The organism is Hymenobacter psychrotolerans DSM 18569, assembly GCF_900142395.1.
GTDB lineage: Bacteria > Bacteroidota > Bacteroidia > Cytophagales > Hymenobacteraceae > Hymenobacter > Hymenobacter psychrotolerans.
In genome coordinates this window covers 227,688-342,273 of sequence record NZ_FRAS01000002.1, presented here as the reverse complement: position 1 = coordinate 342,273, position 114,586 = coordinate 227,688, and the positions used below count along the sequence as shown (strand labels likewise).

Genomic DNA, 114,586 nt, shown 5'->3' with positions numbered 1-114,586 from the left:
TTCGTGGGTACCACTAAACCGGCTATTGCGGTAGCGGCCGCCGCTCCGGCCACCAGTCTGGCTCCGGCAAAACCCATCGAATTTACTGTAAGCAGTGCGCGGCAGCACACGGTAGTAAAGGGCGAAACCCTGTTCGGCATTGCCCGCCACTACAAGGTAAAGCCCGCCGATATTCAGGCCTGGAATAGCAAATCCGATAATAATGTGCGCATAGGCGAAGTGCTGACTATTCAGCAGGCGAACTAACAGCCTCATCCGCTACAGCCTCCCCCTCGAAAAGGCCGCCTTGCAGGGCGGCCTTTTTGCGTTTTACATTCGCTCCGGCAGAGCTGCGTTTTACGCAGGCAGCAGGCCCGGAATATGGTCAGCGGTGTGGTGGGCGGGGCAGCTGGCGGGCCTTTCTTTTCTACTGATACGCCAAAATCCGTTGCCATGCACTCTTTCCCGGCCGCCATTTCGTGGGTAACTTTACTTAATACTTCGTGCCCTAACGGCCCGCAGTTAGTTGCCCATGCCCGTTTTCTCGCACCTTCATTCGCACACCCAATATTCCCTTCTTGATGGCCAGGCCAGCATTGGCGCCCTGATGAAAAAGGCCCAGGCCGATGGCATGCCCGCCGTAGCCCTCACCGACCACGGCAACATGTTCGGGGCGTTCAACTTCGTGGCCGAAGCCAACAAGTACAACGTGAAGCCGATTGTGGGCTGCGAGTTCTACATGGTGGCCGACCGCCACAAAAAAACCTTCAGCCGCGAGAAAGGCGAGCGGGACAAGCGTTACCACCAACTGCTGCTGGCCAAAGACCAGGCTGGCTACCACAACCTCGCTAAGCTCTGCTCTATGAGCTTCATTGAGGGCGTGTACAGCAAGTTTCCGCGTATTGATAAGGAGATTCTGCTGAAGTACCACGAGGGCCTGATTGCTACCTCCTGCTGCATTGGCGCCGAGATTCCGCAGGCTATCCTGTTCGAGAGCGAAGCCAAAGCCGAAGAACTGCTGAAGTGGTGGCTGGATGTATTCGAGGACGACTACTACATCGAGATTCAGCGCCACGGCCTGATGAACTTCGATGGCACCGGCAAGAGCCAGGAAGACGTGAACCAAGTGCTCCTAGGCCTAGCCAAGAAGTACAACGTGAAGATTATCTGCACCAACGACTCGCACTACGTTGACCAGACCGACTTCGCGCCCCACGATATTCTGCTCTGCGTGAATACCGGCGAGGAGCACAGCATCCCCGTAGGGGACTTCCAGACCCAATACTTCCGCCTGATTTCTCAGGACAACAAGGTTCTCTACGACCACCTCGACAACCTGCGCCCGCTCTCCGGGCAGGATGCGGCTATTCGGCGGCAGTTGCAGCGCATTGATGAGGAAGCGCAGAGCCCCAAGCCGCGTGCGCGCTTCGGTTTCGCCAACGACCAGTTCTACTTCAAGACGCAGGAGGAGATGAACGCGCTGTTCGCCGATGTACCGGAAAGCGTGGACAACACCAACGAGATTGTGGACAAAATCACGCCACCTAAGCTGCAGCGCGACATTCTGCTCCCCAACTTCCCCCTTCCTCCCGAGCACCCCACCGCCGACGCCTTCCTGCGTCACCTTACCTTCAAGGGCGCATTCGAAGGACCTAAAGCACGCTACTCAGAGCGCACGCCGGAGATTGAGGAACGCTTGGACTATGAGCTGCGCGTGATTGAAACCATGGGCTTTGCGGGCTACTTCCTCATCACCCAGGACTTCATCAACCACGGTCGTAACATTGGCGTGGCCGTAGGTCCCGGTCGGGGCTCGGCGGCGGGCTCGGCAGTGGCCTACTGCATTGGCATCACCAACATCGACCCGATTAAGTACTCGCTGCTGTTCGAGCGTTTCCTGAACCCGGAGCGCGTGTCGATGCCCGATATCGACATCGACTTCGACGACGTGAACCGCCAGCGCGTGATTGACTACGTGGTGGACAAGTACGGCAAAACCCAGGTGGCCCAGATCATCACCTTCGGGACCATGGCCGCCAAATCCAGCATCAAGGACGTGTCGCGGGCCATGGAGCTGCCGCTGCCGGTAGCCAACGACCTGGTGAAGATGGTGCCCGACCAGGTGGGCACCACGCTGCAGAAGGCGTTTGCCGAAAACCAGGAGCTGGACATGATCCGGCGCGACGACGCCCCCGACAACTTACGCGGTCAGATTCTGCGCCTCGCCGAGAAGCTGGAAGGCTCCGTGCGCAACACCGGTATCCACGCGGCCGGCGTTATCATCGCCCCCGACGACATCACGAAGTACATTCCCGTTTCCACGTCCAAGGACTCGGACCTGCTCATCACGCAGTTTGATGGCAAGGTGATTGAGTCGGCGGGGATGCTCAAGATGGACTTTCTGGGGCTGAAAACCCTGACCATCATCGTCGATGCCATCAACCTGATTGAGAAGAATCACGGCGTCAAAATCGACATTGACGCCATTCCGATTGACGACCAGAAAACCTACGAGCTGTACCAGCGCGGCGACACGATTGGCACGTTTCAGTTCGAGTCCGAGGGCATGCGCATGTACCTCAAGGACCTCAAGCCCACCAACATTGAGGACCTGATTGCCATGAACGCCTTGTACCGGCCGGGCCCGATGCAGTTCATCCCGAACTTCATCAACCGCAAGCACGGCCGCGAAACGGTGGACTACCCGCACGAGCTGCTGGAGCCTATTCTGAACTACTCCCAGGGCATTATGGTGTACCAGGAGCAGATCATGCAGACGGCCCAGATTCTGGCCGGCTACTCCCTCGGCGGCGCCGACTTGCTGCGCCGGGCCATGGGTAAGAAGGACATGAAGAAGATGGCCCTGGAGCGGGAGAAATTCTGCGAGGGCGCCGAGAAGCTCCACGGCATCAAGGCCAAAAAGGCCAACGAGGTGTTCGACGTGATGGAGAAGTTTGCGGCCTATGGCTTCAACCGCTCCCACTCTGCCGCCTACTCGGTAGTGGCCTACCAGACCGGCTACCTCAAGGCCCACTACCCCGCCGAGTACATGGCCGCCGTGCTCACCAACAACATGGGCGACATCAAGAAGGTGACGTTCTTTATTGAGGAAGCCCGCAAGCAGGGTGTAGCCGTGCTGGGCCCCGACGTGAACGAATCTATCCTGAAGTTCAACGTGAACACCCAGGGCCAGATTCGTTTTGGGATGGCGGCCGTGAAGGGCGCCGGCGAAGCGGCCGTGGAGGAAATTGTGCAGGAGCGCGACAAAAACGGGCCGTACGCAGATATTTTCGACTTCTCGCGCCGCGTAAACCTGCGGGCCGTGAACAAGAAAACCTTCGAGAGCATGGCCCAGGCCGGCGCCTTCGACTCGTTTGAGCGCTACCACCGCCGCCAGTACATTGAGGCTCCGGCTTCCAATGACCAGAACGTCATCGAGAAGGCCATGAAAGTGGGCCAGCAGCACCAGGCAGCCAAAGAATCGGCGCAGCAGAGCCTCTTTGGCGGCGGTGGCGACATGATGGCCATTCCGATGCCCAAGATTCAGGACATGGAGCTGTGGAGCCCCACCGAGAAGCTGCGCCGCGAGAAGGAAGTAGTAGGCTTCTACCTCTCAGGGCACCCGCTTGATGACTTCAAGCTGGAAATCGACTCGTACTGCACCTGTGGCCTGGACAAGATTGAGAGCTACAAAAACCGCGACATTACGGTAGCGGGCCTGATTTCCAACGTCCAGTTCAAGACCACCAAAACCGGCCAGCCCTTCGTGAGCTTCAACATTGAAGACTACGAATCGAGCCTGAACCTGGCGCTGTTCCGCGACGACTACTCGAAGTTTTCGGCCCTGATTAACCCGCGTAACTACGACAAGGAGCAGGTGCCGCCCATGTTCATCCGGGGCAAATACGCCCAGCGCTTCCGCGACTCCGACCAGTTCGAGTTCAAGATCATGACCATGGAGCCGCTGTTCAACGTGGCCGAGAAGCTCGCCAACGGCGTGCGCGTGCAGCTGGACCTGCGCACCATCACGGAGCCCTTCATGGACCGTTTTATGGAGGCTGTAGAAGGTTGCGCGGGCTCTAAAAAGCTCGAAATCAAGTTCGCGGAGCCGCACGAGCACCTGGCCGTTGACACCTACTCCCGCCGCTACCGCATCGAGCCCAAAGAGTTCATCCGCAAAATGCGCGAAATGGAAATCGACGCCTGCCAGCTGATTTAGGCTGATTGCGCATGTAGTCAATTGCTAACGCAGGTGTTGCTTCTGGTAGCAGCACCTGCGTTATTCGTTGCAATCAACTTCCGTTACACCCATTATCCTATGCGTCAGCTGCTACTTTCGTTTCTAACAATACTGTTTCTGAGTAGCTGCCAGGAAAAGCCAAAGCTTACAGAAGCCCGACTGAGGGGAGCTTGGCATTGCCTAAAGCAAGCGGAAGCCGATATGCTTCCCGATGATATGATCATCTATAAAAGTGGCAGGTTTCTCACCATGGCCAACTACTACGGCCAACAAAGCGCCACCCTAAATCAAACAGCCGACTCCATTACCTTCCGACAAGGTTGCACGGGTTTCATCTCTCCCGTTGCTATACATATGTCACCTGACCTGGCACAAGACACACTACTGTTGAACGGACGCCGGTTTACGCGTCTCGACTCCGCCACTTCTGTCGACGGCTGGCACGATGCAATAGAGGATTTTCGCGCCAGAGTCCGGCTTAAGAATAAGGGAAGGTGAGGCAGTGAAAATATTCTTTCAATTTTTATTGAAAGTTCAAGACCTTCTTCTATATTTACACCATGCAACTCGACGAAGCCAGGCGCAGATTCATTGAAGGCTGGGGCACCCTGGGCTCGGCCTGGGGCGTGAGCCGCACGATGGCGCAGGTGCATGCCTTGTTGCTGATATCAGTAGGGGCGCTGAGCACCGAGGACATTATGGAGCAGCTGCAGATTTCGCGGGGCAACGTGAACATGAACGTGCGCGCCCTGATGGACTGGGGCATTGTGCGCAAGGAGCTGCGCCCCGGCGAGCGACGCGAATATTTCTCGGCCGAGAAAGACATTCACAAAGTGGCCACTCTGATTCTGCAGGAGCGCCGCAAGCGGGAACTGGAGCCCATTCTGCGCGTGCTGGGCGAAATCAGCCAGGTAGAAACATCCCCTGCTGCTACCCCTGAGGAAACGGTGGCCTTCACGCAGATGATAGCCAGCATCCAGAATTTCGCGGGCTTTGCGAACCGGGCCGCTTCCACTCTCATCAAGGCTGATGAGAACTGGTTTGTGAGCACCTTCATGAAGCTTATGCGCCCGAATTAATACGCCAGCTTATTTTTTTATTATCATATTTCAATTTTTACTGAAAGTACCATATCACCTAACACCTACCCCCAACCCTTGCCTTCATTCTTCACGCACAGCTTATAAGAGTATGGAACGGCCTAAAATGATTCTCGCGGGTGGCAACGGTTTTCTGGGTCGGCATCTGGCGCAGCATTTCACTCAGCTTGGCTACCAGATAGTAGTGCTGGGCCGCTCGGCCAGCGGGCATACGGTGCAGTGGGACGGCCGTACGCTGGGTCCTTGGGCGGCGGAGCTGGAAGGGGCAGCCGTGCTGCTCAACCTGGCGGGCCGCTCCGTAGATTGCCGCTACCATGCGCTTAATAAATACGCCATAACGCGCAGCCGCACCGAAAGCACCCGGGTTCTGGGCGAAGCAGTGGCGGCCTGCCGAAACCCACCGGCCGTGTGGCTCAACTCCTCCACCGCCACTATCTACCGGCATACTCCGGCCGATGAGCCGGCCAACACAGAGGCTGCCGGCCAGATTGGGCGGGAGTTTTCGGAGATGGTGGCGCAGAAATGGGAGGCTGAGTTTCGGCTGGCGGCCACGCCCCACACGCGCCGCCTGGTGCTGCGTACTGCCATTGTGCTGGGCCCCGATGGCGGCGCGCTACCCATGATGGCGCGGCTGGCGCGCTTCGGCCTCAGCACGCCCCAAGGCGACGGGCAGCAGTGGATCAGCTGGCTGCACATTGCTGATTTCTGCCGGGCGGTGGAGTATCTGATAGCCCATCCGGCACTGGAAGGAGCTTTCAATCTATGCGCGCCGCAGCCGCTCCGCAACTTCGAGTTCAACGCGCTGCTTGACCGGCACTACCAGCCACGCTGGCACCTGCCGCAGCCCCGGTGGCTACTCGAAATAGGAGCGTTTGTGCTGCGCACCGAAACCGAGCTCATCCTCAAAAGCCGCAAGGTAGTGCCACAACGGCTGCTGGAGGCAGGCTTCAGGTTCCGGTATCCTTCCTGCGCGGCGGCCCTGCACGACCTGCTGCCGCACCTGCCTTAGCTCCTGCGCACCACACTCGCAAACCGGCGCTGGCGGCTGAACCCAGCGGATTTCACTTCCACTTTTTCACATTTTTTCACCTTCAACACCCCAACGTCATGAACTACTATCTGCTGGTGTACGGCGTGTATCTGCCCGTCACGGTGCTGCTTACGGTATGGGTAGCCCGCACTTTATTCACAAACGGCCGCACTTTTCTGGTCGACATCTTCCACGGGAATGAGGCGCTGGCCGATTCCGTCAACAAACTGCTTCTGACCGGATTTTACCTTATCAACATCGGCTACGCCACCCTCACGCTCCGCAGCACCGATGTAATCAGTAGCTACCAGCAGAGCGTAGAAACGCTCAGCATCAAAATCGGCACCATCATTCTGATCCTGGGCGGCATGCACTTCTTCAATTTGTACGTGTTTTATAAGCTGCGCAACCGGGCGCAGGAATACAGCCGCGACCTAAGCTTTGTGCTGGATAAGAAGGAAAAATAGCGGTTGGGCTGCTTCTGCACGGTTCAGCTAGGCCGCACAAAAAACGGCCAGAATAAACGTCGAACTTTCTGGCGTGTGCCTTGTTGAAACGCAATCTGCTACCTTGCAGCCCCAAGATTCGTAAGAAGCATTTTTCACCGTCACAAACCCCCTTCCGTCATGGGACATAAAGCCATCGAAATTACCGATGCTAACTTCGACCAGATCATCAACTCCGACAAACCCGTGCTCGTGGACTTCTGGGCCGAATGGTGCGGCCCCTGCCGCATGGTAGGCCCGGTGGTAGAGGAGCTGGCTGGTGAGTATGAAGGCAAAGCCGTTATCGGTAAAGTTGACGTAGACTCCAACCCGCAGACTTCTGCCAAGTTCGGTATCCGCAGCATCCCGACGCTGCTCGTATTCAAGAACGGCCAGGTTGTGGACAAGCAGGTAGGTGCAGTGCCGAAGCACGTACTGGCCCAGAAGCTGGATGCGCAGGTAACTGCTTAATTCTGCTTTCTGCCTAATGAGAAGCGCCGCCTCGGTTTCGAGGCGGCGCTTCTTGTTTAACGGGACTCTCAGCTTCCAGCGCTGCTGGCCTTACCCTGCCGCTCTTGAGGAAGTAGCACAGCTGGTGCGGGCCTCAATACATATCGTCGGGAGAGGCGGCGCGGGCTTCGGTAGGGGGCACCTGCGGCGGCCGTACCCCATTGAACAGCGAAAAGCTGGGCGAGAAGTGAATGGGCACGGTAAAGGTCATGGCCGTCGGCACGTTGTACTCGCGGCCGGGCTCGAAAGCGGGCAGGCTGGCTACTACGCGGCGCGCTTCGAGGTCGGCTTCGGGTGAGAGTCCCTGCACCACCTGCACCTGCCCTACTTGTCCGTTCTCGTCGACGGTGTAGCTCACCAGTACTTTGCCGGTAATGCCTTTGCGGCGCGTACTCCGGGGATAAGTTGTGGTCCGGGCGACATAGCTGAGCATGGCTTCCTCGCCGCCCGGAAAAGCCGGCAGCTGGCGCCTATGCAACTTTCCGGCATACGCCGAGCCATCCTCATTAAAGAAGGCCAGTGCTGGCCCTTTCTCCCGGCTGGGCAGCTCTATTGCGCTTAGCTGGCCGTTGCGGTAAAAGTAGCGCCACTCCCCTACCGGCTGGCCCGCCGCATAGCTTCCCTTCGACCGTTTTTGTCCGTTCCGATGTACGCTGATCCAGGGGCCCACCCGCTGCCCGTTGGAGTATTCGCCGCGCTGGCTTACGCGCCCGTCTTCGTACCAGGCCACGTACAGGCCGTCAGCTTCATCGTTTTGGTACTGCACCTGCGCGGCCTTGGTTCCGTTGGGATGGTACCACGTCAGCAGGCCAGTGCGCACTACGGGGTCGAGGGAGGTTAGCGTGCCGCGCAGCAGCAGCGTGCCGTTCAGCGCATACTCACGCATAGGATACGTGCCGAGCAGCTCGTTTTTCCGGTCTACAATGCGGTAGTGCGTGGCGCTGTCGGGCACAGTAGCTTCGTCGCGGCTGTTCAGGTATACGGCCGGCATGCTCTGCGCCACTGCGGCCACTGGCAGGCTTAGCAGTATTCCCGAAAACACAATAAACCAGAACTTCGTCAGCATAACCTCAGGCATATTAGCTCAGGAAATATACTACTTCTCCGCCCGCTGCCCAAGCACTATCCGAATTGTTCAGGAAAATCTATTTACGCTACTATACTTAGTGCCAGTGGCTTGGCTTATACCTACTCATGCCAGAATACTGAGAGCCGCAAACCGATAGTCCTATTGCTGTACGGCTGCCGGAAACCCTGCTCTACGCAGCGGAAGCACATCCTCTTCCAACACGAAAAGGCCGTTTCCTGCTCGGAAACGGCCTGACATCAAGCGCACAGCTATTACAGCAGTTGAATGGGCCGGTTCAGCGTTTCTTCCAGCACGATAAGGGTTTCGGTCCGCTCGATACCTTCAATGGGCTGCATCTGGTCATGAAGCACATCGCGCAGGTGCTGCGTGTCGCGGCACACGAGGCGAGCGAAAATGCCATAGGCCCCCGTAGTGAAGTGAATGCTAACCACTTCCGGAATGGCCCGCAGCTGCTGGGCTACACTGGAATACACGGAGCTTTTCAGCAGATAAATGCCCAAAAACGCATTTACACCGTAGCCTAGCTTCTGATAATCAATCTTCAGCGTCGAGCCTTTCACAATCCCCAACTCCTCGAGCCGGGCCATGCGCACATGCACCGTGCCTCCCGAGACGTGCACTTTACGGGCAATTTCAGTGTAGGGAGTTTTGGCATCCTGAATCAATAAGTCCAGGATTTTGCGGTCGGTGTCGTCAAGTTCGTAATTCTTGGCCATTTTAAAGTCGTTTGACTATATATATTTCAATCAACAGGGGTGTTTTTAGAAAACATTGTAAATTTTTAGCCAAAGCAATGCTAAATTTTTACAATTAGAGGCTTTCACTTACATTTGTCATAATCCTACGCAGACGGCGTGAGACAACCACAACTGTAGAGTGATGATACTGGCAGGCATGTTTTTCTCTCTACGAGGAAGATGAGCTGGGTGAAGCTGGCCGAGCGGCTGGCAAGCCACACCAGGAAGGCGCAACTCCTTCTTCTACAACAAATTGGGTGGACTATGTGAGGAGGGAAAAACCGGGACGTATCTGGGTGGGTGCGTTCCTTTTCAAGAGGCGGCATCTGGGTGGGTGCCGCCTTTTTTGTTGCTACTATTCAGAACAACCACTGTGCCGGCTCAGCCAGAATGGGCCGGAACTGCGGTTGATAGGTGCAAAGAAAAGGAAAATATACCTCTAGGGCTTACCTATATTCTAACCAAACGGCGTATTACAGGCAAAATTCGCAAAATGGGGCCACTGGGCCGTGTCTTTTGCAGCCTCGTGCTATGTGTTGCCAACTGTGTATAGGCATTCTCCACAACCGCCCGCCACAACTTCCAGAAAAACAGCAGACAACCCGCCGCCAGCCTTAGCTGCCGTGCGGGTTGTCTGTGTTTAGGGTCTGAGGCCTGCTATTTGCCAGCAGCGGCTTGCTGCTGCCGGAAGCGGGCTAATCCGTTGTCCAGAAACTTCACGAAAGCCTCTACGTCAGGCTCGTAGGCAATGGGCGTGGTAAGTACATGCTGCAGGTCGGCGGGCGCGTTGGGGTCGAGCAGCACGTAGTAGGGCTGTGCATTCACGTTGAACCCCGACAGCTGCAGATCCGCGTTTTTCTTGCCCAGCGTGGTTTTTTCTTTGTTATCGAACGTGGAAGTATACCATTCGCTCTTGGGCAGTGGCGCTTTATCGTCCACGTACAGGGCCACTACCACGAAGTCGTCGCGCAGCCGCTTAAGCACCTGCGGATCCTTCCAGACGGTAGCTTCCATCTTGCGGCAGTTTACGCAGGCATGGCCCGTGAAATCAATGAAAATGGGCTTGTTCTGGGCTTTTGCGCACCGCTGAGCCTGCTCCAGGTCGAAGAAGCCCTGCAGGCCATGCGGCAGTTCCAGAAATTCGCCATAGCGGGGTGCTTCGCATTGCGTATCAGGAAGGGCCGCGGGCAGCCCCGCACCGGCGCTTAATGAAAAATCGTTGCGACTCTGCGGCGGCAGGTAGCCCGCCAGCAAGGGCAGCGGCGCGCCAAACAGGCCCGGCACCAGATACGTCATAAAGCTGAATGCCAGCACGGCCATCAGCAGCCGACCTACGCTCAGGTGCGTCAGGTCAGAGTCGTGGGAGAGTTTGAAGCGGCCCAGCAGGTAGAGCCCTAGCAGCCCCGAAAGTGCAATCCAGAGTACCAGATAGATGTCGCGCGGGAGCAGGTTCCAGTGATAAGCCAGGTCGGCCATGCTCAGGAATTTGAGCGCCAGCATCAGCTCCACGAAGCCCAGCACCACTTTTACGGTGTTCAGCCAGCCGCCAGAGCGAGGCAGGCTTTTCAGCCAGGCTGGAAAAATGGCAAACAGCGTGAAGGGCAGCGCAAAAGCCAGCGAGAAGCCCAGCATCCCGATGATGGGCGTAAGGCGCTGCCCCTGCGCAGCCATGGTCAGGATGGTAGCCACAATGGGCCCGGTGCACGAAAACGACACTACTACCAGCGTGAGAGCCATGAAGAAGACGCCTCCCCAGCCCCCTTTGTCGGCCTGCGCATCAATCTTATTCACCATGCCGTGCGGCAGCGTAATTTCGAACAGCCCCAGAAACGACAGCCCGAAGACTACGAAAACGGCAAAGAAAATCAGGTTGGGCAGCCAGTGGGTGCTGATGAGGTTGAGCCCATCGGCGCCCAGCAGTACCGTTACGAGCAGCCCGACCACCACATAAATGAAGATGATGGACAGCCCATAGACCACGGCCTTGAAGATGCCGCGCTGCCGGCTGTCGGAGCCGCTCGTGAAATACGAAACGGTCATCGGGATGAGGGGGAAAACGCAGGGCGTGATAAGGGCACCCAACCCAAACAAAAAAGCCCCGAAGGCAAATGCCCAGAGGCCTTCTTTCTCGGGCTCAGCCGGGCCGGCTGCGGCACCGGCATCATCCGCCGGCTCCATGGCCGCGGCCCTGACGGCTGCAGCCGAGTCGGGGGCTACAATGGCCGCCGCCGGGGCAGCGGTATCCGGAGAAGCTGCTGCAGTGGCCGGGGCCTCGGGCGTGAGGGCGGCCCCGTCCGGCGTTTTAGGCGGAGCCGCGGGGCCGGTGGCGGGCGTAGCAGTGGGCGCTATGGCCGTGCCCGTTACCTGCAGCGGGCCGAAGCTCAGCGCTTCCTCGCCGGGAATGCAGCGGCCATCCACATCGGTGCAGCTCTGGAACTCCACGTCGGCCTTGATGGTGAGGGCGCCGGGCTGCAGCAACCGGATGCGCTGCTTTATCTGGCCGGTTTTTACGAAATACGTGACGTCGCCTTTGAAAATCTCATCAAAATGCTTCTGCGAGCCTACCGATTTGGGCGGGCCGACCAGCTCGTAGGCGGAGCTTTTCGTAAATGAAAACGTGAAGGGCACCGGCCCCAAATCGGGGTCGAAATCGGTGGCGTAGAGGTGCCACTTGTCATCGATGCGGGCATTCACGATAAGGTCAATCTCCTCGCCTACTTTGGCAGCAGGCTGGCTTACAGCCGCGCTCAGCTTGGTAGGAGTCAGAATCTGGGCGACGGCCCCCAGCGCCGTGAGCAGCACGAGCAACAGGGGCAGAAGTATGGTTTTGCGCAACAACATCAGCAAAAGGAAAACTACAACGGAAGCATACCCGGCAAAGGTCGGGAGAAAGCCTAACAGCGGAGCGAGTTTACCGGTTTTTTAGCGGACTGATTTCTTTACCGATGCTGCGTGCAGTAGCTCAGCAGGAACCGCTTGCGCAGAATCACGTACTTTTGCAATACCAAGGGAGCTGGGCCGTGTGAGCCCGACCCCCGGACCTATGATCTTAAATATCCTTTTTACCGTTCTGCTGGTGTTGTTGAACGGTTTTTTTGTAGCAGCAGAGTTTGCTATAGTTAAAGTTCGTCTTTCGCAGATCGAGCTACGGGCGCAGGAAGGCAACCGGTTTGCCAAGCTCACGCAGGGTATCCTGCACAATCTCGACGGCTATCTGTCGGCCACACAGCTGGGTATCACGCTGGCGTCGCTGGGCCTGGGCTGGATCGGGGAAAGCGTAGTATCGCAGATTATTTTAGCCATTGTAGAGGCGCTGAACCTGAACGTGAGCGACGAGCTGGCCCACCGTATTGCTCTGCCTACGTCGTTTGCGCTTATCACCATTCTGCACATTGTATTTGGCGAGCTGGCTCCTAAGTCGCTGGCCATTCAGCGCCCTGAGGCTACCAGCCTGGCCGTGGCGGCACCCCTGAAGGCGTTCTACCTGGTGCTGAAGCTGCCCATTATGTTCCTCAACTGGCTGGCCAGCCTGATTCTGCGCGCCTTTGGCATCCGCCCGATTCATGGGGCAGAAGCGCACTCCGCCGAAGAGCTTCGCCTGCTGCTCGACCAAAGTAAGCAGAGCGGCGAGATTCAGGACTCGGAGCACGAGCTGCTCGAAAACGTGTTCGAGTTCAACGACCGGATGGTGAAGCAGATTATGGTGCCGCGCACCAAGCTGGCCGCCATCGACGTGAATACGCCGCAGGATGGCATCCTGGAGATGGTGTATAACGAGGGCTATTCCCGCATTCCGGTGTTTGAGGGCAACATCGATAACGTGGTAGGCGTGCTCTACGTGAAGGACCTGCTACAGATTATTCGCCGCAACGAGCCGCTGGAGCTGCCCAAAATCATGCGCCCGGCCTACTTCGTGCCCGAAACCAAGAAAATCAACCGCCTGCTGCGCCAGTTTCAGCGCAAGCACATGCACATGGCCATCGTCAGCGACGAGTTCGGCGGGGTGTCGGGTATCGTGACCATCGAAGATATTATCGAGGAGCTGGTGGGCGAAATTCAGGATGAGTACGACAACGAGGTGCCGGTTGTAGAGAAAGTGTCGCCCGGTGAGTTCCGCGTCAACACCTCCACATCCATCTCCGACGCCAACGAGTACCTGCCCTTCCCGCTGCCCGAAGGCGAGGACTACGAAACCGTGGGCGGCCTGCTGAACGTGATTTACGGCAACATTCCGGAAGTAGGCGACGTGGCCGTGCTCGACAACTACGAGTTCCGGGTGCTGAAACGCTCCCGCCGCACCGTGGAGCTGGTGCAGCTCAACGTGACGCGGGAACTAACCCAGGAAGAGCTGGAAGACGAGGGCCTGCCCAACCTCTGATTCCGGCCTTAGTAACGCACTGCCTCTAACGACAGCGGCCCCGCCTGAGTAGACGGGGCCGCTGTCGTTAGAGGCAGTGCGTGAGGCTTCTAGTGCTGAAACCAGCTGGCGTACAGCACATAGTTGTCGGCGGTGCGCAGCATGTTCTGGCGCTGCTCTTCCGTCACGGGCTTGATTTTGCGGGCCGGCACGCCTGCGTAGAGGTGGCCAGGCTCGCACTGGGTGTTTTCCAGCACTACCGCGCCGGCTGCCACAATGCAGCCTTCGCCTACCACGGCGTGGTCCATCACAACGGCGCCCATGCCAATCAGCACGTTGTCGTGCACGGTGCAGCCATGCACAATGGCCTTGTGCCCGATGCTGACGCCGGCCCCGATGGTAGTAGCCGCCTTCTGGTAGGTGCAGTGCAGCACGGCCCCGTCCTGGATATTGGTTTTGGCTCCGATATGGATGCTGTTCACGTCGCCGCGGATTACGGCGTTGAACCACACGGTGCACTGTGCGCCCAGCGTCACGTCGCCTACGATGGTGGCGTTATCGGCTACGTAGCAGTCGGCTCCGATGTGGGGGTGCTTGCCCTGAACAGGCAGAATAAGTGCGGGCATAAGCTGAGAAGGAAGTTGGTGAGTTGATGCGCTGCAATGGCCGGCGCCAGTTGCGCAGGCGCCGCTTTATCGAACAAGCATCCGTTTCCAGGTGCCTTTTTCCCAATTGTATTTGAGCGTGCTGGGTAGCGCCTGCCAGAAGTATTTGCTGGTTTCCACCGCGAAGCTGGGCTGCATGTAGCAGTTGATGGTACAGCCTTCACACTGCGGCAGGCGCCCTTCCAGCGCAACCAGCTGCTGCACCTCGGCAGAGTTGTACAATTCGTGCAGGTTGCCTTCGATAGGAAATTTACGCTCTCCGAGGTGGTAGCAGGGCAGCACCAGCTCGTTGCTGGGCGAAATGACCAATGTGGTGCTGGCCGCCCGGCACACGGGCGCGGCTACGTGGTTGCCGCCGTCGCGCCGCAGCTGAATAAAGGCTTCGTTCAGATATACGCCCTTGCGCTTGCCGAAAGCCGACAGATAGTCCAGCTCCTCGGCCGTCAGCTGCTCGCCGGTTTCCACGGTGTTGTACTCAAAAGCCGGATTCAGAATCAGCACCAGGCCGTTGGGCTGCGTAATGTCGCGGTACACGGCTTCCAGGTCCTTCAGGTTCTCGCGGAACACGGTGAACAGGATGTCGGGCCGCTCGCCCAGCTCCCGGGCCACCCGGATGCTTTCCAGCACGAAATCATAGCAGGCCACGCCCCGGCCCTTGTCGTGCACTTCCTTTTCGGAGGCATCGAGTGAGAAGTGCAGCATATCTACCTTGCCGCGCAGCTTCTCGGCATATTTGGGGTAGAGCAGGCAGTTGGTCGTCAGCGTCGTGATGAAGCCCATGCCATGAGCCAGGGCCACAAACTCATGAATCTGGCGGTGCAGCAGCGGCTCGCCGCCCGTAAAGTCCACCACCGACACACCCAGCCGCTTCAGGTCGCGCAGGTTGCGCTCTACATCCTCCAGCTGAATGTAGGGCGAGGGTTTCTCCCAGATGTCGCAGAACGAGCAGCGCGCATTGCACCGGTAGGTGACGTAGTAGTTGCACAGGACCGGGTGATGAACAAGACGCATAGGAAAACGAAGGTACGGCGCGAATCCAAGCCGCAGGTGCTATAACTGCCGAACCGGGTAAATGCTTTGCAACCTATGGTATTTCAGGATGCTCTTCTATCTGACTGCTCACCCTTATTTATCTGCTATGCGCCCTTCCCTCCTGCTTTCGTTGGCTGGCCTGCTGGCCGCCTCCCTTACTACCGCCTGTAAAAAGGATGCAGACAGCACCTCTCCTATAAACGGGGAGTTGGTATTCGGGCAGTTTTACGGGTTTTGTGAAGGAGAGCGGTGCATCGATATCTACCGCCTCAATACGGCAGCCGGCACCGTGGAAGAAGACACCACAGACCGCTACCCCAGTCTAAACCAGCCCTACACTGGCCAGTACGTTCCGCTGCAGGCCAGCCACTATGCCCAGGTGCGCGACCTGCCCCAGCTGATTCCGGCGCAGCTGCTCCAGCTGCCCAACGGCACTATCGGCGCACCCGACGCTACTGATGCCGGCGGCTACTACCTGTCGCTCCCCGACGCAGAAACGCCGCGCTTTTGGCTCATCGATACCCAGAAGCGCAACATACCCGCCGATTTGCACCCACTGGTCGATACGCTACGTGCGCGAATCCAGCGGTTACCTTAGCGGCTCCTTAGTGCGGCAGTGCGCCCCAGTCAGGGTCCCACTTTTTGGGTGTGGCAGCTAGGGCTTCCTCAGTGGCTGGGCCATAGTGCTCCAGATAGTAGTTGCAGAAGCCTTTGAGAGGGCACTTGAGGCAGTCGGGCTTTGCGTAGAGGCACACGCGCTGCCCGTGCCAGTAGTTGTGTTTATGGAAATTGAGCAGTACCAGCGAATCTTTGGGCAGTTGTTCCAGCAGTACCTGGTGCGCTTTATCGGCCGAGGCTTTCGGGCCAATCATGCCCACGCGCTGCGCAATGCGGTGCACGTGCGTATCGACGGGCAGCACGGGCTTGCGGAAGTTGAAGAGCAGCACCAGCGAGGCCGTTTTCAGCCCGATGCCCGGCATGTCGTTCAGCCATTGCATACCCCGCTCCGTGGGCCATTCTTCCAGAAAGTCCAGCGTAAATCCCCCCCGTTCGGCCCAGATCCGGCGCAATATTTCCTGAATGCGCGGCGCCTGCGTGTCGGGCCAGCGCGTGGTGCGGATGGCGTGGGCCAGCTCGGCGGTAGGCGCGGCCAGCACCCCGGCCCAGTCGCCGAAGGCTTCCAGCATCCGGTCGTAAGCCAGCTCTTCGTCGGCGTGGGTGGTGCGGTGCGAGAGAACCGTCGAAATCAGCTCCCGCATCGGCGAGCGGCGGACCGTGTCCTGCGTCAGGGGCGGATAGAACTCGTTCAGCAGCAGATGGTCCTGCCAGGTCTTTTCGGCGGGCGGCGAGGTATAGGTAGCGGTAGTAGCCATTGTGGCTTGTACCGCCGGGCTCAGCGGCGGGTTGCGCCGGAGCCACTCACCGGATCCGTAAGGCTAAATTTTGCTGACCACTGACCACAAAAACGGCGGCACCCGGGGGTACCGCCTTTTTTGTGGTCAGTGCCTGCGCAGCAGACGCTTAGATGGTGCCTTTTTCGGCAGCCTTCTTCAGCTTGTCGTTAGCGAAGATGGCAATTTCAACGCGGCGGTTAGCCACGCGGCCGGCTTCAGTGCCGTTGTCAGCAACGGGCTGGCGCGAGCCGTAGCCCGATACGGTGAAGCGCGAAGCGTCTACTCCCTGCTGCTGGGCGTAGTTGGCTACCGCCTGGGCCCGGCGCTGCGACAAAGGGTCGTTGATGGCGTCCGAACCGCTGGTATCGGTGTGGCCTTCCACAATAACGTTGGTGTCGCCGTACTTGATGAGGGTTTTGGCCAGCTCCTGAATGTTGGCCTGCGCCGATGAAGTCAGCGACGAAGAGTTCTTAGCGAACAGCAGACCCGAGTCGAAGGTGATTTTGATGCCTTCGCCTACGCGCTCTACTTTGGCGCCGGCCATTTCTTTCTTCAGCTCAGCGGCCTGCTTATCCATGCGGCGGCCGATGAGTGCCCCACCTGCGCCACCCACGGCAGCCCCAATAATAGCGCCTTTGGCAGTACCCGATTTGCCACCAATCACGCGGCCCAGTACAGCGCCACCGGCGGCGCCACCCAAGCCACCAATTACGGCACCTTTAGCAGTTTTGCTCCAGGGCTTCTTGGTGGTAGTGCCAGCGTCCTGCGCCTGCGTGCTGGTACCAAACAGCAGCACGGCCATCATAAGGGTGAAAAGGGAACGGAGATTTTTCATGAGTGAAAAAGGTTGTGGAAAAAGTTCGGGGTGGATAAGAACACCAGGCGTTGCCTGGTAATGAAGGAGCAAAGACATTGCCCGCTTGAGCAGGTCAATTTGCAACCTCCTTGCCAAAAACGATACAAGCTGCCGAAAATTGTTGAAAAGTGAGCTTTTGAGCCGGTATTGCCATTATACCAGCCGGCTCATGGCTCGCAAAAATTCCTGATAAGCTGCCGTTTATCTGGGGCATACGCAGTGAAAAATTTACTCCCGAAGCTACCACCGCAGTTCGGCGCTATCCGAAATACACAAAAAAAGGCCGCACAGATTGTGCGGCCTTTTTTGTGGAAGAGCAGCTGAATTACAGCTTGCCAGCTTCAGCAGCTTTCTTCATTTTCTCGTTGGCGTAGATGGCAATTTCTACGCGGCGGTTAGCCTGCTTGCCAGCTTCGGTCGTGTTGTCGGCAATAGGCTGCGACGAGCCGTAGCCGTTGGTCGTGATGCGCGAAGCATCTACACCCTGGCTTACCGTGTAGTTGGCTACCGCCTGAGCACGACGCTGCGACAGAGGGTTGTTGATGGCATCCGAGCCGCTGGCATCGGTGTGGCCTTCTATCAGTACGTTGGTGTCGGGGTACTTCTTCAGCACTTCCGCCATTTTCTGGATTTCCGTCATGGAAGCAGCGCGCAGGTCGCTCTTATTGGTATCGAACAGGATGCCCGAGTCGAAGGTGATTTTGATGCCTTCGCCTACGCGCTCTACTTTGGCGTTCTGCATGTCGCGCTGCAGCTCTTCTGCCTGCTTATCCATCTTGCGGCCGATGAGGGCACCGCCCGTACCACCGACAGCAGCCCCGATGATAGCACCAGCGGCCGTACCGTTTTTGCCACCAATCACGCGGCCGAGTACGCCACCTACTACAGCGCCGCCGCCGGCACCAATCAGGCCGCCTTTAGCCGTGGTGCTCATGCCGGTTTTGCGCGGGCCAGTGCCGTTGCCGGTCGGAGCATCCGGAATGTTGGGGTTGCGGGTTTGCGAAGTAGCGCACGAGCCGAGCAGCAGCGTCAGCGCCATAAACAGCGACAGAAGGGACTTCGGAGTTTTCATTGTATGAAGTTTTGGGAGTGAGTGTTTAGCGGGAGGTTGGTCGTGCTTTACTAGTGTTTGGCTTGAAATGTTCGGCAACTATAGATTCTATCCTACACCGCCTGAACTGCCGAGCCGGCTGCCCGTCCTGGTTCCAGGGGCAGCAACTCTGCACCGACCAGTCATTTTCAACAAGTGTGCCGAATTACAGCGCGCGCTGGGTGATTTTTGCAGCCGGCGCAGTGGCAGCAATTGCCGCGGGCCGCAACATCCCCAGCAAGTCACTGATTTTCAGCTTCAGCTGTTTGCGGTCCACAATGAAGTCGAGGAAGCCGTGCTCCAGCACAAATTCGGCGCTCTGGAAGCCTTTGGGCAGGTCTTTGCCGATAGTTTCCTTGATAACACGCGGCCCGGCGAAACCAATCAGTGCGCCCGGCTCGGCAATATTGAAGTCGCCGAGCATGGCGAAGGAAGCCGTAACGCCGCCGGTAGTGGGGTCGGTGAGCAGCGAGATGTACGGAATGCCGGCTTCGGAGAGCAGGGCCAGCTTCGCGGAGGTTTTGGCCATCTGCATCAGCGAGAAACCGGCTTCCATCATGCGGGCCCCACCGGAGCGCGAAATCATCAGGAAGGGCACACGCTGCTGGCGGGCGAAGTCAATGGCGCGCGCAATCTTCTCGCCTACCACCGAGCCCATCGAGCCGCCGATAAAGCGAAAATCCATGGCCGCTACCACCAGCCCCTGCCCATTGGAAAGGCCGTGGGCCGTCCGCACGGCGTCGCGCAGACCGGTGTTTTTTTCGGTAGCCACGAGGCGCTGCGGATAGGCTTTGGTATCCACAAAGTGCAGCGGGTCGCCGGAGTGCATCTCAGCGTCCAGCTCCTCAAACTTGCCGCCATCGAACATAATTTCGAAGTACTCGGCGGCGTCAATCCGGTCGTGGTGGTTGCAGTTGCCGCAGGTGGAAAGCAGGCGCTTGTGCTCGGCCATCGTGGCCACGGTTTTGCACTCCGGGCACTTGTACCACAGCCCGTCGGGCGTCTCTTTTTTCTCCTCTGTCGGCGTGACGATGCCTTTTTCTACGCGCTTAAACCAAGACATTCTATACTATGATTAGGAATTGAGAAGGAAGAACAGGGAAGTGCCAGCCGGCACAAGGCGCAGGCTGCAAACAAAGAGCGGAAACGAATTCGTACGCTTCATTATCATCCCTTGGTGAAATTACGCCAATGTAATGGCATCGTCCAGGTATACGTCCTGAATAGCGTTGAGCAGCTCCACCCCTTCGGCGAAGGGGCGCTGAAAGGCTTTGCGGCCCGAAATCAGGCCCTGCCCACCGGCGCGCTTGTTGATGATGGCCGTCCGGATGGCCTCGTCCCGGTCGGTAGCGCCTTTGCTTTCGCCGCCGGAGTTGATGAGGCCGATGCGGCCCATGTAGCAGTTGGCTACCTGGTAGCGGGTCAGGTCGATGGGGTGGTCCGACGACAGGGTGTCGTACATGGCCGGGTGCGTCTTGCCGAACTTGAGCGCACTGAAGCCGCCGTTGGTTTCGGGTAGCTTCTGTTTGATAATGTCGGCCTGAATCGTGACGCCGAGGTGGTTGGCCTGGCCCGTGAGGTCGGCCGCAACGTGGTAGTCCTTGTCAGCGGTTTTGAAGGCGTTGTTGCGGGCATAGCACCACAGTACCGTGGCCATGCCCAGCTCGTGGGCGCGTTCGAAGGCCTGCGCTATTTCCACAAGCTGCCGGTTCGATTCTTCGGAGCCAAAATAAATGGTGGCTCCCACGGCCGTAGCGCCCAGGTTCCAGGCCTCCTCCACCGAGCCGAACAGCACCTGGTCGAACTTATTGGGGTAGGTCAGCAGCTCGTTGTGGTTGATTTTAACCAAGAACGGAATCTTGTGGGCATACTTGCGGGCCACCGTCCCGAAGGTACCGAACGTGGTAGCTACGGCGTTGCAGCCGCCTTCCACTGCCAGCCTGATGATGTTTTCGGGGTCGAAATACATCGGGTTGGGCCCAAACGAGGCGCCGGCCGTGTGCTCAATGCCCTGGTCGACGGGCAGGATGCTCATGTAGCCGGTGCCGGCCAGGCGGCCGTGGTTGTAGAGCTGGCCCAGGCTCCGGATTACCTGCGGCGTGCGGTTGGAAGGCACAAAGCAACGGTCCAGAAAGTCGGGGCCAGGCCGGTGAATCAGGTCCTTGCCAATGGTTTTGCATTCGTGCTGGAGCAGCGCTTCGGTTTCGGCGCTGAGGGAGGCAGTGATGGAGGCCATTGGGAACGTGACTAGTGGGCGGAGGCAAGACAAAGCCAGCGAATTGGCGGGCCAAATATAACCTGAATTTCGGTTGCTTTCCGGGCCGGCATTGCAACATGGGCCGGGTGCTGAGTACCTTGCCGCGGGATATGGCGGGCAATTCGCGCGCTGGCCCGCTCTTCGCCTTTCAACCTCTGCTTCGTGAAAAAACCTGCTTCCCACTTACTTACGCTGGCCTTGCTGTCGGCGCTGGTGCTGCCTGGCTGTGTAGCCTCCAAAAAGTACGACGACCTGAAAGCCCGCCAGGCTTCCACGGAGCAGGGCAAAGCCGAAGCCGAGCGCCAGCACCGTACGGCCGTAGCGGAGCTGCGGAAAGCAACCGATGCGCTGGCCGAAATGCGCCTGCAGAACCGCCGCCTCGCCGACGACTCGGCTCAGACCGGCAACGCGCTGCGCCGCACCCGCCAGCTCTACACCCAGCTCACCGACTCCTACGACAAGCTGCTCAAGAACTCGGACCGCGAGCTGGCCAATAAGTCGTCGGACTACAACAAGGTGGCTCAGGACCTGGCCCGCCGCGAAGCCGAGCTGGGCCAGCTGGATGCCGGCCTGCGCAAGAGCCGCGCCGATATCGACAAGCTCAACGCCGACCTGAAAACCCGCGAAGCCCGCCTCGCGGAGCTGGAAAAAGCGCTGGCCGAGAAAGATAAGGCCGTGAATGACCTGCGCGCCAGCGTAGCCAACGCGCTGCGCGGCTTCCAGGGCACCGATTTGCAGGTGAAGATGAAGGACGGCAAAGTGTACGTGTCCCTGTCGGAGCAACTGTTGTTCAAGACGGGTTCCACCAAGGTAGACCCCAAGGGCCAGGAGGCGCTTAAGCAGCTGGCCACCGTACTCCAGCAGCAGCCCGATGTGAATGTGGTAGTGGAAGGCCACACCGATAATGTGCCGTTCAGCCGCCCGACTGCCGCCATGCAGGACAACTGGGACCTGAGCGTGCTGCGCGCCACCGAAATTGCGCGGCTGCTTACTACCGGCGGCGTGCAGCCGGACCGCGTGACGGCCTCGGGCCGCTCGCAGTACGTGCCCGTGGCTCAGAACGACTCGCCCGCCAACAAGGCCCTGAACCGCCGCACCGAAATCATCCTCACGCCCAAGCTCAACGAGCTGCTGAAGATTCTGGACTCAAATTCGGCGGCTCCCGGCAAGTAACACTGTTATCTGTTTCCAGGGCGCCGGGCAGCAGCTCCCCCTATCACGCCAAACGGCCGCCTGATCCAGATCAGGCGGCCGTTTGTATTTCAGCAGCAACGAGGTGCAGGCTTAGCCGATAGCCTGTTTCAGATCTTCAAGCAGATCTTCCGCATCCTCGATACCCACGCTCAGGCGGATCAGCGAGTCGGAAAGGCCGGCTTTGCGGCGCTCCTCGGCCGGAATGCTGGCGTGCGTCATGGTAGCGGGGTGGCCCGAGAGGCTCTCGACGCCGCCCAGGCTTTCGGCCAGCGAGAACAGCTGGAACTTCTCCAGCACGGCAATGGCATCTTCTTTCCGGTCGCCTTTGAGCACGAACGAAATCATGCCGCCGAAGTCGCGCATTTGCTTGGCTGCTATGGCGTGGTTGGGGTGGTCCTGGAAGCCGGGCCAGTACACCTTCTCCACTTTAGGATGCGCCTTGAGGTACTCGGCCACGGCGCGGCCGTTTTCGCAGTGGCGCTGCATGCGCACGTGCAGGGTTTTGAGGCCGCGCAGCACCAGGAAGCAGTCCTGGGGGCCGGGCGTGCCACCGCAGGCGTTCTGGAAGAAGCTCAGGCGCTGGTGCAGCTCGTCGTCGTTTACTACCACGGCGCCCATCACCGTATCGGAGTGGCCGCCCATGTACTTGGTCAGCGAGTACATCACCATATCGGCGCCCAGTTCCAGCGGCGTTTGCAGGTAAGGCGTGGCGAAGGTGTTATCGACAACCAGCAGCGCGCCGGCCTTTTTGGCCACGGCCGAAGCCGCCGCAATGTCAATAACGTTGAGCAGCGGGTTGGTCGGGGTTTCCACCCAAATCAGCTTGGTGCGCTCCGTTACGGCGGCTTCCACGGCCGCCATGTCGTGCATCGGCACGAAGTGAAACTTGATGCCGTAGGTGGCATACACCTTCGTGAACAGGCGGTAGGAGCCGCCATACAGGTCGTTGGTGCTGATAACTTCGTCGCCGGGCTGCAGCAGCTTCACAATGCAGTCGATGGCCGCCATACCGGTGGCAAATGCGAGGCCGTGCTTGCCGCCGTCGAGGGCCGCCAGGGCGTCCTGCAGCTGAGAGCGGGTGGGGTTATGCGTGCGCGAATACTCGAAGCCTTTGTGGTCGCCGGGCGAGCGTTGCACATAAGTCGAGGTCTGGTAGATGGGCGTCATGATGGCCCCGGTGGTGGGGTCCGGGTGCACGCCGGCATGAATGGCCTTGGTTCCGAATTTCATCGTGTGGGACTTGGAGTTTGGGATACTACGCAATAGCCGGCAAAGGTAAGTATGCGCGGGTAGCTTCGGCCGTAAGGGCTGCAAGAGCCGGGAAAGCCAATTGCTGCTCACCAGAAAACCCTCTTAAAAATCTATTTATCAGAAGCTGCAGGCTGATTATCTGCTTAACTTGCCGGCAAAATCCTATTTATTTTTTCACTCTATCCCGCTTGAAGAAACTTCTACTTCTAACGGCCGCTGTGGGCATATAGCTGGCCACGTATGCCACTCCCGCGCCTACCGATTCTGTGCGCCGCGCCGGTGGTGAACAGGCCTACATCGACTCGGTGCAGGCCACGCTGCAGTATCAGACCGGCCGCATTGCCTTCCCCGATGGTCTTGGCTCGATTACCGTTTCGGCCGGCTTTCGCTGCCTCGACGCCAAGCAGAGCGACTACGTGCTGACCAAGCTGTGGGGCAACCCCAATGGCGAGACACTAGGCATGCTGTTTCCCGCTGACCGGGGCCCGCTCGACGATAACAACTGGGCTTTTGCCATCGAGTATGACCCTTCCGGCTATGTGAAAGACGACGCGGCAGAAATCGACTACGACGACCTGCTCAAGGAAATGCAGGACGATACGGAAGCCGGAAATCCAGACCGCGAAGCGGCCGGCTACGAGCGGATTCTGCTGGTAGGGTGGGCCGCTAAGCCGTTCTACGACGCCAAGCTGAATGTGCTGCACTGGGCCAAAGAACTCCGCTTCAGCGGCTCCGAGTCCACTACGCTCAACTACAACGTGCGCCTGCTCGGGCGCAAGGGCGTCCTGAACCTGAACGCCATCGGCAACATGCCGCAGCTGTCCGAAATCCGCAGCACCATCCCGTCCGTTATCCGGAGTGTGGAATTCGCCAAGGGCCAGCAGTACATGGACTTCGACCCCAAGGTAGACGAAGTGGCGGCGTATGGTATTGGCGGTCTGGTAGCGGGCAAGGTGCTGGCCAAAGTGGGTGCCTTTGCGCTGGTGGCCAAATTCTGGAAGATTATTCTGGCGGTAGTAGCCGCCGGCTGGGCAGCCATCCGGCGGTTTTTCGGGGGCAGCAATTCCCACGACGAGTAGCCGGCTCCCGGAGGCAGCAGGCGCATGTAGCCTTCCGGCCCGTTCTTACGTTCTACCTTCGGGCTGGCGCTTCCACGCCGGCCCGTTTGTTTTTCTGCCGCTTATGATGTTTCTCCGGGAGCTTTTTCGCAAGAATGCCTCTACCCTGCTCTCCATGATTCTGCTGGCGGGCCTGCCTTTCGTGGGCAGCTCGTCGCTCGGATTCATTCTCTATAACAACCAGGAGTTGCTGCAGCACCCCACCCTGCTGCAGGGCGTGCTCTACTTTGTGCTGATTGGGCTGGCCATGGCCTTTTCGCTGCTGCACACCACCCTAGCCGTGCTCATCACCGGGTTCTACTTTGGTTGGGTTGGTTTTCCGGGCATGCTGGTGGCCTACACGCTGGCGGCCCTCACCGGCTACCAGATTGCCTCCCGCCTCGACCACGGCAAAATGCTGACGTTTCTGCGCCACTTTCCCAAAGCCGATGCCGTGATGCGCGAAATGAAGGCCGACAGCTGGCAGCTGGTGTTTCTGCTGCGCATTTCGCCGGTCACGCCTTTCGCCCTGATGACGTTTATTCTGGCCGTGATGGGCGTCAACCGGCGTCATTTTCTGCTGGCTTCGGTGGTCGGGATGCTGCCGCGCAGCACGTTTTTCTACTGGCTGGGCACCAAGGCGCAGGATATTATGCTGCTCCTTCGCGACCCGGGCACCGGCACCACCGGCAAGGTGCTGGTGATTGTGCTGGTGACAGTATCTTTTTTCGGACTGTACTATCTATTCAACCGGGCTTTGCAGCGTGCCTTGCGCAAAGGCATCCCCGAAGCGTAAAAATTTCCCCTGAATTTCAGCACCTTGCATGCTGGCCCGAAAATTTTAACGGGTAATTCCTCACCTATTCTTGTACGGCTCGTTTTTTAGCTGCTATCTTTGCACAACCAAAACGGATAAACGATCCGCAAGGCACTAAAACGGTTGCGTAGCTCAATTGGATAGAGCATCTGACTACGAATCAGAAGGTTTAAGGTTCGACTCCTTACGTGACCACAAAAGGCCCTCAGCAGCACGCTGAGGGCCTTTTTTTATATATCCTGGCATTATCTGCTACCGATGCTCCGTCACACCTAAGCCTCTTCCTGGCTTCTGTCTGCTATTCTGAGCCTGCCAGCAACCGGCGTGTAGCTCTACCAGAATTTAACTGTAGCGCCTTCCTGGTTTCTTGTCGCTCAGGTTCTGCGAATTGGAGGTTACCGCCCTCGGCACATACCAGTTTATCGGTAAAAACCGTTCTGCAAGCCGTCAGGCTGGTATCATTATTGAAGCGCACCGAGAGTTTCAGGACTTTTTTCCGTTTTGTGCTGTTTACCTGACTTCTGCTCCCGCAACCGCACCCCAAGCACCTGTTTATGCCGCTAGTGGCCTACCGTCCTGAATACCGCATATACCTGGATGAGACCCTGAACCATTTGGTTTATGAGCGGCTGGAGGAACTGACCCTGGCCCCGGATTTACCTTTTTATCTGGCTGATATTGAGCGGGCTCTGCGCCAGATGCAGCCGGGGTTTACGCTGCTCTGTGACCTGCGCCGCACGCTGGGACCCAATCTGAAGGTGCTGCCGCTGTTTCAGGCGTCGCGGGAAATGCTGCTGCATGCCGGGGTGGGCATGGTTGTGGAAGTACACTCGCCGCAGCCTTCTATGCGCCGGCTCACCCAGATGCTGCGCCGGAAAACCGCCCTCCCAACCAGCCAATTCACGACGCTGGAGGAAGCCGAAGCGTTTCTGCAGGATTTTCGGCTGAGCGTAGCCCGGTAGTAGCTGGCGTTGGCGCAGAATATGCCGCGCCGGGTTGGGGCGGGGTCCTTATCTTTGCAGCGCCTACTCCGGCCGGCCCCAACGTTTTGGACCGGTTGGCTGTTATGCTCAGGGCCCTGGCTGCCGTTTATTCGTACTCACCCTTCACTGATGAATTCCATTTCCACCGATATCTGCATCATCGGGGCCGGCCCGGTGGGGCTGTTTGCCGTTTTTGAGGCCGGGCTGCTGAAGCTTCGCTGCCACGTGGTAGATGCGCTGCCCCAGGTGGGCGGTCAGCTTTCGGAAATCTACCCCAAAAAGCCCATCTACGACATTCCGGGCTTTCCTGATATTCTGGCCGGCGACCTGGTGCGCAATCTGATGCGCCAGATTGAGCCTTTCCACCCCACCTTCACGCTGGGCGAACGGGTAGAGCGGTTTGCCAAACTTGAAGACGGCTCTTTTCAGCTGTTTACTTCCGATGGCACCGAAATTCTGTGCAAAACCATTGCTATTGCCGGCGGCCTGGGCTCGTTTGAGCCCCGCAAACCGGCCATCGAGAGCTTGGATAGCTACGAAAGCGGCAAAGGCGTGTACTACATGGTGCGCGACCCGGAAACCTTCCGCAACCAGCGCCTCGTTATTGCCGGCGGCGGCGACTCGGCCCTCGACTGGACTATTTTCCTGGCCGATGTGGCCAGGGAAGTGACGCTGGTACACCGCGGCACCACCTTCCGCGGCGCTGCCGACTCGGCCGAGAAGGTGAAGCACCTGCACGATGCCGGCAAAGTGCGGCTGGTGCTGAGCAGCAACGTGACCCACGTGCATGGAAACGGCCAACTGGAAGCCGTGACCATCACGGCCAACGACGGCACCACCGAAACGCTGAACGTCGACTCCTTTATTCCACTGTTCGGCCTCACGCCCAAGCTCGGTCCGATTGAGGACTGGGGCCTGGAGCTGGAAGACAACGCCGTGAAGGTGAACACGCTGGATTACTCCACCTCGGAGCCCGGCATCTTCGCCATCGGCGACATCAACACCTATCCGGGCAAGCTGAAGCTGATTCTGTGCGGCTTCCACGAGGCGGCGCTGATGTGCCAGGGTGCCTTCAAATACATCAACCCGGACAAGAAGTACGTGCTGAAATACACGACCGTAAACGGAGTACCTACTTTGTAAGTGAATGAGTGAATGAGCGAATGAGTGCTAGTCGTGGCGGCTTCCTCATTCGCTCATTCACTTACTCGCTCATTCACTCATTGAAGATTATGACCGACGAAGTACGCGTATATGTAGAGGAAACGCCCGGCCAGCGCACCGAAGTGGTGGGGCCAACTGATATGGGCCTGAGTTTGATGGAGCTGCTCAAAGCCAGCGGCTACGACATTCAGGCTACCTGCGGCGGTATGGCGTTGTGCGGCACCTGCCACATTGAAGTGCTGGCCGGCCCCGCGCTGGATGAGCCTTCCGACGACGAGCTGGCTATGCTTGAGAGCCTGCCCGTCATGAGCCAGGGCAGCCGTCTTTCCTGCCAGATCCGCCTTGATGCGCGCATGGACGGCCTGGTACTGCGCCTGATGCCGCAAACTACCTGACCCACAGGCCGCAATTTTCGGCGCTGGCGCTGCGTTGTTGTGCCTATGGCGCCATTCACCAGTTTTCCTGCACTTGTGCACCGCAGCCTGCTAGGCTGCGGTTTTTTGTTGATGCCCCTAGGCAGGAGCGCGCTGGCGCAGCGCGGCTCAGAGATACACATTAGTGGCGGCGCGACACTAACTCATCCGGCAATGGAGCGGCAGAACCTGCCCGGGCAGTTCCGAACAGTAGGCAGATTTAACACGGGAGCCGCACTACGCTTGGTATTTCCGGTGAGCAAACGGCTGGGGCTGGGCGTGGAGCAGCGCGTTACGGGGCTGAGTCAGGATATCCGCTACGGCAGGCGTGGCACTGGCTTCCGCGCTGGAGTTGGAGAGAATACACTGCATCAGTCGGGTTTAAGTGTACGCTTATACGATGTGTGGCAACCAGGGCCGCGCTGGGGCCTAGATGTGGCGTTGAGTGGTGCTTACGCTTGGCCTTACCGCTATGGCCGTTACACGCACGAAGGCCCGCTTTGGTATAGCACGGCCTCCCGGTTGCCCCAGCCCGGCATTCCATTGGTGCTTGTGCGCGAAACCGAGCGGCAAGGCACTGCCATAATCGGTATGGAAGCGTTGCTGCGCTATGAATTGGGGCCTCGGCATATGCTATTGCTCACGGCCACCTACCAGCGCGGTTTGCGCCCGCTCACGGCCATAACCTCTACCAGACTTGAGTATCTGGATAGCAATGGCGTCATCCAGCAAGGCAGTCTGGCCGTCATTAGCCGCGGCTCTTACGGTACAGTGCAGCTAGGCTATGGCGTGCGCCTGGGGCGCTTGGCGGGCGCCACCCAACGCAGCCCCACTCCGCGCTACAGCCTAGACCCGGATGATTCCGACCCGGATACCACTCTGGAAACAGAGTAAGCCGTCCAACAAAAAAGCGTGCCCCCGATAGGAGAGGCACGCCCCTGTAGTATCCAGCAACCAGGCTTCTGGCAACACCCGCGGCGCCTAACGGCGACGCGCGGTGGTTTTGCGCCTTGTGGCAGCAGACTTGTGCACCACTTTTTTCTTGACTCTGGTGCTGCGGTGGCGGCTGGCCGAAGACGAGCGGTGATAGGTACGCTTGGGGGCCGCAGCAGGCGCTTTTGCCTCCGGAGCGGGCTCTTTAGGCGCCAAGGCGGCCTCGTCGGGTTGCGTGGCGTCGGTGGCGGGGGCAGCCTCCTCCTGGGCTGCCTTCAGCATAGCGGCCTGCTTGCGGCGGGCGGGCATCAGAAAGTCGCGCTCGGCCCGCTCCTGTGCCGAAAGCTTCTCTTCGCCGGGCAGTGTGGTTGGGGTAATGGAAGTCGTGGTTTTGTCGCCTTGGGCCAATACGGAGGCACTGCTCAGGAGCAGGCCGGTAAGCATGACTATGATTCTCTTCATCACTTCATTTTGGGCTGAAAGGAACCACAAAGCTACCAATCGCCTGCCGCAAACTCAACGCCAAACGCAAGTGAATCTGGCGTAAAGCTCTTTCCGTCACCTCAGAGCGGTATTTGGTCGGCAAAAAAGCAGGGTTCCGTTTCTATATAATTTCCGGCCCAAGCCTTAGCGCATCCCCTCAATCTGCACCCGGGTGCCAGCCGAATGGGTGGTGAATTCGGGAGCGTAGAGGCACTGCAGCTGCGAGAGGCCACCCGAAAAATTGCCGGCCTGCGCGGCCCGCAGGCGGTACTCGAAGGTGTGGGTGCCCTTGGGGAAATAGCTGATGAAAAAGTTAGTGGCCGCGTCGCGGGGGCTCTCGTAGTAGCCCAGGCCGCTCTGGTAGCGGTAGCCCGAAGTCTGGCCGATGAGCTCGAGGCCGGCAGCGCGCTGGTCTTTCAGGTGCACGTACTCCAGGTCCCGGTCGGAGCGCAGCACGAGGCGTACCACCAGCACGTCGCCGACACGCAGGGGGGTAGTGGCCGTGAGGCGTTCCAGCGTGGGGCCGCCGGCGGTGCGCTGCTCGCGGTAGAGCTGGCGCTCCAGCTGCAGACCGGTAGCGGCAGGAGTAATCTTATCCAGCTGCTCGAAATACTGCCAGTAGAGCGCCCCCCAGGCCACGCCCGCGTCGGTTTTCTGCACCGTGACTTTGCCCTGAGCAGGCTTGATTTCAGCGGCCGGGAAGGTGGTTTTGTAGTAGCCGGTGCCGGCCTGCTGAGTGGCAGGCGTCACGGGCTTCCCTCCTACCGTCACCTGCACGGGGTGGGTAGGCTGCAGCCAGTTGGTGCCGCGCAGCAGCAGGGCGTAGCAGGCATCGGCGGTGGCGCGGGTGCTTTCCCAGTTCTGGGTGTGCTTCTGCTGAAGCAGCCAGAGCTTCATTTCATCCACCGATTTCTGGTCGCTCAGCACTTCATCAAACGCCTCGATGAGAGTGGCCTGGGTTTCGGTGGGAGCCTCGCGCCAGTAGTAGCCGCCGCGCACTTCCTTCCAGTACATGCCCAGTTCCGGCGAGTGCAGCGCGTTTTCGGAAAGGGCCGTCAGGATAGTTTTCACGGCGGCGGGCTGCGCTTTCTGGCGGTGCAGGGCCAGGGCCGTCTGGGCCTGGAGGTAGCGGGTTTGGGCTTTCCAGTAGGTAGCGGCCTGCTGCTGGTAGTAGGCCAGTGCCGGCTGCGCGGCTTTCGATATTGCCTCCGTCGGCCAGAAGCTGCGGGCGTACAGGGCCTGCACCTGCATATCGGATACGTGCTGCTGCTTGAGGTCCACTTTCGGCTGTTTGCGTAGCTCGGTGTAGTCGCGCTGCAGCTGGGTGTCGAGGTAGATCAGTGCATTGTTGACGATTTGCTGGGCCTGCTCGTCCTTCTGCACATCCAGCGCGCCCAGCTTCTGCAGCTTGCCGAAGCCGGCCACGATAAGCTGGGTGATGTACCGGTCGTCGGGCATGCGCTCGAACCACGGGAAGGCCCCGTTGGGCTGCTGCATCTGGAGCAGCTTGGCGAGGGCACGACTGGTTTCGGCCTTGAGACGCGGCTCATCAAACAGCTCGGTGAGGCGGCGCATCCGCTCCGTGTCCGACTGCGCATCGCGCACCCAGGGCGTTTCCTGGAGCAGCAGGCTTTTCAGCTCCTGGTTCTGTTCCAGCTTGCTCGTGAGGGCGCCAGAGCTAACAGAACCGTCGCCGGCATCGGCGGCGCGCTTCCACTCGGCCAGTGTGGTGCGCAGCTGCGGGGTGCTCTGCAGAATTTTGGCGGCCAGCAGGTTGGCGTAGAGGCGACTGAACACCTGCTCGGAGCACTCGTAGGGGTACTCCATGAGGTAGGGCAGTGCCTGCACGGCATACCACGCGGGGTTCTGGGTCATTTCCAGCGTGAGCGAGTAGTTGCGGCGCGTAGGCGGGGTAGTGCTGGTGAGCTTCTTCAACTCGAACTCGCGCGTGGCCGGACCCACCACAGGCAGCGGCAGACTCTCGGTGACAAGCAGGCGATTCGGCAGCACGGGCAGCGTGTTTTCCTCGCCATCGGAAACGGTTCCTAGTTGCTGGCTGCTAATGGCTGATTTGCTCTGGCGGCGCTGCTTGCGTTGCTCCTTCTTATCCTGGCCCGACAGCTGCCCCGATGCCACCACGCGGTAGGTAATGGCTTCGAGTGGCACCTGACCTTCGGCGGTTTCCGGAATCTGCAGGCTCCAGCTCACGGCGCTGCTCTGGTTGGCTTTCAGGCTGAATTTCAGTTGGGCAGCCCCTTTTAGCAGCTTGCTTTCCAGGGGCTGCTGGGTGCGGGCATCGAGCAGGAACAGCTGGGCGCTGCCGCTTAGGGGTGCCTCGGTGAGGTTGCTGAGCTTGGCGCTGAGCGTGAGCTGGTCGCCTTCGCGGAAGAAGCGCGGGGCGTTGGGCGTCACTTGCAGCTGCTTTTGCGTCACCAGCTCGCGCTGCAGCAGACCGGAATGCAGTTGCTGGTCGTGGGCCAGGGCCAGCAGCTGCCAGCGCGTCACGGCTTCGGGCATCTGGAATTCCAGCACGGTTTCGCCTTGGGCGTTGGTGCGCAGCTCGGGCAGCCAGAAAGCCGTTTCGCGGAAATCTTTGCGGGCTTGGACGTTGGAAAGGTCGGGTTGAGTTGATTTGGGAGGTTCCGCACCCGCTACTACAACTTCGTTGAGTTGAGCAGAGTCGGCCATCTTGCGCATGGCCATCTGTGGTGCCGGCGCCGCTGTACTTGCCATTACGCGGCCGGCAATACCACCGGCGGCGTTGCCGTATGCTTTTCTTTCTACCACTTCCTCTACCGCCTTATTTCCTTCGCCTTCCAGGCCGCCACCCGTGTCCTCGCCCATGAAGCCCCACATATTCAGGTGAGGATAGCGCATAGCCCCAAACGACCCGGCAGTTGCATTCCCGTCAAACAGCTCATACGACTCCTGCGTCCCAAACCGGCCATTCCAGGCCAGCAGAGCGGGATAATACGGCTTCGGAAACTCCAGTTCCGTGAAGGAGTGCGCCCGGAAAACGTCCAGGGACTTGTCGTAGAGGGTGGCCAGCAGCTCGGCGTTGGCGGGCTGGCCGGCGGTGTTATGAATCGTGACGCGCCAGGTTTCCTTCTGGCCGGGCTGCAGCTTGTCGCGGAAGGAGGCAATGCTGAGCACCAGCGGCGCGGGCGGCGTGGCTACCTGCACGGTGGCAGTGTGGGTGTAGAGGCGGTTGTCGCGCACCTGCGTGAGGTGGGCGTACAGCGGCGCTCCGTCCAGCGCGGCCGTGGTCGGCACTTCGATGACGCGCTGCTCGCCGGCGGCCAGGGTCAGCCACTCGCGGCGCAGGGTTTCGCCTTTGGCTTCCACTTCCAGCAGCACACGGGCGCCAGCTTCGGAGCTACCCACCAGAAAACGCACGGCCTGGCCCGGCGCTACGCTGTCCTGGAGGTTCACGAACCAGCTGGGGGTAGGGATGGGCAGAGTCTTCGCCTGCGTTGAATAGAGGGTGAACACCTGCTCCGTTTTGGCGGGCGGCGTAGAGGCTGGCGCGGTGGCAGTGGCTTCCAGCACGTAGCGGCCGGGCTGCTGGCTGCTCAGGGCCTTCGCTATTTCGGGCAGCAGCGGACTTTTTTCGGTGTTGAAGTCCTGGGTGAGGACCAGCGTGCGGGCCCAGGTGCTGTCGTTGTCCTGGCGGGCGTAAGCATCGAGCGGGAACTGGCGCCGGAACTCCTCCGGGCTCAGCGCCTCCAGCTCGGGCCGTTCCCAGGCGCGCGGACGCAGGGCGCGAGCGGGCGGCGTGAGGCGGTAGAGGCGCAGCTGGCCCTGGGCAGACATAGCCTCGCCGGTGGCGTTGGTGCTGAGCAGCTGCAACGCGGGTAGCTTTTCCCGGTTCAGCAGCTCAGGCACTTCCAGGCGCAGACTCAGGGCGTTGGTGCCGAGGCTGACCGACTGCTGGCCGGTGCGGGTTTCGCCGGCCGCGTCGGTCACGTCGGCCGTTACCTCGAACACGTAGCCGGGGTTCCAGGGGCCGCGCCTGGCCGCGCCCAGGTCCTCCCCTTTCGCCACAAATTTCACCACGAAGCCGCCGGCCGAATCGGTCTGGGCGGTGCCGTTGAGGATTTCCACTTCCGGCCGGCCCTGGTTGCCGTACAGGCTGCGGTAGCTCATCCCGAACATCGGCCAGAACGTGCGGCGCACCACGCGGTATTGTACCGTGGCCCCGTCGATGGGCTGGCCGGCGTAGGCGGTGGCTTTGCCGCGCACGGTTACTTCCTGCCCCAGCACGGGCGTACCGGTTACAGGCTCAAAGGCCACCTGGAACGTGGGCCGCTTGTAGTCCTCCACCGCGAAATCCTGGCTACCATACACCGTCTGCAGTGACATCTGTCCGTTCAACAAACCAGTTGGCAGAATGAAAGAGCCGTGGAAAGAGCCAAAATCCGAGGTGATAAAATCGAGGGACTTAACTGTCTGCCCGTTCACGTCCTTTAAGTCAACCGAAATGCCATGCTTTGTGAAAGGTCGTGCCACACCCTCCCGCACTTCCGCCAAAATCCCTTTGAAATATACCGTCTGGCCGGGCCGGTAGATGGCGCGGTCAGTGAACAGGAAAAGATTGTAGCGAGGCTGCTCGGCTTCGGGGTTGCGGGGGCGCCGGGGGTAGTAGCCACCCACATTTTCAACCAGCAGCGAGTCGCGGCCCAGCGTGAGGAACAGGTTGCTGAGCTGCACATTTTCACCGGTTTGCGGACCCTGCGCAATTTGCGCCTGGCCTTCGGCATTGGTCGTCAGCACGTCGCCGCGGCGCTGCTTGTACTGGCGCGCTTTCTGGTCGTAGTATTGATACAGGGGCCGCACCCGCACTCCGGCCAGCGGCTGCCCGCTCTGCCGGTGCAGCACCAGCAGGCCGGTGCCGTCGGGCGTGCTGCGCCGTACCTGGCTCAGCTCGCTCACATCCAGGAAGGAATGCGCCGTGATGACGCCGGCCCGCTCCTTGGTCGGATTTTCGTCGGTGGTGCTTATCACGATGACGTAGTGGCCGAGCGGCAAAGCCGGGCCAGCGTACTGCACGGAGTGACCTTTGTAGTCGGCCGGAGCGGGCACGTTCAGCATCCAGGCCGCGGCGGGCTTGCCGGCCAGGGCGCGGGCAAACGTCTTCTGGAAGCTGTAGTTCTGCGCGTCTTCGGCGGTGCCGGGCTCGGAAAGCCGGACATTGTAGGCGTTGCTCACCCGATACGCTTTGGCGTAGAGCCGGGCCACGTTGCGCACCTGCAGCTTCAGCAGCCACGACTGGCCGGGCAGCACCGTTTCCTCGGTCGTGAAGCTGACTTCAACCTGCTCAATGCTTTGCCGCAGCGCCCGGGCCTGCGCCGCCCCGCGTGACTTCGAAAAGCGCTTTTCGGCTTCCAGCGCCAGGGCACGGGCTCGTATGGCGTTGGTTTCCTGCTCAAGGGAAGCCTGCTCAAACATAAACCGCGTGACGATGGGCAACGCCGCGTAGGTAGTGGCCGCCTGGCTTAGCGCGGCGCGGTAGAGCTCATCTTTATTGGGCAGCTCGCTGTGCTGGTGCACGAAGCGCAGGCGGGCCAGGTCCACGTCAGCCAGGGCGGCGGGGTTGGCGGCATCCTGCAGCCGGAACGTGGTGAGCTGCTGCAGCACCTGCAACACATGAAACTGACCGTTGAGCGAATCGGCCGGCGGTGCAATCAGCTTCAGGCGGGCAAAGGCAGCGGCCGGGCCGAACAGCGCGGCTTCCTTCAACTCAAACTGCTCGGCGGGCTTCGTGATATAGTATTCATCGTTGCCGAGGCCCTCGATGGCGCGGCGGGCCAGCACGTCGTAGAGCGTAGGCACCAGGGCGCGGCTTTCGGCGTCGCCGCCCGTTACGGCGTAGCCCAGGGCCGCCAGTTTCAGCTGCTGCAGCTTCCGGGGCTCGTCGGCCAGGGAGGCGCGGTAGTGGCTGATAACGGCGCTGCCGAGGCGGGCGGCATCCCAGGTGCGGATATCGGCCCGGCTGGCGTCGGCGGGGTCAGCGGTGGCCTGGGTGGTGCGGTCGTAGAGCTGGTAGCGGTGCTGCTGGTAGTAGTTGGCGTAGAGCCGGGCCAGCAGGCTGTGCAGGATGGGCCGGGCCGGAAACTGCGCGGTTTTCAGGTCGGCTTCCACCAGCGCAATGGCCTGCACATCAGACTCTTCCTCCCTGGCTTCCAGCAGCCGCAGCTTGTAGAGCAAAGCCCGCAGATACTCCGGCGCGTCCTGGCGCTGGCGGGCCTGCTTATACAGCGGCTCCAGCAGCTTGGCCGCGGAAGCCGTCTGGTCTTTGGCCAGCAACTGGTCGATTTTCTTCCAGGTGGCGGCGTTGGCTTTGCCACCGTTGCCGGGCGGGGTGGGCTGCGAGGAACCGGCGGTGAACAACATCAGCAGGGCGAGTAAGCTAAACAGGAAAGGACGCATAGGCTCAAAACGAGTGCAGAAGGCAAGTTGGTAAAATTCAGATGCCCTCCCCGCGCAGATTCCATACGCGTCTGCCCGATTTTGCGAATTATTCTTTCCGGAAAAACCCTGGGTTATTTCTTCAGCACCATATCTGAAATCCGAAATCCTCCCCTTAGCTTTGCATCCGAATAGTGCCTGCCACTCACCCTACCATCTAGCTATCAGAACGTAAGCTCTTTCCCACGCAACCCCTCCCTATACAATTATCCGGCTACGGCCACCCGTTTATGTTCTTCTAAATAGTTGCGGCACTATGCTTGCTACGCCCACCGGCAAGGTGGCCCTTCTTTCTTACTTCCTGACTGCATTTCTGCGCCTGCGAGCGGTGCTTGCCCATGCTCCTGCGCGGCGTCCTGCCGGGTTATAACCGAGTTCTTTTTCATCATCCAATCTTTCACACTCCCCCTTTTCCACACGTATGAAATCAATCCTACTAAAAGGTTTGCTGGCCTCTGCCCTGCTGGTAGCTGGTGCTGGCACCGCGCAGGCTCAGGTAACTATCGGTCCTCGTCTGGGTCTCAATCTGGCTAACATCAAGGCCGATATTGAAGATGCCGAAGACATTGACACCAAAATGAAGGCCGGCGCGCAGGCAGGTATCACCATCAACGCGCAATTTGGCAACGTGGCATTCCAGCCTTCGCTGATGTTCTCGCAAAAGGGCTTCAAAATCAAGGAGTCGATGACGGAAACCTTCGCGGGCGAAACAATTTCGATTGACTCCGAAATGGACGCCGCCCTCAATTACCTCGACATTCCGCTGAACTTTGTGTATACGACCGGGGGCGACAATGGCTTCCAGATTTTTGCCGGACCGTACGTTGGCATCGGGCTGGGAGGCAAGGTTAAAGCCAAAGTGAAAGGCTCGGTAAGTGGCCAAAGCTTTTCTAACACCGAAAGCACGTCGGTGAAGTTTGCCAACGAGGAAGGCGACGACGATAAGCTCTACCTACGTCGCATCAATGCGGGCCTGAATGGCGGCATCGGCTACAAAGCCGGTCCGTTTCAGGTGCAGGCCGGCTACGCCCTGGGTCTGACCAACATGCTGCCCAAAAATGACTACGACGACAACAGCAGCTTCAAAGACCGTACGCTTCAGTTTTCTGTGAACTACTTCTTCGCCACCAAGTAGGCACCGTTCCGCATAAAAAAGCCTGACTTCTTCCCGGAGTCAGGCTTTTTTATGCGTTGGCAGTGAGCAGGTCAGGCGGCGGTTGGGGGGCGGCTGTCGAGTACTCGCTCGGCCTGTGCTACGTGCCGCCGGATGTGCACTACCAGCATCTCGGCTACATCGGTAAGGCGGGGCCAGAGCAGCGGAATAATTGGGTTGGGAATGCGCACAGCATTGGCGTTGACCTGCCGGGCCTGCTCCAGCAGGTTTGTCAGCTCATCAAGCTGCCGGCTGAACACCTCCACCACCGTGCGGGGCAGGCGCGAACCACTGGGGGCAAACTGCTGCGGGGTTTTCATGGGTTTCTGCGTGGGCGGCGTGCGCAAGGCTTCCGTCATTCTGCGCCCGATGTAGCCGTGCTTCACGGTGCCGGCCGGCTTGCTGCCGCGCTCCTTGGCCTGCTTCAGCTTGCGCGTGATGGTGGGCAGATACAGCCCTCCCACAATATTGAGGTGCTCCAGGCACTGCCCCACGCTCCATTTATCGGGCGAGGGCCGCCGGTTCAGCTGGTCGTCGGAGAGAGGCCGGAAGCGTTGATGCGTTATCTCGCGCAGGGCGGCCAGCTCGGCAGTCAGGCCATCAAAAAACGCGGTTGTATTGGTAGCGGGCTGGCTCATGGCGAGGATAGACGGAAGGGAAAGTGCCGTAACGGCGCGTAATGATACGGGCCCATAACGGATTCGGCAATTACGCAGGCAACGCCCGCCGGGATTCGTGCCGGCGTAACGGCGCTGCAAGGTACCGGCTCCTGCACCGGTCCGCCCTTTCTGCCAGCTGGTTTGCCCTGGTTTCCGGCAGTTGCTTCTGCTGCTGCAGCCGTGCTCCTGCCAGACTGTTTGCGGCGGAACGGGACGGCAGAAAGTGGTTTTTTGCTTGTCAGGTATTTCTGGTATACTGCTTTCGTTATCCAGCCTATTTCAGTCGATTCGTTTTTCTGTTACGTATGGCGTCTTCTACCCGCCCCGCCAAACCGGCGGCCCGCTCCACGGGTTTTCTACAGTCTCTGCATGTTGCCCGGCGCCGCTATTTTGGCTTTTCGCGCCGCGAAACCTCTGGGTTTGTCGTGCTGCTGGCCTTGCTGGTGCTACTCCTGTTTGCGCCCACGCTGTTGCGGCCCCACCTGCCCTCCTACCAGCCTGCCGCCGACCGCCAGCACCTAAACCAATGGGCAGCGGAGCTGGCCGCCCAACGCCAGCCCCGACCAGCATATGGCAGCCGCTACCCCAAGCGCACCTATGCGGCCAGGCCGCACGTGCCACAGGTTGCCCTCGCTCCGTTCGACCCCAACTTATTTTCGGCTACCGACTGGCAGGCGCGCGGGCTGCCGGCCTGGCTGGGCGAGCGGCTGGTGAAGTACCGGGATGCCGTGGGCGGATTCCGGGCCAAAGAGCAGCTGCGCCGCGCCTACGGCCTCTCCGACACAACGTATGCCCGGCTGGCGCCCTACATCCAACTGCCTGAGCAGCTGTCGGCCCGGGAAGCCCGCACGTATGCCGGCCGCAGCCCCGATGGCGCTGGTAGCCGCTTCGCAGGCAAGTCCTTCGCTGAGGCAACCCCCTCTAAGTACACCCGCAAGCCGCGCAACCTGCAGCCGTTCGACCTCAATGTGGCCGATACGACGCAGCTGATGCGGATCCGGGGAATCGGGCGGGGGCTTTCGGCGCGGGTAGTGGAGTACCGGCAGCGGCTGGGCGGCTTCCGCAGCGCCAGTCAGCTGGCCGAGCTCTACAGCCTGCGCGACGCGCCCGACCTGGTGGACAGCCTGCGCAAGTACACCTTCGTGCGCCCGGATTTCGCGCCGGCCGGGGTTGATGTCAATAATGCGTCCTTTGAAACGCTGCAGGCCCATCCGTACGTGGGCAAGCGCCTGGCGCGCGTACTGGTAGCGTTTCGGCAGCAGCACGGCCCCTTCCGCCAGCCCGCTGACCTACGCCAGATCCGTATTCTGGACGAGGCCACGTATGAGCGGCTGCTGCCTTATCTGGTGCTTCGGTAAGCCGGGGCGGCGGGCCGCCTGCTGATGGCAGCGCGGCCGCAGGGCTCGTACGCCGCGCTAACCATCCGGGCGCGGGGGCGTAACACAGGGCACCAACCCTTGTGCTTATGCTGTTTTTACTGCGCGACAAACTGTTTCCGGCCCTCGTTTTTCTGCAATCCGTGATTTGTGGCTGTGGCAACAGCGACGGGCGAGGCGACTTTTCGCGTGTATCGGAGCAGTATACCGTGACGCAGACCGGCAAAATACGCAAGGGCACTGTGGGCGAAAGCTCGGGCTTTGCGCTGGCCGACAAATACGGCAGCCTGTGGACTCACGGCGACGGGGGCAGCGCGGCGGCGCTGTTTAAAGTAACCCCCGAGGGCGACCTGCTGCAAACCCTGAACCTGAACCCGCTCGTCAATATCGACTGGGAAGACCTGGCGCGGGACCCCGAGGGACGTATTTACATCGGCGACTTCGGCAACAACCAGAACAAGCGCCGCAACCTGTGCATCTACCGGCTCAGCGGTTCCGATCTGCGCCAGGTAGACACCATCCGGTTCAGCTACCCCGACCAGCGCCGCTTTCCGCCCCGCAAAACGGCCCGCAACTTCGATTGCGAGGCCTTCTTCTACCGCCAGGATAGTTTGTATCTGTTCACCAAAAACCGGGGCAACAGCAAGTATGTGAAGATGTACGCGCTGCCTGCCCGCCCCGGCCGGCACGTGGCCACGCTGCTCGACAGTATCCGCGTCAATACCTGGGTTACCTCGGCCGATATAAGCCCCGATGGCCTTACGGTGGCGCTGCTGGGCTACGGCCACATCTATCTGGTGGAGCGCCAGCCCGGCCGCCGCCTCTTCGACGGGTCCAAAAGCTGCCTCCCGATTGCCAGCACCGGCCAGGCCGAAGCGCTGGCTTTCATCAACAACACTGATTTTGTGTTCAGCAACGAGAAAGGGCGCATCTATCTGGCCAAGAAGAAACCCAGATAGTTACTCGCTTGCTTTCCAAGACCCACAAAAAGGGCCCCACTGATGCAGTGGAGCCCTTTTGCCTTTTGTATAACGTCGTAGAGCTTCTACCTACTCGTCGTCGCGGCCACGGTTGCGGCGCGGGGCCGAGCCGTAGTCCGGCTCGTCTGAATTGCGGTATTGCTCGCGCCGGTCCTGGCCATAGTTGCGGCTCTGGTCGTGCCGGTCGTAGTCGCCGCGGGCAGGTGAGCCGCTACGGCTGTTGCGGTTCGGTGAATCATACTCATCGTTGTAGGATCCTCCGCGGGAGCCATAGCCCTGGCCGGAATTGCCGCCGTAGCTGCCGCCGGTATAGCCGTTGCGGTTTTCCGGAGCATCGCCCCAGGAGCCGCGGCCCTGCTGCCCGCCTGGCCGGCCACCGTCCTGGTAGCGGCCGGCTTCGTCGTGGCCGTAGCCGCGCTGCTGGTAGCCGTACGCGTCGCGCTGGCCGCGGTAGTTGCTTTGGTCAGAATGGCCCTGGTTGTCATAGCCCCCTCGCGACGAGCGGGAATCTTCATTCTGATTGCGGCCCTGGTTGCCGTAATACTGCTGGCCGTAACCGGCGTTGCGGCTGTCGTAGTGGCTACCCCCCGAGGAGTTGCCGTAGTCGTTGCTGTAGCCCTGGCCACGGCCATAGCCCGAGCCATTATCGTTGGGGTAGCGCTCCGAGCGGCTCTGGTCGGCGCGGCCGTAGTCGTTGTCGCGGCTCTGGTAGTCGCGGCTCTGATAGTTGCCGGTAGTGTAGCCGCCGTTTCCGTAGGGCCGGTCGTTGCCACGCTGGCCGTAGTCGTCCTGGAGGCGCCCCCCAAAGTTGCCCTGGCCGTAGCCGCCCCGGTCCTGCGGTCCATCATAGCCCCGCGAGTCGTAGTCCTGGCGGCCCGAGTAGCCGCCGCGCGGGCCGTAGTCCTGGCGGTTATAGTCGTCCGGCCGGCGGTCAGAATACTGCCCGCCGTATCCGCCCTGGCTGCGGGGGTCCTCGTGGCCATAGCGGCCGCGGCCGTCATAGGCACGGTACGAGTTTTGGTCGGGCCCGGAGTGGCCGCCATACCCCCGGTCGTCGTTGTAGTAGCCGCTGCGGTTGTAGTCGTTGGTTTCGCGGTACTGATTGCCGTAGCCGCCCTGCGTGTTGCCCGGGCCGTGGGTACCAAACTCGCCGCGACTGGCCCCGCTGTTCTGGTTTTCCTGGCGGTCGGCGTCCTGGTAGCTGTCCTGGGTGCTGCTGATATCGTAGTTAGAGCCCTTGCTGCCGACTATCGAGCTTTTATTGTTGGCGCTTTGCTTGCCGCCAGCAGCGCTGGTTTTGCGGCTTCCGGATGCAGAGCCGGCGGCCGCAGACTTCCGGGACGCGGCCGAAGCTGTGCTGCCAGAAGAAGCTTTGCCCGTGCTGCCCTGCCCCATGCTGGTTTCGGAGGCGGCCAACGATGTGCTGGAGGATGCTTCTCCAGTTGCGCCATCTGAGGCTCCGGGGCGCGCGGGCTCGTTTCTGGCCGCTGAAGGCTGGCTCTGGGTTCCTGCACGGCTGCCTTGGGCAGTTGCCTGGTTTGTGGAGGCGGGGTTGCTGGCGCTGTTTTGCGGAGTCGTGTTTTGTGGGGTTTTATCTTCGGTTGCCATGGGAATTAGAAAATTAGAGGAGGGAAGAACTGCTTGCGCCCCAAACTATACGCGCAGTTTTCGCGCATTGTTTGTTTGAGCCAGCCTGCCCAATTCCGGCAGCCGCCTGACTATCAGCACCGCTGCGGCTGCTTTCCGGGCCCCTGTCCCTCCCATTTTCAGCCCCCGGTAAATCGATTATTCGAAATACCCCTTAGATTTACCAGCGTCTTTCCACATTTCCACAACAACATCAGGTCTTCTATGAAAACGGGAAAAGTAAAGTTCTTCAACGAGTCGAAGGGCTTCGGTTTTATCATCCAGGACGAAAACAACCAGGATATCTTTGTACATCAAACCGGTTTGATTCACGAAATCCGCGAAAACGACCGGGTTTCATTTGAAGTAATCGAAGGCAAAAAAGGCCTGAATGCGGTAAAGGTTGAGCGTATTGCCGCTGTTTAGCTAACCCTACGCCCACGTATACAAAAGCCCCTCCGGCACTGCTGCCAGAGGGGCTTTCTGTTGCCTGACAAGCCAGGCGGGCTAGGGCTTGGCGGGCGCGGCCTGAGCCACGCGCACGCCCACGGCCATCAGGCCCGGCAGCTGGTTTTGGCGCATATACTGCTCCAGCACTATCGTGTAGGTGCCGGCGTGCCGGAACTTCTGATTGGGCAGGGCTAAAAACTGATGGTCGTAGATGTCGCCGGTGCCACTGCCGCGGGGCTCGCCGGTTTGCGGGTCCATCAGCAACATCTGGTGCAGCAGCTGCGAAACCGGCTTGCCGGCCGGGTCGGTCAGCGTGTGCTTCAGGTACAGATTGTAGTAGCCATAGGCAGAGGCATTGCGCACGTTGAAGTACACATCGTAGCGCTGCGTGGTATCGGCAATATCGAAGGTGAAAGCAGGCTTCTGGCGCACCGACCAAGTGTAGCCCTCGAAATCCACATTTTTCTCGTAGATCTGGCCTTCGTCGCAGGCGGTAAGTCCGGCGGCTAATGCCAGCAGCGGCAACAAACGAAACAGCTTAAGCATACAACAAAACTCTAGTATCAGGAAGCAGACGGAGCAGCAGGAGCGGCACCAGCGGCCCCGCTTTCGGGCCGGCGGCCCCCACGGCGGCTGCGGCCACCCTCACGCGGGGTATTTTCGGCTCTGCCCTCAGACGCCGGGCGGCTGCCTGCCTCGCCTGCGCCGGAACTGCCCCGGGCACCACGCCGCTCGTTGCCGGTCCGGCCGCTGCGCGGTTCGGTGCTGCCCTCAGCAGCACTGCGCCGGCCTTCGCCACGGCCCCCTTCTGCTCGGCTGCCACCTTCCGCAGCATTGCCGGAGCGGTTGCGGTTGTTACGGCGGTTGAGGGGCCGAGCGGCGGCGCCACGTGGCCGGCGTGCTTCCTCCCCACTTGCGGCAGATTCCGGAGCCGCGGCGGGTGTATCTGGTGCTGCCTCCGAGGCGGCTGCGCGCGTGGCCGCTGGGCGCCCGGAAGCGCCTCCCCGCGGCGCCAATGCACGCTCGTCTGTAGCGCCTTCCGGCTTGGCCTTTTTCTTGGTGCGCTTCACGCGCTTGCCAGCCTTGATTTTATCGTCAAGGCGTTCGAGGGAGCCCTCCACAATGGCCGTTACGTCGGGCGCTTTTTCTTCTTCGCGCACGGCTACCAGCAGCGTGTCCACTTTCTCCCCGCGCTTATTCAGCTCCTGCACTTCGCGCACCCGGTCTGTGGTCAGCACTACCCAGTTGTTGTCGCCCCGGATGGCAAACCACATTTTGCGCCGGAAGATGTCGGTTTTCTGCAGCACATACTCACCCTTCTCCGTGAGCAACGGGCGCTGTACCTGCGGAATGTCCTTGAGGGCGTCGAGGTAGGTGTCGAGCTCGTAGTTGAGGCAGCATTTCAGGCGCCCGCACTGCCCCGAGAGCTTAGCCGGGTTGAGGCTCAGATTCTGGTAGCGGGCCGCCGTAGTGCTGACGCTCTTGAAATCGGTGAGCCAGGTGGAGCAGCACAGCTCCCGGCCGCACACCCCGATGCCGCCGAGACGGCCGGCTTCGTGGCGCAGCGAAATCTGGCGCATTTCCACCCGCACCCGAAACTCGTCGGCCAGGCGCTTGATCAGGTCCCGGAAATCTACCCGGTCTTCGGCAGAGTAAAAGAACGTGGCGCGAGTGCGGTCAGCCTGATACTCCACATCGGAGAGCTTCATTTTCAGGCGCAGCTCGTCCACCACGGTGCGGGCCCGGAACATGGTGCCCGTTTCCAGGTCGCGCACGGCATTCCAGCGCTCTACGTCCTGCTCGGTAGCTATCCGCAGAATGTTGCGAATATCCTTGGAGTCGGTAGGCACTTTCTTCTTTTTCATCTGCAGGCGCACCAGCTCGCCCTTGAGCGAGACGTGGCCCAGGTGCCAGCCGTTGCCGCCGGCTTCTATCACCACTGCGTCGCCGGTGGTGAGGGGCAGGTGGCTGGCGTTGCGGTAGAAGTCCTTGCGGCCGCCTTTAAAGCGGATTTCTACCAGATCAAAGCCTTTGAAGTCACTGGGCGTATCCAGGTCCTGGAGCCAGTCGAATACATTAAGACGCGTACAGCCGCTGCTACAGCTGCCTTTCGAGCCGCAGCCCGTGGCAGTTGTGGTAGAGCAGCCGCCGCCGGAGGAGCATGAAGTACAGGCCACTACTAAAGTATCTATATCGTGAAGCGGCGCTGAGGGCCGCTGAAAATCGGTTTCCTACAAAGATACAGAATTCAGGGGCGGAAGAGTTCTGTGCTATTTCGGGCTGGAGCAGCCGGCTAAAACCAACTAGACAGTGGCTATCCGCCTCTGCACCCAGTGAAAATTCCTGGTATGAAAATTTCACTTTATCTATTTAACGAAAACCTTCATTAATCCTTCACTATTGGCTTTTTTCCTGATTCAATACGGGAATATGAACTCAACAGTAAAAAGTCAAAACGTATATAATTATGACAATCAAACTGTTGACTTATTGATATATCATTAATAAATGCCTAGTTTTTCGACGTAATTGATCCTTTCCACAACCAAACCAACCAAAAATTCCCCCATGAAAGCAACCCGTTTATTCACCCCAGTAGCACTGCTTGTCGGCGCGGCCATGTCTTTGTCATCTTGCGAGAAAAAGCAGGAAGTGGTGGCAAAAAATGAAATTTCCGAAGAAACCATCGGTCAGATCAGCGCGCTTGGCTTTAGCGCCAAAGACGCCCAGAAAGTTGAGAACGGCTATCTGGTGGAAGGCGACATAGTGCTGACCAACGAGATGCTCAACAGCAAGCCTGACTACACCATGATGCGAGTGGGCCAGGACGAGCAGTACCGCACCACGAACCTGGTGACCGGTCTGCCCCGCAACATCACCATCCGGGTTTCTTCTACGCTGCCCTCGGCTTATGTGACGGCAACCGACGAGCTGATCCGGCGCTACAACGCGCAGAACCTGCGCATTACGTTTAGCCGCGTAGCTTCTACCTCCTCGGCTAACATCACGCTCACCAAAGCTCCTTCGGGCGCCGGTTACCTGGCTTCCGCAGGCTTCCCCTCCGGTGGCAACCCCTACAGCCAGGTGCTGGTAAACTCTACGGCACTGGGCACCGCCAACGCCAGCACGTACATAGCCACTGTACTGGCGCACGAAGTGGGCCACTGCATCGGGTTCCGCCACACCGACTACATGGGCCGGCAGTATAGCTGCGGCGGCTCGGCCGTGAACGAAGGTGCCAGCTCCGTTGGTGCTATCCTCATCCCCGGCACACCGTCGGGCCCCGACCCAAGCTCGTGGATGCTGGCATGCATCGGCAGCGGCGCCAACCGTCCGTTCAACACGAACGACCGTACCGCGCTTAACTACGTGTACTAGCGTTTAGGTAGCTCCCGGTGTACAACCGCCGGGAGCTATTCGCTTCATACAACAACCCCTCCGGCCCATACGAGCCGGAGGGGTTGTTTTTTGTTATAGGCGTATAAGCCAGGCAATTGCTGCTTGGAGTTCATCTGCAACTCAGCGTATCTGTCCACGACAGAAGGACCAGTAACACGGCAGAATGCGCAGAGCGTACCGCTAGTATATGCAGAAGGTTGCCGCAGCCTGTAGTGCTCAAGCTGCAAGGCATAGCAGGGCCTGCTACTGCGGGCGCTGCGGCTACTGTATCACGATGCGGCGGGTAAGCTCCGGGGCTGAGCCAGCGCCAATACGCAGCAGATAGGTACCAGGCCGGAGGCCAGCAGTAGGCAACGTGTTGATGGTGCCGGTGGTCGTGGTTTCGAGGAGCAGGCGGCCCAGCGTGTCGAAGAGACGCAGGCGCAGCTCCGTATCGGCCGGCCCGATGATGCTGAGCGGCATGCCGGCCGCCACCGGCACCGGAAACACCAGCACCTCGGCGCGGCTGACCTGAAATACGCTTTCCAGCTGGCTATGGAAAATTCGGCCGTTGGTGTCCTCCAGCTCCAGTCTGTACTGGTTGTAGCCGGGCTGCGCAGTAGCATCTGTAAGCAGGAGCTGTAGCTGCGAAACCGTATTCTGAGCCAACACCGTGCGGAAAGCGCCCTGCTCCAGCCGCTGCAGCCGGAGAGCCCGCAGCCGGAAGGTGCTGCCCAGCTCTACCTGCAGCTGCACCGTGTCTGCCACGGGTTGCCGGGCCACGAACGAGCGTATGTAGCAGTCGAAGCCGGCCGTAGCGAGATTGATAGACGAGCTCCGCTCCGCTTCTTTTCCCGCAAACACCGGAGCTACTGCATACTGCGTGCCCGTCAGGGCGGCACCGGTAAGCACATGGGTGGTATCGGAGGTAAGCTGCAGTGGCTCCAGATGCGTGCGGCCCAGCTGGTAGAGCTGGTACCGGGCCGCCCCCGGCACCCGCGGCCAGTAAATAAGCGCCTCTTCGGGGCAGGTATAGCCGATACTTACTGACAGAGGCCGGGCCAGTGCAAACGTATCAGACACCACTGTACCCGCGCTGGTCACCATCCGCAGCTGCGCCAGTGTTGTGGTGTCGGGAGCTGCCCAGGCAAACGAGCGGGCGGATAAGTCGGCAGCCGAACTGATGCTGCGCCAAGTGCCGCTGCCCACCGGGCGGTATTCCAGCCGACCAGTAGCCGCCGGCCCGGCCCACTGCCAGCGCACCTGTGTAGTAGTGCCGGAACGCACATTGCGGAGCTTGTTGGGGGTCAGCCACTCAAAACCTATATTCAACTCATACGCCACATTAAACGCCTGCGGGCCGGCAGCTACAGTATAGCCGCGCACGGCTATCTGGTAGGTTCCGGGCGCCGGGGCAGTTAGCGTAATCTGCTCTACGTTATTGAGGTGGTCGGGACGACGGCGCGCGGGCAGGGCCAGCGAATCGGGGTGCGGATAGGCACTCAGCGTCCAGGGCTGCCAGCTGGTGCCGTTGCTCGTCAGCAGCACGTCCAGGTCGTTTACCAACGCGCCTGAGGCATTGGCCGCAGCGGCAGGGTCGGTCCAGGCCAGCGTCAGCTTGAGCTGCTGCGTGCCGGGCGGCACCACCAGCGCAAACTGCGTTGCCTGCCCCTGCCCTACGCTGCCCTGAAAATAGCGGCGCTCCAGGATGGTGCGCACGGCGCCCAGCGCATCAGCCTGCCCGAAACCCGACACAAAATCTACTTCCGGCCGGCCGGCATCGTCGGCGCTGTTGATCAGGGCCGCTTTCACCAGCGCTGAGGGCGGCAATGCGCCTGCATTCTGGTCACGGTATGCCTGCTGCGCCAGTAGGCTCATGCCCGACACCAGCGCCGCCGCGTCGGAGGAGCCATCGTCTCCGAAGGCAACCAGCTCGGGTTTCACGCGGCCGTCGTGGGCGGGGCCCCGGGAACTCATAGCCGCAACCTGGCCCAGCGCATCGGTGGCGCCCACGCTCAGGCTGTTTTTCGACATTTTGAACTGCCCCGTCAGGTTAGCCACGTTAGGCAAACCTTGGTAAAGGCCATCGGGACTGGCCTGCGCGCCGGAATTGCCGGACGAAAACACATGGAGCAGCGTGGGATACTGCCGGGCCTGCTCGTCATAAGCCTGCGCTTCCAGACCGTAGTAATTCTCGATACCGGTGCCATAAGAGTGGTTTTGCACACTCACGGCCCGCTGCTGCAGCTCAGGCCCATCGTCGGGCAGCAGGCGGGCGTAGCTGGAAGATGTAATGCTGGCCTGCCAGGCGACACCCCGGCCGGCCGGCGCGGAATTTCCGCCCCCGGCAATGAGAGTGGCCATGGTAGTGGCGTGCGACGAAACCGTGACGGCCGCCGGATCTACGTTTACCAGTCGGCCTCTGAAGTCTATGTCGGTAGCGTCGAGCGGGTTTTCCTTCACTGACACGGTGAGGCCCTGCCCGGCCAGACCGGGGTAGCGGCGGTGCAGCGGCGTTACGCTGTTCACGCTCAGGTCGGCTTGGTTTAGCTGCCGCTCATCATGAGCCGGGCGGTCGGGCACATCCACGAACGTGACCAGCGGGGAAGCCAGCAGCTGCTCAAGCTGCGCGCTGCGTATACCTGATAAAAGAAAGAGTTGCGGCTGACCAGCTTGCGCCTGCACCCGGACGGACGGCAGCGCGCGCCGGAGCCAGTGCCGGAAAGCCGCCACATCAGGCGCCTGGACCCGCACCACTTGCCTAACCGGCACTGCCCGCGACAGGGCTGCTGCCTGCAATGGTGGGGCCAGCTTGGTGGCAGAAACCGCGGGGAGCTGCTGCGCCAGCGCGGGCCCGGCCAACATCAGGGCCACTACACTTCCAACCCAGCTATACGTAGCACGACACGTCATATAGTACAAGCTAATTTCTCCGGGAGCTACTGGCGGAAGTGCGAAGCAGGCTCCTTTTCAAATTTAGGCAAAAACCAATATCCGGCCGGACTGGACTAGCACATTCTAGGCTAAAAAATTATGGCGTATTGTGCCGAAAAGCCCTTTTCCTGCAACCAGCAGCATGCCTGGCTGAAAACCAGACTCTCTGAGATGTACAAATTAGCCATAGCCACGCAGTACCTGCTCCCGCCGGCTCCCAATGCGAAGCGAGAGGCTTTTCTACGGGCCTGGTTGCCCGCGGCATGCATGCCGGCTCACATCCTGTAGACCGAAACTCCGGCGGCTGTGAAGACATACGCGTAGTCTTCCCCCACAAGCACCTGGCGCGCATCTGCGGCTATAGCGGGGGGCAGGGGCAGTGTCCGCTGGCTGAAGGTGTAGAGCTGGAAAAACTGAATTGCCCCGTCTGCCAGGAAATACAACTCGTCGCCGCGGAAGCCGATGGTATTCAGACCCGCAAAAGGCAGCTTTTTGCGGTAATTGCCCAGGTTGTCGAACACGTAGATGCCATTTACGCGGTCTACTAGGTACAGATTGTTCTGGTACTCGCGCAGAAACCGGAAATCGGGGCGGGAGCGGCCAATCAGCAGGTCCAGCGGCGTGGAATGCGTGAAAGTCTTGGCGTTGGCATCGAACTGGCGCAGGGTCAGGTCCGATTCGTTCAGGAGCCAGAGCCGGTCGTCGGGGGCCAGGGTAGCGGCGCGGGCCGTGCCATCGAGCAGATCCAGCAGATTGAACTGGCCCAGCGGCGCCGCAAACCTATCGAGCAACAGAAGCTGCTGCCGGTCGTCGTAAAAAACCAGGATTTTGGTGGTGTTCCAGGCTTCCAGCTGCGCCACATGGCCCGGCTGCGGCGGCGAAAACGTGTTCAGCGCCTGCCCATCGGGCCCATACTGGCGGATATTGTCGCGCGAGTCGGCTACGTAGAGCGTGCCGCGGCGGTCCAGCGAAGCTACGCCCGGCTGCGGCAACGCAATGGTGCGCACCAGCTGCCAGGCTCCGGCCGGATTCGTGGGCTCATCGGCTTTAGCTACCGCCGGTGAGGCAGCGGCCGGTGCCGGCTTGCCGGGCGGCACCACAGAGGCCGGCGTAGGCACCGTCGTTTGGGCAAAAGCACTGGCAAAAGGCAAAAGGCCGAGTAGCCAGAAAAGGCTCCACCAGCGCCGGGCCAGCCGTATAGGTTCAGCTGTGTTTCTGCTCGAAATGCCGCAAGGCCAGAATTTCGCCATCATAGACGCCATAAGAGCAATAATTGACCCACTCGCCAAGGTTGACGTAGCGGCTGCCGGGTGCTACCTCTACGTCGAGCGGCAGGTGGCGGTGGCCGAAGATGTAGTAGTCGTGGTGGAAACGCTGCTCCAGTTCCCGGCAGTACACCAGCAGCCACTCGTCCTCGCCGAAATATTTCGCATCGGCTTCGGCATTCTGAATGCGGCTGTGGCGGCTCCAGCGGTTGGCAATACCGATGCCCAGGTTGGGGTGCAGCCGCGCAAACAGCCACTGCGACACCGACGAGGCAAACACCCGCTTCAGCATCTTGTAGGTGTAGTCCTTCGGCCCCAGCCCGTCGCCGTGCCCGATATGGAACTCGCGCCCGCCAATCAGTTGGCTCACCGGATGCCGCAGAATCGGGATGCCCAGCTCCTTCGTGAAGTAGTCGAACATCCACATGTCGTGGTTGCCGGTGAAGAAAATGATGGGAATGCCCACATCAGTCAGCTCGGCCAGCTTGCCCTGCAGCCGTATAAAGCCCCGCGGAATGGCGTGCTTATACTCAAACCAGAAATCGAAAATATCGCCGAGCAGGTAGATGGCGGCAGCGTCTTTGGCGGCTTCATCGAGCCAGCGCACAATGCGGCGCTCCCGCTCCAGCGAGCGGGCAGCATCGGGGGCACCGAGGTGAAAATCGGAAGCAAAATAGACGCGGCGGCCGGGCGGCAGCGCCAGATCAGGCAGGCGGGGTGGCGGGGTCGGCTTCGTCATCCAACAAAAACAGGGCAATGCCGCGCGGCCCGTGGGCCCCGAGCACGAGGGTCTTTTCAATATCGGCCGTGCGGCTGGGGCCGGTAGTCAGCGAAATCATGGACGGCAGATGGTCGGCGCCGTATTTGGCCTGCGTGCGGCGCAGCGCATCACCAATGTCGGCCACCACCTGCGAGGTGCGCGCAAACACGAGGTGCTGGTCGGGGTAGATGCTCAAACGCCGGCCGCTGCTGCTGGCCGCGCTTACCAGCACGCTGCCCGTGCGGGCTACCAGCGCCTCACAGCTGGTCAGGCCGGCATCAGCGTGGGCCAAGAAGTCGGTTTCGTCGGGCTGAAATACGATGCCGCCGGCATGCAGCAGCTTTTTCAGTTCCGGCTCCCATACAAACAGCCGCTCCAGCTCCTTCTCCTTCTTATAGACAAACAGCTGGTCGTAGAAGTGCTCCTCTGATTCGCAGAAATACAGCTGCCCGCCTACGCGCACAAAGCTTTCGGCAAACGCCACGGCCAGGTCGCCGGTAGCGGCCGGGTGCAGCGGCGCCGTGAAGTCAGGCGCGGCTTTGGGCGGCGTCGGCTCCCGCAACGATTCGCGGATACGGCGCAGGATGATGTCGCGGGATGAGTCGGGCATGGCACAAAGGTACTCTGAAAGCGGCTAGGCTTAAAACTAGCAGAAAGGGGGCATCCCCCAACAAAAAAGCCAGCCCTGGCGGGCTGGCTTTTCTGGGATTGGGCGTGCTATACCGGCGTTACGGCCGAACCGCTGGGCTCCGAAGTAGCCCCGGACTGCGGACCGTTGTCATCTACGCCGGGCAGATTCAGGGGAGGCAAATCGTTTTGCAACGGGTGCTCCTGCTTCCGCTCGCTCAGGGTTTCTGACCGGTCGGTGCCGGCCATGTGGGCCTGGTAGTTGGTTTGCACGCCGTGTGGGCGCTTGCCCACGAGGCGCTCCAGATCATCCTGCAGCAGCACTTCTTTTTCCAGCAGCTCTTTGGCTACTACCTCCAGCTCGTGGCGGCGCTCCGTCAGCAGCTCTTTAGTCCGGATGTAGGCATTCTCGATGATGCTGCGCACTTCCTCATCAATCATCTGCGACGTGGCTTCCGAATAGGGCTTCGAGAAACCGTATTCATTCTGGCCTTTCGAGTCGTAGAACGACACGTTGCCGAGCTTGGCGTTCATGCCGTACATCGTCACGATGGAGTAGGCCATCTTGGTGATGCGCTCCAGGTCGCTGAGGGCGCCGGTCGAAATCTTGCCGAACACCAGCTCTTCCGCCGCGCGGCCGCCTAGGGTCATGCACATCTCGTCAGTGAGCTGCTCGGTGTTGTAGAGGAACTGCTCACGCGGCAGATACTGCGCGTAGCCCAGCGCCGCCACCCCACGGGGCACGATGCTCACTTTCACCAATGGGTCGGCGTGCTCCAGGAACCAGCCCGCAATGGCGTGGCCGGCTTCGTGGTAGGCCACAATCCGCTTCTCATCGGGGCTGATGATTTTGTTTTTCTTCTCCAGACCACCAATTACGCGGTCCACCGCGTCGGTGAAGTCCTGCATGGTCACCATCTTCTTGTCGCGGCGGGCGGCAATGAGGGCGGCTTCGTTGCAGACATTGGCAATCTCGGCGCCGGCAAAACCGGGCGTCATGGCGGCCAGCTTCTTGGCTTCCACATCGGGGCCCAGCGTCAGGGGCTTCAGGTGCACCTGGAAAATCTCCGTGCGGCCGTTGATGTCGGGCTTGTCGATGCTGATCTGACGGTCGAAACGGCCGGGACGCAGCAGCGCGGAGTCGAGCGTATCGGGACGGTTGGTGGCTGCCAGGATAATAACCCCGGAGTCGGTGCCGAAGCCGTCCATTTCTACCAGCAGCGAGTTGAGCGTATTTTCCCGCTCATCGTTGCCGCCGGGCACGTTGCCGCGGCTGCGGCTGCGGCCAATGGCGTCAATTTCGTCGATGAAGATGATACAGGGCGCCTTGGCTTTGGCCTGCTTGAACAGGTCACGCACGCGGGCAGCGCCCACACCCACGAACATTTCCACGAAGTCGGAGCCCGACAGCGAAAAGAACGGCACGTCAGCTTCGCCGGCTACTGCTTTGGCCAGCAGCGTTTTACCGGTACCGGGAGGACCTACCAGCAAGGCACCTTTCGGGATTTTACCGCCGAGGATGGTGAACTTCGAAGGGTTCTTGAGGAACTCCACGATTTCCTGCACCTCTTCCTTGGCTTCTTCCAGACCGGCTACGTCCTTGAACGTAATCTTCACCTTGTCGCCTCCCTCAAACAGGGCGGCGCGGCTCTTACCAATGTTGAAAATCTGGCCGCCGGCTCCGCCCGCGCCACTCATGCGGCGCATCAGGAACCAGAAACCGACCAGCAACAGAATGGAGAAGCCCCAGGTGGCAATAAAGTCGCCGTAGCCGGTGCGGGTATCGAAGGTGATGCCAATGCGCTTGTCGAGTGGAACGTTGGCCTGCAGCTTCTCAAAATCTTCCTTAAACGTTTTGCCATCCACGACCCGGAACCCGAATTGCGGGCTGGTGTCGAAGGTGAGCGGGCCACGGCGGCTCAGAAGCTGCGTATAGCGGCCCGATTTAGCGGCTTCGTTTTTAAGCGAAACTTCTACCAGGTTTCGGTCAGTGAGCAGCTTGACGTCGCGCACATCACCGGCGGCGTACATCTGCTCAAATTTCTGCTGGTTGATTTCGACGGTGCTACCACTCTGGTTGAAAAACAACCAGGCGCACAGAAACAAAACCAACCCGGCCAGTAGCCAGAGCTGCATACCCGGTTTCGGGGTGGGCGAAGGCAGCATGGGCTTCTTCTTTTTGGGCGTGTTATCAGGCATGAACTAGGGATTAGCTAAAGCAAAAAACAAAGGCGGAACATGCCGCCTGCACGTTTGTTCCCGGAAGCAGACGCAGCTGACCGGCGTTTACCTTACCGCGCCGAAACTGTTTCTTCTTCCACGTACCGGATCTGTGCATCGCCCCACAACTCCTCCAGAGCGTAGAACTGGCGCCGGTCGCGCAGGAACACATGCACTACCACGTCCACGTAGTCGAGCAGCACCCACTCGCGGTTGGTGCGGCCTTCCGTCTGCCAGGGGTTCTGGCCGGTCAGCTTTTCTACTTCTTCTTCTACGGAGCGCGCAATAGCGTCGAGTTGCGTATCTGAGGATGCCGAGCAAATAACAAAATAGTCAGCTACAGCATTTTTGAGGTCTTTAAGATTGAGCACTACAATGTCGACAGCTTTCTTATCCTGCATGCCGCGTACTACTACATCTGCCAACTTGTCCGAATCCTGCCGAACCAGGGTACTTTTCATGGGGTATTGTTAGGTTTGAACGTCACAAAGTACGAAAATCAAGTGGAGGCTCTTTTCCCGCAAACTCTCTTCACGGGCCGCCAAGTGGTTTGGTTGCCCGAATGCGCCTCAACCAACACCGAGGCACAACATCTCATAGGCGAAAACCGCGCCACCGACGGCTGCGTGGTAATTACCGACAAACAGACCGCCGGCCGGGGCCAGCGTGGCAACCGCTGGGAAGCCAATCCGGGCGAGAACCTGACAATGTCGGTAATATGGCGCCCCACCTTTCTGCCAGCCCAGGACCAGTTTCTGCTCAGCCAGGCCGTAGCCTTAGCCGTGCACGACTGGGCCAGTGCCTTGCTGGGGCCCGATGGCGCCCTGCGGGTGAAGTGGCCGAACGATATTTATTATGGCAACCGGAAGCTGGGAGGCATCCTGATTGAAAACACACTTAGCGGCGCAATGATTCAGCATAGTGTGGTAGGAATCGGGCTGAATGTAAACCAGCGGGAGTTCGGTGCCCATACGGCTACCTCTCTGGCCTGGGTTACGGGCCGCCCGTATGCGCTGCCAACCCTGATTTCCCGGCTGCTGGAGTGCCTGGAGCGGCGCTACCTGCAGTTGCGGTCGGGCCGGCTTGCCGCAATTCGCCACAACTACCTGGCGGCGCTGTTCCGCTACCAAGAGCAGCATGCCTACGAAGTGGAAGGCCGCCGGCTTGAGGGCGAAATCAGGGGCGTTGATGAGGTCGGGCGGCTTATTGTGCGCATAGAAGGCCAGTTGCGCCACTTTGACCTGAAGGAAATCAGCTACGTACTATGAGTGCGCGCGCCGGACGGCTGCTATTCAACAGCGAACAATGCAGCGCGGCCGTAAGCAGAAACAGCAAAGGTGGGAGCAGTGCGGCACCGGGAAGCAACCTTTCTGGCAACAGCACTATCTGTCCTGCATACTCACCGGCTGAGTTAGGCACGGTGCTTGTCTGGCTGATGATACGCTCCGCTTAATGCCACTCTGGCAACAAGCCGCCTTTAAATTTAAAATTCGCTATATTGTAGCCAAGCGCGTAGCACCCGCAGCCCTGCAATAGCCTTCTGCTGAACATCATGAAAATTTCTACGCGTATTTTTGGGGTACTGGCCATCCTGCTGGCCCAACTGTCGGCGCTGGCCGCCACCGTAACGGTGGAAGTTGGGGACGGCTTCTACCGGCCTGCCGCCATTACCATCCGCCCCGGCGATGAGGTGCGGTGGGTAAATGTGGGCACCCAGACGCATGCTACAGTGTCCGACAACGGCGCGTGGTCTACGTTTGCCATCGGCCCGGCGGCTTTCACCGCTTCTATCCCGTTCAGCAAAGCGGGCACCTTTAGCTACCACTGCCCGGCAAATGCGTCATTCAGCGGTGAGAAATGGACTGGTATGACGGGGGTTATTACGGTCAGCAACGCCCCGCAGGCCACCCTGGATGCAAAGGCCGCCAACGTGTCGCTGACGCTCTACCCTAACCCGAGCAAAGGCATGGTCACCGTAACGCTGGGCTCGAAAGCCGCTCCCGGCGACTACAAGCTGCGCCTGAACAACATTATCGGCCGCGAGGTGCGCACCATTGCCCTGCGTCCTGAGGCGGTTTCTGCCGGCGTACCCATCAACTTATCTGACCTGCCCGCCGGCATGTACCTCTACAGCTTGCTGCACAACGACAAGGTGGTGGCCACAAAGCGGCTTGTACTGCAGAACTAGCCTTCATCCTTTCCCTGCTTTATCACTGAAAAGCGGCCGGTAGCTCCGGCCGCTTTTTTTATACCCGGCGTATGGCAGCCGCTGTTTCGGGCGTTAAACAGGATACGGCGCGGCCGGATTTATTCTCTACTTTTGGTCTTTCACTGATTTCTGGATCATTTAAACCCGTCGGACTCCAACGGCGGGCGGGGCTTGCCCCGTTCCTACCCTACCCCAAGCACGCATGCGTTCATACAAAAGCCTGAATAATTTAGTAGGCTGGCTGGTGTTTGCCATTGCCACCATCACCTATCTACTCACGCTCGAACCCACGGCCTCGTTCTGGGACTGCGGCGAGTTTATTGCCTGCTCCTACAAGCTGCTGGTGCCGCACCCTCCCGGGGCGCCCACCTTTCTGCTGCTGGGCCGCATCTTCTCGCTGTTCTCGTTCGGAGATGTGACGAAAGTGGCCGTGCTGGTGAATGCCTTGTCGGCGCTGAGTAGCTCCTTCACGGTGCTGTTTCTGTTCTGGACCATCACGATGCTGGCCAAGAAGCTGGTGCTGCACCGCCAGGTGGCCGGACACACGGCCCCCGGCACGCCCGAGCCCACTTCGGGCCAGAGCCTGCTCATTCTGGGCGCCGGCGTGGTAGGTGCGTTGTCGTTTGCTTTCTCCGATTCGTTCTGGTTCAACGCCGTGGAAGGCGAGGTATACGCCATGTCGTCGCTGTTTACGGCGGCCGTGGTCTGGATTATGCTGAAGTGGGAAAACCGCGCCCACGAAGCCGATTCCGACAAATGGCTGATCCTGATTGCCTACGTTATCGGCCTCAGCATCGGGGTGCACTTGCTGAACCTGCTGGCCGTACCGGCGCTGGCGTTTATCTACTACTACCGCCGCACCCAGAACCCCACTACCCTGGGCGGCATCATCACGCTGGCGGTCAGCTTGGTGATTGTGGGCCTGATTCTGGTGGGCATCATTCCGGGCCTGCCTACGCTGGCGGGCGGGTTTGAAGTGTTCTTTGTGAATACGGTGCACCTGCCGTTCAACTCGGGTATCATCATCTTCCTGGTGCTGTTTGTGGGCCTGCTGTGGCTGGGTTTCCGCTACTCGTTCCAGAAGAAAAACCGCCTCGTGAACACGGCCATGCTGAGCCTGGTGTTCATCCTGATTGGCTACTCCAGCTATCTTATCATCCCGATTCGGAGCAGCTACCACCCCACCATCAACGAAAACAACCCCGAGGACGTCCTGAGCTTTGTGAGCTACCTGAAGCGCGAGCAGTACGGCGACCGTCCGCTGCTGTACGGCCCGCAGTTCAATGCCCGCCCCGTGCGCTACGAAGACGGCGCCCCGCGCTACGTGCGCGAAGGCGACCGGTATGTAGTGGCCGAAAAGCGCCAGACGCTGGTGTATGACGATGCCGACAAAATGCTGCTGCCGCGCATCTACAGCCCGCAGCCCGAGCACATCTACAACTACCAGAAGTGGGTGGATATCCGGGAAGGCGTGAAGCCCACCATGGGCCAGAACCTGTCGTTCCTGTTCCGCTACCAGATGGGCCACCAGTTCTGGCGCTACTTCCTGTGGAACTACGTAGGCCGCCAGGGCGACATTCAGCAGTCTGGAGGGTTGTGGCCCTGGGACGCGGGCAAGAGCGGCGTGCCGGAGCGCGTAGCCGACAGCCCGGCCCGCAACAACTTTTTCGCTATTCCGCTGATTCTGGGCCTCATCGGCCTGTTCTTCCATGCCCGCCGCGACTCGCGCAATGCCTTTATTGTGGGCCTGCTGTTCGTGTTTACGGGTCTGGCCATTGTGGTATACCTCAACCAGCCGCCCATAGAGCCTCGTGAGCGGGACTACACCTTCACGGGCGCTACCTATGCATTTGCCATCTGGATTGGGCTGAGCGTGCTGGGCCTGGCTGAGCTGCTGCGCTCCATTCTGAAAGCCGATACGCCCCGTGCCATAGCTGCTACGGCCCTTGGCCTGCTGGCGCCCGCTATTCTGGTGGGCCAGGGCTGGGACGACCACGACCGGTCGGACCGCTACAACTCCGTGGATTCGGCCAAGAACCTGCTGAACTCGCTGCAGCCCAATGCCATCCTGTTCACCAACGGCGACAACGACACCTTCCCGCTTTGGTACGCCCAGGAAGTGGAAGGCGTGCGTACCGACGTGCGTGTGGCCGTACTCAGCTACCTGAACACCGACTGGTACATCCAGCAGATGAAGCGCAAGGCGTATCTGTCGCAGCCGCTGCCCATCTCCATGCCCGATGACCGGTACAAGCAGGGCACCAACGACATGCTGCCCTACGCCGAAAACCCGGCCGTGCAGGAAGTGAACCTGAAGGAGTTTATTCAGCTGGTGAAGCAGAACAGCGAGCTGCTGCAGGTGTCGTACGGCGAAGGCCAGCCGATGATGATGTCGTACCCGACCCGCAAATTCTACCTGAACGTGGATACGGCCGCCGTGAAAAAGCAGGGCCTCGTACCGGCGGAGCGCAGCAAGCAGCTCGTGAACCGCATGGAATGGGACATGGGCAAAGGCGCCATCGAGAAGAAGAACCTGGTGATTCTGGACATGCTGGCCACCAACAACTGGGAGCGTCCCATCTACTTCTCCAGCACCGTGGCCGGCTCCGACTTCATGAACCTGCAGCCCTACTTCCAGCTGGAAGGCATGGCCTACCGCGTGCTGCCGCTGAAAGACCCGAACTACCAGCCCCGCGGCGACGAAGGCTACGTGGAGAAAAACATCATGTATGAGAACATGATGAAGAAGTTTGCCTTCCGCAACCTCAACAAGCCGGGCATCTTCTACGACGAAAACCACCTGCGCTTCCCGGCCAACTACCGCGACAAATTCGCGCGCCTCGCCAACGCCTACCTCGCCGACGGCGACAAGGCCAAGGCTACCGAAGTGCTGAACAAAGCGTTTGAGGCCATGCCCGACGCCACGATTCCCTACGACTACTACTCGCCGCAGTTTGTGCCGGCGCTGGTAACGGTAGGCAAGCAGGCGCTGGCTCACGACATCATGGACAAGATGACCAGCCGCGCCCAGGTGGCTCTGGCCTACTACCAGACGCACAACCCGGCCTTGTTCGACATGGAAAGCCAGACCTATCTGCTGGGGCTGCAGAGCGTATACCGCGCCGCCGAGCAGGTTGGCGACCAGGCCCGCGCCGCGAAAGCCTACGAGCTGCTGAACCAGTATTATCCGCGTCAGTAAAGGGCATTTTGTAGCTCTAGCAGGAAAGCCGGCCCGGTTGGGCCGGCTTTTTTGTTGGCTTCTGCTGACATTACGGGCCGCTTCTCCGTTTTAGTAGCCACATCTACACTGCCGCCGGTGAATCATCAGGTCCGACTACTTCTTTTCTGGGGCTTTCTGCTGACGCTGCCGCTAGCCGCATCGGCTCAGCGGCGCGACTTCGCCGGCCAGTACCGTCACCAAAAAATTCTGGTGGATTCGCGCCGCGAAGGCGACAGTCTGCGCGTGTATCTGCGGTTTCCGGATGGCTCGGCGCTCCGGCAAAAGCAGCCGCTGCGGGTGCTGGCCTGGCCCGCCTACGATGCCAGGCGCCCCCTCTGGGCCGATACCGTGTCTCAGCTGGCGCGGCGGCTTCGTTCCGAAGGGCCGGCTGCCCGCGTGGAGTTTTGCCTGCCAATGGCCCGCCTGCAGGCCGGCACCGTGCTGAGCATAGCCTGCGGCCCCGCCAGCGCCGCCGTATCCGGCGAAGCAGCCTGGCTGCCGCTCACAGCCGCCCGCCTGGCCCGTCCCTACGTACTGACCGACAGCCTCGGCGCTCCGTTGCTACGGCACACGGTGCGGGCCGGTGAGGCTTTTTTTGTGGACCGGTATGGTCCTGAGCAGCCCGTAAACGTGAAGCAGTACACGACGCCCTTCGTGGCCGCTTTGCCGCCGCACGCCGATCCGCTGCGGCAGTCAGCGGGACCGGCCACACTGGCGGTCAGCGACTCGCTGTATGCGCGGGCCGGGGTAGCGTTGGCCCTTCCAGAGCCTGGCCTGTATACGCTCCGGCTGGCCGGCGAGCCCAGCATGCTGGGGCTGCTGGTAACCGGTGCCGAATACCCGGACCTCACCACGGCCGACGAGCTGATTCAGCCCCTGATCTACCTGACCACTTCGGCGGAACGCAAAAAGCTCTACGAAGCGCCCAACCCCAAAAAGGCCGTCGATGAGTTCTGGCTGAAGGCAGCGGCCGGCCAGCAAACCCTGGCCCGCCAGGCAATCCGGCTTTATTACAGCCGCGCCGCTACTGCCAATCAGCTGTTTGCGGCACACAAAGCGGGTTGGATGACCGACCGGGGAATGCTCTACATGGTGCTGGGCGTCCCCGATGCCGTGTATCGTACTGCCCAGGAAGAGCGGTGGGTCTACCACGCCCGCGACAACGGCAGCTCAGCTACTTATACGTTCCGGCCCAAACCGAGTACCTTTGCCCCCGAACACTATGAATTGGTGCGCCGACCCGAGAATGAACGTCTTTGGTATGCCGCCGTGGAGCAATGGAGAAAAGCAATGACCGCCCCGGGCCGCTGAAGCCGCGCCGCACTTTTTTTGACTCGGAAAACCGCCCGGTGCCCCGCACCCCGCGCCGCGACTTCGGCGACGACGTGCCCGGTGGCTACCGCCGGCCTGAGAGCCGCCCGGAAGGCCGCGACGAAAGCCGCCCCGACAAGCGCGCTGACGGCCGCGGTGGCCGTAGCTTCGATGGGCCCCGGGGTAACTCCGGCCGCTCAGCCGGCGGCGACAAGCCGTTTTACTCGCACCGCCCGGCTGCCGACCACAACATCGATATGCTGTTTGGGTTGCGCCCCATTCTGGAGGCGCTGCACGCGGGCCGTACGCTGGAAAAGATTTTCCTGCTGCGCGGCACCAAAAACAGCCTGACCCAGGAAATCAACGACCTGGCCCGCGAGCGGGGCACGCCCGTTTCGATGGTGCCGGCCGAAAAGCTGGACGGCCTGACGCGCAAAAATCACCAGGGCGCTGTGGCCTTTGTCTCGCCGATTGACTACATGCCGCTCGACAGCATTCTGTCCGGGCTTTACGAAGAAGGCAAGGTGCCGTTTCTGCTGATTCTGGACCGTGTGACAGACGTGCGCAACTTCGGCGCCATTGCCCGCAACGCCGAATGCATGGGCGTGCACGCTATTGTGGTGCCGGCCCGCGGTGCCGCCCAGATCAACGGCGACGCTGTGAAAACCTCGGCCGGGGCCCTGAACCTGATTCCGGTATGCCGCGAAAACAACCTGCGCGACAGCCTGAACTTTCTGCGGGAGTCGGGCGTGCAGATTGTTGCGTGCACCGAAAAATCAGACGCCAGCCTGGAAAGCACTTCGGCAGATATGACTGGCCCCGTGGCTGTGCTGATGGGCAGCGAGGAAGACGGCATCTCGCCCGAATACCTGCAACTCGCCGACCACCGCCTCCGCATCCCGATGACCGGCCAGATTGGCTCGCTCAACGTGTCGGTGGCCAGCGGCATTATGCTGTTCGAGGTGCTGCGCCAGCGCCTGCAGGCGGCGAAATAACCAGCCACTTTACTTACTACAAACAAAAAGGCCGGGCTCAAGAGCCCGGCCTTTTTGTTTGGATCTGTGCGCGGCTTTTAGTTGTAGCCGGCGCCTTTCTTGGCTTTTACATCGGCCACAAACTCCTTCACGCGTTGCTCTTCGGTGCGTTTGCAGATCAGCAGCACGTTGTCATATTCGGCCACAATGTAGCCTTCGAGGCCCTGCACTACTACCAGCCGCTCAGCGGGCGTTTTGATAACGCATTCCTGCGTGTCATACAGAATGGCGTCGCCGTCTACCACGTTGCCGTTGTCGTCGCGGCGGCCTATGCGGTGCAGCGAGTCCCAGGTACCCAGGTCGCTCCACCCGAAGTCGGCGGGCAGCACATACACATTGTCCGCCTTTTCCATCACACCATAGTCGATGCTAATGTTGCGGCAGCGTGAGTAAGCTGCCGTGATGAACTCTTCCTCCTGCGAAGTCCCCAGCTGAGCACTCCCCTCCTCAAACACCTCCGATATGTCGCTCAGGTAATTGTGGAAGGCCTTCAGGATTACGTTGGCGCGCCACACAAACAGGCCGGAGTTCCAGAGAAAGTCGCCGCTGGCCAGGAACATGTTGGCCAGCTCCAGATTCGGCTTTTCCGTGAATGTCTTCACCTTTCTCAGGCCATTCGGCAGGCTGCTGGCTTCATCATCCATGTACTGAATGTAGCCGTAGCCGGTGTCGGGGCGCGAAGGCTGGATGCCGAGCGTGATGAGCACTTCCTGGGTGCGAGCGGCGTCTACGGCCAGCGAAATCACGCGCCGGAACTCGTCTTCGCGCTGCACGGCGTGGTCGGCGGGCGTCACAATCACCACGGCCTGCGGGTCGCGCTGCGCAATGCGGTAGCTGGCATACGCAATACACGGCGCCGTATTGCGGCCGATAGGCTCTCCCAGAATCTGGTCGGCGGGAAGCTCGGGCAAGTGCTGCTGCACCAGTTCCTGGTAGTCACGATTGGTGACGACGAACACGTTTTCGGGCGGGCAGATGCCGGCAAAACGGTCGACGGTGAGCTGTAGCATAGAGCGGCCTACGCCCAGCACGTCGTGAAACTGCTTGGGGTGGCTGGTACGGCTAAAAGGCCAGAAACGGCTGCCAATACCGCCGGCCATTACCACGAGGTAAGTTTGTTGAATCATAATCGGGTCCGGGAAAGCCCACCTGTGCCTCAGGGATTGAGCCGTTGCTGGTTTGGGTGCTGCAAATATCTGATTTTGTCAGACAAGAGGCAGGCACCGCGCTATACGAGGCCTTCGCGCAGCAGATCATGCAGGTGGATAAAACCACTGAAACGCTCCTGCTCCGTGACGATAAGCTGCGTGATATTGCGCTGCTGCATGCGCGCCAGGGCTTCTACCGCAAAATCGTCCACGTCTACGCTTACCGGATTGGCCGTCAGGATGTCGCGGGCACGCACGTCTTCCAGGCGGCCGGCAAAGGTGGTCAGCATGCGGCGCAAATCACCGTCCGTGATGATGCCTTCCAACTGGCCGCTGGCTGTCAGCACGGCGGTAGCCCCGAGGCGCTTGCCGGAAATTTCGAGAATAATGTCCTTCAGGGGCGCGGTATCGAGCACCTGCGGCTGCTGGTTCTGCCGGCTCAGGTCGCCTACTTTCAAATAGAGCTGCTTGCCGAGGGTACCGCCGGGGTGCAGACGCGCAAAATCCTGCCGCGTAAACTCCCGGCTTTCGAGCAGGCACACGGCCAGCGCATCGCCGAGGGCCAGGGCGGCCGTGGTGCTGGTGGTGGGAGCCAGATTGTGGGGGCAGGCTTCCCTATCGACGGGCGCGTGCAGCACGTAGGTGGCCTGCTGGGCCAGGTAGGAGTCGGCGTTGCTGACGAGAGCCGCCAGCGGCACGCCTTTGCGCTTGAGCAGGGGCACCAGCACTTTTATTTCGGGCGTGTCGCCGCTCTTGCTGATGGCCACCACAAAATCGTCGGGCTGAATCATGCCGAGGTCGCCGTGGATGGCGTCGGCAGCGTGCATAAACAGCGCTGGCGTACCCGTGGAGTTCAATGTGGCCACAATCTTGCCGGCAATGTGGGCGCTTTTACCAATCCCCGTTACGACGACCCGACCCCGCAAAGACAAAATCGCCTCTATGCATTGTGCAAAATCCGGTGTTTGCGCAATGGCTTCCGCTACGCCCCGGATGGCCTCTGCTTCATGCAAAAGCACATTTTTTGCAATAGAATGAAGTTCGTTATGTGGTTTCAATCTAAATTTGATTAGGTATTGCGTGGAAGGGCCGTGCACGAAACAAGGTTTTGTCTTTTTGCCCGCTACACGCTACCGAATACTTCAAAAATCCCTAGATTGAGATAGGCAACCTGCGCCAGGCGCCGAAAACCTATCTGAATTTCCCAACCGAGTAAGTGAGGATGTCGATGCCAGCAGTGAACACCGTAGTCAGATCAACACCTGATTTGAAGGGCAAGTTAAAGGAAGTTTTTGGGTACGGTCAGTTCCGCGGTACGCAGGAAGCCATCATTCAGAACGTCATCGAAGGCCACAATACCTTCGTGATTATGCCTACCGGTGCGGGCAAAAGCCTTTGCTACCAATTGCCGGCGCTGGTGCTGCCCGGCACGGCCATCGTTATTTCGCCGCTCATCGCCCTGATGAAAAACCAGGTCGACCAGCTGAACGCCTTCGGCGTGAATGCCCAGTTTCTGAACTCGACGCTGAGCAAGTCGGAAATCAACCGGGTCAAGAAGGACGTTATCAGCGGCGAGGTGAAGCTGCTGTACGTAGCGCCCGAGAGCCTGACCAAAGACGAAACCATCGACTTCCTGCAGAAGGCCACCATTTCGTTTGTCGCTATTGACGAGGCGCACTGCATTTCGGAGTGGGGCCACGACTTTCGGCCTGAGTACCGCCGCATCCGGGGCATCATCGACAACATCGGGCAGGTACCCATCATTGCCCTCACGGCCACGGCCACGCCCAAAGTGCAGCTCGACATCCAGAAGAACCTGCAGATGGACGACGCCTCGGTGTTCAAGACCAGCTTCAACCGCACCAACCTCTACTACGAGGTGCGGCCCAAGCACAACACCAAAAAGCAGCTGATTCAGTACGTGAAGCAGCGCAAAGGCCTGGCAGGCATCATTTACTGCCTGAGCCGCAAGAAGGTGGAGGAAATTGCGGAGCTGCTGAAAGTAAACGACGTGCGGGCCCTGCCCTACCACGCCGGCCTCGACCCGCACGTGCGCATGGCCAACCAGGACGCCTTCCTCAATGAGGATGCTGACGTGATTGTGGCGACCATTGCCTTCGGAATGGGCATCGACAAGCCCGATGTGCGCTTCGTGATTCACTACGACACGCCCAAAAGCATAGAAGGCTACTACCAGGAAACCGGCCGCGGCGGCCGCGACGGGCTGGACGGTGACTGCCTGATGTTCTACAGCTACGACGACATCGTGAAGCTGGAGAAGTTCAACAAGGACAAGCCCGTAACGGAGCGCGACAACTCCAAGCTGCTGCTGCAGGAAATGGCCAACTACGCCGACTCGGCGGTGTGCCGGCGCAAGCAACTGCTGCACTATTTCGGCGAAACCTACCCGAAAGACTGCGGCTTCTGCGACAACTGCAAGCACCCCAAGGAGAAGTTTGAGGCTAAAGACGAAGTGGCTATGGCGCTGAAAGCCGTGGTACAAACCGAGCAGCGGTTCGGCCTCGACCACATCGGCACCGTATTAATGGGTATGAACAACGCGCACATAGAGAGCTATGGCCACAACGGCCTGCCCATCTACGGACAAGGCAAGCACCACGATGCCCAGTTCTGGCATTCGCTGTTGCGGCAGTGCCTGATTTTTGGTTTACTGGAGAAGGATATTGAAAACTTTGGCGTTGCAAAAATCACCGACAAGGGTATGGACTTCATCGAAAACCCCCATTCTATTAAGCTCACCAAAGACCACAACTACGAGGAGGAGGTGAAGGAAGAGCAGGAGCAGGAAGAGGTGCAGCAGGCCGCCGGCCACGACGAGGCCCTGTTCCAGATGCTGAAAGACCTGCGCAAAAAGATAGCCAAGGAGAAAAACCTGCCGCCGTACGTGCTCTTTCAGGATCCGTCGCTCAAGGAAATGGCTACCACCTTCCCGCTGAAGATGGACGACCTCGCCCATGTGGGCGGCGTAGGCCAGGGCAAGGCCACCAAATTCGGCACGCCGTTCCTGGCGCTCATCAAAAAGTACGTGGACGACAACGACATCGAAACGGCTACCGATGTGGTGGTAAAATCGGCCGTCAACAAGTCCAAAATCAAGATTTACATCATTCAGCAGATCGACAAAAAGATGGACCTGGAGGAAATTGCTTCCTCGAAGGGCATTGATATGCGCGAGCTGATGGAGGAAATCGAGCACATCTGCTACTCCGGCACCAAGCTCAACCTTGACTATTATATCGACGGCGTGCTGGACCACGAGCGCCAGGACGAAATCTACGACTACTTCATGTCGGCCAGCACCGACAACATTGCGGTGGCACTAAAGGAGCTGGGCACCGATGAGTACACCGAGGAGGACATTCGCCTGATGCGCATCAAGTTTCTGAGCGAAGTGGCTAACTAGGAACGCGGATTTTGCAGATTAGCGCGGATTAGTCGGATTTTGGTGACGATTAAAAAGCAAAAAGGCTTGCCAGATGGCAAGCCTTTTTGCTTGGGGTCACTCGCAAACGGCCCGGATAATCGTCACCAAAATCCGACTAATCCGCGCTAATCTGCAAAATCCGCGTTCTAGCAGTACTCCTCAAAAGCGCCCTGCAGGTTGTTGACGATACGCATCAGGTCGTTGCCTTCGATGTGGTAGCGCTCAATCATGTGCACCAGCTCACCGTCTTTGAACAGTGCAATGCTGGGGCTGCTGGGCGGATACGGCAGCAGATGCTCGCGCACTTTGGCTACGGCATCGGTTTCCATGCCGGCAAATACGGTTACAAGTTTCGCGGGCTTCTTGTCGGAGCTGGAAATGGCCATTTTCAGGGCCGGGCGGGCTTTGGAAGCTGCGCAGCCGCACACCGAGTTGACGGCCACCAGCACGGTGCCTTTCTGCTCGTTCAGGACGGAGTCCACTTCTTCGGGGGTCATCAGCTGCTCGAAGCCGGCCTCAACGAGGTCCTGGCGAATCGGGGCAACCATGTATTCGGGGTACGTAGCCATAGGTAAAAGCTAGGCGTGAAAGTGAAACATAACGGACTGTGGTTTGCAGCCGCCGCTACAAAAATACGCAAATAGTGGCGGCCCTCCTGCAGTTGGCGTATTCAACCCCAATGCCACCTGAGAAGTTTACAGCAGCAGAAGTTTCGCCCGACGCGTAAGCTCCCAGTTCCCCACCATTCACGCCCTGTAGAGATATGAAGTACAACGAATTTGCCGATTCTCTCACGCACCACGCTGCCTCCGATGCTCTTTCGCCCCTGCTGCGCGCGCTCTGGCACGCCGGCCGTGACGAATGGAGGACCGCCCACGACATTGCGCAGGCACATGAAGGCACGCCCCATTTCGATTGGCTGCACGCGCTGCTGCACCGGCAGAAAGGCGACGCCAGCAATGCTGCCTACTGGTACCGCCGGGCAGGGCGGCCCGCGTTTAGCGGCAGTATCCGCGCCGAATGGGAAGCACTGGCCCGGACCCAATGGCCTGGGCAAGCCTAAGCCCGGCTACTACTTCATCTTGCCATAATTATACTATCAAACAAATATTAAGTTGAATTTCTGGCGTTTGCGCAATTAAAATTACATTTATCCTGCCGAAGCAACCCGGCCGGATATGATGCACAAATCGATACTTCTTATTGCCGCACTTAGTCTGCCGGCCCTTGCTGCGCAGGCCCAGGTAGATACGGTGCGGGCTTCTACCCTACCACCGGCTCAGCAGGCCGAGAAGCTCTACAACAGCGGGGTAGCCAAGTTCAATCAGAAAAGCTACCGTGCCGCGCTGCTGGATTTTGACAAGGCTCTGACGCTACGCCCTGATTTCGCCCGGGCTTACTACAACCGCGCCACCACCCGCTACGAGCTGAAAGACTACCAGCCCGCCGTGCATGACTACGATGCCGCCCTCAAGCTCGACCCCAAGGATGGCACGGCCTACTTTGGGCGTGGCCAGGCCCGGGAGGCGCTGCAGCAGCCCACTGAAGCCGAGCAGGACTACTCGAAAGCCGTGGAAGCTACGCCGGCCTATGCGCCAGCCTGGTACTACCGCGGGGCGCTACGCTTTGAAAAAGGCGACTACAAGGCGGCCAAGGCAGATTTCGACCAGGCCACCAAAGCGGACCCCAACTACGCCTACGCCTGGCACGACCGGGCCAGCGCCGAGCGGCAGCTGCAGGAATATCCCGCAGCCATCCAGAGCTACACCAAGGCCCTGGCGCTTCAGCCCGAGCTGCTTCCGGCCCTGCTGAACCGCGCCGGCACCAGGCGCCGCGCCGGCGACCTGAAAGGTGCTCTGGCCGATTACACGGAGTATCTGCGCAAAAAGCAGGACAACCCAACCGCCTACACCAACCGCGGCGCCGCCCGCTTTGAGGCCGGCGACTACAAAGGAGCGGCTGAGGACTTTGGCCGGGCCACGGAGCTGGATGCCTCTTACGCCTTTGCCTGGAACAACCGCGCCGCCGCTTACCTCAAGCTCGAAGACTACAAAAAAGCCGACGCCGACGCCAGCAAGGCCATTGCGCTGAACCCCACGTACGCCGAAGCCTACCTCAACCGGGGCCACGCCCGCGAAATGCTCCGCAACGCCGACGGCGCCTGCCAGGACTGGCGCAAAGCCGCCGAGCTGGGCCTGGAAATCGGCAACAACTACGCCGCCAACTCCGGCTGCGGCGAATAGTCTCTGTACTTATCAGCTCCGGCGGCATACGCTACCCTGCGGTGCGCCCACGGGCTTCCCAGATTTCATTTTATGTACAAATACTTACTCGCCTTCCTGCTGCTTTCTTCGGCGGCCCAGGCGCAGAGCGTGGAGTTCAGCAAGGAGCAGTTCAGCTCAAATAAAGATGGCCTGAAGGCTGCCCTGAAGTCCATCAAGCTCGGTGACGAATGGTACCAGAACGACCCGCCGCGCTACGAGCAGGCGCTGCCGCATTACCTGGAGGCCCAGAAGTTCAATTCCGAAAACGCTGAGCTCAACCTCAAAATCGGGGACTGTTACCTGCATTCGGGGTTCAAGCCGCGGGCGCTGGCTTACCTGCAAAAGGCGTATCAGCTCAATTCCGGCGTCGATCCGCGCATTCACTACCTGCTGGGACGCGGGCTGCACCTCAACGGCAAGTGGCAGGAAGCCACAGCCGAGTACAAGCAGGCCACGCCCGCCACGGGCACCAAGAATACGGCTGGCTTCACGCAGGACATCCAGAAAAAGATAAAAGAGTGTGAAAACGGCCGCAAGCTGGAAGCCAGGCCCATCCGGGTATTCGTGGACAATGCCGGGCCGGGCGTCAACTCGCCTTATCCCGATTACGGCCCCGTTATTTCGGCCGATGAATCGGTAATCCTGTTTACCTCGCGCCGCCAGGGCTCTACCGGAGGCGAAAAAGACCCCGAATCGGGTGGGTTCTTCGAAGATATCTACCAGAGCGTGCGGGAAGGCAAGAGCTGGGGACCGGCGCGCGGCCTCGGCGAAACGGTGAATACAGCCGGCCACGATGCCACCGTAGGCCTTTCGCCCGATGCTCAGCGCCTGCTGGTGTACGTGGAAGACAACGGCGGCGACCTGAATGAAAGCAACCTGCGCGGCGCTGAGTGGAGCAAGCCCCGCCAGCTCGGCAGCCGCATCAACAGCAAGGCCCACGAGTCGTCGGCGGCCTACACGCCGGATGGGCGCAGCCTGCTGTTCGTGAGCGACAAACCCGGCGGCCTGGGCGGGCGCGACATCTACAAGATTGAAATTGAGGGCCGCGGCCCGGCCGTCAACCTTGGCCTGACCATCAACACCCCCTACGGCGAGGAAGGCGTATTTCTGCACCCCGATGGCAAGACGATGTACTTCTCATCGGAAGGCCACAACTCGATGGGCGGCTACGACATCTTCAAATCCACGTACCAGAATGGGCAGTGGAGCGCCCCCGAAAACCTGGGCTGGCCCATCAATACCCCCGACGACGACGTGTTTTTCGTGATATCCGCCTCGGGCCGCCACGGCTATTATTCCTCCTTCCGCGACGATGGCATGGGCTCCAAAGACATCTACCAGATTACGTTTCTGGGGCCCGAAAAGCCGCCGGTGCTGAGCCAGGAAGACCAGCTGCTGGCCTCCCGCGTGCAGCCCGTGAAGGAAACCCTGCTGGCCCCGCCGGTACCCGTTGCCACGGCCCAGGTGACTATTCTGAAAGGCACCGTGACGGATGCCACCAGTAAGCAGCCGCTGGAAGCCACCATCGACGTAATCGACAACTCACGCAACGAGAATATTGCCTCGTTCCGGGCCAATGCGCAGTCGGGCCGCTACCTGGTTTCGCTGCCTTCGGGCCTGAACTACGGCATCGTGGTCCGGCAGGAAGGCTACCTGTTCCACTCCGAAAACTTCGATTTACCGGCGGGCGCGGCATATTCGGAGGTGGTGAAAGACATTCAGCTGCAGAAGCTGGATGTGGGTGTGAAGGTGGTGCTGAACAACATTTTCTTCGATTTTGATAAAGCCACGCTGCGCAAGGAAAGCACCGGGGAGCTGGAACGCCTGCAGAAGCTGCTGGCCGAAACGCCCGCCCTGCGCCTGGAAATATCCGGCCACACCGACAACGTTGGCAACGCCGCCTACAACAAAGACCTAAGTCAGCGTCGCGCCAAAGCAGTGGTAGACTACCTCGTGACCAAAGGCGTAACCAAGGACCGTCTTACCTTCGCGGGCTACGGCGACACCCAACCCGTAGCGCCCAACACTACCAAAGCCGGCCGCCAGCAAAACCGCCGCACCGAGTTCAAAGTAACCGGCAAGTAGCCCAGAGCTGGCCACCAGCCAGGAGCTTCTACCGCAACGTTTCCATTAGTAGCAGGGCCCCGTCGGCCCGGCCACCCCGCCAGAATAGCTGGCCGGGAGTTGGCCGGACCGATGGGGCCCTAGCATTGGTAGCCAGCCGACTTATACCCTCGCTGTGCCCTACGGCTTTAACCACCCTACCAAGCGCTACAGTAGCCTTATGAGGTAGACCTGACCAATGAGGGGCACCTGTTGCTGTTGAGTTGGATCTGTTGGCTCGTGGCGGTTAAGCCCCTTGCTCAATACTTTCTCTTGGCATATTTCAACATAATCATACATTACATCATTTATCATATAAAATATTGCTTTATTTGCCAAAACAAGATTACTCCCCTTTTCACTCCGATATGAAGAAGGTATTTGGCGTACTGATTGCCGGCAGCATCAGCTTACTTTCCCTTTCTGCCCATGCTCAGCAGTCCTCTGACAAGCTTCGCGCGGAAGCTATGGAAGCCACCCGTCATCTGGCCAGCCGCATTGCCCTGGATGATGCCCGCTCGGTACAGGTGCGCCGCCTGACCTACGACAAGCTGGTGCAGGAAAGCCAGATCAACACGATGTACGGCGACGACCCTGCCATGCGCCAGAACAAGATGCGCGTGCTGGACGAAGATTACACTGAGAAGCTTAAGGCGGTGCTCACGGAGGCTCAGTTCAAACGGTATTTGGCTTCCACGGCCTCGGCTCCGCAGCCTTCCACAGCCGGCGCAGTACCGGCCAAGGCGGCCGGCCATTAGGCTTAGCGTATTACCTTGTCCTGAAGGGCATTGTAGAGCGCCGTTGCTCGCAGAATATCCAGCGTAATCTGCCAGAGCTCTTCATAGGGCACTATCTCAATTTCGGCAAATGCCTCGCCGGGAGGCGGCGCGGCCTGCAATTTCTTCAGCAGCGACTCGGCCCTTTGCTCACTGCGCACCGGGTCGAAATCCGACTTGACGGTGACGGCCAGCATCCGGAAAAACAGCTGACTGCGCAGGTTGCCGGATTCGCGCAGGTGGCGCTGCTGGTACTTGCGCAAGCCCTCCAGTCGAGTCAGGATGCTTTCTACGTCGCGCTGGCGCAGGAAATGCAGAAACTGTAAAATCAGCACGGCCACATTATAGCCCTGCTTATCGCGGCTATGGTCCGGGACGGTTTGCACGAAAGTGCTGAAGCTGCGCATCCGCACCGGCGACATTTCGGGACGTACGAATTGCATATATGTCTCATACAAGTCCCAACGCTGCTGGGCCAGCGTACCCTGCTTGGCAAAGTGCAGGTTCTTGCGGGCACTTCCCAGCAGTTCCAGCGCCTGCCCATACTGTCCGGCATGAATGGCAAGCAGCAGATAGATTTCAAGATAGTACAGCCAGTTGATGGAGGAATAGTGGAAGTATTTGGCGTACTCCTCGGCCAGCTTCAGGCCCTTGGCGGCCTGGCGGCTCCTGAAGTGCGCATACACGCTCATGTAGGCATTAAACCGCTTGTCAAACCGCTTGTCGTTGATTTTGCCCTGCTCCAGTTGCCGGGCTGTGTCTGCCGTAATCCGGATAATAGCTTCGTAGTTGCCAACCAGCTCTTCCTGAATAAGGCGGGTGCGGTAGTGGTAGAGAAAAGTGGAAAAGGACTTCACCTGCTGATGCAGGTCCGCCAGCTTCTGTACGTGCTCTTCCATTTTTTCCAGAATGGAACGACGAGTGCGCACAGTGTAGGCAATGGTAGCCTTCACATCCCAGTACAGTTGGGCCGCTTCTTCCTCCAATGCCAGCTGCTTTTGGCTTTTCGCCAGCAATTCTTTGTTGGCCTGGTAACGCACCGGCATCCGCATATCGGCATAAATGCTGCGCAAAAGCTGCCCGCATAGCACCACATACTGGGTTAGCTCCTGGGTTTGGGCTATGCGCAGGGCCTTGCGGCAAAGTGGTTCGGCGGCCCTCAACTCTCCTTCGGAGTACAGCGTGTTGACCTGCAGGTATAAGCTCAGGAACTGGTGCTCGTAGCGTCGCGAAACAAGGTGGCGCGGGTCAGTTTCATCCAGAAAGTACAAGTGGTTCAGCAGCTTCTGCTGTACCCGCGACTTAAGCTTCCGGAAAGCAGTTTGCCGTACTTTATCAGTCTTGCTGTACAGTGCCTTTACAATCTGCTGCTGGCTTCTGGGCTGGTTATCCGTCAGCAATTGCACCAGCAGCATCTCCTTATTTGCGGAATTTCGGGCCGCAAAATCCAACAGCGGAAGCACTTTCAGCTTTCTGTCTGTCACAATCCGGGCTAAATTCGTCAGATCTTCCATTTGTAAAAAGTGGCCTACGGACTATATGAGGGCACATCCGCCATATTTTGGCAGTAGAAGCCTTGTCACAAAACAACGTAGATTTTCCTTTACAGATGGCATTCCAGCACTCAACCTTTGTAAAGAGGAAATATAGTTTTTTCGGTGGCTATATGTCACATTTCAGCCCTTTTTAAGCACTTTTAGCGCCTGCTATTATCTTTCTCATTGAGCTATATACTGTTCTAGGAGTCATTATTTATCGGTTTCATTAAAGTAAATATAATTTTTATACAAATCACTTTTACAATTATTCTTTCCTTTACCCAGGCCGGGTTTGCGCCCACCTTTGTGTCACTCAACCACTTGAACGCCACAAAATTTCAGCGCCATGTTAGAATTAGTTGTACTCGCCCTGCTTCAAATTAACAGCCTCACCAGCCCTGAAGCTTCTATCTATAAGACGACTTCGCCAACCGTAACTTCTGCTGACGCCGACCACGGCTCGGGTGGCTGGACTGGTATCGATGCAGACCACGGCTCGGGCGGCTGGACTGGTGTTGACGCTGACCACGGCTCGGGTGGCTGGACTGGCCGATAGGCCCCAGCTACACTGCCGGGAGAGGTGCTCAACGGAAATCTTGGCTAACTTGCCCGGCGGGCATGCTCTGCCTGCCGTGCATTCATGAAGCTTCTTCTTCCGAGCTTACTTCTTCTGCTGTTGCTTTCCGGCGGACTAGCTGCCTGTAGTTCATCTACTTCCTCATCGGCAGCAGTTCGTATCCGCTGGGCACATGATCCGGAAACTCTGGATCCGCTGCTGGCCAGTACGCCGCAAGCTGTGGAGGTTATCAACCTGCTGCACTGTAGCCTGCTGATCAGCAACCCCGACAGCCAGGCAATAGTCCCTTGGCTGGTGGAGTCACTGCCTGCAATTACACAACAGGACTCGTTATTTCGGCTCAGCTATCGGCTCCGGCCGGAGGCAACCTGGGACAATGGCCTACCTGTATTGGCCCGCGACGTAGCTTTCACGCTTCGGGTTCTGAACTGCCCGGGTCTGCCCACGGAGTTTGCACGCGCCCAGTACGGTTTCGTGCGCGACATTGAGCTGGACAAGACGGATCCGCGCCGTTTCACGCTCCTCTGCAGCAGTGCTTCGCCGGATATAGTGCTGGCTTCCGGCGACTATTCTATTCTGCCCGAATACTCACTCGATTCTGCGGGCACGTTTCGGGCAGTGCCACTGCCACTGCTGCGCTCCGATACCGCCGAGGCGCTGCGGCGCTACCCAGCACTCCGGGCTTTTGCCGCGCGCTACCAGCAAGCTCAGTTGGGCCGGCATCCGGAGCGCCTGCCTGGCTGCGGTCCTTACCGCCTCAAAAGCTGGGAGAGCAACCGCTACCTGGTGTTGGAGCGTAAGCCCAACTGGTGGGCCGATACGCTGGCGTCAGCCCCGCCATGGCTGCAGGCCAAAGCACCACGCATTGACTACCAGGTTATTCCGGACAATGCCACGGCTATACTCGCTTTGCGCAGTGGCAGCCTGGACCTGTATCCGATGCCGCCGGCCCATGACTTCAACCGTTTGAAGGCTTCGGCAGATACTGCGCGGCTAGCCTTCTACGCCACCGATTCTTACGACATGCTGGTGGCTGGCTTCAACACCGAGCGCCCGCACCTTCAGGATGCGGCAACCCGGCGGGCCCTCAGCCTTCTGTTCAATATTCCTGATCTGATGCAGGCCACCCATCCGGGGCTGGCGTATCGGAGCGTGAGCCTGATTAACCCTCACGACCGGCTGGCTTATCAGGACAGTTTGCCGGACCTGCACTTCTCGCCGGCCGAAGCCCAACGCCTGCTCCGGCTGGCCGGCTGGCAGCGCCGCGCAGACGGGCGGTGGTGGCGCGGCAGCATGGGGCCGCTGGCTCTACAGTTCAGCTATCAGGCGGGTGCTACCGAACATGAAACTATAGCCCTGCAGTTTAGAGCATCGGCGGCTTCTCTAGGCATACCAGTGCAGTTGCGCCCAGCAGAAGCGGGCATGTTTCGTCAGCAGCTCCAGGCTGGCACCACCGACCTGTTCATTCGCCGGACATCCGGCAATCCGTTTGGCTACAATTTTACACCTCTGCTACACACTCGCGGTATCGGGCTCTACAATTATAGCCGCTTCAGCCACCCCAAGGCCGACCGGCTGATTGAGGCTATTGTGGCGGAGCCAGACCCACGGCGTCATGCTCGCCTCCTGAAGCGCTTTCAGGAACTGCTGCGGCAGGAGTCGCCGCTGGTGGTGCTGTATTTCACGAGAAACCGGCTGATTGCAACGCGGCAGCTGCAGGCGGTACGCCCCCTGAGCGTGCGCCCGGGCTATGATGTGCTGAGTCTGCAACTGACTTCCCCACAGCCTTAGCGCATGGTCAGGCGCATTTTTTATCAGGCCGGGCAGGCGCTGCTTATCATTTGGGCTACTATCACGCTGCTATTTCTGCTTACCCGCTCCCTGGCGAATGAGCAGATAATTCTGGCCCGCTTTATCGGTGACGAATCTACTGCATCTTCCTCTCTAGGGCAGCGGCAGCAGGCACAGCAACAGGCCCGCCACCGGCTGGGACTAGACCTGCCCCTGTTTTATCTGGCCCGCACCGCAGCGGATTCGTCGGAGGCCTGGCTGGCGCCGCGCTGGTATTGGACGGGCACTCAGAACCAGTATCACCAGTGGGTGCGCGGACTGGGGCGAGGTGACGCCGGCCTTTCTTACCGCAACCAAGAAGCCGTAAGCAGCCTGCTTGCTAATGCGTTGCAGCATACGCTACCGCTTGCGCTGCTGGCGGGAGTCTTGCTGATAACCCTGTCTGTTCCGCTGGGTATATGGTTGGCGGCACCGGGCCGAAATGTAGCGCTGGTGGTGCTGTTTGCCCTGGACACTCTTCCGCTGTTTGTAGTGGCGCTGCTGCTGCTGCTACTGCTGGCCAACCCCGACATGGCGGCCCTTTTTCCGGCGTACGGCCTCGGGGCCGACGAAACAACTTCCTTCTGGAGCGCTCCTGCTTCCTATATAAGCTACCTGATCCTGCCCCTGGCGAGTTTAGTCCTGACAGGCATTGCAGAGCCTGCCATCCAACTTGCCACGGCTCTGCGCATCGAGCTTCAAAAAGAGTATGTGCTGGCGGCGCGGGCCAAGGGTTTATCGGCCGCGCAGACGCTGCGCCGCCATGCATTGCGGAACGCGTGGCTGCCCACCATCACGCTGCTCACCGATTTACTTCCGAATCTGCTGGCGGGGTCCTTGGTTGTAGAGTTGATTTTCGCCCTGCCCGGTCTGGGCCGGTTACTGGCCGAAGCCGCTGCCGCCCACGACCATCCGGTGCTGCTAGGGGGAGCCGTACTGATAGTGCTGGTGCGGCAGCTTTCTTTGTGGCTTGCCGAGGGGCTGTATCGGCTTGCTGATCCGCGGCTCAGAACCCATTCGCTATGAGCCGAAATGGAATTTTCAGCAACTGGAGTGGGTGGCTCAGCTTCGGGTGGTTGCTGCTGCTGCTCATTGGCGCCTTGCTCGCCGACGCCGTCACCTTGCCTTCCGGGCCGGATTTGCTTCGCGCTAGCGCGGCGCCTCTCACCCCGGGCCATCTGCTCGGTACTGACTCCCAGGGGCAGGATGTATTGAGCGGCATATTGCACGGCGCGCGCACTACCCTGCTCATCAGCCTCCCAACGGCCATAAGTGCCGCCACGCTAGGCACCGCATTAGGCGTAGTGGCCGGCTATTGGGGCAACACCCGGTTGCGGCTGCCACGCGCCTGGGTGCTGGCGGGCGGCGGGGCTTTGCTGCTCTATACGCTGCTTTGTGCCCCAGAACGCAGTCCAGTGGCTGGCTGGTGGCCACTGGTTCTGGCGAGTGGCGGCATAGTCTCAGGGAAGATCCTGGCCCGACGAGGCTGGGGCCGAACTGCCGTAGTACTGCCAGCCGATACAGTAGTTTCAGCGAGTATGGTGTTTCTGGCCGCTGTGCCTCGCTTATTACTGGTGCTGGTAGTGGCCGCCACTATCGAACCCAGCATTAGCTCCCTTATTTTGCTTCTTACGCTCACCTTTTGGGTACCGACTGCGCGCCTGGTCCGGGCGGAAGTGCAGCGAATCCGGCAGCTCCCCTACTTTGAAGCCGCCACGGCCTTGGGAGTACCCGCTCCACAGATTATTCTCCGGCACGTACTGCCAGGCTGCTGGCCGCTGGTGCGCACCAGCCTGCCCCTAAGCCTGGCAGTACTCATCAGCCTCGAGACTACTCTATCGTTTCTGGGGGTAGGCCTGCCACCTGAAATGCCCAGTTGGGGCAGAGTGCTGGCCGCTGGGCGTGTTTCGCCGACCTGCTGGTGGCTCATTATTTTCCCTACTATGGCTTTGCTATTCACAGCGCTGTCCCTGCGACGGCTTCTCCCTGATTTAGGGCAGAGCAGGGTCACAAGCAAGGCAAAATAATGTCACACAGTGCCCTTATAACAGCACACACAGTATTACCCCAACGCGTTACAGCAAGAACAACCACTCGATATAACAACCTATATATCAGCAATTAACAAAACACAAGACAGGATACAACCAGTACCACTTCAAGCCAGCCTTCGCCTGGAAGTGCAGAATTATGCTTGTCACATTTTAGCTCTAACTGTCCTTTACAGCAGGAGCGCTTCAGCCTACTTTTGATATGTGCTTAGGGTATACAGGACCCGAAACCACTACTCAAGCTGTTGCATCTGGCTCCTCATGGCCTCATTACTACTCAAACGCAAGCAGGAATACGCACTGCGTCACTTGCTTCTGGAAATGGATACTTACCAACGAACCGCAAAAACGATGGCCAGCTTCCAGACGATTGATGGAGAAGTGATACCCTATGGCGTTGGGCAGCACGCTCTACAAACGGGCACTGCGGTGCTGGTTGGTGGGCTGCTGGTTGGAACGGTTTTTCTGGACAACAACGAAATTACTTACAGGGATTAAAGTGTTTTTTTATAACAGTCGGTTTTGCTAAGGGAGCAGGACTGGCTAGTGAACAATGTTGCAATAGGTGTGTGAAAACCCCGCTGGTTCTGCCTGCGGGGTTTTTGCGTTTACAGACAGCTATTTCATCTGATAGGCTGCTGGCACCGGGCGCCCGCTCAAGGGGCTGCGGTTTGTTTCTCAAGCACAGCAATGCCTTCTGCGAAGGTGTGGGGCCTGTAGCCTAGCTCCTGGCGGGCTTTGCTGATAACAAACCCTGTCCGCAACGGCCGCCGCGCCGGCTGCGAGAACGTGCTGGCATCTACTTCGGCAATAAGCGAAGCATCGAGCTGAAAATGCGCCGCCACCTGCAACGCCATCTGATACGGCGTCAGTACTTCGTCGCTGCTGATGTGGTAGATGCCCGTTGCGTTTTGCTGCGCCACCAGCCAGCAGCCCTGAGCCAGGTCCTCGGCCAGCGTGGGCGTGCGGTACTGGTCGCTCACCACCCGGATAGACTGGCCGGCGCGCAGGGAGTCGCGGACCCATAGCACAATGTTGGTGCGCGCATACTCATGCGCGGTGCCATACACGAGCACCGTTCGCACAATGACCCAGGGTGTGCGGGCCGCCTGCACAATCTTCTCGGCGGCGGCCTTGCTCTCCCCGTAGAAATTTATCGGGGCTGGCTCGGCCTGCTCATCCAGCGGCCCCTGCTCACCACTGAACACGAAGTCGGTGCTGAGGTGCGTGAGATGCACCCGATGGGCTTCGCAGGCTGCTACCACATGTCTTACCGCCGTTACGTTGTGCAGCCAGCACTCCTCCCGCTTCAGCTCGCACTCATCGGCATTCGTCATGGCGGCCGTATGAATGAGGTGAGTCGGGGCTTCCTGCGCGAGCACGCGCTCTACTTCCTCTTGGCGGCTCACGTCCAACTGCACAAAGCGCACATCCGGATACAATGCGGCCAACTTGTTGGGGCCGCGCGAAGTGGCCACCACGTGCACGCCCGGCTGTTCGCGTAGCAGCGCCACGAGCTTCTGGCCCAGCAGACCGTTGGTTCCGGTAACGAGAATACGCATGGCGGCAGTTGGGTCAGCTACGAGAAAACAGGCTTAATACGCGTAGCCGTAGAGCTCCGAAATCTTTTTCTTCTTGAGCTTCTCCACTTTCACCGTCATTTTGAGGTCGGTCAGGGGCCGGTCACGGTCGTCTTTCGGCTGCGTGGCAATCTTGTCGATAACATCGAGGCCGCTTACGACTTGGCCGAACACCGTATACTGTCCATCGAGGTGAGGCACGCCCTGGTGGTTCTGCACGAGGTAGAACTGCGAGGCACTGCTGGCACGCTGCGGATTCACGAAGTCGCCCTGGCGGGCGGCGGCTACGGCTCCGAACTTGTGTTTCAGCTCGGGCCGGATTTCGGCCGGAATGGTTTGCTCATTCGGCTGGCCCATGCCGTCATTGGATGGGTCGGTGTCTTTGGAATTGGCATCACCGCCCTGCACCATGAAATTGGGGATGACGCGGTGAAAGGTAGTTCCGGTATAAAATCTGCTTTCGGCCAGCTTCAGAAAGTTGGCTTTGTGCAGTGGCGTCACGTCGAAGAGCACAAGCTTGATTTCGCCGAGCGAAGTGCTGATGGTAACGAGCTGATCTTTCTTGCTGGGCTTGGGCGCTTTGGCTGCAGCCGCCACGGAAGTCAGCAGGAACAAAAAGGCAGTCAGGAGCGCGGCAACACGGGAAACGAAAGGCATAGAGACAGAAAACACAAGGGTTAGGCGGCGAAATTAAGACGTTTGCCCGGGCGGCGCCAGAAAATTGGCAGATGCAACTGCTCCCGCCCGGCGCGAAGCTCAGCTAGAGTCCTTATTCGCAACATCGAATATTTATCCGCTGGCCGCCGCCTTTCCGGTAGGAACGCCGTATGCGCCTCATCATTGCTCTGAATCCCGTTTTATGAACCAACTCTATTCTTCGGGCGCGCCGGCTGTGCCACTAGCCACCGCGCCGGCACATTGTTTTCCCAAGCTTCTGCTGGCCGCCTATCTGGTCGAATTCGTAGTCCTGGGCATCAGTCCGGCGGAGCGGGGCACTTGGTGGGCCGAGAACATACCTATTCTGCTTCTTGTGGCGGCCCTTACTGTGCTATACGTGCGGGGCACCCGGTTTTCCAACCTGGCGTACGCCCTGATGAGCGTGCTGATCTTTATGCACACTCTGGGCGGCCACTACACTTTCGAGAAGGTACCTTTTGACTGGTTCAATCAGCTGTTTGGCTTCAAGCGCAACATGTACGACCGGGTAGCGCACTTCTCTGTGGGCTTCTATGCGTATGCCATCATCGAGCTAACGGACCGCTACGGCAGCATCCGGAACCGCGCCATCAGCTATTGGTTTCCGCTGTGCGTGATTGGCACCGTGGCCATGACGTATGAGCTGATTGAGTGGGTGTATGCCGAAGTAGCCGGTGGCGACGCCGGAGCCGCTTTCCTCGGCAGCCAGGGCGACATCTGGGACGCGCAGAAAGATATGCTGGCCGATACCAGCGGCGCTGTGTTTGCGCTGCTGCTCTACGCCCTGTTCGGGCAAGGCCGCAAGGCGGAATAAGTCAGTCCAGCTTTCATATGGAAAAAGCCCCGCTGCCTAGGCAACGGGGCTTTTCGTGTGTTTCTTACAGCACTTTAACTTTGGCTTACGCCACATTTTCGCCGCGCTGCTGCCGGATGCTTTCCAGGATCTGACGGCCACCGCGAGCCAGTATTCTTTCCGCTACCTGCACACCCAGCGCATCGGCTTGGCTGGCATCGGCCTGCTGCGTTTCTTCCAGCAACTCCGTCCCATCGAGGCTGATGAGGCCACCGTGCAGACGCACGGCACCGGTTGCGGCATCCAGCGTGGCCAGAGCAAAGGAAGGAATGCTGCAGCCACCTTCCATAGTGCGCAGAAAAGCCCGCTCGGCCGTCAGGCACAGGTGCGTGGCCGGATGGTTAAGGATGCGGTTGAGCTCTGCTTTGAGGGCGGACTCCAGGTTTCGGGCGCACTCGATGGCTACGCTGCCTTGCCCGGTAGCCGGCACAAACCGGGTTTCGGGCAGCACGTGGCGAATCAGGCCGTCGTATTGCATGCGGTGCACCCCGGCGTAAGCCAGCACCAGCGCATCATACTGGCCTTCCTCCAGCTTGCGCAGGCGGGTCTGAAGGTTGCCGCGGGCCTCGGCGGTGGTGGCATTGGGCAGAAACCGTTTCAGCATGGCCTTGCGGCGGGTGCTGCTGGTGCCCAGCACCAGTCCCGGCCGCTGCAGGTCGAGGTCGGTTTGGAAGCTCACTACCACATCGTTCACCTGCTCCCGCTCCATGAAGGCCAGCAGCTCCAGATCATCGGGGATGGAGCTTTGCACATCTTTGGCGCTGTGCACGGCAATATCGATATGGCCCGTGCGCAAGCCCACTTCCAGCTCCTCCGTGAACACGCCTTTGGCCCCGATTTTATCGAGGGAGCGGTCCAGCACCACGTCGCCTTTGGTCGTGATGATGACAATTTCGGTGGCGAGGCCGGCTTGCTGCAGGCACGCTTCTACGTGGTGGGCCTGCCACAGCGCCAGCTTGCTGCCACGGGTGCCGATACGGATGATACGAGACATGGTGTATGCTATTTCTGACAGCTCCAGTAGCGCCCGGGTTGTAGGACTGACTACAGGTAGCGGGCAAGGAGCTTAAGACGGTTGTGCTTCGCGGAAATTTTCATTTCCTTACGCCGGGTAAAGGTACAGTAGTCTGCCGGGCCGCAGAGGCTATAGCGGTTTTAGCAGCAGCTATACCTTTTTACCAAGCTGTATTTTCCACCTTTTGGTGCATCAGGAGGCCATTTTGAGCAGTTCTGCTACCCGCAGCGAGGTATCCACGAACACCATACGGGGGTTGGCGTTTCGCTCGATGTGGTAGTGGGCCTCGTTCAGCTCGTGGGTAAGCGGGTCGGCGTTGCGGGGCGTCACGAAGCGGCTGAAGCCCCGCACAAATGGCTGCTCCTGCACCGACAGATGCGGCACCAGCTTGGGGTCGAGGCCAAAAAGCAGCACTTTGCGCAGCAGCGTGAGGGCGTATTGCAGAAACTCCTTCTGGTTTTCGCGGCCCAGCTTCTGAAACTCGTCGCTCTTCTCCAGAATGTCGCTCACTTTGTTGCTGAAGCAGGTGCGCATCCAATTCACGAACAGGTCGAAGTAGTCGTGGTCGGTGGAGGTAGAATTCTGAGCCGCCAGCGCCGCGCCAGGGTTGCCTTCGGCCAGCCGGGCCAGCTGCCGGGCCTTCACTTCCGGCACCTGGTGCACGTCGCGTAGCCAACTCGTCAGCTCTTCTTCCAGCAGCGGGCGCACTACCACCGGCTGCACGCGGCTGACAATGGTAGGCAGCAACAGCTCTGGCGAGAAGCTCACCAGCAGGAAAACCGTGGCGGGCGGCGGCTCTTCCAGCAGCTTGAGCACGGCATTGGCGGCGGCCGGGTGCATCAGCTCGGGCAGCCAGATAACCACGAGCTTGAACCGAGCTTCAAACGCCTTGAGGCTCACCAACCGCAGCAGCTGCAGGCTTTCCTCCTTGGAAATGCTGCCCTGCTTGTTTTCGGCCCCGATGTGCTGCATCCAGTCGTTGAAGCCCTGGTAGGGGTTTTCGAGCACGAAGCCGCGCCACTCCGCCGCGAACTTGCTGCTGGTGGCATCCTTGGGCACAGCCTTGGTAGTCGTGACGGGCAGGATGAAGTTCAGGTCAGGATGAATCAGCTTGTCGATTTTCTGGCAGCTGGGGCACTGCCCGCAGGAATCTTCGGCCTCCGGCGTGCGGCTTTCGCAGTTCAGAAACGTAGCATACGCCAGCGCCAGTGCCAACGCCGCCGAGCCCTCGGCCCCACGAAACAGCTGCGCGTGCGCCACATGGTTGCGGCGCACACTCTGCATCAGGAGTTGCTTGACCTGCTGCTGGCCGGGAATTTCGGAGAAACGCATTCTGTATGGTTGCCGCTTTCAGTTATCTGGTTATAGCTCCACGCCGGCCTCAGGCGCCGCATGAGCCACTTTTTCCCACACCCGGTCCTTGGCCGTGGCCTCGTACACGTGCTGCATAATGCCCTGCTCCGTCTGGTCGTAGGTGAGCTGGCGACGGGCCATTACGCGTTCCGCCACTTCCTTCACTTTCGGGAGCTTGAAGGTTTCGAAGCCAGCGGCCCCGCCCCAGCTGAAGCTCGGGATAAACGTGCGCGGGAAGCCCGCCCCGAAAATGTTGGCGCCCACGCCCACCACCGTGCCCGTGTTGAACATAGTGTTGATGCCGCACTTGCTATGGTCGCCCATCATCAGGCCGCAGAAGGTCTGGCCGGTATTCACGAAGCGCCCCGCCGAGTGGCTCCAGATTTTCACCGGCGCGTAGTTGTTCTTGAGGTTGCTGGTGTTGGTGTCGGCGCCCAGGTTGCACCACTCCCCTATCACGGAGTTGCCGAGGTAGCCGTCGTGGCCCTTGTTGGAGTAGCCCAGCAGAATGCTGTTGCCGACTTCGCCGCCCACTTTGCTGAAGGGCCCCACAGTGTTGTCGCCGCGCATTTTGGCGCCGGCATTGATGTGGCTGCCTTCGCACAAAGCCAAAGGCCCGCTGATGATGGCCCCCTCATGCACCTGTGAATTCTTACCGAGGTAAATCGGGCCATTCTCAGCGTTCAGGATAGCCGCTCTGATTTTCACACCAGGCTCGATAAACACGTTTTCCGGGGCGTACACAATGGTGTGCGCATCCCCCACTGGCTCCGACTGCCGGCCTTTGGTCAGCAAATCAAAGTCACGGCGGATTTCGGCGCCGTTGCGCAAAAACAGGTGCCACACTTCCCGGATGACGGTGACCGGCTCGACCACGTCGCGGGTTTTCTGAAAGCCTTCCTGAATCAGCTCAGCTACCTGCGTGGCATCGGCCAGGTGGGCAGCCACCAGCGTCTGGTCGCAGAACAGCGCCTCACCGGCCTGCAGCGCCTGCACCTGCCGTACCAGCACATCGTCGGGGCACACGGCGCCGTTGATCACCAGCGCCGGGCCCTGGGTAGAGCCGGCCGGAAACTTGGCCTGCAGATAGGGCTCGGTCAGGTACCCGACGGTCTGGCTTAGCCGGTGCTGCCACTTCTCGGCAATCGTCAGGATGCCACAGCGCAGGGCCGCCACCGGGCGCGTAAACGTGAACGGCAGCAGGTGGGGCCGGATGGCCGGGTCGTCGAAGAGCAGAACGTGCATAAGTCGGTTGGAGGAGTTGCGCGGGACCGGCCGAGTGCCGGCCGCGGCGGGATGAGGTGCAAAGGTCGCCTTCTGCGGGAAGTTTAAAAACAAAAACTCCCGCTGGCAGAGCCGGCGGGAGCTTGATGAGGTTCAGGTGGCGGCTGGCGCTGGGCCGGCCCCGACTGAGCAACTCAGAAACTACTTCTTCTTGTAGCGGGTCATGAACTTCTCTACGCGGCCAGCCGTGTCGAGCAGTACGTTTTTGCCGGTGTAGAAGGGGTGCGACTCCGAGCTAACTTCCACCTTAATCACGGGATACGTCTTACCGTCTTCCATCGTGATGGTCTCGTTGGAGTTCATCGTCGAGCGGGTTACGAATTTGAAGCCGCTGGAGCTGTCCTGGAATACCACTTCGCGATATTCGGGGTGGATGTCTTTTTTCATGGTCGGAATGCCGTTTGTACCTGGTTGCCTGCCGATTTTGCGGAAGGGACTGCAAAAGTACATGTTACGCCCAACTTTCAAAAGCTCCGGCCATCCTTTTCTGCATTTATCCCCTCAACTGATACGAGCTACCGGAATTTGCTTATTTTTGAAACCTGCCCCCTGCCTACCGCCTATCGATTTTACGCTACCCTCCCACCTATGTTTCGCAAGGCTACTCTTCCGCTAACGCTGCTGGTGCTACTGTGCGCCACAGTGGCCCTGAGTGCCACCATCACGCTGTTTCAGGCCACTTTCGATGGCTCCAACGTGCGCATTATCTGGGAGGTAGCCAATGAAACCGGCGTGCAGAGCTACGAGCTGTACCGCAAAGCCAACAACGAGCCGGCTTTCGGACGCATAAGCACTGCGTCGCCTTCCGGCCAAACGCGCTACCAATATCTGGATACGGATGTGTATCGTGGCGCTCAGGGTGGCGGCCCTTACACCTACCGCCTCACGGTGCGCACCACTACCGGCGACCAAAGTTATACCAGCACCTTAGGTCAGACGCCCAGCGCCGTACAGCGCTCCTGGGGCAGCATCAAGTCGATGTTTCGGTAGACGCGGGTTGGCCGCTGTTTGCTGATTGTTGAGTAGAGCCGGCTGGTCCGGCTTTTTTTGTGGCGGTGCGCCTGCGCATCTTTGCTAGCTGAACTTCTCCTCGGCCTACCACTTTTTCATCAACCAACTCCAGATGCGTCTTTGCTTCGCTTCCAACAACGCTCATAAACTCGACGAAATCCGGCCGCTGCTGCCCGCCGGCACCGAGCTGCTGAGCCTCGCTGATATTGGCTGCCACGAAGAGCTGCCCGAAACCCAGGATACGCTGGAAGGCAACGCCCGCCAGAAAGCCAACTATGTGTGGGAGCATTTTGGGGTAGCCTGCTTTGCCGATGACACCGGTCTGGAAGTAGCGGCGCTGGGCGGGGCTCCCGGCGTATACTCGGCGCGCTATGCCGGCCCGCAGCGCCTGGCCGCCGACAACGTGCAGAAGCTGCTGCAGGAGTTGGAGGGCCAGCCCGACCGTTCGGCTCAGTTCCGGACAGTAGTAGCGCTGGTGCTGCCCGACGGCACTGTGCACCAATTTGCGGGGGCCGTGGAAGGACGCATCACCGAAACGCCAAGCGGCAGCGGCGGCTTCGGTTACGACCCGGTATTTCAGCCGCTGGAAGGCGACGGCCGCACGTTTGCGGACATGACAACTGCGGAGAAAAACCACATCAGCCACCGGGCGCGGGCCGTGGCTGGGCTGGTAACCTTTCTCCGGCAGCATGAGTCGGCCGCATAAGCTGCAAGAAGCGCCATTGACTGAAACCAAGCCCAGGCAGAATAAAACAAAGACTCTACTACCCCTAGCACGGCTATTCTGCGGGCATCTGCCTCCCTCATCACCCCAATTTATTACTTTTGCAGGGTTGGCCCTGCCGGTACGGGCCGTTTTTCCACACCATGCAACATCCTTTCATTGTCGGTATCACGGGCGGCAGCGCCTCCGGCAAAACCACTTTTCTGCGCCGGCTGCTGGCTTCGTTTTCCGAAGAAGAAATCTGCCTGATTTCGCAGGACAACTACTACCACCCACGCGAAAACCAGTTCGTGGATGCGCAGGGTGTCACGCATTTCGACCTGCCGACTTCCATTGACTCGGCTGCGTACGCGGCCGATGTGCTCAGCATCAGCCGGGGCCAGGAAGTGCGCCGGCCGGAGTACACGTTCAACAACACGTTGGCAGCCCCAACTGAACTGGTATTTCGCCCTGCCCCTATTGTGGTGGTGGAAGGCATCTTCGTGTTTCACTTTGAAGAAGTAGCCCGCCTGCTTGATCTGAAGGTGTTTATCGATGCTCAGGAGCACGTGAAGGTGCTGCGCCGCATTGTGCGCGACCGGGACGAACGGGGCTACGACCTGGAGGACGTGCTGTACCGCTACGTCAACCACGTGGCGCCCACCTACGACAAGTATATTAAGCCCTACAAAAACGACGCGGACATCATCATCCCCAACAACCACCACTTCGACCGGGCGTTGGATGTGCTGGTTTCCTTCCTCAGAAGCAAAGTAGCCGCCAGCAAACAGGTGCTCTAAGTACTGCGGCTCCGAGTTCAGCAAAAAAGCGTGTTGCCGGTACGGCAACACGCTTTTTTGCTGTTTTATCCGTTGGGGCAGGCCAGAAGCCGGCTTTATACGTTGCCTTGGCGGGTGGGTTTGGCTATATTTGTAGCTCTCAGGTTGCCAATGCTTCTGCCCTTCGCCCAGTTTTTGTCCCGCGTGCGTTTCGCGCTACTCACAGCCACTGTGCTGTTTGTAGTGTCGCTGAACCACCAGGCCGTAGCCACCTTCCGGGTGCCGGCCGGCAAAACCACGCGCATTGGTCTGCCAGCCCGCGCGGCGGTAGTGAAGCAAAAAGTGACGCTGGAAGCTACGGGCCCGCTGGTGCTGCACGTGGCACCCGAGGTAGAGGCGTGGCTGCCCTGGCCGGCTCCGCACAGCTGGCTGCCGGCCATTCGCCGGACGCTGACCGTTCCGCGCCCGTTAGTGGGCATTCGGCCGGCTACGGTGTACCGGGCCCGGCTGCTGGTGGCGGCTTTGTCGCCGCAGGCTCCCTAGCGCCGCCCCGCCGGGCGGCAGCGCGTGGCTTTGCAGCCCGCCAGCCCACTGCCGATCCTGCCAAGGCCGATGTAGCGCATTCTCGCCGCCATCCGCCCTTGTCGGGCTTCCTTTCCAAGCTTCATTCTTTTACTTTTTTCAATGCGTAATAAAGGACTCATCATTGGGTTGACCATTATCGTGTCGGCCCTTTGTATTTACTTTCTGACCTTCACGTTCATCTCGCGGCGCGTGCAGGATGATGCCGTAACCTATGCCACCGTCAACGGCAAGGTAAACCAGAAGCAGCGCCAGCACTACCTCGATTCGGTATGGCGCGCGCCGGTTACCAGCATTCTGGGGGTTGACTACACCTACCGCGACGTGCGCGCTTCGGAGCTGGGCCTGGGCCTTGACCTGAAAGGCGGCATGCACGTGACGCTGGAAGTGTCGCCGGTGGAGATTGTGCGCGCCATGAGCGGCAACTCCAAGGACGTGAAGTTCAACCAGGCACTGGAGCAGGCGCAAGCGGCTCAGAAGACCAACCCGTCGACTCCGTTCACCACGCTGTTTGCGCAGGCGTACCAGACCGTAGCCCCCGGCGACAACCTGGCCCGCATCTTCGCCAACACCACCAACAAGAGCCGCGGCATCGACATCAACTCGACCAACGACAAGGTAATCGGCGCCATCGACAAGGAAGTGGAAGAAGCCATCGACCGCTCTTTCAATATCCTGCGTACCCGTATCGACAAGTTCGGCACCAGCCAGCCCAGCATTCAGCGGGTGAAAGGCACGGGCCGCATTCAGGTGGAACTGCCCGGCGTAGACAACCCGGACCGCGTGCGCAAGCTGCTGCAGGGCCAGGCCAAGCTGGAGTTCTGGGAAGTATGGCGTCAGGATGAGTTCGGCCCCTACTTGCAGCAGCTTGATCAGGCGCTGATTGCGAAAGAGAAAACCACCACAGCCGCCACGGCTACTCCGGCTGGTGCCGCTGCCACCGACTCTACTGCCACCGCCGGCGACTCTACTTCGCTGGCCAGCCAGCTGGCCAAAAAGAATGCTACGGCCGCGGCCAAAACCGATTCGGCTACTACGCAGCAGGGCTCGGTACTGGCCCGCCTGTTTACCATGCCGATTCCCGGCCAGCTGGGCGTAAACGTGCGCGACACGGCCCGCATGAACGCCATTCTGCGCTCGGATGAGGCCCGCGCTATTCTGCCCCCCAACCTGACGTTCCTGTGGAACGTGAAGCCGGAAACCATTGAGCGCCAGGAATACCTGAAGCTGACGGCTATCCGCAAGGCTCCCGGCGCGGAGGCTCCGCTGGGTGGCGAAGTAGTAGCCGATGCCCGCCAGGACTACGACCAGAGCGGCCGCCCCGAAGTGAGCATGGCCATGAACCCCTCGGGTGCCAAGAAATGGCAGAAACTGACCGGCGCCAACATCGGCCGCCAGGTAGGTATCGTGCTCGATGACTATGTGTACTCTGATCCGGTGGTGCAGTCGGAAATTGCCGGCGGCAACACCAGCATTTCGGGCAGCTTCTCCATCGAAGAAGCCCAGGACCTTTCCAACGTACTGAAAGCCGGTAAGCTGCCTGCTCCCACGCGCATCGTGGAAGAAGCCGTGGTAGGTCCGTCGCTGGGTCAGGAGGCTATCGACCAGGGTCTGTACTCGTCGCTGGCGGGTCTGGTTATCATCATGGTGTTCATGGCCGTGTACTACGGCCGCGCTGGCCTGGTAGCCGATGCTGCCCTGCTGTTCAACATGTTCCTGATTCTGGGCGTACTCGCTCAGTTTTCCTTCGCCCTCACGCTGCCCGGTATTGCGGGTCTGATTCTGGTATTCGCCTCGTCCGTGGATGCCAACGTACTGATCTTCGAACGGATCCGGGAAGAGCTGGACCACGGTCTGGGCCTGCACGACGCCATCAACAAAGGATACTCGCGCGCTTTCTCGGCCATCTTCGACTCCAACGCCACCACGCTCATCATCGCCCTGACGCTGTTCATCTTCGGTACGGGTCCGGTGCAGAACTTCGCCGTGACGCTGCTCATCGGTATTTTCACCTCGTTCCTGTCGGCCGTATTCATTTCTCGCCTCATCATCGAGTGGCTGGTGAAAGGCAAGGAGACGAGCAAAATCACCTTCTCGACCTTCCTTTCGCGTCAGCTGTTCAAGAGCCCCAACTTCGATATCGTGGGCAAGCGCAAGATTGCCTACGCATTGTCCACGGTGTTCATTGTGACGGGCTTTGTGCTGATGGCGGTGCAGGGCGGCCCCAACCTGGGCGTTGACTTTCGCGGCGGCCGGGCCTATATCGTAGACTTCAACAAGTCGATGGAAGCTTCTACGGTGCACGACGCGCTGGTAGAGCGGGCTTTCCAGGGCGCCGGCACGGAGGTGAAAACCTTCGGCTCGCCTAACCGCCTGCGCATCACGACCGGCTTTTTGGCCGACGACGAAACGGTAGCGGCCGACAAGAAGGTAGAAGCGGTGATGATGGATGAGCTGAAGCGCGACTTCGCCGCCGATGCTCCCGTCATCAAGTCTACCTCGAAAGTAGGCGCTACCATTGCCGACGATATCAAGCGCACCTCGGTGCTGAGCCTGGGCCTGACGCTGCTCGGTATCTTCATCTACGTACTGTTCCGCTTCGAAAAGTGGCAGTTCTCGCTGGCAGCCGTGGTTTCCTTGTTCCACGACGTGCTGCTAGTAATTGCCTGCTACCCGATTGCGCGCCTGTTCGGCCTGAACTACGAAATGGACCAGATTTTCGTGGCCGCCGTGCTGACCGTGCTGGGCTTCTCGATGAACGATACGGTGGTAATCTTCGACCGAATCCGGGAATACATGCACGAGAACCCCAAGCTGACGTTTGCGCAGGTGGCCAACCCGGCCCTGAACAGCACGTTCTCCCGTACGATTATCACCTCCACCACGGTGTTCCTGGTGGTGCTGGTGCTCTACATCTTCGGGGGTGAAACGCTCCGCTCCTTCTCGTTTGCTATGCTGGTAGGTATCGTGCTCGGCACGTACTCGTCGCTGTTCATTGCCACGCCTATCATCCTCGACACCTACGGCCGCAAAGACGCCAAGCTGCGCGGCACCGACATGTCGACGCACATCCACGACGACGACGCGCCCAAGCTGTCGACAGCCAACATGTAAAGCGTATTTCGGCAGGAATCGGCTTCCGCTGATTCTTCCGCCAAAAAGCCCGGCCTTCTGGTCGGGCTTTTTTGTTGCTTCTGTCGTCAGATAAACAGCCACTCCAGAGCACCTGCCGCTTTTACGCAATGGCGCTCCTACTCTGTAAGAGCATAGAAAAAGCCCTGGCTGTGTAGCCAGGGCTTTTTGCTTACGGCCTGAAAGCAGGCTTAGAACGAAGCTGTAACGCCTTCGGCCACTACCTCTTTCACTTCCGGCACCATACGCTTGAGCAGGTTTTCGATGCCCGATTTCAGCGTAACGGTAGCCGAGGGGCAGCCGGAGCACGAACCCTGCAGGTTCACGGTCACGATGCCGTCCTGGTAGCTTTTGAAGGTGATATTGCCACCATCCTGCTCCACGGCGGGACGCACGTAGTTGTCGAGCAGGTCGATGATTTTCTGGCTGGTCTGCTGGTCGGCTTCCGAGTTGTCGCCGGTGGCGGCAGCTTGCTGGGCGGCGCGCTGCTCAGCCGCCGGATCGACGGTGAAGATGGGGCCGCTGGCCTCCACGTACGACTTCAGGAAGGTGCGCAGCTCCGGAATAAGCTGGGCCCACTGATGCTCGGACGTTTTGGTGATGGTTACGAAGTTCTGGGCGATGAACACGCGGCCCACATAATCGAAGTTGAAGAGTTCCTGGGCCAGCGGCGAATTGGCGGCAGCTTCCAGGTTGGGATAGTCCACGCTCACACCGTCAGCCAGCAGCTGGGCGTTCAGCACGAACTTCATGGATTCGGGGTTGGGCGAGGCTTCGGCATAGATAGAAACCGGGCCGGCGGGGGCAGTGAGTTGTTCAGCCATGTTTGAAAGACTTGGAGACAAGCGGGAGAAAGTCGGCCGCTTTCAGTCGGCCTGACACGTAAAACCGCGCAGTGCGGCAATAGTTACAAAGGTAGCGAAGTATAACAGTACTCCTGCTCTGCACGAAGCAAGACAGCCGGACTTCAGCTCCTTCAGCGTACACAACAAAGTCTGGCGCCGGATAGTGCTATCCGGCCCACTCTGCGCGGTTGGTGCGCGCGCGCAGCAGCATATCGGCCAGCACCAGTTGGGCCATGGCATCTACGATGGGCACGGCGCGGGGCAGCACGCAGGGGTCGTGGCGGCCGCGGCCGGCCAGCGTTATTTCCTCACCCTGGTCGTTGATGGTGGCTTGAGGCTGCAGTATGGTGGCCACCGGCTTGAACGCCACCCGAAAGTAGATATCCTGCCCGTTGGAGATGCCACCCTGAATACCGCCGCTGTGGTTGGTGCGGGTACGCACCTGACCGGTGTCATTGGTATAGAACTGGTCGTTGTGCTCGGAGCCGAAAAGCAGCGTGCCGGCGAAGCCTGAGCCATACTCGAAGCCCTTCACGGCATTGATGCCCAGCATGGCGCGGCCCAGCTCAGCGTGCAGCTTGTCGAATACCGGCTCGCCAAGGCCGGACGGAACACCGGTTACTACGCCCGTCACGAGGCCGCCCACTGTGTCGTGCCGGTCCCGGGTCTGGCGGATCAGGGCAGCCATTCGGTCGGCGGTTTCGGGATGCGGGCAGCGCACCGGGTTCGAGTCGATGAGGCCCAGATCCAGCTGCTCGTACCCGACTGGCACCGCCACCGCGCCCACCTGCGACACGTAGCTCTGCACCCGGATACCGTGCTGCGTGAGTAGCTGCTGTGCAACGGCGCCGGCGGCCACGCGGGCGGCTGTTTCGCGGGCCGAGCTGCGGCCGCCGCCCCGGTAGTCGCGCCGGCCGTACTTCTGGTCGTAAGTGTAGTCAGCGTGCGAGGGGCGGTAGGCGTGCTCGATGTGGGAGTAGTCGTGGCTGGCCTGGTCCTGGTTGCGGATGTAGAGGCTGATGGGCGTGCCCGTGGTCTGGCCCTGGAAAATGCCGGACTGAATTTCGACCCGGTCGGCTTCCTTGCGGGGCGTAGTCAGGTCGCTTTGCCCGGGCCGGCGCCGATCCAAGGCCGCCTGAATGTCGGCTTCAACTACGGCCAGCCCGGCCGGGCAGCCATCTATCACCACCCCAATCCCGGGCCCGTGCGACTCGCCAAACGTAGTAATCCGAAACAGCGTGCCGAAAGTATTCATAGGATGAGTAGGTCAAAAGCCAGGGAAAGGCGGCAAAGGTAACGGCGAAGTAGCGCTTCTACCTCGCCCGCGACGGCTCTACCGACGGCCCCGCCACCAGCCCCAGGCAGCTACCACCAGCAGCGCCGCCAGAATATAGTTGGCGTAGCGGCGCACATCGTGGTATGTGTCCAGTGGCTGCATCGTGCTGGAAGCATCAAACAGCACTTTTTGGTAAAACGGGTCATCGGGACGGGCCCGGAACTCGGCAGTACCGCGCACGGGGCCGCGCAGCAGCGGGCTCAGCTCCGGGTGCAGCGTGTCGTAGCGGCCGGTGGCCGGGTCGAAATACACCAAGGCCAGCAGGCTGTCAAGAGGCACCGGCCCGGGGTTGCGCCCTACAAAGCGGTATTGAAATACTTTGCGCCCGCCCACGCGCCCGCCCTGCCGGGTGAGTTCCTGCCGCACATCGGGGCCGTACACTTCCAGCCCGGGCCGGGGCCGCACGGCCGGGGCGTTTAGCGCCGCCAGATTTCCCTCTCCCTCTACCCCGAAACTGTACGTAAATGCCTGTCCCGTGCGGAACGCCGTCCGGTCGATGGCCTCGCGCAGCTGGTAGCTACCCACGGGCACCTGGTCGCGCAGAGGGTGCGGGGGCAGCGGCTTTACCTGCACGCGGCGGGCGGCGGTGTAGTAGGTTTTGTAGCCTTCCAGGCGGTTGTCCAGCCCTTCGGCCGGCTTTTTGGCCACGCGGTACTTCACCATCTGCAGCGCTACCGCCGGAAAGGTCAGTGGCTCGGTGTTCAGAGGGTAGAACTGGGCTTCGTAGAGCCGAAACCGAATAAACTGCCGGCCGCCCATCGTTACGGTCTCCGGCAAAATCTCCTGCTCATCAAAGGGCTCCTCCCAGGCGGTGCGCTGCCGCAATTGGCGCAGTATGGCGGGCAGCTGCCCGGCAAAGTTGTAGAAGTCCAACAGGCCTTGGTCGTTGGGCGTGAGGTAGAAATAAAGCCCGACATGCACTCCTTCGCCCACGAATACGCTGGTTTTATCGGGTACCAGGGCTAGAAAAGCATTATCCTTCGGCTCTACGTATTCCTGCGGCTTGGGCTTCCCGAACAGTTGGTCGAGCAGGCCCAGGCCCTGGAGCCCGCCCCCTACGGGCGGGGTGCCGGGGGTAGCCGCCACGGGAGCCGGCCCTACTGCCAGCGTAGCCCCGGCCGAGCGCACGGTTTGCCCGTTCACGGTCATGGTAAAGGGCTTCACCACAAACTCGCCCTCCTCATAAGCGGCGTAACGCTGCGTGATAATCAACTCGGTGGTGGTGCGGCCTTCCACGATGCGCGTGGTGGTGGTGCTTGATTTGCCGCTCTTTTTGAAGCCCTCCAGATCCGGAAAAGCCGAATACCGCTCGAGGCGGCCGCCTTGTAGCCGGAAGCTAATGGTAAAGTATTCGGTGACCGGAAACGCGGTAGCACCCAGCTCCAGGGTTACCTGCAGGTCGGTAGCGGCGGCGGCGGGCTTCGGGGCGGGCTGGGCATAGCCCGGCAGTGGCACCGCATGGCACGCCAGGAAAAAAAGAAGCCACAGCAGAAATAAGCGCATAGAGCAGAGGGAGCTTAGCCAAAGCTACACAAAAAAGCCCCCAGCACCCAGCCAAGCGGTTTTCTGCTACTCGTACCGCCGGCCAATAGGCGCCTTGTAGCCTGTGCTGAACAGTAACATTCCAAGCTCGACATTACATAATTACGGCTTTTGGAATCCACTCCGAACGAATAAGACGTAAGTCACCAGCAAATACCCCCAAGTCAGTTCAGTACTCTTCCCAAAAAAAGGCTCCACAGGCCTCAAGGGAACCCCTTTGCCAGAACTTTTCTCTACCCTAATCTTTCATCCCATGTCTAAAAACCTCCAAAACAGCAGCGAAGAGGCCGAAAATGCTACCCCGCTTCAGGTGCCCATCAAGCGCCGCTCGTTCTTTATGTATGCGGGCGCCACGGCCGCAGCTACCACGCTGCTGCTTTCCGGCTGCAACGACGATGACGACGAGCCAACGAACCCAGCGGCGGGCACTGTGAGCCTGGGCTCCGGCGATGTGGGCGTACTGAACTATGCATATGCTCTGGAGCAGCTGGAAGCAGCCTTCTACGCGCAGGTCATCTCGAATGCCGGCTTCAATACGGCCTTCCCCGATGCGGCCGAACGCGCCGCGCTAACCGCCATTGCCAAGCACGAGGCTATTCACCGCGACTTTTTCAAGGCGGCCATTCCGGCAACCAGCGCTATTCCGGCTCTCACTCCGAAATGGGGCAACCTCAACTTCGGCAACCGGACGCAGGTGCTGGACACCGCCAAAACCTTTGAGGACTTGGGCGTAGCAGCCTACAACGGAGCCGGCGCCCTCATCCAGGACCCGACTTACCTGCTGCTGGCCGGCAAAATTGTGTCGGTGGAAGCACGCCACGCGGCGTTTATCCGCGACCTGATTAACAATGGCACCTTTGCCGATAGCACCGCAGTGGATGCCAACGGCCTCGATAAAGCTATGACGGTAGCACAGGTGCTGGCCGCCGCGCAGCCTTTCATCACGGAAACTATCGACGGCGCCAACGTCGGCAAATAACTTTCTCTTCTCACTTCTGACTTCCGAACACTATGAACCTGTTTCAAATAATATCCGAGATAGAGAAGGTTGATCCTGAAATCATGGACCGCCTGACCCACCGCCGTAGCGCCCTTTCGGCCCTCGGCGACATCACGCGCAAAATGGCGCTGGCGGCTGCTCCTATTGCCATCGGCTCGGCTTTCAACAAGGCTGTAGGCCAGCAGACGCTAGCTAATGCCAACGATATTCTGAACTACGCGCTGCTACTGGAGTACCTGGAGGAAGACTTCTACGCCCAGGCGCTGGCCGCTCCTACGCTGGCCGCCAACCTGACGACCGGCAGCGCTGCCCGCGGTGCCATCCAGACCATCAAGAACCACGAAACGGCCCACGTAAACCTGCTGAAGGCGGCGCTGGGTACTTCGGCTAATCCCCGGCCGGCCAGCTTCAACTTTGGCACCGCTTTTTCCAACTATCCTACGTTCCTGACGTTTGCTCAGGCATTTGAGGACACCGGCGTACGGGCCTACAAAGGCCAGGCTACCAATATTCCGCGCACGCTGAACCCTACTGTGGGCGGCAACGTGGTGAACCTGCTGACGGTAGCGTTGCAGATTCACTCAGTAGAGGCCCGGCATGCTTCCCACATCCGCTATATGCGCCGCGCCACCGCTGCCGGCGGCATTCAGCAGTTTGGCTGGATCACCAACGCCGAAGGCAACGGTGCGCCGGCACCGGTATATGCCGCTGGCAACCCCGCGGCTACTTTCCCGGCCGAGGGCAATTTGTCCCAGGGTGGCCTGACGCTGACTTCGGTGGGCGGCAACACCTACACGGCTGCTGAAGTGAGCGAAGCTTTCGATGAAGGACTCGACAACACCACCGTCGTAAATATTGCGCGCTCAGTTGTCACGTTTTAGGCATACTGCTCCTGCTTTTTAGAGAAAGGCGCCCTATACGGGGCGCCTTTTTTGTGCAACCTTCTCCCGGGTTAGAGCATCCCACCATAACAGACTATCTTTGTTGAATCGGTGCCGGGCGCATTTGTTGGTCTGCTCCACCGACACCTTTTCTTATGCACGACAACTCATTTCTGGCGCGTACGCTCCACCGCCGTTCTTTCTTCCGCGTGGCCGGGGCCGGAGCGGCTGCCTCTGCCCTGGTGCTGGCCGGCTGTGCCAAAGACGACACGCCCAACCCGGGCACGTTTACCCAGCAGTTGGTCATTGCCACAAAGGACAGCCTCGACAACAATATCCTCAACTACGCCTATCTGCTGGAGCAGCTGGAAGCGGCTTTCTACGACAAGGTAGTAGCAACGCCTCCCGCCGACCTGCTGCCCGGCGAACTGGCTTATCTGACGGATCTGCGTGACCATGAGCTTATTCACCGCGAGTATCTGAAATATGCCCTGGGCACCAACGTCTACGACAACAGCTTCGTGACGCCGCTCACCTTCGACTTCTCTTCCCTGACGCTCACCACGCGCGCCGGGGTATGGGCCGCTGCTCAGCTTCTGGAAAACATTGGGGTAGCCGCTTACAACGGCGCGGGCAAGCACCTGACGGCGCCTTTCCTGAAGCTGCTGGGGAAAATTGCCTCCGTAGAAGCCCGCCACGCTACCCTGGTGCAGGAGCTGGTACAGCCCGGCTCCTGGGCCACGGGTATCGGCACTACCGGCCTCGATGCAGCCAAAACGCCGCTGGAGGTGGTGGCCCTGATCCAGCCGTTCATTCCCGTGCCTATCTCTACGGATTTTCTGCCGACTACTTAAGGCGCTGCCTGCCATGAATATTCTGAAACTTCTGGCCGAGCTGGCCGAAATCAATCCGAACCAACTGGAGCAGTCGGCGCCACGGCGGGAGGCGCTGGAGAATTTGAGCCGCTTCGGCGCAAAGGCGCTGGCCGCTGCCTTGCCCTTCGGGCTGGCTGCCCTGCCTGCGCAGGCCCGCACCACGCTCACCATCCTCGATTCTCTGAATCTGTTTTTGCAGATTGAGCGGTTGCAGGAAGCTCTGTACTCCCGCGCGCTGGCCCTTACGGTGCCCTTTTTTCCGGCTGATCCTACGTTCCGGGCGTCCGTTGCAGCTATGCAGCGGCACCAGCAGCAGCATATTGTGCTCCTGACGGACGCTATTACCAGCTCGGGCAGCACAGCCATTGCGGCTCCCAACTTCGACTTTACGGGCACCAAAAACGGCACGCAGCCTGCCCTGTTTGCCAACGTCTTCACCGATTTCGACCAGTTTCTGCAGGTTGCTCAATTGCTGGAAGATGCGGCGGTGCGTGCTTACAAAGGTCAAGTGGAATTTCTTAACAATGCCTTTATCGTGCAGACGGTATTGCAGCTGCACGCCACCGAGGCCCGCCACGCAGCCCGCATCCGCCTGATGCGCAAGCAGCGCGGCGCCACCGTGAAGCCCTGGCCCAGCCCCACCGACGCCAGCATTACGGTAGCCGGGAAGACGGACGTAGTGTACGAAGGCGAGGATGCCCTGAAGCAATACCTCTCCAACACCCGGCCCGTACCGTTCCAGCTGCTGCCCATTGGCTACCCCGGCACCAACATCCTGACGCAGGGCGTCCCGGAAGCCTTTGATGAGCCTCTAAACACCGATCAGACGCAGGCAGTACTGGCCCTTTTCAGTTACTAAAAAACCTTACTGAGCGTCGTAAAACGACTGATTTTTTGAGAAGCAGTGGCTAACCCAAGCCGCTGCTTTTTCGTTTTTATGCCCGTTTGTGAGAATGTCTGAACTTTTCCACCCCGCTCTTTCTTTATAACGCAGCCAATTATTAGTTGTAACTTTCAGCAAAGAACGGCAACTGCCCGGCTACGGAACAGCAAACAAGCAGTTCTTCCGTATAACGACCCTGTCCTCATTTTCCGCCCTAACCCACCCGAAAACAAGCTTTCAACAATGTTGGAATACGCCAAAACCATTCTTCTCAAAGTCAGCTTCGATAAAATTCTGTTTGAGAAGGAGTTACGCAAGGCACTGCGCATGTTGCTGCCCGTTGAGTTGACTCAGCTGAAAGAATGGTGCTACGAGCAGTTCTCTACCCTTTACCGCCGCATCCTGAACCGCGTGTTCACCCAGCCTGCCGCGGTATAGCCTACTTCTTTATCTAAAAAGCCGGCCCGGTACAGTCTGAAATGACTGCCACCGGGCCGGCTTTTTAGTGCCCAGGCTACTCGCCCGTCACGAACCGGATATTGCGCTGCAGCCCCACGTAGCCCGTACGCTTCACCGCCGACTGCCGAAACAGCTCCGAAAACAATTCGTGCGTGATTTCCTGCCAGTCGGAAGCCTTGAGGTCTTTCAGGCCGGGGTGCGGATTAAACTGCGGCTCCTGGTGCGGCTTCACGAACCGGTTCCAGGGGCACACGTCCTGGCAGATGTCGCAGCCGAACACCCAGTTGCCGAACTTGCCTTCCACTTCCCGCGGAATCTGGTCTTTCAGCTCGATGGTGAAGTAGCTGATACATTTGCTGCCGTCTACCACGTAGGGCTCGGTGATGGCGCCAGTGGGGCAGGCGTCCAGGCATTTGGTGCAGGTGCCGCAATAGTCCTTGATGGGGCCGTCGTAGTCCAGCTCCACGTCCACAATCAGCTCGGCAATGAAGTAGAACGAGCCCGCGCCGGGCGTAATCAGGTTGGTGTTTTTGCCCATCCAGCCGGCCCCGCTGCGCTTGGCCCAGGCCTTGTCCATCACCGGCGCCGAATCGACGAACACCCGGCCGCCCACCTCCCCTATTTCCTCCTGCATGGCCGCCAGCAAGGTTTTCAGCTTGTCTTTGATGACGAAGTGGTAGTCGCGGCCGTAGGCGTACTTGCTGACTTTGAGCGTGTCGTCGGGTTGCTGGGTTTCCTGGGGCGGGTAGTAGTTGAGCAGCAGTGAAATCACCGACTTGGCCCCGTCCACGAGCAGACGCGGGTCGAGGCGCTTATCGAAGTGGTTGGCCATGTAGCCCATCTGGCCATGCATGTTGCGGCTGAGCCAGTTTTCGAGGCGCGGCGCTTCTTCCTCCAGAAACTCGGCCCTGGAAATACCGCAGTACATAAAGCCCAACTCCGCCGCGCGTTGCTTGATAAAGGCAGTATAAAGAGCGGTTGGGAGCATGGCGCCAGATAGAATGAAGCACAAGAATACGGCATTCTAAGCACAGCAAAGGGCCTTATTACGTAACCATAAGTCATTTCAGGATGACGGCGGCGTAATAAGGCCCTTTGCTGTGCTTAGAATGCTGGGTTAGCTGAACAGCTCGCCGGTGTTGCCGCGCAGGTGCTGGGGCATGAGCTTGCCGAGGTGCTGGTAGGCGTGCTCGGTGGCTTCGCGGCCGCGGCTGGTGCGCTTGATGTAGCCTTCCTGAATCAGGAACGGCTCGTACACTTCCTCGATGGTTTCGGCTTCTTCGCCGCAGGCCGTGGCAATGGTGCTGAGGCCCACCGGACCACCCTTGAACTTGTCGATGATGGTGCTCAGGATGCGCTTGTCCATGTCGTCGAGGCCGCGGGCGTCTACGTCGAGGGCGTTGAGGGCAAACTGAGCAATATCTACCGTGATGGTACCATCACCCTTGATTTGGGCAAAGTCGCGGGTGCGGCGCAGCAGGTTGTTAGCGATACGCGGCGTCCCGCGCGAGCGGCGCGCAATTTCGAAGGCCGCGTCCTCATAGATCGGAGTGCCCAGAATCTCGGAAGAACGCTGCACAATGCTGGTCAGCAGCTTGGAATCGTAGTATTCGAGGCGGGAGCTGATGCCGAAACGGGCCCGCAGCGGCGAGGTGAGCATGCCGGAGCGGGTGGTAGCCCCAATCAGCGTGAACGGCGACAACGAAATCTGGACCGAGCGCGCATTCGGGCCCGAATCGAGCATAATATCGATGCGGTAGTCCTCCATAGCCGAATACAGATACTCCTCAACTACGGGATTGAGCCGGTGAATCTCATCAATGAACAGCACGTCGTGCGGCTCCAGATTGGTGAGCAGGCCGGCCAGATCCGACGGCTTATCGAGCACGGGGCCGCTGGTCATTTTGATACCCGACTGCAGCTCGTTGGCGATGATGTGCGAGAGAGTGGTTTTGCCCAAGCCGGGAGGGCCGTGCAACAGCACATGGTCGAGAGCATCACCGCGCTGGCGGGCCGCGGCCACGAAAATCTTCAGGTTCTCCACCACTTTATCCTGCCCGGCAAAGTCGTCGAAGGAAAGGGGGCGGAGCGCCTTGTCAATGTCTTTTTCGGTAGCGTCCATGTGGTCGTTGCCGCCGGTTAGAAACGGTTCGCGCATAGTACGAAGGGTGAAAGTTGGTAGCAGCAAGGTAACACCTGCAGCCGGCAGATTGTCCCCTTTTTAGCAAAAAAATAGCGTCACCCTACTATTTTACTAATCTCAATAGTATTTTCATTTTTATCTGCCGCTCCGGGTGGCAGTTATGGCCGCGAACAGATATATTTGGTAGCCGGCTTAGTGCCAGCTCCCACCACAGCCGCTCCTCCATGACGTCTTCCTTTTTGCTTGCAGCCGCCGGAATAGCCCTTTCCACTTCAGCCCTGGCCCAAAGCCAATTGGCTGGCTTGCCTCCTTTGCGGCAGCTGCATTCTGAGCGCCTTCTGCTCAAGACGTCTCCCTTGACGCTGCTGGACCCCAGTACCAGCGCGCTGATGCTGGGACTGGAGTTTCGGCCGGTGCCGCGCATTGGGCTGGAGATTGACTATGGCTTCAAGTTTACACCTCTGCAGCTGTTTTACTGGAATCAGAGTAAGGCCAACATCCGCTACCAGAAATTCAAGCTGGAAGGCCGCTATTACATTCCGCGCTCCGAGCGGCAGCAATGGTACGTAGCGGCCGAGGCGTTTTATGTGCCGCAGAGCTACGACCTGAAAAGCGGCACCTATGAGCGCGGAGATGAGCGCCGGGCATATGATCAGGCTCATATTGAGCGGAACGTGCGCGGAGCCGCTCTGAAAGCCGGTATGATGCGGCGGCTTGGCCAGCGCTTCTGGCTGGATATGGCGCTGGGCCTGGGCGTGCGGCAGCGGGAGGTGCGCTACCAGACGCTGAATGACCGCACCGCCAATCCGATTTTTGACGCTCCCAACCAGAACTTTCTGGCCGCTACCCCCGACCCTGGCAACAAAACGCGCTTAGCTCCCGCCGGGGCTTTCCGCATTGGCTACACCCTGCTGAAATAGCCACCAGAACGCCCTGCATATAAGCAGGTGTCTGGGCGTGTTTCGGTGGGCGCAGCATGGGGCGCATTTTCGTTTAGGAGTGGAGGCGGGCAACTGAACATGGGCCGGGCGCGGCAGGATGGCCGTATCTTTGGCCTGATTTGCCACTCCTACCACCCCACGCAATGCCCTCCGACAACTGGCTCCACACCATTCCGGCCGACTTCTACGACCAGCTGGCGCACTGCCTGAGTCTGCACGGCATGGCTTGCGCCGAGCTGCTGAGCCGGCCGCAGGATGCCCCGCTGCTACAGCTGATGGCTCTTACCGGCCTGAACACGCTGCGCGTAGCGGAACTGAATACCATTGCCAGCCACGACCAGCTGCTACAGACCCTGCAGGCCCAGCCGCGCGCCCTCTACGACCTGCTCCTGCTCGGCCGCCTCACCCTCGACACTACGCTGGCGGCCCCGGTGCTCGGCTACGTGCAGCAGCAGATGGCTATTGATACGGCACAGATGCAGGCCCTGAAAAGCTACTGCCTGGAGCTAAGCGGCGCGTTTCTGGCGCTGCTGGAAGAGCAACTGCCGGCGGCCGAAACGCTGGGAATGCACCGCCTGCACGTAGAGGAGGCCTTCAGCCACTATGTGGCGGCCCACCCGGCTCCGGCTGCTACCATTCGGTTCACGGAGCCGCAGCTGCAGATGATGCGGCTGGCGCTGCTGCTGGTACACTCACTGCCCGAGGCTGGCGAGCATCCGTTTCTGCAGGCCGTGGCCGAACTTCCGGCGCTGCGCCCGGCCGCTCTGGAGCCTATTATAGAGCGCCTCAGCACCCTGGAGCCGGCCCAGGATTTCGCCCTGACCATGCCCGAGCTGGTGCAGCTGTACCAGGCTATGCAGGTCTGCGGGATGGTATTTGTGTCGGAGGTGCTGGAGAAGGTGGGGCTGGGTAGCATTTTTCCGAGCGTTTCTCCCGAGGAAGCCGCCGCCTCGCCGGCCGCGCCGGAGCCCAGCGGACGCCAAGCCGTGGGCGAAATCGTGAGCGGCTTCACGCGCTGGGTGCAATACACGTTTCCGCAGGAGCCGGCGCTGCAGCAGGCCCGCCAGCAGGTGCTGGCCCTCGCCGACGCGCTGTAGCAATGAGTGCATGACTAAATGAGTGAATGAGTGAATGGACTATCCGAACGACTGGCTTTCAGTAATGCTACTCATTCACTCATTCACTCATTCACTCATTCACTCATTCACTCATTCACTCATTCACTCATTCACTCATTCACTCATTCACTTTATCGGTAGAAGCACTTCTATTTCCAGGTGCAGCCACTCGTCTTCCCAGGCTTTGTGGGTGAGGCGGGCTGAAAGCGGGAAGCCGGCATCGAGCAGGCGGGCAATGGTTTCGTTGCGGCCCTCGGGCAGGTAGCCCAGCCACATGGCATCGGGAGCGTCGGTAAGCACGCGCACGGCCCAGTCGTCGTAGGCGCTGGCGGGCTCACGCTCCAGTGCCAACGACTGGCCCGGCTGCAGCTTGGGCTCGTAGTCGCGGAGGCCGGGGCGGTGGGTGGTGCCGGCTACCAGGCATTCGAGCAGAACGAGAGCGGGGGCGTCAGCCATAGAAAGGAAAATCTTGGTGAGGCCGTAAACATAACACGAAGGCCGGCAGCTTGCCATGCCGGCCCGCCGGAATTCTGCCGGGCAGCCGAAGGAACCCCTTGGCACACAGGCGCTGCAGGCGGCTGTTTATCCGCGGGTTTTTCCGTTATTAAACCGGCTTTATCCTCTTTGTCTATGTCCGACTTTTCCTCTTTTGCTACTGAAATGAACGGGGGGCTGCCCGCGGGCTTCTACGCGCAGATGCGTACCTCTCTTATCCTCGTCAACAGCGTGTGCCGCCACGTATTCCAGCACCCGCACACGGCCCTCACGCAGGAAGTGGCCGCCCTTACCGAGCTCGACGCCGACTTCGTGAGTACCATGCAGGCCGTGCACGACGATGTGTCGCTGGGCACCGTGATGGTGCAGCAGCCCACCGAGTTCCTGTGGTACCTACGCCTGGGCGAGCAGCTCCTCACCAGCCCGATGGGTCTGGAATTGCTCAAGCGCATCCAGGGGTTTTCGGGCCACGTGCAGACCGAGGACCCCGATCTGCACCAGTCCCAGCTGCTGCTCGACCATTTTGTGCACGGCCTGCAGCTACTCGCCGACAACTTTGCCACGTACCTGGGCCAGCTGGAAGGCGAGGATGCCGAGAGCCTGGCGCTGGGTGCCCTGCAGCTGGAAGGCATTGTGGCCCGCCAGCTCCCCAGCCTGCCCCCACTGCCTCACGCCACACCGCCCGAGGCGCAGCCGGCCGCGCCCGCCTACGAAACGGACGACACGGAAGCCGAGGAGCCGGCCGTTCAGATGACGTTTCAGGAAGCCCAGCTGCAGGTGATGCGCCTCTCCGCCACGCTGCCCGACGTGCTGCCCGATACGCTGGAAACGCCCTTTACCAGTGCCGTTGGGGCCAACGAGGCCTTCCACACCCCACTGCTGCCCCGCCTACGGCAGCGCCTGCTGAACGCCGCCCCCGACGAGCCGCTGGGCTTTACGCTGCCCGAACTGGTGCTGCTGTACCGGTGCGCGCAGGTGTGCGCCATGACCATGCTGCAGCCCGAGCTGGAGCGCCTGTTTCTGCAGGGAGTAGACATAAGCACCGACCACGACCCGGAGGCTGCCTCCCGGGTGCGGCACGTGCTGTCCATTATTGTGGGCGGGTTTGTGGAACTGGTGCAGAACGAGTACGGTGCGGAGCCCGAGTTTGCGCAGGCCCGGCAGGAAATGGAACACCTAGCCGACCTGCTGTAGCCACGCGCCCACCCCGGCGGCGCGTGGCCTGCGTTGCCTACTTTTGCCTTATGTATAGCAAAACGGAAGTAACCCAGCTGCGTCAGGCTTTCTGGACCACGTTTGGGCAGTATATGGCGCCCGTGCCGTCGGCGGAGGGCGTGCCCACGAACTGGATCAACTACAAAACCGGCCTCAAGCACGTCTATTTTCGGATGCAGGCCGACGGCCGCCGCGCCACTATCGGCATCGAGCTTACCCACCCCGACGCGGGCGTGCGGGAGCTGTTTTTCGAGCAGTTCCGGGAGCTGAAAACCATGCTGCACGAGGCCACCGGCGAAACCTGGCGCTGGGAAGCCGATGCCATCGACGCCAATGGCCAGCCCCTGAGCCGCATCTTCACCGAGTTGACGCCTGTCAACCTGTTCTCGCGCGACGACTGGCCCGCCCTGATTTCGTTTTTCAAGCCCCGCATCATGACCCTCGACGAGTTCTGGAGCAGCGCGCAATATGCGTTTGACGAGCTGCGGTAGCAGGCGCGGACATGTGCCGGAAACAGCGTAAGTTGAAAGCCCAATTCACCGTTTTTCTCGCTTTCCAGCACCATGAAGAAGATATTACCCGCCGCCGCCCTGCTCCTGGCCGCCCTCGGCTCGTGGGCGTTTTATCCCAAGCCCGCTGCCAACCCGGAGTATATGATGGTGGTGAGCCGCTTCGCCGGCACGGGATTCGGGGGCAAAAACACCATTTCCACCCTCTCGCCCAGCGGCCAGGTCGAAACCACTGAGGTAGACGCCAAGGCCGGCTCGCTCAACAAGATGGCCAGCTCCTACGACCAGCTGCACCTGAGCGAGCTGAAAAAGCTCAACGAGCTTCGGCAGGCCGGCTGGCAGGTCGTCAATTCTACCCAGATCAGCGTGGGCGGCGGCTCCATCAACGAAACCACCTTCCTGCTGGAGCGGTAGCCGCCCGGTGCCGCTCCCACTAGCCTAACTCCGATACCGGAAGCCGTTTGTCTGATACCGGAAGCCGTTTGTCCGATACCGGAAGCCGTTTGTCTGATACCGGAAGCCGTTGGGCATATACCGGAAGACGTTGGGCATATACCGGGAACCGTATGTGTGACACCGGAGGTCGTATATCTGATACCGGAAGTCGTTTCTGCTATACCGGGAACTGTTTCTCTGATACCGGAAATCGTATCTACTATACCGGGTATTCTGTCTATCATACCGGTAATCGTGTCTGCTATACCGGGAATCCTATCTTCGATACACGGCGTGCTTTTTTAGATACGCGGCTACCTGTTTCTGATACCTACAGGCGGCTTTCTCCCCATACTTTGTAGTACGCTCTACTTCGTTTTGTTGTATGTCGGCTTCTGATGCTTTGCCCGATGAGGCGCCCCGCCCCGATGATACCGGCCTGCTGGCCGCCTTTGCGCACCGCGTAGCCACCCGCGACCTGCCGCCGGAGCGCCCGCCCCACGGCTACGACCAGGCCTCGCTGGAAATCTGCATTGCGCTGGCGTTGCGCGAGCGGCTGCCCGGCCTCGACCCGCGCCGGTCCTTCACCTTCGGGCGCGTGTGTTACGCCCTGATGGCCCATCCGCGCCTCACCACCAAGGACCTCGCCGAGCTGGCCGACACTACCCGCCTCACGCTGCACCGCGCCCTGCCGGTGCTGGTAGAAGCCGGCCTGCTACTCAGCCAGCGCACCGGTGGCCGGCACTACCACCTGCTCAGCCGCGACGGCGAAGACTGGCTGCTGGAGGTGACGAAGTAGCTACACGCGGCGCACAAGGCGCACAAAAAAGGCCGCTCCGGGAACGGAGCGGCCTTTTTTGCCGGATAAGGCAGGCGCTTACTTGAACGCCTGGATGCCGGTGATGTCGGCGCCGGTGATGAGCAGGTGGATGTCGTGGGTGCCTTCGTAGGTGATGACGGACTCCAGGTTCATCATGTGGCGCATGATGGGATACTCGCCCGTGATGCCCATGCCGCCGTGAATCTGGCGGGCTTCGCGGGCAATGTGCAGGGCTATTTCCACGGAGTTGCGCTTGGCCATCGAAATCTGGGCGCTGGTGGCTTTGCCTTCATTTTTGAGCACGCCCAAACGCCACACCATCAGCTGGGCTTTGGTGATTTCGGTAATCATTTCGGCCAGCTTCTTCTGCTGCAGCTGGAAACCGGCAATCGGCTTGCCGAACTGCTCGCGCTCCAGCGAGTACTTCAGCGCCGACTCATAGCAGTCGATGGCCACGCCGATGGCGCCCCAGGCAATGCCGTAGCGGGCCGAGTCGAGGCAGCCGAGCGGGCCTTTGAGGCCTTCCACGTTGGGCAGCAGGTTTTCCTTGGGCACCTTCACGTTGTCGAACACCAGCTCGCCGGTGATGCTGGCGCGCAGGCTCCACTTGTTGTGGATTTCGGGGGCGGTGAAGCCTTCCATGCCTTTTTCCACGATGACGCCCCGGATGCGGCCTTCGTCGTTTTTGGCCCACACTACCGCTACCTGGCTCTGGGGCGAGTTGCTGATCCACAGCTTGGCGCCGTTGAGCAGGTAGTAGTCGCCCATGTCCTTGATGGTGGTGGTCATGCCGCCGGGGTTGGAGCCGTGGTCGGGCTCGGTGAGGCCGAAGCAGCCGAGCCACTCGCCGGAGGCCAGCTTGGGCAGGTACTTGCGGCGCTGCTCTTCGGAGCCGTAGGCGTAGATGGGGTACATCACGAGGGAGCCCTGCACCGAGGCGGTGGAGCGCATGCCGGAGTCGCCGCGCTCAATTTCCTGCATAATCAGGCCGTAGCTGATGTAGTCGAGGCCGCCGCCGCCGTACTCGGTGGGGATGGTAGGCCCGAACGCGCCCACGTCGCCGAACTTCTTCACGATTTCGGAAGGGAAGTGCGCCTGCTGGGCCCACTTCTCGATGTTGGGGCTGATTTCCTTCTTCACGAAGTCGCGGATGCTCTGGCGAATGAGCTTGTGCTCCTCGGTGAGCAGGCCGTCGAGGTCGAAGTAGTCGGTGAAGCCGGCCGCGTTGGTGGAACCGTGGTGGTTGGCGGCTTTGGCCTTGGGCGAGAGAACGTCAGCTTGCGAAGACATAGGAAGTGGTTGGGTGGGAATCAGGTTCAAAGATAGCAGTTTCAGAATGCGAAACAGGCCGCCGCACGCTATGGTTCGGGGCCGGCAGCCGCGGTTTTGCCGGCCGGCCGGCGGCGGCGCGGCCCGGCTCCGGCCAGTATTTCCAGTGGTGGGCTGTTCGCGCGGCGCGTTCCTTCGTAGATACCGCATCTGCTCCCGTATCTGCCTGCTTCACACCTATGAGCCACGACAAAAAACTAAACCAGCTGGAGGCCACTGCCATCTGCGGCAACGACATTTCTTCGTCGTGCCTGTATGTGTCGGCGCTGGCCATTGGGTATGCGGGGCAGTATGCCTGGGTGGCGCTGCTGGTGGTGGGCGTGGTGCTGTACCTGTTCCGTCGCATCTACGGCGAGGTGGTGGGGGCGCTGCCGCTCAATGGCGGGGCCTACAACGTGCTGCTCAACACCACCAGCAAGCGCAACGCGGCCGTGGCGGCCTGCCTCACCATTCTGTCATATATGGCGACGGCCGTTATTTCGGCGTCGGAGGCCATGCACTACCTACACACGCTCTGGCACGGGCTGCCCATTATTCCGGCCACTATCCTGCTGCTGGGCTTTTTTCTGCTGCTCACGGTGCTGGGCATTTCGGAGTCGGCGGTGGTGGCGGTGGCTATTTTCGTGCTGCACCTGTTCTCGCTCACGCTGCTGGTGGGCGTTACGGGGTGGTACCTGATTACGCACGGCGCCGATACGCTGCTGGCCAACTGGCACATGCCCCTGAAAACCAGCCTGACTACGGCCCTGTTTCTGGGCTTCAGCGCGGCCATGCTGGGTATTTCGGGCTTCGAAAGCTCGGCTAACTTCGTGGAGGAACAGGCCCGCGGCGTGTTTCAGAAGACGCTGCGCAACATGTGGGTGGTCGTGACGGTGTTCAATCCGCTGCTGGCGTTTCTGGCTATTGCGGCTTTGCCCCTGGTGGAAGTAGGCCAGCACACCGAAACGCTGCTTTCGCACCTGGGCAACACCACCGGCGGCCCCTGGCTGGCCACCCTGATTTCGGTGGATGCCGTGGCCGTACTCAGCGGGGCCGTTTTGACGAGTTTTGTGGGCGTGAGCGGCCTGATGAAGCGCATGACGCTGGACCGGATTCTGCCGCAGTTCTTTCTGAAGGAAAACAAGCGCGGCAGTAACTACCTGATTCTGGTTACCTTTTTCCTGCTCTGCCTGTCGGTACTGCTCATTACCAACGGCCAGCTGGGGCCGCTGGCGGGCGTGTACACCATTTCGTTTCTGTCAGTAATGGCCTTTTTTGCCATCGGCAACTTCCTGCTCAAGAGCAAGCGGCCCAAGCTGCCGCGCCCGGTGTATGCGGGCATCCTGACGGTGTCGTTGGCGCTGCTGGGCGTGCTTACGGCGCTCTACGGCAACATCCGCATCCGCCCCGACTACCTGGTAGTGTTCCTGCAATACTTCATTCCGGCCATGCTCATCGTGTCGGCAATGCTCAACCGCACGGCCATTTTCAACCTGGTGCTGCTGGCGGCCGAGTCGTTTGCCAAACATTCGCCCCGGGTTTCGGTGCTCACGCAGCTTAACATCCGGCGCCAGCTGCGCGACCTGCACCGGCAGGAATTCGTGTTTTTCACGAAAGGCGACAATGTCTCGAACCTGAATAAGGTGATGGCCTACGTGGTGGAAAACGAGTCGACAAACCGCCTCAAAATCGTGACGCTGCTTAAGGAAGGCGAAGTCTACCCCGAAGACCTGCTCACGGATATTCAGGTGCTGGACCGCGCCTACGAGCAGATTGAGGTGGATTTCGTGACGCTCGACGGCCACTTCGGTCCGGAGCTGATAGACCGGCTTTCCAGGGAGTGGAACATCCCCAAAAACTTCATGTTCATCGGCTCCCCCGGCGACAGATTCCCCTACCAGATTTCCGAGCTGGGCGGCGTGCGGCTTATCATCTAGGAACACGGATTCTGCAGATTTAGCGGATTCCACGGATTTTGGTGACGATTAAAAAGTAAAAAGGGCTGCCTATTGGCAGCCCTTTTTGTTTGTTGCCCAACAGTTGGCTGGATAAATAATCGTCACCAAAATCCGTGGAATCCGCTAAATCTGCAAAATCCGTGATTTAGAATTTAACCCCAACGGAAGCCAGGAAATTGCGGGTGGCTTGCGGGAAGTACCAGTTGAAGGTGTCGAGGCCGCCGCTGGCGCCGAGGTAGCTGTAGGTGTAGCCGTTGGCCACGTACTCACGGTTGAGCACGTTGTTGACCAGCAGGCCCAGCTCGATTTCCTTCACAAACTGCGGCTTGATGGAGTAGCGCACCCGGAAGTCGAGCACCTGATAGGGCTTGAGGCTGCGGGCCGTATTTTCGGAGTTGTCGAGGTACTGGCGGCTCACGGTTTTGTAGAGCAGCGCCAGCCGCAGGCCTTTCAGTGGCTGCCCCTCCAGTGTGTGCGCCGACACCGTATTGGGCGAGTAGGAAATGGTGCTGGTGCGCGCCTCCCCTATTACCGGGTTGTAGTCGGCATCGTAGGTCACGTCGCGGTAGTTCAGGATGCGGTTGCGGCTCAGCGTCAGGGTGCTGCTGAGGCTGATTTTGTCGTCGGCGGAGATAAAGCCGGTTAGCTCCACACCCCGGCGGTAGCTGCGGGCCACGTTGGTGCGCAACGCAGCGCCCACATCGTTCAGTTGGCCGGTAGCTACCAGCTGGTTGCGGTAGTTCATGTAGAACCCGTTGGCTTCGAAGCGCAGAGCCGTGCGCGGCCCCAGCAGGCTGAGGTCGGTGCGGGTGAGGCGGTAGCCGCCTTCGAAGTCTTCGAGCCGCTCGGCTTTGGCGCTCTGGTCGCCGGCGGGACGGTCCGTGAAGTCGGCGCGCACCGGCTCCCGCTGGCCCACCGCGAAGCTGCCGTAGAGCTGCTGGCCCTCGGCCAAGGTGAAAGTAGCGCCGGCTTTGGGGTTGAAGAACGTGTAGCTGGCACGGGTTGTCACGTCGTTCTGCTCGTCCTCCAGGCCATCAATTGTGTACTCGATGTGGCGCACCTGCAGGTCGCCGTAGATGCCCAGTTTCGGCAGCACCTGCCAGGTAGCGCGAGCGTAGCCGTTGTAGTCGGTTTTGCGGGCTTTGTTGAAGTAGTAGCGCTGCCGGGGCACCAGGTTGGTTGCGTATTGGGCCCAGATAATCTCGCCGTAGTGGTCATTCTCGAACCGGTTCCAGGCGCCGCCCAGCGTGGCCTGCAGCTTGTCGTTGGCCTTGGGCTGGTAGTTCAGCGCGAAGGTGCCGCCGTAGAAGTAGTTGTCGAGCCACTTCTGGTCAATCAGGTTGGTGCGCGTGAGCGTGTCACCCCCGATTATGGGGTTTTGCAGGCCGTAATCCCCGAATTTGCGGCGGTTGCGGTAGTTTTCGTAGTAGCCGAAGCCGCGCGTGAGGTGCAGCGCCGCCCCCACGTTCCAGTCCTCGCCCAGCCCCTGCGAGAGGTGCAGCTGGTAGTGGTTTTGCTGGTAGTTGTCGGTTTGGTTGTCGTAGGTGTAGTAGCTGTAGCGGCGGCCTTCGCGGCGCACCCGCTCGGCATCGGTCTCGCTCAGCTCGCCATTGTCGATGTAGTTCTGGAGCAGCGTCTGGTTGCCGGTGAGGGCCGGTTCGGGCACCCCGTTCCAGGCCTGGTAAGTTTTCTCCCGGCCCGAGAAGGTGATGAACTTGAGCAGCGTGTTCTTGGCCTGGTAGCCGGCCGCGAAGTAGTACGACTTCAGATCCGACGAGGCCCGGTTCATGTAGCCATCGGTGCTGATGCGCGAGAGGCGGCCATCGAACGTGAAGTGGTTGCCGACGAGGCCGGTGCCGAACTGCACGTTGTTTTTCCAGGTGTTGAAGGAGCCGATGCTGTTCTGGGTTTCGCCGTAGGCCTCCTGGCGCGAATCGAGGGTGCTGATGTTAATGCTGGCCCCGAAGGCCGCGCCGCCGTTCTGGCTGGTGCCCACGCCGCGCTGCACCTGCAGGCTGCTCACCGACGAGGCCAGATCCGGCAAATTCACCAGAAACGAGCCGTGCGACTCGGCATCGTTGAGCGGCACGCCGTTGATGGTCATGTTGATGCCCGTGTTGCTCGTGCCCCTGATGCGGATATCGGTGTAGCCCACGCCCGCGCCGGCATCCGAATTCACTACCACCGAAGGCGTCTGATCCAACAAATACGGTAAATCCTGCCCGAAATTCCGCTTGTCCAGGTCCTGGCGGCTGACGTTGGTGTAGGCCGTGGCCGTGCGCTCATTGGCGCGGGAGGCCGTTACGAGGGCCTCGCCGGTGAGCACGCCGCCGGGCTGCAGGGTGGCGCTCAGGCGCTGCTCTGTGGGCTGGCCCTGGAGCTGCTGCACCAGTGGCGCGTAGCCCACAAACGTGATGCGCAGCTCGTGCCGGCCGGCCGGCACTGCTGGAATGGAGAAGGAGCCGGCCGCATCGGTAGCGGCGCTGGCGGCACCATCCAGGTACACGGTGGCGCCGGGCAGCGCCGTGCCCGTACGGGCATCCGTGATAGTCCCGGACACGGGGCCTTGCGCCCATGCCGGACCGGCCAGCGCCAACAGCGCCACTCCGGTAGTCAGAGAATTTTTCAAGAATGAAAAAAAGAAAAAGTGGAACGGACCGGACACCAGGGGTCGGTGCCTTCGGCTTGTCGCTCGCGGATCGTTTGTTCCCTTCGCCGGCATTACCCGGACAGGTTCAATGGGTATGATCTCAGCCCCCTGCCACTCCCGGCCTGGGGCACCCCTAAACTTCTGCCGCAAAGGTAGGCCGTAAACCGCCACTTGCAAGCCGGCCGCCACACCACTTTACTTTCGGTTGATTATCAGCTAACTTAGAACTCTGCTGCGTTGCCCCGCCGCCATATTTTTATCAAAACAACGACGGCGACGGCGCCGTTACTTACCTGGTTGCCGTCGGCTTAGTCCGTTCGTTTGTCTTTCAGCTCTCCCGGCCATGACTCCCCTCGTCTACCTGCTCCTGCTTCTGGCTATTGCCGTGTATTTCGTAGTGATTCCGCGGCGCCGCTTCCCCAGTCCGCCCCAGCCCGACAACGACGACGACGGGGGCGAACCGCTCGATGATGGCCTCCCCGACCTGGACCTGCCGCCCGGCATCACGCGCCCCATCAGCGACTGGGAACCGGAATACAACCGCCGCCCCCGCACCCCCGTGCGCCCCACCGAGCCACTGCTGCTGTAAGGGATTAGTTGATTGATGCTAGTTGCTGGTTGGTTGTCGGAACGAAACAGCTAGCCAATAACAACCACCTACAACGTACGGGCCATGCGGAGGTAGGCAATCGGGCCTTTGTAGAACACGTCGCCTTCGGGCTGCATACCGAAACGGGCGTAGAACCCGGCGCTGTCCTGGCGGGCGTCGCACCAGAGGCAGCTGGCCTCCAGGCGGCGCGCTTCGGCCACTACGTAGCGCAAAAGGGCGCTGCCAATCCCCTGCCGCTGATAAGCCGGGCTGGTGGCAAACTTGCGAAAACGGGCTTCTGAGCCATTTACGAACAGGGAAATCACGGCTACCAGCTGGTCATCCTGGAATGCGCCGTAGTGGTAGCCTTCCGCGTCATCATCCAGCTTCACGTAGTCCAGCGGCTTGTCAGGCCAGAGAACCTCGTGGCGCAGCAGGTAGGTATGGCTGGGGGCTATAGCCCAAATGACGGGCGCGGCGGACATGGCTACTCTACCGTGATGCTGTAGGACGTGGCGAATTCCTGGCCCGGCTCCAGCGCCAGAATGCCTTCCTTATCGGCCAGCTCGCCGGTGTCGCCGACGGAGCCGGCAATGCCGTGCCAGGGCTCGATGCACACAAATTGGGCGCCTTCGCCTTTGGTCCAGAGGCCGAGGTAGGGAAACCCATCGAAGCGCAGGCGCACGGTGCGGCCGGAGCGGCGGCTCCGCAGCGTGACGTGCGTGAAATCGAAATGCTTCAGCACCAGTGCATCCCGCTCGAAAAGCTGATAGCTGAGCGGCAGCGTGGTTTGCTGGTCGAGCAGCGGTTCGGTTTCGCCGGTGAGCAGGCCGCCTTTCAGCAGGTGCTGCACTGCCGTTACGGGGTGGTCGAATACGAATTCGTAGTCCTCAAATACTTCCCCTGCCTGCAGCGGGCAGCGGAACGCCGGGTGCGCCCCAATGCTGAACAGCAGCTCGGCAGTGCCCAGGTTGTGCACTTCCCAGCCAACAGTGAGCTGCGGCCCAGCCAGCCGGTACGAAACCACAAGGCTGAATTCGAAGGGAAACAGGGCCCGCGTGGCGTCGGTGGCGCGGAGCTCCAGCACCAGCTCGGCGGCCGTCTGGCGGAGCAGCGCAAACTCCTGGTCGCGGGCGAAACCGTGCTGGGTGAGGCGGTATTGCTGTCCTTGGTGCGTGTAGGTGTCGTGGGGCAGGCGGCCCACTATCGGAAACAGCACCGGCGCGTGGCGGCCCCATACGGCCGGGTCGGCCTCCCAGATGTATTCCAGGTTGTCGAGGTCTTTGCGGATAAAGCTGCTCAGCTCGGCGCCGTGGGCCTGCACCTGCACGCGGCACAGCTCGTTTTCGAGAGTATAAGTCATGTAAGCAAAAGGTAGTAGGGCCGCTTGCGCTGCGCGGTCCGCACAAGGTGGTTGCTATACGCAAAAACAGCCAACAGGGACATTGGCGCAAACAAATACCGACAAGCCGCCGCTTACCCGGCCTGCGTCAGCAGCTCGTCTATGTGGTAGCAGGCCTGCTCCAGCCGCTGGGCGGGCGGGCCGCTGATTTCGGCGAAGTGCGAGAGTTGCTCCTGCAGCGTGTGTTGGTAGAGCCGGAAGAACTGCTGGCGCAGGTGCGGATGCTCGCGCAACGGGTCCGGCTCCCAAGGCAGGTCCACGTTCAGCAGCAACACCAGGTCGTAGTGCTGCTGCTCAATCTGCTCCAGAATCCAGTCGGGGCAGTGGCCGAAAGTATGCTCCGACCAGATTTTGATGACCAGCAAATCGGTGTCGCAGAAGAAAATGGGCCGCCCCATCTGAATGGCCTGGATTTCGGCTTCGGCTTCGGCCCGCAGCTGCCCGTGGGCAATGGCTTCGAGGTCTTCGAGGGTGTATTTCGGGCCGTATTGCTCCAGGTAGGTGCGGGCGTATTCGGGGGCCCAGCTGGTGTTGTAGTGCGCGGCCAGATGGCGGCTAAGGGTGGTTTTGCCCGTCGATTCGGGGCCGGTGAGGGCAACACGCAGCATGGATGATTGGGCCTTAGAATTAGGATATAGTAGTCTGCTGCAGGGCTGGAGCCGCCTGCTCTTTCTCCATGGATTTCCGCCACTGCAGATAGCCGTACACGGCCAGCCCCAGGTACAGCGCGTAGAGGCCGCTGGTCGGGTACAGCTCTTTGTACCACAGAATCGGCACGTACAGCACGTCCACCAGTATCCAGAGCCACCAGTTTTCCAGCCGCTTGCGCATCAGCAGAAACTGCGCGGCCAGGCTGCCGGCCGTCGTGAAACTGTCCCAGTGCGGCAGCGTGGCGTCGGTGTGGTGCTCCAGGTAATAGCCGAAGCCGGTAGTGAAAGCGGCAATAAACACCCCGCAAACCACCCACTCCCAGCGCCGCGTGCGCGACACCGGTAGCTCGGTTTTGCTGCGCCCCCCGTACAGCCACTCGTACCAGCCGTACACGCTCAGCAGAATAAACATCACCTGCAGCAGTGAATCGGAGTAGAGGCCAGCCCCATAGTACACCAGAATGTAGAGGGCGCAGCTGAAAATGGCAATCGGGAAGTTCCACAACGACTCGCGGGCGGCCAGCCACACGCAGGCGAAACCGGTCAGCACGGCCACCCATTCCAGCGGCGTGTTGCCGACGGCGGCGGTCCAGAACTCGTAGAGGGAATGGAGCAAGGCGAAAGGACGAAAAGGCGAAACGCGGCCACTGCAACCAGGCCCGCGCAAACTACGGCCAAAGCTAACGAGCTACCGCCTAATTTTGCCTTTTCGCCGAATCCTGCCGCCCTATGCTGCCCGAACTCACGCCCGAAGACCTGCACGCCCGCCTCCAGCGTGGTGAAAACATCCAGCTCGTGGACGTGCGGCAGCCCGAGGAATATGCCTACTGCCGCATTGAAGGCAGTGAGCTGATTCCGCTGGGCGAGCTGGCCCGCCGCGCCGACGAAGTAGCCGACGACCGGCCCGTGGTGCTCATCTGCCACCACGGGGTGCGCTCCATGCAGGCGCTGGCCTACCTGCAGCACCGCCACGAACTGACCAACC

Annotated in this window: 100 protein-coding genes, 1 tRNA gene and 1 riboswitch (2 of these 102 only partly in view); of the genes, 56 read left to right on the top strand and 45 right to left on the bottom strand. The window is 59.9% G+C overall.

The features are described 5' to 3' along the window. The 6 genes from BUE15_RS04365 to trxA all read left to right on the top strand — a co-directional run. Nucleotides 1-246, top strand: partial view of a LysM peptidoglycan-binding domain-containing protein gene (locus BUE15_RS04365; protein WP_084548812.1) — the 3' portion only. It extends 432 nt beyond the left edge of the window; the window shows 246 of its 678 coding nt (coding positions 433-678); the start codon falls outside the window, past its left edge; its stop codon occupies nt 244-246. 265 nt (nt 247-511) lie between these two features. Beyond that, nucleotides 512-4,198, top strand: coding sequence for a DNA polymerase III subunit alpha (dnaE, locus tag BUE15_RS04360; protein WP_073281470.1), 3,687 nt, complete (start codon nt 512-514; stop codon nt 4,196-4,198). Between the two features lie 581 nt (nt 4,199-4,779). Next, nucleotides 4,780-5,298 (top strand): GbsR/MarR family transcriptional regulator, encoded by a 519-nt coding sequence (locus BUE15_RS04350; protein WP_073281466.1) that lies wholly within the window; start codon nt 4,780-4,782, stop codon nt 5,296-5,298. 112 nt (nt 5,299-5,410) lie between these two features. Next, on the top strand, nt 5,411-6,328 hold the full coding sequence (locus tag BUE15_RS04345) for a TIGR01777 family oxidoreductase (RefSeq protein ID WP_073281465.1): 918 nt from the start codon (nt 5,411-5,413) through the stop codon (nt 6,326-6,328). 98 nt (nt 6,329-6,426) lie between these two features. Beyond that, a complete protein-coding gene (locus tag BUE15_RS04340) occupies nt 6,427-6,816 on the top strand; it encodes a hypothetical protein (RefSeq protein WP_073281464.1) in 390 nt (129 codons plus the stop codon). A 159-nt stretch (nt 6,817-6,975) separates the two neighbouring features. Beyond that, a complete protein-coding gene (gene trxA, locus BUE15_RS04335) occupies nt 6,976-7,305 on the top strand; it encodes a thioredoxin (RefSeq protein ID WP_044003005.1) in 330 nt (109 codons plus the stop codon). Between the two features lie 133 nt (nt 7,306-7,438). On the opposite strand, the gene BUE15_RS04330 is transcribed toward trxA, so the two are convergent. From BUE15_RS04330 to BUE15_RS04320, 3 genes are all read right to left on the bottom strand, one after another. Further along, entirely contained in the window at nt 7,439-8,422 is a 984-nt protein-coding gene (locus BUE15_RS04330; RefSeq protein WP_084548811.1) for a TonB family protein, read from the bottom strand. A 263-nt stretch (nt 8,423-8,685) separates the two neighbouring features. After that, complete coding sequence (locus tag BUE15_RS04325) at nt 8,686-9,150, bottom strand: Lrp/AsnC family transcriptional regulator (RefSeq protein WP_073281462.1); 465 nt, start codon at nt 9,148-9,150, stop codon at nt 8,686-8,688. A gap of 678 nt (nt 9,151-9,828) precedes the next feature. Then, entirely contained in the window at nt 9,829-12,012 is a 2,184-nt protein-coding gene (locus tag BUE15_RS04320) for a protein-disulfide reductase DsbD family protein (RefSeq protein ID WP_073281461.1), read from the bottom strand. Between the two features lie 202 nt (nt 12,013-12,214). Here BUE15_RS04320 and BUE15_RS04315 point away from each other — a divergent pair, with 202 nt between their 5' ends. Then, entirely contained in the window at nt 12,215-13,549 is a 1,335-nt protein-coding gene (locus BUE15_RS04315; protein WP_073281460.1) for a hemolysin family protein, read from the top strand. An 89-nt stretch (nt 13,550-13,638) separates the two neighbouring features. On the opposite strand, the gene BUE15_RS04310 is transcribed toward BUE15_RS04315, so the two are convergent. Beyond that, nucleotides 13,639-14,154, bottom strand: coding sequence for a gamma carbonic anhydrase family protein (locus tag BUE15_RS04310; protein ID WP_073281459.1), 516 nt, complete (start codon nt 14,152-14,154; stop codon nt 13,639-13,641). Nucleotides 14,155-14,220: 66 nt separating this feature from the next. Continuing rightward, nucleotides 14,221-15,204, bottom strand: a complete 984-nt coding sequence (locus BUE15_RS04305; RefSeq protein WP_073281458.1) for a radical SAM protein — start codon at nt 15,202-15,204, stop codon at nt 14,221-14,223. A 127-nt stretch (nt 15,205-15,331) separates the two neighbouring features. Here BUE15_RS04305 and BUE15_RS04300 point away from each other — a divergent pair, with 127 nt between their 5' ends. Then, nucleotides 15,332-15,823, top strand: coding sequence for a hypothetical protein (locus BUE15_RS04300; protein WP_073281457.1), 492 nt, complete (start codon nt 15,332-15,334; stop codon nt 15,821-15,823). Nucleotides 15,824-15,830: 7 nt separating this feature from the next. Here the strand turns inward: BUE15_RS04300 and BUE15_RS04295 are convergent, their stop codons facing one another. The 5 genes from BUE15_RS04295 to BUE15_RS04275 all read right to left on the bottom strand — a co-directional run bounded on the left by BUE15_RS04295 (nt 15,831) and on the right by BUE15_RS04275 (nt 20,801). Beyond that, the gene (locus BUE15_RS04295) at nt 15,831-16,598 is read right to left on the bottom strand and encodes an endonuclease III domain-containing protein (protein WP_073281456.1); all 768 of its coding nucleotides are present in this window, start codon (nt 16,596-16,598) and stop codon (nt 15,831-15,833) included. Nucleotides 16,599-16,746: 148 nt separating this feature from the next. Next, nucleotides 16,747-17,454, bottom strand: coding sequence for a YiaD family glycine zipper/OmpA-like lipoprotein (locus BUE15_RS04290; RefSeq protein WP_073281455.1), 708 nt, complete (start codon nt 17,452-17,454; stop codon nt 16,747-16,749). 346 nt (nt 17,455-17,800) lie between these two features. Next, on the bottom strand, nt 17,801-18,547 hold the full coding sequence (locus BUE15_RS04285) for a YiaD family glycine zipper/OmpA-like lipoprotein (RefSeq protein WP_244535872.1): 747 nt from the start codon (nt 18,545-18,547) through the stop codon (nt 17,801-17,803). Between the two features lie 184 nt (nt 18,548-18,731). After that, nucleotides 18,732-19,628 carry an acetyl-CoA carboxylase, carboxyltransferase subunit beta gene (accD, locus tag BUE15_RS04280; protein ID WP_073281454.1) on the bottom strand — a complete coding sequence of 299 codons (897 nt, stop codon included), beginning with the start codon at nt 19,626-19,628 and terminating at the stop codon, nt 18,732-18,734. Between the two features lie 120 nt (nt 19,629-19,748). Continuing rightward, complete coding sequence (locus BUE15_RS04275) at nt 19,749-20,801, bottom strand: class I fructose-bisphosphate aldolase (protein ID WP_073281453.1); 1,053 nt, start codon at nt 20,799-20,801, stop codon at nt 19,749-19,751. A gap of 183 nt (nt 20,802-20,984) precedes the next feature. Between BUE15_RS04275 and BUE15_RS04270 the strand changes: the two genes are divergently transcribed. After that, complete coding sequence (locus BUE15_RS04270; RefSeq protein WP_073281452.1) at nt 20,985-21,995, top strand: OmpA family protein; 1,011 nt, start codon at nt 20,985-20,987, stop codon at nt 21,993-21,995. Between the two features lie 111 nt (nt 21,996-22,106). Here BUE15_RS04270 and BUE15_RS04265 read toward each other — a convergent pair whose 3' ends face one another. Continuing rightward, nucleotides 22,107-23,270, bottom strand: a complete 1,164-nt coding sequence (locus BUE15_RS04265) for a cystathionine gamma-synthase (RefSeq protein ID WP_262987455.1) — start codon at nt 23,268-23,270, stop codon at nt 22,107-22,109. A 263-nt stretch (nt 23,271-23,533) separates the two neighbouring features. Between BUE15_RS04265 and BUE15_RS04260 the strand changes: the two genes are divergently transcribed. From BUE15_RS04260 to BUE15_RS21455, 7 genes are all read left to right on the top strand, one after another. After that, nucleotides 23,534-24,346 (top strand): DUF2167 domain-containing protein, encoded by an 813-nt coding sequence (locus BUE15_RS04260; protein ID WP_073281450.1) that lies wholly within the window; start codon nt 23,534-23,536, stop codon nt 24,344-24,346. A gap of 103 nt (nt 24,347-24,449) precedes the next feature. Beyond that, nucleotides 24,450-25,160, top strand: coding sequence for a TVP38/TMEM64 family protein (locus tag BUE15_RS04255; protein WP_084548809.1), 711 nt, complete (start codon nt 24,450-24,452; stop codon nt 25,158-25,160). A gap of 142 nt (nt 25,161-25,302) precedes the next feature. Further along, a tRNA-Arg gene (locus BUE15_RS04250) sits at nt 25,303-25,376 on the top strand. 368 nt (nt 25,377-25,744) lie between these two features. Beyond that, nucleotides 25,745-26,143, top strand: a complete 399-nt coding sequence (locus tag BUE15_RS04245; protein WP_139252119.1) for a hypothetical protein — start codon at nt 25,745-25,747, stop codon at nt 26,141-26,143. 150 nt (nt 26,144-26,293) lie between these two features. Further along, nucleotides 26,294-27,307, top strand: coding sequence for an NAD(P)/FAD-dependent oxidoreductase (locus BUE15_RS04240; RefSeq protein WP_073281447.1), 1,014 nt, complete (start codon nt 26,294-26,296; stop codon nt 27,305-27,307). Nucleotides 27,308-27,396: 89 nt separating this feature from the next. Further along, nucleotides 27,397-27,723, top strand: coding sequence for a 2Fe-2S iron-sulfur cluster-binding protein (locus BUE15_RS04235; RefSeq protein ID WP_073281446.1), 327 nt, complete (start codon nt 27,397-27,399; stop codon nt 27,721-27,723). Nucleotides 27,724-27,996: 273 nt separating this feature from the next. Beyond that, the gene (locus tag BUE15_RS21455) at nt 27,997-28,635 is read left to right on the top strand and encodes a hypothetical protein (RefSeq protein WP_139252118.1); all 639 of its coding nucleotides are present in this window, start codon (nt 27,997-27,999) and stop codon (nt 28,633-28,635) included. Nucleotides 28,636-28,722: 87 nt separating this feature from the next. On the opposite strand, the gene BUE15_RS04225 is transcribed toward BUE15_RS21455, so the two are convergent. After that, nucleotides 28,723-29,136, bottom strand: a complete 414-nt coding sequence (locus tag BUE15_RS04225) for a hypothetical protein (protein WP_139252117.1) — start codon at nt 29,134-29,136, stop codon at nt 28,723-28,725. Between the two features lie 165 nt (nt 29,137-29,301). Then, the gene (locus BUE15_RS04220) at nt 29,302-35,586 is read right to left on the bottom strand and encodes an alpha-2-macroglobulin family protein (protein ID WP_073281443.1); all 6,285 of its coding nucleotides are present in this window, start codon (nt 35,584-35,586) and stop codon (nt 29,302-29,304) included. 460 nt (nt 35,587-36,046) lie between these two features. Between BUE15_RS04220 and BUE15_RS04215 the strand changes: the two genes are divergently transcribed. After that, a complete protein-coding gene (locus BUE15_RS04215) occupies nt 36,047-36,760 on the top strand; it encodes a porin family protein (RefSeq protein WP_084548808.1) in 714 nt (237 codons plus the stop codon). A 71-nt stretch (nt 36,761-36,831) separates the two neighbouring features. Here BUE15_RS04215 and BUE15_RS04210 read toward each other — a convergent pair whose 3' ends face one another. Then, entirely contained in the window at nt 36,832-37,416 is a 585-nt protein-coding gene (locus BUE15_RS04210; RefSeq protein ID WP_073281441.1) for a DinB family protein, read from the bottom strand. A gap of 326 nt (nt 37,417-37,742) precedes the next feature. Between BUE15_RS04210 and BUE15_RS04205 the strand changes: the two genes are divergently transcribed. Both BUE15_RS04205 and BUE15_RS04200 read left to right on the top strand, forming a co-directional pair. After that, the gene (locus tag BUE15_RS04205) at nt 37,743-38,795 is read left to right on the top strand and encodes a ComEA family DNA-binding protein (protein ID WP_170865185.1); all 1,053 of its coding nucleotides are present in this window, start codon (nt 37,743-37,745) and stop codon (nt 38,793-38,795) included. Between the two features lie 107 nt (nt 38,796-38,902). Beyond that, on the top strand, nt 38,903-39,772 hold the full coding sequence (locus BUE15_RS04200; RefSeq protein WP_073281440.1) for a hypothetical protein: 870 nt from the start codon (nt 38,903-38,905) through the stop codon (nt 39,770-39,772). Between the two features lie 90 nt (nt 39,773-39,862). Here BUE15_RS04200 and BUE15_RS04195 read toward each other — a convergent pair whose 3' ends face one another. Next, complete coding sequence (locus BUE15_RS04195; RefSeq protein WP_073281439.1) at nt 39,863-41,209, bottom strand: hypothetical protein; 1,347 nt, start codon at nt 41,207-41,209, stop codon at nt 39,863-39,865. 435 nt (nt 41,210-41,644) lie between these two features. Between BUE15_RS04195 and BUE15_RS04190 the strand changes: the two genes are divergently transcribed. After that, nucleotides 41,645-41,845 carry a cold-shock protein gene (locus BUE15_RS04190; protein WP_073281438.1) on the top strand — a complete coding sequence of 67 codons (201 nt, stop codon included), beginning with the start codon at nt 41,645-41,647 and terminating at the stop codon, nt 41,843-41,845. Between the two features lie 81 nt (nt 41,846-41,926). On the opposite strand, the gene BUE15_RS04185 is transcribed toward BUE15_RS04190, so the two are convergent. Together BUE15_RS04185 and BUE15_RS04180 are read right to left on the bottom strand one after the other, a co-directional pair. Then, nucleotides 41,927-42,415 carry a gliding motility lipoprotein GldH gene (locus tag BUE15_RS04185; RefSeq protein WP_073281437.1) on the bottom strand — a complete coding sequence of 163 codons (489 nt, stop codon included), beginning with the start codon at nt 42,413-42,415 and terminating at the stop codon, nt 41,927-41,929. A gap of 17 nt (nt 42,416-42,432) precedes the next feature. After that, nucleotides 42,433-44,046 carry a PSP1 domain-containing protein gene (locus BUE15_RS04180; protein WP_084548806.1) on the bottom strand — a complete coding sequence of 538 codons (1,614 nt, stop codon included), beginning with the start codon at nt 44,044-44,046 and terminating at the stop codon, nt 42,433-42,435. 442 nt (nt 44,047-44,488) lie between these two features. Here BUE15_RS04180 and BUE15_RS04175 point away from each other — a divergent pair, with 442 nt between their 5' ends. Next, nucleotides 44,489-45,247: a M57 family metalloprotease gene (locus tag BUE15_RS04175; protein ID WP_244535871.1), complete on the top strand. Its 759-nt coding sequence runs from the start codon at nt 44,489-44,491 to the stop codon at nt 45,245-45,247. Between the two features lie 282 nt (nt 45,248-45,529). On the opposite strand, the gene BUE15_RS04170 is transcribed toward BUE15_RS04175, so the two are convergent. The 6 genes from BUE15_RS04170 to rsfS form a co-directional block, all read right to left on the bottom strand. After that, the gene (locus tag BUE15_RS04170; RefSeq protein ID WP_084548805.1) at nt 45,530-48,160 is read right to left on the bottom strand and encodes a S8 family serine peptidase; all 2,631 of its coding nucleotides are present in this window, start codon (nt 48,158-48,160) and stop codon (nt 45,530-45,532) included. Nucleotides 48,161-48,456: 296 nt separating this feature from the next. Continuing rightward, entirely contained in the window at nt 48,457-49,332 is an 876-nt protein-coding gene (locus BUE15_RS04165; RefSeq protein WP_073281434.1) for an NHL repeat-containing protein, read from the bottom strand. A gap of 52 nt (nt 49,333-49,384) precedes the next feature. Then, nucleotides 49,385-50,185, bottom strand: coding sequence for a UDP-2,3-diacylglucosamine diphosphatase (locus tag BUE15_RS04160; protein ID WP_073281433.1), 801 nt, complete (start codon nt 50,183-50,185; stop codon nt 49,385-49,387). After that, nucleotides 50,151-50,816, bottom strand: a complete 666-nt coding sequence (locus tag BUE15_RS04155) for a LutC/YkgG family protein (RefSeq protein WP_073281432.1) — start codon at nt 50,814-50,816, stop codon at nt 50,151-50,153. Before BUE15_RS04155 ends, BUE15_RS04160 begins: the two co-directional genes overlap by 35 nt. 107 nt (nt 50,817-50,923) lie before the next feature. Next, nucleotides 50,924-53,032, bottom strand: a complete 2,109-nt coding sequence (ftsH, locus tag BUE15_RS04150) for an ATP-dependent zinc metalloprotease FtsH (RefSeq protein WP_073281431.1) — start codon at nt 53,030-53,032, stop codon at nt 50,924-50,926. Between the two features lie 92 nt (nt 53,033-53,124). Next, on the bottom strand, nt 53,125-53,514 hold the full coding sequence (gene rsfS, locus BUE15_RS04145) for a ribosome silencing factor (protein WP_073281430.1): 390 nt from the start codon (nt 53,512-53,514) through the stop codon (nt 53,125-53,127). Nucleotides 53,515-53,598: 84 nt separating this feature from the next. On the opposite strand from rsfS, the gene BUE15_RS04140 reads away from it, so the two are divergent. From BUE15_RS04140 to rlmB, 5 genes are all read left to right on the top strand, one after another. Then, entirely contained in the window at nt 53,599-54,321 is a 723-nt protein-coding gene (locus tag BUE15_RS04140) for a biotin--[acetyl-CoA-carboxylase] ligase (protein WP_317614837.1), read from the top strand. 284 nt (nt 54,322-54,605) lie between these two features. After that, nucleotides 54,606-55,241, top strand: a complete 636-nt coding sequence (locus BUE15_RS04135) for a T9SS type A sorting domain-containing protein (protein ID WP_073281428.1) — start codon at nt 54,606-54,608, stop codon at nt 55,239-55,241. A 223-nt stretch (nt 55,242-55,464) separates the two neighbouring features. After that, nucleotides 55,465-58,461, top strand: coding sequence for a glycosyltransferase family 117 protein (locus BUE15_RS04130; protein ID WP_073281427.1), 2,997 nt, complete (start codon nt 55,465-55,467; stop codon nt 58,459-58,461). A 51-nt stretch (nt 58,462-58,512) separates the two neighbouring features. Beyond that, nucleotides 58,513-59,793 carry a GWxTD domain-containing protein gene (locus BUE15_RS04125; RefSeq protein WP_170865183.1) on the top strand — a complete coding sequence of 427 codons (1,281 nt, stop codon included), beginning with the start codon at nt 58,513-58,515 and terminating at the stop codon, nt 59,791-59,793. After that, complete coding sequence (rlmB, locus tag BUE15_RS04120; protein ID WP_244535869.1) at nt 59,760-60,788, top strand: 23S rRNA (guanosine(2251)-2'-O)-methyltransferase RlmB; 1,029 nt, start codon at nt 59,760-59,762, stop codon at nt 60,786-60,788. Before BUE15_RS04125 ends, rlmB begins: the two co-directional genes overlap by 34 nt. Before the next feature lie 77 nt (nt 60,789-60,865). Here the strand turns inward: rlmB and BUE15_RS04115 are convergent, their stop codons facing one another. Both BUE15_RS04115 and BUE15_RS04110 read right to left on the bottom strand, forming a co-directional pair. Continuing rightward, nucleotides 60,866-61,954, bottom strand: coding sequence for a mannose-1-phosphate guanylyltransferase (locus BUE15_RS04115; RefSeq protein ID WP_073281425.1), 1,089 nt, complete (start codon nt 61,952-61,954; stop codon nt 60,866-60,868). Between the two features lie 101 nt (nt 61,955-62,055). Next, nucleotides 62,056-63,033, bottom strand: a complete 978-nt coding sequence (locus tag BUE15_RS04110) for a KpsF/GutQ family sugar-phosphate isomerase (RefSeq protein ID WP_073281424.1) — start codon at nt 63,031-63,033, stop codon at nt 62,056-62,058. A 170-nt stretch (nt 63,034-63,203) separates the two neighbouring features. On the opposite strand from BUE15_RS04110, the gene recQ reads away from it, so the two are divergent. Then, nucleotides 63,204-65,399, top strand: coding sequence for a DNA helicase RecQ (gene recQ / locus BUE15_RS04105; protein WP_073281423.1), 2,196 nt, complete (start codon nt 63,204-63,206; stop codon nt 65,397-65,399). A 167-nt stretch (nt 65,400-65,566) separates the two neighbouring features. Here recQ and BUE15_RS04100 read toward each other — a convergent pair whose 3' ends face one another. Next, the gene (locus tag BUE15_RS04100; protein WP_073281422.1) at nt 65,567-65,989 is read right to left on the bottom strand and encodes a BrxA/BrxB family bacilliredoxin; all 423 of its coding nucleotides are present in this window, start codon (nt 65,987-65,989) and stop codon (nt 65,567-65,569) included. A 194-nt stretch (nt 65,990-66,183) separates the two neighbouring features. Here BUE15_RS04100 and BUE15_RS04095 point away from each other — a divergent pair, with 194 nt between their 5' ends. The 4 genes from BUE15_RS04095 (at nt 66,184) to BUE15_RS04080 (ending at nt 70,545) form a co-directional block, all read left to right on the top strand. Then, nucleotides 66,184-66,483: a hypothetical protein gene (locus BUE15_RS04095; RefSeq protein WP_073281421.1), complete on the top strand. Its 300-nt coding sequence runs from the start codon at nt 66,184-66,186 to the stop codon at nt 66,481-66,483. A gap of 115 nt (nt 66,484-66,598) precedes the next feature. Continuing rightward, a complete protein-coding gene (locus BUE15_RS04090; RefSeq protein WP_073281420.1) occupies nt 66,599-67,663 on the top strand; it encodes a tetratricopeptide repeat protein in 1,065 nt (354 codons plus the stop codon). Nucleotides 67,664-67,735: 72 nt separating this feature from the next. Continuing rightward, a complete protein-coding gene (locus BUE15_RS04085) occupies nt 67,736-69,769 on the top strand; it encodes an OmpA family protein (protein ID WP_073281419.1) in 2,034 nt (677 codons plus the stop codon). A gap of 386 nt (nt 69,770-70,155) precedes the next feature. Beyond that, nucleotides 70,156-70,545 carry a hypothetical protein gene (locus BUE15_RS04080; RefSeq protein ID WP_073281418.1) on the top strand — a complete coding sequence of 130 codons (390 nt, stop codon included), beginning with the start codon at nt 70,156-70,158 and terminating at the stop codon, nt 70,543-70,545. 2 nt (nt 70,546-70,547) lie between these two features. On the opposite strand, the gene BUE15_RS04075 is transcribed toward BUE15_RS04080, so the two are convergent. Then, nucleotides 70,548-72,047, bottom strand: a complete 1,500-nt coding sequence (locus tag BUE15_RS04075) for a hypothetical protein (protein WP_139252114.1) — start codon at nt 72,045-72,047, stop codon at nt 70,548-70,550. A gap of 400 nt (nt 72,048-72,447) precedes the next feature. Between BUE15_RS04075 and BUE15_RS21450 the strand changes: the two genes are divergently transcribed. The 5 genes from BUE15_RS21450 (at nt 72,448) to BUE15_RS04055 (ending at nt 77,057) form a co-directional block, all read left to right on the top strand. Then, nucleotides 72,448-72,657, top strand: a complete 210-nt coding sequence (locus BUE15_RS21450; protein ID WP_139252113.1) for a hypothetical protein — start codon at nt 72,448-72,450, stop codon at nt 72,655-72,657. 84 nt (nt 72,658-72,741) lie between these two features. Beyond that, nucleotides 72,742-74,469, top strand: coding sequence for an ABC transporter substrate-binding protein (locus BUE15_RS04070; protein WP_084548804.1), 1,728 nt, complete (start codon nt 72,742-72,744; stop codon nt 74,467-74,469). Nucleotides 74,470-74,472: 3 nt separating this feature from the next. Further along, on the top strand, nt 74,473-75,534 hold the full coding sequence (locus BUE15_RS04065) for an ABC transporter permease (RefSeq protein WP_073281415.1): 1,062 nt from the start codon (nt 74,473-74,475) through the stop codon (nt 75,532-75,534). Continuing rightward, on the top strand, nt 75,531-76,535 hold the full coding sequence (locus BUE15_RS22605; RefSeq protein ID WP_073281414.1) for an ABC transporter permease: 1,005 nt from the start codon (nt 75,531-75,533) through the stop codon (nt 76,533-76,535). The genes BUE15_RS04065 and BUE15_RS22605 overlap by 4 nt, the downstream gene beginning before the upstream one ends. A gap of 285 nt (nt 76,536-76,820) precedes the next feature. Next, nucleotides 76,821-77,057 carry a hypothetical protein gene (locus tag BUE15_RS04055; RefSeq protein ID WP_073281413.1) on the top strand — a complete coding sequence of 79 codons (237 nt, stop codon included), beginning with the start codon at nt 76,821-76,823 and terminating at the stop codon, nt 77,055-77,057. Nucleotides 77,058-77,215: 158 nt separating this feature from the next. Here BUE15_RS04055 and BUE15_RS04050 read toward each other — a convergent pair whose 3' ends face one another. Continuing rightward, a complete protein-coding gene (locus BUE15_RS04050) occupies nt 77,216-78,121 on the bottom strand; it encodes an SDR family oxidoreductase (RefSeq protein WP_073281412.1) in 906 nt (301 codons plus the stop codon). A 33-nt stretch (nt 78,122-78,154) separates the two neighbouring features. Beyond that, the gene (locus BUE15_RS04045; protein WP_084548803.1) at nt 78,155-78,796 is read right to left on the bottom strand and encodes a peptidylprolyl isomerase; all 642 of its coding nucleotides are present in this window, start codon (nt 78,794-78,796) and stop codon (nt 78,155-78,157) included. A gap of 202 nt (nt 78,797-78,998) precedes the next feature. On the opposite strand from BUE15_RS04045, the gene BUE15_RS04040 reads away from it, so the two are divergent. Then, entirely contained in the window at nt 78,999-79,649 is a 651-nt protein-coding gene (locus tag BUE15_RS04040) for a DUF2238 domain-containing protein (protein ID WP_073281411.1), read from the top strand. Nucleotides 79,650-79,734: 85 nt separating this feature from the next. On the opposite strand, the gene hemC is transcribed toward BUE15_RS04040, so the two are convergent. The 4 genes from hemC to BUE15_RS04020 all read right to left on the bottom strand — a co-directional run bounded on the left by hemC (nt 79,735) and on the right by BUE15_RS04020 (nt 83,727). Beyond that, nucleotides 79,735-80,682, bottom strand: a complete 948-nt coding sequence (gene hemC / locus BUE15_RS04035; RefSeq protein ID WP_073281410.1) for a hydroxymethylbilane synthase — start codon at nt 80,680-80,682, stop codon at nt 79,735-79,737. Nucleotides 80,683-80,895: 213 nt separating this feature from the next. Beyond that, nucleotides 80,896-82,035: a DNA polymerase III subunit gene (locus BUE15_RS04030; protein ID WP_073281409.1), complete on the bottom strand. Its 1,140-nt coding sequence runs from the start codon at nt 82,033-82,035 to the stop codon at nt 80,896-80,898. 30 nt (nt 82,036-82,065) lie between these two features. Next, a complete protein-coding gene (locus BUE15_RS04025) occupies nt 82,066-83,301 on the bottom strand; it encodes a GlmU family protein (RefSeq protein ID WP_073281408.1) in 1,236 nt (411 codons plus the stop codon). A 180-nt stretch (nt 83,302-83,481) separates the two neighbouring features. Next, nucleotides 83,482-83,727, bottom strand: a complete 246-nt coding sequence (locus BUE15_RS04020; RefSeq protein ID WP_073281407.1) for a type B 50S ribosomal protein L31 — start codon at nt 83,725-83,727, stop codon at nt 83,482-83,484. A gap of 201 nt (nt 83,728-83,928) precedes the next feature. On the opposite strand from BUE15_RS04020, the gene BUE15_RS04015 reads away from it, so the two are divergent. From BUE15_RS04015 to secDF, 5 genes are all read left to right on the top strand, one after another. Then, nucleotides 83,929-84,330, top strand: coding sequence for a hypothetical protein (locus tag BUE15_RS04015; RefSeq protein WP_073281406.1), 402 nt, complete (start codon nt 83,929-83,931; stop codon nt 84,328-84,330). Between the two features lie 133 nt (nt 84,331-84,463). Beyond that, entirely contained in the window at nt 84,464-85,057 is a 594-nt protein-coding gene (gene rdgB, locus BUE15_RS04010; RefSeq protein WP_073281405.1) for an RdgB/HAM1 family non-canonical purine NTP pyrophosphatase, read from the top strand. 161 nt (nt 85,058-85,218) lie between these two features. Beyond that, nucleotides 85,219-85,854, top strand: coding sequence for a uridine kinase (gene udk, locus BUE15_RS04005; RefSeq protein ID WP_073281404.1), 636 nt, complete (start codon nt 85,219-85,221; stop codon nt 85,852-85,854). A gap of 150 nt (nt 85,855-86,004) precedes the next feature. Beyond that, nucleotides 86,005-86,376 carry a hypothetical protein gene (locus BUE15_RS04000; protein WP_073281403.1) on the top strand — a complete coding sequence of 124 codons (372 nt, stop codon included), beginning with the start codon at nt 86,005-86,007 and terminating at the stop codon, nt 86,374-86,376. Between the two features lie 141 nt (nt 86,377-86,517). Continuing rightward, nucleotides 86,518-89,529: a protein translocase subunit SecDF gene (gene secDF / locus BUE15_RS03995; protein WP_084548802.1), complete on the top strand. Its 3,012-nt coding sequence runs from the start codon at nt 86,518-86,520 to the stop codon at nt 89,527-89,529. Nucleotides 89,530-89,738: 209 nt separating this feature from the next. Here secDF and BUE15_RS03990 read toward each other — a convergent pair whose 3' ends face one another. The 3 genes from BUE15_RS03990 to BUE15_RS03980 all read right to left on the bottom strand — a co-directional run bounded on the left by BUE15_RS03990 (nt 89,739) and on the right by BUE15_RS03980 (nt 93,231). Next, complete coding sequence (locus BUE15_RS03990) at nt 89,739-90,371, bottom strand: NifU family protein (RefSeq protein ID WP_073281402.1); 633 nt, start codon at nt 90,369-90,371, stop codon at nt 89,739-89,741. A 187-nt stretch (nt 90,372-90,558) separates the two neighbouring features. After that, nucleotides 90,559-91,647 (bottom strand): chorismate synthase, encoded by a 1,089-nt coding sequence (gene aroC, locus BUE15_RS03985; protein ID WP_073281401.1) that lies wholly within the window; start codon nt 91,645-91,647, stop codon nt 90,559-90,561. A gap of 78 nt (nt 91,648-91,725) precedes the next feature. Continuing rightward, on the bottom strand, nt 91,726-93,231 hold the full coding sequence (locus BUE15_RS03980) for a BatD family protein (RefSeq protein ID WP_073281400.1): 1,506 nt from the start codon (nt 93,229-93,231) through the stop codon (nt 91,726-91,728). A gap of 292 nt (nt 93,232-93,523) precedes the next feature. Between BUE15_RS03980 and BUE15_RS03975 the strand changes: the two genes are divergently transcribed. From BUE15_RS03975 to BUE15_RS03955, 5 genes are all read left to right on the top strand, one after another. Continuing rightward, on the top strand, nt 93,524-94,249 hold the full coding sequence (locus BUE15_RS03975) for a ferritin-like domain-containing protein (RefSeq protein ID WP_073281399.1): 726 nt from the start codon (nt 93,524-93,526) through the stop codon (nt 94,247-94,249). A 32-nt stretch (nt 94,250-94,281) separates the two neighbouring features. Further along, a complete protein-coding gene (locus tag BUE15_RS03970) occupies nt 94,282-95,151 on the top strand; it encodes a ferritin-like domain-containing protein (protein WP_073281398.1) in 870 nt (289 codons plus the stop codon). Between the two features lie 155 nt (nt 95,152-95,306). Further along, complete coding sequence (locus tag BUE15_RS03965; protein ID WP_073281397.1) at nt 95,307-96,005, top strand: ferritin-like domain-containing protein; 699 nt, start codon at nt 95,307-95,309, stop codon at nt 96,003-96,005. 13 nt (nt 96,006-96,018) lie between these two features. Continuing rightward, the gene (locus BUE15_RS03960) at nt 96,019-96,885 is read left to right on the top strand and encodes a ferritin-like domain-containing protein (protein WP_073281396.1); all 867 of its coding nucleotides are present in this window, start codon (nt 96,019-96,021) and stop codon (nt 96,883-96,885) included. A gap of 267 nt (nt 96,886-97,152) precedes the next feature. Then, on the top strand, nt 97,153-97,347 hold the full coding sequence (locus tag BUE15_RS03955; protein ID WP_073281395.1) for a hypothetical protein: 195 nt from the start codon (nt 97,153-97,155) through the stop codon (nt 97,345-97,347). 76 nt (nt 97,348-97,423) lie between these two features. Here BUE15_RS03955 and queG read toward each other — a convergent pair whose 3' ends face one another. Together queG and ruvB are read right to left on the bottom strand one after the other, a co-directional pair. Then, a complete protein-coding gene (queG, locus tag BUE15_RS03950; protein ID WP_073281394.1) occupies nt 97,424-98,356 on the bottom strand; it encodes a tRNA epoxyqueuosine(34) reductase QueG in 933 nt (310 codons plus the stop codon). A 129-nt stretch (nt 98,357-98,485) separates the two neighbouring features. Then, nucleotides 98,486-99,526 (bottom strand): Holliday junction branch migration DNA helicase RuvB, encoded by a 1,041-nt coding sequence (gene ruvB, locus BUE15_RS03945; protein WP_073281393.1) that lies wholly within the window; start codon nt 99,524-99,526, stop codon nt 98,486-98,488. Nucleotides 99,527-99,867: 341 nt separating this feature from the next. On the opposite strand from ruvB, the gene BUE15_RS03940 reads away from it, so the two are divergent. Further along, nucleotides 99,868-100,431 (top strand): DUF3575 domain-containing protein, encoded by a 564-nt coding sequence (locus BUE15_RS03940; protein ID WP_073281392.1) that lies wholly within the window; start codon nt 99,868-99,870, stop codon nt 100,429-100,431. Between the two features lie 164 nt (nt 100,432-100,595). After that, nucleotides 100,596-101,549 (top strand): hypothetical protein, encoded by a 954-nt coding sequence (locus BUE15_RS03935; RefSeq protein ID WP_073281391.1) that lies wholly within the window; start codon nt 100,596-100,598, stop codon nt 101,547-101,549. Between the two features lie 147 nt (nt 101,550-101,696). Here BUE15_RS03935 and BUE15_RS03930 read toward each other — a convergent pair whose 3' ends face one another. Continuing rightward, complete coding sequence (locus BUE15_RS03930) at nt 101,697-102,026, bottom strand: HIRAN domain-containing protein (RefSeq protein WP_073281390.1); 330 nt, start codon at nt 102,024-102,026, stop codon at nt 101,697-101,699. Between the two features lie 174 nt (nt 102,027-102,200). Here BUE15_RS03930 and BUE15_RS03925 point away from each other — a divergent pair, with 174 nt between their 5' ends. The 4 genes from BUE15_RS03925 (at nt 102,201) to BUE15_RS03910 (ending at nt 105,023) form a co-directional block, all read left to right on the top strand. Further along, complete coding sequence (locus BUE15_RS03925; RefSeq protein ID WP_073281389.1) at nt 102,201-103,259, top strand: hypothetical protein; 1,059 nt, start codon at nt 102,201-102,203, stop codon at nt 103,257-103,259. Between the two features lie 50 nt (nt 103,260-103,309). Further along, entirely contained in the window at nt 103,310-103,771 is a 462-nt protein-coding gene (locus tag BUE15_RS03920; protein WP_073281388.1) for a DUF4268 domain-containing protein, read from the top strand. A 72-nt stretch (nt 103,772-103,843) separates the two neighbouring features. Next, a complete protein-coding gene (locus BUE15_RS03915) occupies nt 103,844-104,203 on the top strand; it encodes a hypothetical protein (RefSeq protein WP_073281387.1) in 360 nt (119 codons plus the stop codon). 406 nt (nt 104,204-104,609) lie between these two features. Further along, nucleotides 104,610-105,023: a Fic family protein gene (locus BUE15_RS03910; RefSeq protein ID WP_073281386.1), complete on the top strand. Its 414-nt coding sequence runs from the start codon at nt 104,610-104,612 to the stop codon at nt 105,021-105,023. 78 nt (nt 105,024-105,101) lie between these two features. Here BUE15_RS03910 and BUE15_RS03905 read toward each other — a convergent pair whose 3' ends face one another. Then, a complete protein-coding gene (locus BUE15_RS03905; protein WP_073281385.1) occupies nt 105,102-106,334 on the bottom strand; it encodes an acyl-CoA dehydrogenase family protein in 1,233 nt (410 codons plus the stop codon). Nucleotides 106,335-106,552: 218 nt separating this feature from the next. On the opposite strand from BUE15_RS03905, the gene BUE15_RS03900 reads away from it, so the two are divergent. Beyond that, complete coding sequence (locus tag BUE15_RS03900; RefSeq protein WP_073281384.1) at nt 106,553-108,289, top strand: APC family permease; 1,737 nt, start codon at nt 106,553-106,555, stop codon at nt 108,287-108,289. Nucleotides 108,290-108,455: 166 nt separating this feature from the next. Here the strand turns inward: BUE15_RS03900 and BUE15_RS03895 are convergent, their stop codons facing one another. Beyond that, entirely contained in the window at nt 108,456-110,939 is a 2,484-nt protein-coding gene (locus BUE15_RS03895; protein ID WP_073281383.1) for a TonB-dependent receptor, read from the bottom strand. A gap of 59 nt (nt 110,940-110,998) precedes the next feature. Then, nucleotides 110,999-111,105, bottom strand: a riboswitch (TPP riboswitch). Nucleotides 111,106-111,303: 198 nt separating this feature from the next. Between BUE15_RS03895 and BUE15_RS03890 the strand changes: the two genes are divergently transcribed. Then, entirely contained in the window at nt 111,304-111,549 is a 246-nt protein-coding gene (locus tag BUE15_RS03890; RefSeq protein ID WP_073281382.1) for a hypothetical protein, read from the top strand. 68 nt (nt 111,550-111,617) lie between these two features. On the opposite strand, the gene BUE15_RS03885 is transcribed toward BUE15_RS03890, so the two are convergent. The 4 genes from BUE15_RS03885 to pnuC all read right to left on the bottom strand — a co-directional run bounded on the left by BUE15_RS03885 (nt 111,618) and on the right by pnuC (nt 114,217). Continuing rightward, complete coding sequence (locus BUE15_RS03885) at nt 111,618-112,034, bottom strand: GNAT family N-acetyltransferase (protein WP_073281381.1); 417 nt, start codon at nt 112,032-112,034, stop codon at nt 111,618-111,620. A 2-nt stretch (nt 112,035-112,036) separates the two neighbouring features. Continuing rightward, nucleotides 112,037-112,912 carry an aldose 1-epimerase family protein gene (locus BUE15_RS03880; protein WP_073281380.1) on the bottom strand — a complete coding sequence of 292 codons (876 nt, stop codon included), beginning with the start codon at nt 112,910-112,912 and terminating at the stop codon, nt 112,037-112,039. Between the two features lie 113 nt (nt 112,913-113,025). Next, entirely contained in the window at nt 113,026-113,559 is a 534-nt protein-coding gene (locus BUE15_RS03875) for an AAA family ATPase (RefSeq protein WP_073281379.1), read from the bottom strand. 19 nt (nt 113,560-113,578) lie between these two features. After that, entirely contained in the window at nt 113,579-114,217 is a 639-nt protein-coding gene (pnuC, locus tag BUE15_RS03870) for a nicotinamide riboside transporter PnuC (protein ID WP_073281378.1), read from the bottom strand. Between the two features lie 113 nt (nt 114,218-114,330). Between pnuC and BUE15_RS03865 the strand changes: the two genes are divergently transcribed. Then, nucleotides 114,331-114,586, top strand: partial view of a rhodanese-like domain-containing protein gene (locus BUE15_RS03865; RefSeq protein ID WP_073281377.1) — the 5' portion only. Its footprint extends 68 nt past the window's final position; the window shows 256 of its 324 coding nt (coding positions 1-256); it begins with the start codon at nt 114,331-114,333; its stop codon lies beyond the right edge, outside the window.

What these genes read in the sequence shown, in the direction of transcription:
- BUE15_RS04050 (WP_073281412.1), bottom strand. Translation starts at nt 78,121, where the DNA reads ATGCGTATTCTCGTTACCGGAACCAACGGTCTGCTGGGCCAGAAGCTC.
- dnaE (WP_073281470.1), top strand. Translation starts at nt 512, where the DNA reads ATGCCCGTTTTCTCGCACCTTCATTCGCACACCCAATATTCCCTTCTT.
- ruvB (WP_073281393.1), bottom strand. Translation starts at nt 99,526, where the DNA reads ATGCGCGAACCGTTTCTAACCGGCGGCAACGACCACATGGACGCTACC.
- BUE15_RS04240 (WP_073281447.1), top strand. Translation starts at nt 26,294, where the DNA reads ATGAATTCCATTTCCACCGATATCTGCATCATCGGGGCCGGCCCGGTG.
- BUE15_RS04315 (WP_073281460.1), top strand. Translation starts at nt 12,215, where the DNA reads ATGATCTTAAATATCCTTTTTACCGTTCTGCTGGTGTTGTTGAACGGT.
- BUE15_RS03990 (WP_073281402.1), bottom strand. Translation starts at nt 90,371, where the DNA reads ATGGCTGAACAACTCACTGCCCCCGCCGGCCCGGTTTCTATCTATGCC.
- BUE15_RS03920 (WP_073281388.1), top strand. Translation starts at nt 103,310, where the DNA reads ATGTATAGCAAAACGGAAGTAACCCAGCTGCGTCAGGCTTTCTGGACC.
- BUE15_RS04015 (WP_073281406.1), top strand. Translation starts at nt 83,929, where the DNA reads ATGTTTCGCAAGGCTACTCTTCCGCTAACGCTGCTGGTGCTACTGTGC.
- BUE15_RS04130 (WP_073281427.1), top strand. Translation starts at nt 55,465, where the DNA reads ATGCGTTCATACAAAAGCCTGAATAATTTAGTAGGCTGGCTGGTGTTT.
- BUE15_RS04325 (WP_073281462.1), bottom strand. Translation starts at nt 9,150, where the DNA reads ATGGCCAAGAATTACGAACTTGACGACACCGACCGCAAAATCCTGGAC.
- BUE15_RS04340 (WP_073281464.1), top strand. Translation starts at nt 6,427, where the DNA reads ATGAACTACTATCTGCTGGTGTACGGCGTGTATCTGCCCGTCACGGTG.
- BUE15_RS04040 (WP_073281411.1), top strand. Translation starts at nt 78,999, where the DNA reads ATGAACCAACTCTATTCTTCGGGCGCGCCGGCTGTGCCACTAGCCACC.
- BUE15_RS03980 (WP_073281400.1), bottom strand. Translation starts at nt 93,231, where the DNA reads ATGCGCTTATTTCTGCTGTGGCTTCTTTTTTTCCTGGCGTGCCATGCG.
- BUE15_RS04215 (WP_084548808.1), top strand. Translation starts at nt 36,047, where the DNA reads ATGAAATCAATCCTACTAAAAGGTTTGCTGGCCTCTGCCCTGCTGGTA.
- rlmB (WP_244535869.1), top strand. Translation starts at nt 59,760, where the DNA reads ATGGAGAAAAGCAATGACCGCCCCGGGCCGCTGAAGCCGCGCCGCACT.
- rdgB (WP_073281405.1), top strand. Translation starts at nt 84,464, where the DNA reads ATGCGTCTTTGCTTCGCTTCCAACAACGCTCATAAACTCGACGAAATC.
- BUE15_RS04020 (WP_073281407.1), bottom strand. Translation starts at nt 83,727, where the DNA reads ATGAAAAAAGACATCCACCCCGAATATCGCGAAGTGGTATTCCAGGAC.
- BUE15_RS04225 (WP_139252117.1), bottom strand. Translation starts at nt 29,136, where the DNA reads ATGAAGAGAATCATAGTCATGCTTACCGGCCTGCTCCTGAGCAGTGCC.
- BUE15_RS03955 (WP_073281395.1), top strand. Translation starts at nt 97,153, where the DNA reads ATGTTGGAATACGCCAAAACCATTCTTCTCAAAGTCAGCTTCGATAAA.
- BUE15_RS03905 (WP_073281385.1), bottom strand. Translation starts at nt 106,334, where the DNA reads ATGTCTTCGCAAGCTGACGTTCTCTCGCCCAAGGCCAAAGCCGCCAAC.
- BUE15_RS04210 (WP_073281441.1), bottom strand. Translation starts at nt 37,416, where the DNA reads ATGAGCCAGCCCGCTACCAATACAACCGCGTTTTTTGATGGCCTGACT.
- BUE15_RS04310 (WP_073281459.1), bottom strand. Translation starts at nt 14,154, where the DNA reads ATGCCCGCACTTATTCTGCCTGTTCAGGGCAAGCACCCCCACATCGGA.
- BUE15_RS04320 (WP_073281461.1), bottom strand. Translation starts at nt 12,012, where the DNA reads ATGTTGTTGCGCAAAACCATACTTCTGCCCCTGTTGCTCGTGCTGCTC.
- BUE15_RS04090 (WP_073281420.1), top strand. Translation starts at nt 66,599, where the DNA reads ATGATGCACAAATCGATACTTCTTATTGCCGCACTTAGTCTGCCGGCC.
- BUE15_RS03930 (WP_073281390.1), bottom strand. Translation starts at nt 102,026, where the DNA reads ATGGCTGACGCCCCCGCTCTCGTTCTGCTCGAATGCCTGGTAGCCGGC.
- BUE15_RS04235 (WP_073281446.1), top strand. Translation starts at nt 27,397, where the DNA reads ATGACCGACGAAGTACGCGTATATGTAGAGGAAACGCCCGGCCAGCGC.
- BUE15_RS04220 (WP_073281443.1), bottom strand. Translation starts at nt 35,586, where the DNA reads ATGCGTCCTTTCCTGTTTAGCTTACTCGCCCTGCTGATGTTGTTCACC.
- BUE15_RS04095 (WP_073281421.1), top strand. Translation starts at nt 66,184, where the DNA reads ATGAAGTACAACGAATTTGCCGATTCTCTCACGCACCACGCTGCCTCC.
- trxA (WP_044003005.1), top strand. Translation starts at nt 6,976, where the DNA reads ATGGGACATAAAGCCATCGAAATTACCGATGCTAACTTCGACCAGATC.
- aroC (WP_073281401.1), bottom strand. Translation starts at nt 91,647, where the DNA reads ATGAATACTTTCGGCACGCTGTTTCGGATTACTACGTTTGGCGAGTCG.
- BUE15_RS04190 (WP_073281438.1), top strand. Translation starts at nt 41,645, where the DNA reads ATGAAAACGGGAAAAGTAAAGTTCTTCAACGAGTCGAAGGGCTTCGGT.
- BUE15_RS04350 (WP_073281466.1), top strand. Translation starts at nt 4,780, where the DNA reads ATGCAACTCGACGAAGCCAGGCGCAGATTCATTGAAGGCTGGGGCACC.
- BUE15_RS04115 (WP_073281425.1), bottom strand. Translation starts at nt 61,954, where the DNA reads ATGATTCAACAAACTTACCTCGTGGTAATGGCCGGCGGTATTGGCAGC.
- BUE15_RS03925 (WP_073281389.1), top strand. Translation starts at nt 102,201, where the DNA reads ATGTCCGACTTTTCCTCTTTTGCTACTGAAATGAACGGGGGGCTGCCC.
- BUE15_RS04285 (WP_244535872.1), bottom strand. Translation starts at nt 18,547, where the DNA reads ATGAAAACTCCGAAGTCCCTTCTGTCGCTGTTTATGGCGCTGACGCTG.
- BUE15_RS03970 (WP_073281398.1), top strand. Translation starts at nt 94,282, where the DNA reads ATGAACCTGTTTCAAATAATATCCGAGATAGAGAAGGTTGATCCTGAA.
- BUE15_RS03915 (WP_073281387.1), top strand. Translation starts at nt 103,844, where the DNA reads ATGAAGAAGATATTACCCGCCGCCGCCCTGCTCCTGGCCGCCCTCGGC.
- BUE15_RS04305 (WP_073281458.1), bottom strand. Translation starts at nt 15,204, where the DNA reads ATGCGTCTTGTTCATCACCCGGTCCTGTGCAACTACTACGTCACCTAC.
- BUE15_RS03885 (WP_073281381.1), bottom strand. Translation starts at nt 112,034, where the DNA reads ATGTCCGCCGCGCCCGTCATTTGGGCTATAGCCCCCAGCCATACCTAC.
- BUE15_RS04290 (WP_073281455.1), bottom strand. Translation starts at nt 17,454, where the DNA reads ATGAAAAATCTCCGTTCCCTTTTCACCCTTATGATGGCCGTGCTGCTG.
- BUE15_RS21450 (WP_139252113.1), top strand. Translation starts at nt 72,448, where the DNA reads ATGTTAGAATTAGTTGTACTCGCCCTGCTTCAAATTAACAGCCTCACC.
- BUE15_RS04200 (WP_073281440.1), top strand. Translation starts at nt 38,903, where the DNA reads ATGCTGTTTTTACTGCGCGACAAACTGTTTCCGGCCCTCGTTTTTCTG.
- BUE15_RS04100 (WP_073281422.1), bottom strand. Translation starts at nt 65,989, where the DNA reads ATGGCTACGTACCCCGAATACATGGTTGCCCCGATTCGCCAGGACCTC.
- BUE15_RS04255 (WP_084548809.1), top strand. Translation starts at nt 24,450, where the DNA reads ATGATGTTTCTCCGGGAGCTTTTTCGCAAGAATGCCTCTACCCTGCTC.
- BUE15_RS03880 (WP_073281380.1), bottom strand. Translation starts at nt 112,912, where the DNA reads ATGACTTATACTCTCGAAAACGAGCTGTGCCGCGTGCAGGTGCAGGCC.
- secDF (WP_084548802.1), top strand. Translation starts at nt 86,518, where the DNA reads ATGCGTAATAAAGGACTCATCATTGGGTTGACCATTATCGTGTCGGCC.
- BUE15_RS04155 (WP_073281432.1), bottom strand. Translation starts at nt 50,816, where the DNA reads ATGCCCGACTCATCCCGCGACATCATCCTGCGCCGTATCCGCGAATCG.
- BUE15_RS03900 (WP_073281384.1), top strand. Translation starts at nt 106,553, where the DNA reads ATGAGCCACGACAAAAAACTAAACCAGCTGGAGGCCACTGCCATCTGC.
- rsfS (WP_073281430.1), bottom strand. Translation starts at nt 53,514, where the DNA reads ATGAAAAGTACCCTGGTTCGGCAGGATTCGGACAAGTTGGCAGATGTA.
- BUE15_RS03910 (WP_073281386.1), top strand. Translation starts at nt 104,610, where the DNA reads ATGTCGGCTTCTGATGCTTTGCCCGATGAGGCGCCCCGCCCCGATGAT.
- BUE15_RS04160 (WP_073281433.1), bottom strand. Translation starts at nt 50,185, where the DNA reads ATGACGAAGCCGACCCCGCCACCCCGCCTGCCTGATCTGGCGCTGCCG.
- BUE15_RS04295 (WP_073281456.1), bottom strand. Translation starts at nt 16,598, where the DNA reads ATGGCTACTACCGCTACCTATACCTCGCCGCCCGCCGAAAAGACCTGG.
- BUE15_RS04205 (WP_170865185.1), top strand. Translation starts at nt 37,743, where the DNA reads ATGGCGTCTTCTACCCGCCCCGCCAAACCGGCGGCCCGCTCCACGGGT.
- BUE15_RS04070 (WP_084548804.1), top strand. Translation starts at nt 72,742, where the DNA reads ATGAAGCTTCTTCTTCCGAGCTTACTTCTTCTGCTGTTGCTTTCCGGC.
- BUE15_RS04055 (WP_073281413.1), top strand. Translation starts at nt 76,821, where the DNA reads ATGGCCTCATTACTACTCAAACGCAAGCAGGAATACGCACTGCGTCAC.
- BUE15_RS04300 (WP_073281457.1), top strand. Translation starts at nt 15,332, where the DNA reads ATGCGCCCTTCCCTCCTGCTTTCGTTGGCTGGCCTGCTGGCCGCCTCC.
- BUE15_RS04275 (WP_073281453.1), bottom strand. Translation starts at nt 20,801, where the DNA reads ATGGCCTCCATCACTGCCTCCCTCAGCGCCGAAACCGAAGCGCTGCTC.
- hemC (WP_073281410.1), bottom strand. Translation starts at nt 80,682, where the DNA reads ATGTCTCGTATCATCCGTATCGGCACCCGTGGCAGCAAGCTGGCGCTG.
- BUE15_RS04330 (WP_084548811.1), bottom strand. Translation starts at nt 8,422, where the DNA reads ATGCCTGAGGTTATGCTGACGAAGTTCTGGTTTATTGTGTTTTCGGGA.
- BUE15_RS04175 (WP_244535871.1), top strand. Translation starts at nt 44,489, where the DNA reads ATGTCTTTGTCATCTTGCGAGAAAAAGCAGGAAGTGGTGGCAAAAAAT.
- BUE15_RS04185 (WP_073281437.1), bottom strand. Translation starts at nt 42,415, where the DNA reads ATGCTTAAGCTGTTTCGTTTGTTGCCGCTGCTGGCATTAGCCGCCGGA.
- ftsH (WP_073281431.1), bottom strand. Translation starts at nt 53,032, where the DNA reads ATGCCTGATAACACGCCCAAAAAGAAGAAGCCCATGCTGCCTTCGCCC.
- BUE15_RS03960 (WP_073281396.1), top strand. Translation starts at nt 96,019, where the DNA reads ATGAATATTCTGAAACTTCTGGCCGAGCTGGCCGAAATCAATCCGAAC.
- BUE15_RS04045 (WP_084548803.1), bottom strand. Translation starts at nt 78,796, where the DNA reads ATGCCTTTCGTTTCCCGTGTTGCCGCGCTCCTGACTGCCTTTTTGTTC.
- udk (WP_073281404.1), top strand. Translation starts at nt 85,219, where the DNA reads ATGCAACATCCTTTCATTGTCGGTATCACGGGCGGCAGCGCCTCCGGC.
- BUE15_RS03875 (WP_073281379.1), bottom strand. Translation starts at nt 113,559, where the DNA reads ATGCTGCGTGTTGCCCTCACCGGCCCCGAATCGACGGGCAAAACCACC.
- BUE15_RS04080 (WP_073281418.1), top strand. Translation starts at nt 70,156, where the DNA reads ATGAAGAAGGTATTTGGCGTACTGATTGCCGGCAGCATCAGCTTACTT.
- BUE15_RS04000 (WP_073281403.1), top strand. Translation starts at nt 86,005, where the DNA reads ATGCTTCTGCCCTTCGCCCAGTTTTTGTCCCGCGTGCGTTTCGCGCTA.
- recQ (WP_073281423.1), top strand. Translation starts at nt 63,204, where the DNA reads ATGCCAGCAGTGAACACCGTAGTCAGATCAACACCTGATTTGAAGGGC.
- BUE15_RS22605 (WP_073281414.1), top strand. Translation starts at nt 75,531, where the DNA reads ATGAGCCGAAATGGAATTTTCAGCAACTGGAGTGGGTGGCTCAGCTTC.
- BUE15_RS03890 (WP_073281382.1), top strand. Translation starts at nt 111,304, where the DNA reads ATGACTCCCCTCGTCTACCTGCTCCTGCTTCTGGCTATTGCCGTGTAT.
- accD (WP_073281454.1), bottom strand. Translation starts at nt 19,628, where the DNA reads ATGTCTTGGTTTAAGCGCGTAGAAAAAGGCATCGTCACGCCGACAGAG.
- BUE15_RS03975 (WP_073281399.1), top strand. Translation starts at nt 93,524, where the DNA reads ATGTCTAAAAACCTCCAAAACAGCAGCGAAGAGGCCGAAAATGCTACC.
- queG (WP_073281394.1), bottom strand. Translation starts at nt 98,356, where the DNA reads ATGCTCCCAACCGCTCTTTATACTGCCTTTATCAAGCAACGCGCGGCG.
- BUE15_RS04345 (WP_073281465.1), top strand. Translation starts at nt 5,411, where the DNA reads ATGGAACGGCCTAAAATGATTCTCGCGGGTGGCAACGGTTTTCTGGGT.
- BUE15_RS04135 (WP_073281428.1), top strand. Translation starts at nt 54,606, where the DNA reads ATGAAAATTTCTACGCGTATTTTTGGGGTACTGGCCATCCTGCTGGCC.
- BUE15_RS04065 (WP_073281415.1), top strand. Translation starts at nt 74,473, where the DNA reads ATGGTCAGGCGCATTTTTTATCAGGCCGGGCAGGCGCTGCTTATCATT.
- BUE15_RS04170 (WP_084548805.1), bottom strand. Translation starts at nt 48,160, where the DNA reads ATGACGTGTCGTGCTACGTATAGCTGGGTTGGAAGTGTAGTGGCCCTG.
- BUE15_RS04030 (WP_073281409.1), bottom strand. Translation starts at nt 82,035, where the DNA reads ATGCGTTTCTCCGAAATTCCCGGCCAGCAGCAGGTCAAGCAACTCCTG.
- BUE15_RS04085 (WP_073281419.1), top strand. Translation starts at nt 67,736, where the DNA reads ATGTACAAATACTTACTCGCCTTCCTGCTGCTTTCTTCGGCGGCCCAG.
- BUE15_RS04025 (WP_073281408.1), bottom strand. Translation starts at nt 83,301, where the DNA reads ATGCACGTTCTGCTCTTCGACGACCCGGCCATCCGGCCCCACCTGCTG.
- BUE15_RS03965 (WP_073281397.1), top strand. Translation starts at nt 95,307, where the DNA reads ATGCACGACAACTCATTTCTGGCGCGTACGCTCCACCGCCGTTCTTTC.
- BUE15_RS03935 (WP_073281391.1), top strand. Translation starts at nt 100,596, where the DNA reads ATGCCCTCCGACAACTGGCTCCACACCATTCCGGCCGACTTCTACGAC.